Below are 114,378 nucleotides of genomic sequence, written 5' to 3'. Positions count from 1 at the left end.
CGGCCAGCGTCAGGCCGCGCGATGCGATCGCTTCCACGGTCAGCAGCGCATGGCTGATGCAGCCGAGGCGCAGGCCCACCACCAGCACCACCGGCAGGGAAAGCTGCTCGGCCAGGTCGGCGGTGTCGAATTCGTCGTTCAGCGGCACGCGGAAGCCGCCCACGCCTTCGACCACCACCGCATCCGACGCGGCGTTGATCTCGACATAGGCCGCCAGGATGGGCACCGGCGAAATCGTGATGCCCTCCAGTTGGGCGGCGATATGCGGCGCCGCCGGCTCCTTCAGCAGGAACGGCGTGGTGATCGATTGCGGCAAGTGGACGTTGCCGGCGGCGGCCAGCTGGTCGCAGTCGTCGTTGCGCCATTTGCCGTCGCGCAGTTCGGTGCCGGCGGCCACCGGCTTCATGCCGCAGGCGCGCACGCCCGCCTGCACCAGGGCGTGCAGCATCGCCGACGACACCAGCGTCTTGCCGATCTCGGTGTCGGTACCGGTGACAAAACAGCAGAAACGCGGCGGCCAGCCGCCGGCCATCGCCGCCGGTTGCGTTTGCGGTTCCAGCACGGCGTCGGCGGCGGTTCCGGGGATGTCCACTGCTATCACGGGATCGTCGAGACTCATCTCAAGTCCTTTCCAAAGCATTGATCGCGGCTATCAATTTTGCGACTTCCATGCTGCTATGCCCTGCGGACAGCGTCACCCGCAGGCGGGAGGTTCCTGCCGCCACAGTCGGCGGGCGGATCGCGCCCACCCACATGCCCTGCTCGTAGAGGGCGGCGCCGGCGCGCATGGTTTCGGCGTTGTCGCCGATCAGGATAGGCTGGATCGCAGTCGTCGAGGGCAGGCGCTGCCAGCGCTTCAGGCGCAGGCCATCGTCCAATTGTGCCACCAAAGCCTGCAGATGTGCGCGCCGGTTGCGGCCCTCCTCGCCTTCCAGCAGATCGAGGCTGGTCAGCAGGGCGTGCGCCAGCGCCGGCGGAGTGGCGGTGGTGAAGATGTACGGGCGCGCTTTCTGGATCAGGGTTTCGATCACCGTCTCGTGGGCGGCGACGAAAGCGCCGCTGACGCCGGCCGCCTTGCCCAGCGTGCCCATATAGACCAGGTAGGGCGAGCGCAGGTTGAAATGCTCCAGCGCGCCGTGGCCGTTGGCGCCCAGCGTGCCGAAGCCGTGGGCGTCGTCGACCACCAGCCAGGCGCCGTGCCGTTCGCACAGGGCCAGCAGTTCCGGCAGAGGCGCGAGGTCGCCGTCCATGCTGAAGACGCTGTCCGTCACTACCAGCTTGGTAGCGGCGGTGCTGGCCCGGAGCAGCGCGGCCAGCGCCTCCAGGTCGGCGTGCGGGTAGACCTGGACCTTGGCGCGCGACAGGCGGGCGCCATCGATCAGCGAGGCGTGGTTCAACGATTCGGAGAAGATCTCGGCGTCGCGGTCGCCGGCGGTGAGGCCGGTGACGATGGCGAGGTTGGCCATGTAGCCGGTGCAGAAGGTCAGCGCGCGCGGCGATTCCAGGTGGGCGCCGACGAATTGGACCAGGCGCTCTTCCAGCATGGCGTGGGCGCGGACATGGCCGCTGATCAGGTGCGAGGCGCCGCTGCCGACGCCGTAGATCGCCGCGCCTTCCTGCAGCGCGAGCTTGATCTTGCGGTGGTTGGCCAGGCCCAGGTAGTCGTTGCTGCAGAAGGCCAGCACTTCACGGCCTTCGACCAGCACGCGCGGGCCGCACGGCGAATCGACGGTGCGGCGCTTGCGTATCAGGCTCTGTTCGTCCAGCGCCTGCAGCTGTTTGTCGAGTTGCTTGAGCAGTTCCATCGTCAGCCCGCCATCACTTTGTCGAACACGGCCAGCGTGTTGGCCGCCAGGCCGTCGATTTCCTCGTCGTTGAGGATATACGGCGGCATCATGTAGACGGTGGCGCCGATAGGACGCATCAGCAGTTCGTGCTCCACCGCCGTGGCGAAGAAGCGGCGCGAGAAATCAGGTGCCGCGTCGATGGCGTCGAAGGCCCAGATCATGCCGCGGTTGCGGAAGTTGCGGACTTGTCTGTGGTTTGCCAGCGGCGCCAGCGCCGCGGTCAGGCGTGCGGCCTTGACGCGGTTGGCGTTGAGGACGTCGTCCTCCTCGAAGATCCGCAGCGTCGCCAGCGCGGCGCGGCAGGCCAGCGGATTGCCGGTGTACGAGTGCGAGTGCAGGAAGCCGCGCGTGACGTCGCTGCTGTAGAAGGCCTGGTAGATCTCGTCGCGCGTCATCACCAGCGACAGCGGCAGATAGCCGCCGCTGATGCCCTTGGACAGGCACAGGAAGTCCGGCCATACGGCGGCCTGTTCGCAGGCGAAGAAGGTGCCGGTGCGGCCGCAGCCGACGGCGATTTCATCGAGGATCAGGTGGACCTGATGGCGATCGCACAGTGCGCGCACCAGCTGGAGGTACAGCGGATCGTGCATCGCCATGCCGGTGGCGCACTGCACCAGCGGCTCGATGATGATGGCGGCGATCTTGTCGCCGCGCTCCACAAACAGGCGCTCGACATCGGCCGCTGCGCGGCGCGCGACGTCGGCCGCCGTTTCGCCCTCGGCGGCGTTGCGCGCATCCGGCGACATCACGGTCTGCGAGGCGCGCAGCAGCGGGCCGTAGGCGTCCTTGAACAGCGCGACATCGGTGACCGCCAGCGCGCCGATGGTCTCGCCGTGGTAGCTGCCCTTGAGGCAGACGAATTCCTGCTTGTCGCTCTTGCCGTTGTTGCGCCAGGAGTGGAAGCTCATCTTCAGCGCGATTTCCACCGCCGACGCGCCGTCGCTGGCGTAGAAGCTGTGGCCCAGCACATGGCCGGTCAGCGCCGACAGTTTTTCCGACAGTTCGATCACCGGCTCGTGCGTGAAGCCGGCGAGCATCGCGTGTTCCAGCGTATCCAGCTGGTCTTTCAGGGCCGCGTTGATGCGCGGGTTGGCATGGCCGAACAGATTCACCCACCAGGAGCTGATCGCATCCAGGTACCGGCGGCCTTCATGGTCGTACAGCCACGCACCCTTGCCGCGACTCACAGGAATCAGCGGCACAGGGTTGTCCAACTGCGCGTGGTGCTGCATCTGGGTGCACGGATGCCATACGCTGCGCAGGCTGCGTGCTACCCATTCGCTTTGTTTATTTAATTCCAAAACTGCTCCAAACTTAATTCAGCCATGACGGCTTGCGCTTCTCCAGGAACGAGGCCACGCCTTCGCGGCCCTGTTCCGATGTGCGGATTTGAGCGATGCGCTCGGCCGTATCGGCCAGCAGCGCATCGTTGACGGTTTGCCCGACCACCTCGCGCACCAGCACTTTGGCTTGCTGCACGGCGTACGGGCTGTTGTTGACCAGGGCTTTGACGATTTCCCCCACCTTGAAGTCGAGTGCATCGGCGGCCACGACTTCGTGCGCGAAACCGATGCGCAGCGCTTCCTGCGCGGAGAAACGTTCCGCCGTCAGGAAGTAGCGGCGCGAGGCGTTCTCGCCCATCGCCTTGATCACATACGGCGAAATGGTCGCGGGGATCAGTCCCAGTTTCACTTCGCTCAGGCAGAAGTTCGCCTCGTCGACCGCGACGATGATGTCGCACGCGGCCACCAGGCCCATGCCGCCGGCGTAGCAATCGCCCTGCACCTTGGCCACGACAGGCTTGGGACACAGGTAGATCGTGCGCAGCATCTCCGCCAGTTGCAGAGCGTCGGCCTGGTTTTCGGCGTGCGTGTAGCCCGCCATTTTTTTCATCCAGTTCAAATCGGCGCCGGCGCAGAAGGCCGGGCCGTTCGCCGCCAGCACGATCGCGCGCAGGTCGGCGTCGGCGCCCAGTTCGCGGAAGGCTTGCGCGATCTCGGCGATGGTCGTCTCGTTGAAGGCGTTGCGCACATCCGGGCGGTTCAGCGTCACGGTCGCGGTCTTGCCTTCGCGGCTGATGGTCAAGGTCGTAAAGGTCATGCTTAATCCTTGTATTTTATGTCAGTCGGCATGCCGACCGATTGCAGGAAGCGCTGCGTCTCCGGCCACCAGACGGCGACGCCGTCCGGGCTGGAGCTCATCGAATGCGCGTCCTTCTTGAACGGGCCGTAAGCCACCAGCTGCGCCTTGCCGCCCGCGGCGGTATAGGCCGCGTACATATCGGCCGCCAGCCTGGGGCCGAAGTGCGTATCGTTGGCGCCGTAGAACCACAGGCTCGGGATCGTGCTGGTCGCGCCGTAGGCCTTGAAGGCGTCCACCAGCGAGGCTTGCCAATCGCAGCTGGAACGACTGTTCACGCCACCCGCAAAGTTGATGATGCCGCGCACGCCGGCGATCTTGTGGCTGCCGGCCGCCATCGCCGTCAGCCCGCCATGCGACTGGCCGGCGATGATCACGTGTTCCTGATCGGCCCACGGCTGCTGCATCGCATATTCCATCGCGTAGAACAGCGAATTGGCCTGCTGTTCGCCGTTGTTCCTGGCGTCGCAATGCGAGTTGACGTAGGTGCCGCCCGATCCCGCAAAGCCCATGCGCATCGGGATCACCACCGCGTAGCCGCGCTTGACGAACTCGCGGCTGATGACCGGGAAGGTCGCGCGCGGCTGCAGGTGGGCGTCGCCGCCCGCTTTGCCGTGATTCATGAACAGCACCGGGAACGGGCCGTTGCCCGGCGGTTTGTAGATCGTGGTTTGCAGCTGCAGCGCGACGCCGCCTATGTTCGCCGGCACCTGCACCACCTGCTCGCCCATGCGCGGACCGACCACCGGCAGCGCCTGCGCGCTCGCGCAAGCAAAGGCGCACCACAGCGCGGCCCCTGCAAGATGGTGTCGGTTCGGCATGGTCATCCCGCTTACATCCTGAAGACGCCGAACCTGGTGTCTTCGATTTCCGCGTTCAGCGCGGCGGACAGGCCGAGGCCCAGCACCATGCGCGTGTCGGCCGGATCGATGACGCCGTCGTCCCACAGGCGCGCGGTGGCGTAGTACGGGTGGCCCTGATGCTCGTACTGGTCCTTGATCGGCTGCTTGAACGCGGCCTCCTCGTCCGCCGACCACGAGCCGCCCTTGCCTTCGATGCCGTCGCGCTTGACGGTGGCCAGCACGCTGGCCGCCTGGTCGCCGCCCATGACGGAGATGCGGGCGTTAGGCCACATCCACATGAAGCGCGGCGAGAACGCGCGGCCGCACATGCCGTAGTTGCCGGCGCCGAAGCTGCCGCCGATGATGACGGTGAACTTGGGCACGGCGGCGGTGGCGACAGCCGTCACCATCTTGGCGCCGTTGCGCGCGATGCCTTCGTTTTCGTACTTGCGGCCGACCATGAAGCCGGTGATATTTTGCAGGAACACCAGCGGGATCTTGCGCTGCGCGCACAGTTCGATGAAATGCGCGCCTTTCAGCGCGGACTCGGAGAACAGGATGCCGTTGTTGGCGATGATGCCGACCTTCATGCCGAAGATATGGGCGAAGCCGCAGATCAGCGTGGTGCCGTAGCGCGCCTTGAATTCATCGAACTCGCTGCCGTCGACGATGCGGGCGATGACCTCGCGCACGTCGAACGGCTTGCGGGTGTCGACCGGGATCACGCCGTACAGTTCCCCGGTGGCGTATTTCGGCTCCGCGGACTCGCGCAAGGCGCCCTGCTGCGGCTTGGTGCGGTTCAGGTTCGAGACGATGGTGCGCGCCAGCGACAGCGCGTGCAGGTCGTTCTGCGCCAGGTGGTCGGCCACGCCGGACAGGCGCGTGTGGACATCGCCGCCGCCCAGGTCTTCCGCCGTCACCACCTCGCCGGTGGCGGCCTTCACCAGCGGCGGGCCGCCGAGGAAGATGGTGCCCTGTTCCTTGACGATGATGGATTCGTCGCTCATCGCCGGCACGTAGGCGCCGCCGGCGGTGCAGGAACCCATCACCACGGCGATCTGCGGGATGCCCTTGGCCGACAGGTTGGCCTGGTTGTAGAAGATGCGGCCGAAGTGGTCGCGGTCCGGGAAGACGTCGTCCTGGTTCGGTAGGTTGGCGCCGCCGGAATCGACCAGGTAGATGCACGGCAGGTTGTTCTGGTCGGCGATCTCCTGCGCGCGCAGGTGCTTCTTGACCGTCATCGGATAGTAGGTGCCGCCCTTGACGGTAGCGTCGTTACAGACGATCACGCACTCCTGGCCGGCCACGCGGCCGATGCCGGTGATGATGCCGGCCGCCGGCGCGGCGTCGTCGTACATGCCGTAGGCCGCCATCTGCGACAGTTCGAGGAAAGGCGTACCGGGATCGAGCAGCATCTGCACGCGGTCGCGCGGCAGCAGCTTGCCGCGCGCGACGTGCTTGGCCGATGCCGCCTCGCCGCCGCCGAGGGCGATTTTGGCGACCTTGTCGCGCAAATCGTCGACGACGGCCTGCATGGCGGCGACGTTGGCCTTGAAATCCTCGCTGCGGGGATTGAGTTTGCTTTCGATCTGCGGCATTGCTTTTCCTTTTTTAGCGGTGTCAGTGCCGACATTCGGACACGAGCTCAGCTGCTCTGCAGCTGAGCTCGTGTCCGAATGTCGGCACTGACACCGAAGTCTCATGTTTATTCTGGAAAACTACCGTCAACGTAAAACCAGCGCGGGCCTCCCTCGGCCTGCTCTCGTGCAAAATTACTAATTTCGTGCAGACGCTGCGCCCGGCCATTGATCTTGAACCGGGCGACAAACTCCACCGTATCCTGGTTGAGGTCGGTCTCCTCTGCTTTACGTTGACGTAAACGTAAAGCAGATTTTACCTCAAGTCCCAGCCACTGCAATTTTTCCTCGTTGCTCATGATGGGCTCGCTCGGCCGGGTGCTGCCGTGCCAGGTCGCCAGCAGGTAGGGCTCGTTGCGCAGGCCATAGGCGGTATAGCGCGAACGCATCAGTGCTTCGGCCGTTTGCGGGATGGCGTCGCCATCGATATACGGGCCGCAGCAGGTGGCGAGGGAGGGGCCGCCGCAAGGGCAGGCGGCAGGCGCGGTGGACTTCTTGGACATGGATAAGGCGGTCTGGCTGGTGGTGCAATCCCGCATTATCCGCCAAATATGCGCATTCCGCCGGGCTTGGCGTTATGCTGGATGTATAAATATTGTTATTCCACGCGTCGCGATACGTACACCGTTTTCCATATCGCTATTACACTAGAGGCGTGAGGAGAATTGAATGAGCCAGACCAGTTTTGAATTCAAGGCGGACGCCAACGACAGTTCGCCGCTGTACATGCAAATTGCTCGTAAATTGAGCGACGATGTACATAATGGCCGTTATCAGGTGGATCAGGCGCTGCCGTCCGAGCGGGCTTTGTCGGAGCTGTTGAACGTGTCGCGGGTCACCGCGCGCAAGGCAATCGACCAATTGGTGGACCAGGGATTGGTGGTGCGCCGCCGCGGATCGGGTAATTATATTGCGCCGCGCATTGAACAGCCGCTGTCCAACCTCACCAGTTTTTCCGAACAATTGCAGCAGCGCGGCCACATTCCCGGTTCGCGCTGGCTCAAGCGCGCCATCGTCACGCCGACCCCGGAAGAGCAGCTGAGCCTGGGCCTGTCGCCGTATTCCAAGGTGGCGCGGCTGGAGCGCCTGCGCCTGGCCGACGACGTGGTCATGGCCTACGAGGTCAGCGTGCTGCCGCAGACGGTGCTCAACGATCCCAACGCGGTCGGCAATTCGCTGTACCAGTACCTGGACAGCATCGGCCAGTCGCCGGCGCGCGCCTTGCAGCACATCCGCGCGATGAATGCGTCGGCCGAGCTGGCCAAGCAGCTGGGCGTGCCCGAGGGGCAGGCGGTGCTGTACATCACCCGTATTGCCTATCTGGAATCGGGCGAGGCGATGGAGCTGACCCATTCCTATTGCCATAGTGACCACTATGACTTCGTCGCGGAGATGCGTCGCGCCACCTAGACGATCGCCCTATGCTCAAAACCGAATCCCCGAGTCCGCAGCACGCGCAACTGGATCAGTATTCGGTTGAAGCATTGGTCGATGCGCTGGTCGACGACCAGGCGCTGGCGGTCGGGGCCGTGCAGGCGGCCGCAGCCAGCATCGCCGCCGCCGTCGAGGCGATGACGCCGCGCATCGCCGCCGGCGGGCGCCTGATCTATGTCGGCGCCGGCACTTCGGGCCGGCTCGGCATCCTCGACAGCGTGGAGCTGTTCCCGACTTTCTCCTGGCCGCATGAGCGCGCCGTCGCCCTGCTGGCCGGCGGCCTGGGCGCGATGTTCGAAGCGGTCGAGGGCGCCGAGGATGACCGCCACAAGGGTGCCTCCGACCTGCGCCTGCTCTATCCCAGCTATAACGACGTGGTGCTGCTGATCGCCGCGTCCGGCACCACGCCCTATGTGCTGGGCGCCTTGCAGGCCGCGCACATGGTGGGCGCGCTGACCGTCGGCATCACCAACAACGCCGGCACGCCGCTGGCCGCCGGCGCCGATATCGCCATCGTCATCGATACCGGGCCGGAAGTGATTTCCGGCAGTACCCGGCTGAAGGCGGGCACGGCACAGAAAATCGTCCTCAACACCCTGTCCAGCGCGCTGATGGTACGGCTGCATAAAGTCTACGGCAACCTGATGGTGGACATGCAGGCCACCAACGCCAAGCTGATCGAGCGCGCGATCAGCCTGACCATGCACGCCACCGGCGCCGACGCGCACACCGCGCGCGGCGTGCTGGAGCAATGCCAGTTCCAGGTCAAGACCGCCATCGTCGCGCTGCTGAAGCAACAGACGGTCGAGCAGGCGCAAGCGCTGCTGGATGCGGCCGACGGCGACGTCCGCACCGCCCTGCGGTAATCCGGGGTCAGGTCTGGAATCCGGACACGAGCTGATCCGTTCTGACCATTTGCGTGTATCGAACGTCGATATCGTTGTAGTTGCGCAGCGATTCGGCGCCGGCGGCAAAGCCCAGGCGCTCATAGAACGTTCTCGCCTGCAGGTTGGAGCTGACCACGTTCAGGGACAACGGACCCCGCGCATCCTTGAAGATGGCGCCCATCAGCGCCGTGCCGACGCCTTGACCCCTGGCGTCCGCGTGTACGAACACTGCGCGAACCTGGCCGCCGAAGGTCGCGGCAAAGCCCCGCACCGCGCCGTCATCGTAGACCAGTACGCTCAAGGCGGCAAGAATGACCGGGTCGTTGTCGAGCGCTACGATCCGCGGGGGCTGCGGTTCGAACTGCAGCTCGGCTGGTTTGGCGTCCGCATACACGGCAAGCACCGATGGGAAGTCCGCTTCTGTATATGGCCAGACGTTCATGGATTGCATATCGGGAAGGCGTTAATGGACGAGGCCGTGTCCAGATTCCAGACCTGACCCCGGATTTTAGAGGTGGGCCTATGGTAGCCGCCTTCCGCCTTTTTGGCTTGTATCTATTCCGAACCCCGGCGTCTGTATCTATTTCCAAAACGCTGCCGAGCTCACAATCGCTGTATTGACACGACGATTGGAGTCCCGATGAAAACCAAGTACACCCCGAGCTTTATCTTTGGCGCCACCCGCGTCGACGCCGCTACCGCACAGTCCGTGCTGGAGCAATGCCAGTTCCAGGTCAAGCTGGCGCTGGTCGTGCTGCTCAAGCAGCAGACGATCGAACAGGCCCAGTTGCTGTTGGACCGCGCCAACGGCGATGCTTGCGCCGTGCTCAAAGCCTGAGGGGAATGCCATGGAAAACCCGGCTAAAGCCTGGAGCGGCACGGCCGCCGCAAAATATGCGCGCGGCAGTATTAATTTCTACAATGCGCCCGTCTATGAATATGTGAAGTCGACTGTGGCCGATCACGATGAGCAGGATCTGGCGGCGCTGCTGGATTGCCTGCGCCTGGAAAGCACGCCGGCCTATACCTGGAGCGTGACCAATCTGACCAATAGCTACCAGGCCGCCGACCAGGTGTCGCACGCCGAGCGCGAAGTCATCTTCCTGCGCGCGCTGGAAACCACGGTCATTTTCGACCGCATGGAGTCGACGCTGGCCCATAAGATCGCCCTGATGCATACGCGCGGCGCGCCGATGTCGAGCGGCAGCAACAGCTATGTGAGCATCAACGGCAACGACGCTGTACGCGTGAGCACGCTGGTGCCGACCATGCCGTCCTATGAGGTGGTGGATGAGCAGCGCGCCAACGGCGCGCATCGCCTGGAGCTGGGCACGGCCGGCACAGGGGAACTGGAATGCTTCCTCAGCGTGGTGCAGGCGCGCGGCAGGGACGAGGCCGACCTGACCATCATGCTGACCCAGCAGGCGGGCTATTGGATGCTGACCCTGGTGCATCCGACCAAGGGTTCCGCCAGGATTTTGCTGAACCGGGGCCGGGCCTCGGTGGGCGGTTCGGTCGCCGTCTCGGCCACGCCGACGCCACCGCCGATGCCCGGTCCAAGCGTGACCAACTTTCGGGCCGGCGCCAATCTCCCCGCGTGGGGAAACTGAGCAATTATTTGGCGGCGCTGGCCATGCCATCCTGCATGATGACGGCCATGTTGTCGAACATGGCTTCCCAGGCCTGGCGATGCGGGGCATCGAACAGGGCGCCGGCGCGGCTGGCGATGGTGTTGATCAGGGTGTCGCGCATGACGCTGAAATACGCGTGCTTGACCTCGTAGTGATGGTGGCGCACGCCGGAAGCGCGCAGCAACAGCAGCAGTGTGGCGGGCTGGTCCACCAGCTCCACGGTTTCCGCCAGCGTGTGGGTCAGCCGGCCCTGCTGTTCGGTCATGTCGCCGGAGAACAAGCCGATCACGCCCGGCGCGACGGTAAACAAAGCGCGGTAGAAATCGCTGCCGAAGTCACCCGGCGCATCGACCGCGGCCTGCCAGCCGGCTTTGACCATCCCGGCCTGTTCCTCTCCTATGTCCAGCAGCCACAGCTCGGCGGCCTTGACCTGGGCCTTGCTGGGTGCGCGTGAGGTGGCGGCGGAGGACGGTTTAGTCATGGACAAGCTCGTGGTGGACAATAAAGCAACAGCGAAGTATAACCGGTAATGTACGGGCGGTCTGCCTGGCATGTTATAACCTTGGGGCAAAAGTGCACCTGGGTCAACGCGGCGCGTGGCGCCGCAAGTTGGAGTCAACGCGTGGCAAGAACCAAATATCAGGTATTGGCCGATGAACTGGCGGAGGCGATCGGCAGCGGCAAGCTGGCCCAGAACGCACGCCTGCCGTCCGTGCGCGAATTGATGCAGCAGCATCAGTTGAGCCTGGCCACCGTGACCAACGCCCTGCATACGCTGGAGCGGCAGGGGCTGGTCGAGCCGCGCGACAAATCCGGTTATTTCGTCAAGGCCGTCGCGCAGGACGAGCCGCTGCAGGACGCCGTCGTGCCCGCCGCGGAGGCGCTGCTGTCCGCGCGCAACTGGGGTCCGGCGCAAGACCTGTTTCCCGAGCAGCGCTGGCAAAGTCTGCTGGCGCGGGTGATACGGCGCCATCCCTTCTTGACCACCCGCTACGCGCACGGCTTCGGCCACCCGCTGCTGCGCGCCGAGCTGGCCCGGCGCAGCGCCGAGAACGGCTGTTTCCTGAAGGAGGACGAGCTGATCGTCACGCAAGGCGCGACCGAAGCCCTGTTGCTGGCGCTGCGCGCGACCACCGAGGCCGGCGCGCGGGTGCTGGTGCAGGCGCCGGTCGGCGTGCTGTTCGGCCGCCTGCTCGAAACCTTGTCGCTGGTGCCGGTCACCATCACCAGCAAGGTCGACGACCCCGGTTTTCTGCCCGAGGTGCAGGCGGCGCTGGAAGGCGAGCACGCGCCCAAGGTATTCCTGCTGGTGGCCAACTACCATTTCCCGGCCAGCGCGCTGATGCCGCTGATCGTCAAGCGCAACCTGCTGCGGCTGACGGAGAAGCACGACGTGACGATTATCGAAGACGACGTCTATGGCGACCTGCAGCACGAGGGCGCGCGGCCGCTGACGCTGAAGTCGTTCGATCTCCAAGGCAAGGTCGTGTACGTCAATTCCTGTTCGAAAACGCTGGCGCCGGGCTTGCGTGTCGGCTGGATGGCCGCCGGCCGCTGGCGCGAGCGGATCGAGTACTTGAAAAGCGCGTCGGCCAGCAGCGTCAGCGAGCTGTCGCAGCTGTTGCTGGCCGAGTTTCTGGCCGAGGGCAGCCATGTGCCGCACCTGCGCAAGATCCGCAAGGAACTGAAGAGCCGCAGCGATGAATATATCGCGCTGTTGCAGCTAACGCTGGGCAAGACTGTTAAGCTGGGCCAGGTGGCGGGCGGGTATAGTTTCTGGCTGCCGTTGCCGCCCGACACACCGGCCGATGTGATCCAGTCGCAGATCCATCTGCACTGGCCGTTGCTGGAAGCCCAGGATGCGCCCGATTCGCCGCAGCTGGTGGTGGTGTCGAAAGGCATGTGCATCAACACCTCGATCGCGCTGACGGACCCGCTGCGCCAGTCGCTGATGTCGTTTTGCTTTTATCTGCGGGCGTTGTATTGAATTAAAGGAATTATGGAACAAGCACGCAATCCCTGGGCCTGGGTGCCGAGTATTTCATTTAGCCAGGCCGTGCCGTATGTAGCGGTGATGATGTTGTCGACGGTGATGTACAAGAATCTCGGCATTTCCAATACCGATCTGGCGTTTTATACGGCGTGGCTGTACCTGCCGTGGGTGATCAAGCCGCTGTGGTCGCCCATCGTCGAACTGTTCGGCACCAAGCGGCGCTGGATCGTGCTGCTGCAGCTGCTGACCGGCGCCTCGCTGGCGACGGTGGCGCTGACCTTGCATCTGCCGCAGTTCTTCGCCATGAGCCTGGCCGTGCTGTGGCTGATGGCGTTCAGCTCGGCCACCCATGACATCGCGTCCGACGGCTACTACATGCTGGGCTTGCCCACGCAGCACCAGCAAGCCGCCTTCGTCGGCGTGCGCAGCGCTTTCTACAAGCTGGCGATGATCGCCGGGCAAGGCGGGCTGGTGTACCTGGCCGGCCAGCTGATGTTGTCCAGCGGCGATCCGGCGTTTGCCTGGTCGGTGGTGTTCGGCCTGATGTCGGTGCTGTTCCTGCTGCTGTGCGCGTATCACCAGTTCATCCTGCCGCGCCCGGATTCGGACCACCGCGTTGCCGCCGGCGGCGCGCTGTGGGACGACTTTGTGTCCACCTTCCGCAGTTTTTTCCAGAAACCAGGCATCAAGGCCACGCTCGGCTTCCTGCTGCTGTACCGCCTCGGCGAGGCGCAGCTGCTGAAAATGGCGGCGCCCTTCCTGCTCGATCCGCGCGCGCAGGGCGGATTGGGGCTGACGACGTCGGAGTTCGGCCTGGTCTACGGCACCATCGGCGTGTGTGCGCTGGTGCTGGGCGGGCTGGCTGGCGGCGTGGTGATCTCGCGCTTCGGTCTCAAGCGCAGCCTGTGGCCGATGGTGTTCATCATGCACGTGCCGGACCTGGTGTTTGTCTACCTGGCCAGCGCGCTGCCGACCAATACCGTGCTGATCTCGGCCTGCCTGGCGGTCGAGCAGTTCGGCTACGGTTTCGGCTTCTCCGCCTTCATGCTGTACATGATCCTGGTGGCCGACGGCGAGCACAAGACCGCCCACTACGCCATCTGCACCGGCTTCATGGCCCTCGGCATGATGCTGCCGGGCATGGTCAGCGGCTGGATACAGCAGCACCTGGGGTATCAGAATTTCTTCATTTGGGCCTGTATTTCCACCCTGCCGGCGTTTGCCATGACCGCGCTGGTGCGGATACCCGTTGAATTCGGCAGGAAATAGGCGGCCGCCGCATTACAATACGGTGCTCAACTGAATTTGGGAGTGGTTTTGGTGGTTTTTGGTAAATTCAATGCGAAGAAGCGGCTGACCTTGTCCGCTGGTGTGGCGGCCGGCCTGGCGGCGCTGCTGGAAGGTTGCTCAAGCACGCCGGTAGCGCCTGCGCCGGACGCGGGCCCGGCGCCGCGCCCGCCCGCCCCCGGTGGCGCCATGCCATCGGCGCCGGTTGCCGCCGACCCGAACATGCCGCCGCCGGCGCCGCGCGAGTTCCGCGCGGCCTGGGTATCCACGGTCGCCAACATCGATTGGCCCAGCCGCAGCAATCTGAGCGTGGCCAAGCAGCAGGCCGAAGCGCTCGCCATCCTCGACCGTTCCAAGTCGCTGAACCTGAACGCCATCGTGCTGCAGGTGCGCCCGAGCGCCGATGCGATGTATCCGTCCGAGCTGGAGCCATGGTCGGAATTCCTGACCGGCCAGCAGGGCCGCGCGCCGTCGCCGGCCTGGGATCCGCTGCAGTTCTGGGTCGAGCAGGCGCATGCGCGCGGGCTGGAACTGCATGCCTGGTTCAACCCCTACCGCGCCCGCCACGCGACGGCCAAGTCGCCGCTGGCGCGCAACCATATCGCCAATACCGAACCGGAAGTGGTCAAGTCCTACGGCCGCTACCTGTGGATGGATCCGGGCGAGGCCGCCGCGTCGCAGCGCACGCTGGATGTGATCCTGGACGTGGTGCGCCGCTACGATATCGACGGCGTCCACATCGACGACTATTTCTATCCCTACCCGATCGACACGCCCAACGCGGCCGGCCCTGAAGGCGTGGCGCTGGATGGCGGCGTCGGCGGCAAGCAGGAGCTGGAGTTCCCGGACCAGCCGTCATGGCAGCGTTACCTGCTGGGCGGCGGCACGCTGGACCGCCCGCACTGGCGCCGCCAGAACGTCAATTCGCTGATCGAGGCGATGTATCTCGGCATCCGCAAGGAAAAGAGCTGGGTGCGCTTCGGCATCAGCCCGTTCGGCATCGGCCGTCCGGACAAGCGCCCGGCCGGCATCGTCGGCTTCAGCCAGTACGACAAGCTGTACGCGGACGCGGAACTGTGGCTGGCCAACGGCTGGCTCGACTATCTCGCGCCGCAGCTGTACTGGCCGGTGGCGCAGGCGCCGCAGGCGTTCGACGTGCTGCTCGACTACTGGCTGGCGCAGAACACCCGCGCGCGCCACGTATGGCCGGGCCTGTACACCAGCCGCATCGACAACACCGCCAAGACCTTTGCGCCGGAAGAGATCGTCAAGCAGATCGGCGTCACCCGCAGCCGCAGCGGCGTGCGCGGCCATCTGCACTTCAGCATCGCGGCGCTGATGGAGAACCGCAAGGGCATCGCCGACCAGTTGAAGTCGCAGACTTACCAGACGGCGGCGCTGGCCCCGGCCAGTCCGTGGCTGGGATCGGAATTGCCGGCGGTGCCGGGCGCGTCCGCGCGTCGCGAAAGCAATGGCGTGTCGCTGAAGCTGGCCGCCGGCGCCGGCAAGCCGGTGGCGCATTATGCGATCTGGTCGCGCTACGGATCGGAATGGCGCTTTGCCGTCGCGCCCGCATCGCGTCCGGTATTGCTGTTGGCCGACGATGCGGCGGGCGGCGCGGCGCAGGCGGTGGTCGTCAGCTCGGTCGACCGCCTGGGCAATGAAAGTGAACGCATACACGTCTACAGGAGCTGACCATGAACGAACTCGGCCTGGGCATCGATGCCGGCGGCACGCAAACCCGTTGGGCGCTGGCCAATCCGGCCGGCGAGATCGTGGCCGAGGGCAGCGTGGCCGGCATGTCCGCCACGCAGATGAGCAATACCGTCGGGCGCGACGCGGTGCGCGGCATCTTCGCGCTGCTGGCGACGCAGGTGCTGGCCGCCGGCCAGCCGGTGCGCGTCTGCGCGGGGCTGACCGGGTTCGACGGCGTCAGCACGCAGGCCGGGCAATGGCTGGCGGAGGTGTTGAAGATCGCGCCGACCGCCATCATCATGCGCAACGATGTGGAAATCGCCTATCTGGACAGCTTCGCGCCCGGCGCCGGCTATCTGGTGTACGCCGGTACCGGCTCGATCGCGGCCTGGATCTCCGAGGACGGCGAGTTCCACCGCGCCGGCGGACGCGGCGTCACGCTGGACGATGGCGGCGGCGGCTTCTGGATCGCGCGCGAAGCGATGCGCCACATCTGGCGGCTGGAGGACGAGCAGCCCGGCGTCTGGCAACAATCGGCGATGGCGCGCGCGGTGTTCGAGCAGATCGGCGGCAGCGACTGGGCCTTGTCGCGGCAATTCATCTACGGCCAGGACCGGGGCGCGATCGGGCGGCTGGCGCTGGCCGTCGCCGCCAGCGCGGATGCCGATCCGGTCGCGCGGGATATCCTGGAACAGGCCGGCCGCGAACTGGCCCGCATCGGGCTGGCGCTGGTGGGCCGCTATGGCCCGCGTCCGATCGCCCTGGGCGGACGGGCCGCCAATTTGCACCCGCTGATCGCGCAGGCCATGCGGGCGGCGTTGCCTGGCGAACTGTCCCTGATACAGAAGGAAACACAGGCGCACCACGCGGCGGCCCGGATTGCTCTAAACTCTACACCTTGAATTGTTGCCGAGACCGCTTATGAAGATCGCTCCGTTCCTCGCCCTGTCCGCCATGACCGCCGTGCTGGCCGGTTGCGCCACCGTCCCGCCGCCGGCGCCGCGTCTGGATCACAGCCTGGTCTCGCGCAGCCAGAGCGAGCGCATCAAGTACATCATCATTCACTACACGGTGGCCGACCTGCCGCGCTCGATCAAGATCCTGACCCAGGATGAAGTCAGCTCGCATTACTTGCTGACCGATACGGACGTGCCGTTCTTCTACACGCTGGTCGATGAATCGCGCCAGTCCAACCACGCGGGCTTGAGCAGCTGGAAGATTTACAACCAGCTCAACTCGGCGTCGATCGGTATCGAGATCGTCAATCCGGGATTCAAGGATACGCCTGAGGGCCGCGTCTGGTATCCGTTCAAGCCGGCGCAGATCGACCAGCTGGTGCTGCTGTTGAAGGATATCGTCAAGCGCTACAACATCAAGCCGGAGAACATCCTCGGGCACAACGACATCGCGCCGCAGCGCAAGCAGGATCCGGGGCCGATGTTCCCGTGGAAGCGGCTGGCGGACGAAGGCCTGGTCACGTGGCCGGAAGCCAGCCGTGTCGCCGCGCGTATTCCCGGTTACCAGGAGCAGTTGCCGGACATCGCCTGGTTCCAGCGCAAGCTGGCGCAGCATGGCTACGCCGTGCCGCAAAATGGCGAGCTGGACCAGGCCACGCGCAACGTGATGGTGGTGTTCCAGTCCAAGTATCGGCAATCGCTGTTCGACGGCACGCCGGATGCGGAAACGGCGGCCATCCTCGATGTGCTGACCAGTCCGCTGCCTGTGCTGCCGCTGCCTGCAGCGCCGGCGCAGCCGCAGCCTGACGCCCCGAGCGAAGCGCACTGAGAGGCGAGGTCGTCCGCATGACCGCCTCGATACCCTGCGAAGCCATTCCGGGCCACCCGGATTTCCGTAGCCTGGACAGCATCGCCGGCATCGCCGTCGACCTGCGCTACGCGACGCCGGACAACTTCGTCGGCCGCGACTTGTACACCCCTTTGGATTGCAACTGGCTGCACAAGGATGCGGCGGCCGCATTGGCGTTGGCGGTAGCCTGGCTGGCCGCACGCAAGCCTGGATACACATTGGCGGTGTTGGACGCCCTGCGTCCGCAGCGCGTGCAGGAGCAGTTGTGGGAAGCGCTGCAAGGCACCGACCTGCTGGGCTACATCGCCGACCCGGCGCGCGGCTCGATCCACTCCTTCGGCATGGCGCTGGACGTCACGCTGCTGGACGCGCAAGGCCGCGAGCTCGACATGGGCACCGGCTTCGACGACCTCACCGAACGCTCGCATCCCGCCTTGGAGAATGCGCTACTGGCGCGCGGCGAACTCACGGCCCAGCACATCGAAAACCGCCGCTGGCTGCGCGACGCCATGTTCCAGGCCGGCTGGCAAGGGATCAACAGCGAATGGTGGCACTTCGACTGCGGCGACCGTCTGCTGGTCCGCAAAAACTACACCCGCGTCCTCTAAACTCCGGGGTCAGGTCCAAAACCTGGACACGAACTGTACCGTAGCGACCGCTACGGTACAGTTCGTGTCCAGGTTTTGGACCTGACCCCGGAGTTGACCCCGACGTGTTAGCGGTCGACGGTTGCCATGCGTTCTTTGCTGTAGCGGGGGCCGGCGACTTGTTTTAGCGCGCTTTCCAGTGTGGCGATTTCGCTGGCGCCAAGCGTTACTTCGGCGGCCGCCGCATTCTGTTCCAGGTTGGTCCGGCGGCGCGTGCCGGGGATCGGGACGATGTCTTCACCTTGCTGCATGACCCAGGCCAGCGCTACCTGGCCAGCGGCCAGGCCGCGTGCCTCGGCGACTTCGCGCACCACTTGCGCGGCCTGCATGTTGGCGTCGAAGTTGGCGCCCTGCATGCGCGGGTCCAGGTGGCGGAAGTCGGTCGGCGGATATTCTTCCGCGCGCTTTGCGGTGCCGGCCAGGAAGCCCCGGCCCAACGGGCTGAACGGCACCAGGCCGATGCCCAGTTCGCGCAGCACGGGGATGATGTCGTCTTCCAGGTTGCGCTCCCACAGCGAGTATTCGCTCTGCAAGGCGCTGATCGGGTGCACCGCATGGGCGCGGCGGATATTCGCTACACCCGCTTCGGACAGCCCCAGGTAGCGTACCTTGCCTTCGCGTACCAGTTCGCCCATGACGCCGACCACATCCTCGATCGGCACTTGCGGGTCGATGCGGTGCTGGTACAGCAGGTCGATGTGGTCGGTGCCGAGCCGGCGCAACGAGCCTTCGACGGCGACGCGGATGTGCGCCGGATCGCTGGTGACGCCGAGCCTGGCGCCATCGCGCAGGTCGAAGCCGAACTTGGTGGCGATGATCACGTCGCTGCGGCGGCCCGCGAAGGCGCGTCCCAGCAGTTCCTCGTTGTGATACGGGCCGTACACTTCGGCGGTGTCGAAGAAGTTGATGCCCAGCTCGATGGCGCGATGCAGCGTGGCGATCGCTTCGCTCTCGTCCGCCGGACCGTAGGTGTTGCTCATGCCCATGCAGCCGAGGCCCTGGGCCGATACGATTAATCCCTGACTGCCTAATGCGCGTTGCTTCATGCTTGCTCCCGGTTAGTTGCCGGAGCGTGCGACCCAGTCGATCAACGCATCCAGCACGGCGCGGCCGGCGCCGTTGGCGACGTGCTCGTCGTTCAATATCGCGACCACGATAACGGGCTGGTTGTTGGCGTCCTGCACGTAGCCGGCGACCGCGATCACGCCTTTCAGGCTACCAGTTTTTACGCGGGCGCGCTGAGCGGCCGGACTTTCCTTGAGGCGGCGGCGCATGGTGCCGTCGGTGGCGGCGATCGGCAGGCTGGAGAGGAACTCCGGCATCCACAGGCTTTTCAGGCCGGCCTGCAGCACGCCGGCCAGTTGCGCCGGCGTGGCGCGTTCCAGCCGCGACAGGCCGGAGCCGTTGTCGATGACCAGGCCGTTGCCGTCGATGCGTTGCTGTTGCAGCCAGCCGCGGATGGTGGTTTCGGCGCGCATGGCGGTGCTGGCCTGGCTGCCGTCGGCGGCGATCGGGCGGCTGCCCAGCATGGGATCGGCTTCCAGGCTGCCGAGGCTGAGGAAGATGGTGCGGGCCAGCGTGTTGTCGGATTGCTTGTTGGTGTCGCGCAGCACTTCCGGCAGCGGGCGCGAGACGTGTTCGGCCAGCAGCTTGGTCGGCGAGGGCACGATCTCGGCCGCGGGCGGTTCGGCTTCGCGCACCTCGCCGCCGATGCTGCCGCCCAGCTTGCGCCAGTTGGCTTGCAGCAGGCGCGCCAGGTAGTCGTGGCTGTCGAGCACATTGATGCTGGTCGATTTGACGCAGTCCTTGGGGAAGCTGCCATGCAGCACGACTTCGATCCTGTCGCCCTTGCGCGTGTAGTCCGGCGTGCGCCAGTCCTTCTCCCACGCGGCGCAGGCGGCATCGACCAGTTTCATGTCTGAGCGCACGCTGACCTTGTCCATCTCCGGCATCATCACCAGCGACAGCTTGTCGCCGGTGGCGCGCATTTCCAGCTTCAGCAGGTTGGTGTTGGTCAGCAGCGCGTCCGGGATGACGTTGTAGTAGGCCCACGGATACTCGTCGAACGGCGGCTGCCCCGCGTCGGGCCGCGCGGGCTGGAACAGCAGCCGGTCTAGCACCACGTCGCCCTTGATCTTGCGGATGCCCTGGTTGCGCAGCGCTTGCAGCATGTGCGCCAGCACATCTTCGTTGAAATCCGCATCGGCGCCGCCGCGCACGATCAGGTCGCCCTGCAGCACGCCGTTGACCACCTCCGCGCCGCTGCGGAATTCCGTGCGTCCGCGAAACACCGGACCCAGCTGCTCCAGCGCCGTCAGCGTGGTGAACAGTTTCATGGTCGATGCCGGCTGCATGCTTTGCTGCGCGTTGTGCGAGATCAGCGTGGTATCACCGCGCATGACGACGATGCCGGCCGCTTCCGGCGGGATCTGCGCGGATTGCATCAGCCGGGCCACGGGCTCCGGCAATTCGGCGGCATGGACGGCGCCGGCGGAAAGCAGCGCGGCAATAATCAGGCGACGAACAAGCAGGCGACGAAACATGGCAACCCTGTTCAATGGAAGAAGATGTAGGCGACGAAGATCGCGGCGAGGACCCCGGCGAAGTCGGCGATCAGGCCGCAGGAGATCGCATAGCGGGTCTTGCGGATGCCCACCGAGCCGAAGTACAGCGCGACGATGTAGAAGGTGGTGTCGGCCGAGCCGTTGAACACGCAGGCCAGCCGGCCGACGAAGGAATCCGGGCCGTAGGTGGCCATGGTGTCGATCATCATGGCCTTGGCGCCGCTGCCGCTGAGCGGTTTCATTAATGCGGTCGGCAGCGCCGGCACGAAGTCGGTGTTGACGCCAAGGTGGCTGAACAGCCACGTGAAGCCCTCCACCACATAGGTGAACACGCCGGCGTTGCGGATCACGCTGATGCCGACCAGCATGCCGACCAGATAGGGTATGACGGTCAGCGACGTTTGTATGCCGCCCTTGGCGCCCTCGATGAAGGCGTCGTAGATATTGACCTTCTTGACCAGCGCGCCGACGATGAAGCCGACGATCACCAGCAGCAGCAACAGGTTGCTGAATACCTTGGAGAAATTCTGGATCTCGGCCTTGCTGAGGAATGCGGTGAAGTACCACATCAGGCCGACGATGGCGGCCGTCATGCCGCCCAGCCAGCCCAGTACCACGCGGTTGAACAGGTTGATGCGCTGGCGGATCGAGACGGCGATGATGCCGGTGACGGTGGCGACGTAGGTGGCGATCATGCATGGGATGAAGATGTCGGCCGGGTCGGCCGCGCCCATGATGGAGCGCTGGGCCATGATGGCGACCGGGATCAAGGTCAGGCCGGAGGTGTGCAGCACCAGGAACATGATCTGCGCGTTGCTTGGCTCGTCCTTGCTGGGATTGAGCGTTTGCAGGCTTTCCATCGCCTTCAGGCCGAACGGCGTGGCGGCGTTGTCCAGGCCCAGCAGGTTGGCCGAGAAATTCATCACCATGTGGCCGGTGGCCGGGTGGTTTTTCGGCACTTCCGGGAAGATGCGCGAGAAGAACGGCGCGATCAGGCGCGCCAGCATGTTGATGGCGCCGGCTTTTTCGCCGATGTTCATGATGCCCAGCCACAGCGTCATCACGCCGGCCAGCGGCAGGGCGATGTCCATCACGCTCGACTTGGCCGAGTCGAAGGTGCCGTCGATGATGCGCTTGAAGATTTCGGTGTCGCCCAAAAAGAAGAATTGCGCCAGCGCGGCGACCAGGCCTATCAGGAAGAAGCCAGACCAGATGTAAGAGAGCGACATTGTTGGTAGTTCCTGAATGCAGTGGGCGATTTGCAAAGTATAGCGGGTAAGCAAGCCAAAAAAGTTATAAGCTGCCGCTTTACGTATGCGATGTGGATTGGACAGTATGCTTAAAAGTTATGCAACAGCCCTGCTGGCGCTGGTCGTCGCGGCCGGCGCCGCGCCGCCTTCGGCGCTTGCCCAGGACGCGCCGAAAGTCCTGCATGCCTTCCTCAGCACCGGCGAAACCGGCCTCGATCCGGCGGTGGCCTCGGACGTGGCCAGCCTGAGCCTGCTGGAAAACCTGTTCGATCCGCTGCTGCGCTACGATTACCTGGCCCGCCCCGTCAAACTGCAGCCCAATACGCTGACCGCCATGCCGACGGTGGAAGACGGCGGCCTCAGCTACACCTTCCACCTGCGCCAGGACGTGTATTTCACGCCCGACCCGGCCTTCAAGGGCGCGCGGCGGCAGGCGACGGCGCAGGACTATGTGTATAGCTTCAAGCGGCTGTATGACCCGGCGCTGAAATCCCCGTGGACTTATCTGTTCGAAGGCGTGGCCGATATGCAGGCGGTGGACAAGTTCACGCTGCGCATGCGCCTGAAAGCAGCCGATCCGAATTTCCTGTTCTACCTGGCGATTCCGGCCACCGGCGTGGTGGCGCGCGAAGTGGTGGAGGCTTACGGCGCCCAGGTCGGCAATCATCCGGTCGGCACCGGCCCGTTCAAGATGGGCACGTGGAAGCACAGCGACCAGATCAGCCTGCTGGCCAACCGCGATTTCCGACCGATGGCGTTCCAGGGCAAGCGCCTGCCGCTGCTGGACCGCATCGACATCAAGATCATGGAGGAATACCAGTCGCGCATGCTGGGCTTCCTGAACGGCGAGTTCGATTTCCTGGAGCAGGTGCCGGAATCGATGAAGGAAATGGTGCTGACCGACGACGCCAGGCCGACCCTCAAGCCCGAGCTGGCCAGGAAAGGCATGGTGCTGTCGCCCTTCCCCGTGCTGCAGACCTACTATATGTGGATGAATATGGACGATCCGCTGATCGGCGGCTACGGCAAGGATAAGGTGGCGCTGCGGCGCGCCATCGCGCTGGGCTACAACAGCGCCGAGGATATCGCCCAGATGAAGAAGGGATTGGCGTTGCCGGCCGTTACGCCGCTGCCGCCGAACGTGCTGGGCTACGATCCCGCCTACCGCAGCCCGGTCGCCTACGATCCGGCGCTGGCCAACGCGCTGCTGGAGCGCTACGGCTACCGCAAGGGCGCGGATGGTTTCCGCACGCTGCCGGACGGCAAGCCGTTGACCCTGGTGATGCATAGCGAGTCGTCGACCGTGGGCCGGCTGCGCGACGAGCTGTGGCGCAAGAACCTGAACGCCATCGGCCTCAAGGTGGTCTTCAAGAGCGACAAGAAGACCGAGATCATCAAAGCCTCGCGCCTCGGCTCGGTGATGATGTTTGAAACCAACTGGGTGGCGGACTTCCCGGACGGCGATAACTTCTATCAGCTGCTGTATGGTCCGAACAGCGGCCGCGCCAACTATGCGCGTTTCAACTTGCCAGCCTATAACCAGCGCTACGAGCAAACCCGCGTCATGGCCGATTCGCCGCGGCGCACCGCGCTGTACGATGAGATGGCGCAGATCATCCATGCCTACACGCCGTGGGTGTTGCTGACGCATCCGATCTCGGCCGACCTGCAGCAGCCGTGGCTGAAGAATTACCGGCGTCATCCGGTGGAATTCACCAACTGGCGCTATCTGGACGTTGTCGCACACTAAGTAATCGGCATCGGGCGTAGAATGGGCCGATGAAACTAATCAACCGCCGGGCGCTGGCCTACGTGGCCACGCATCCCATGGACTTCGTGATGCAATGCCTCAAGGGCTTCCGCGCCAACCAGGGTTTGCTGCTGGCGGGGGCGGTTGCGTATTACTCCCTGCTGTCCATCGTGCCGCTGCTGATGCTGGTGGTGGTCGCGCTGTCGCATATCATCGACCAGGCCGAATTGCTGACCACGCTGGGCCGCTACCTGAACTGGCTGGTGCCCGGGCAATCCCAGCCCATCGTCACCGAGATCGCCCATTTCCTCGAGCACCGCGACCTGGTCGGCAGCGTGCTGGTGATCACCATGCTGTTCTTCAGTTCGCTGGCCTTCACCGTGCTGGAAAACGCCATGTGCGTGATTTTCAAGCACCGGGTGGCGATACGGCGCCGGCGCTACCTGATTTCCGCGATCATGCCCTACTGCTACATCCTGTCGCTGGGCGCCGGCATGCTGGTGGTCACGCTGGTGGCGGGCAGCCTGCAGGTGCTGGGCGAAGAGAGCGTGCAGCTGTTCGGCTACAGCTGGTCGATGCACGGGGTGTCGGGCGTGCTGCTGTATTTGCTGGGGCTGGCCGGGGAAGTGCTGGTGCTCAGCTCAATTTACCTCGTGATGCCGGTGGGCCGGCTGTCGCTGTCGCATGCGCTGATCGGCGGCGTGACGGCGGCGCTGCTGTGGGAAGTCGCGCGGCATATCCTGGTCTGGTATTTCTCGACGCTGTCGCAGGTTAACGTCGTCTACGGCTCGATGACGACCGCGATCGTGGTCATGTTCAGCCTGGAAATCGGGGCGACGCTGCTGCTGTTCGGCGCCCAGGTGATTTCCGAGTTCGAGCGGGCTGGGCGCGAGCAGCAATTCCGCGCGCCGAAGCCCTTGACCACGGAGGCGGTACAGAAATAAAATAATTTGTGCATCGCACAAAGAACTGTGTTACACTACGTTCGTGGTTGAGGTTTGCATGCAAACAGTCCCACGTTCAAGGCGAGCGCCGCGGTTCGATATGTGTAAGACCGGACCGCAGTTGACGCAAGGCTTGGAGTTGTAATTCCGGATACGATGGTCGATTTACACGTTGGGGGCACCACGCAGATAGCATGGGCGCCCGAGACTCTGGAGTCACTTTGCAGATAGCACTGGACCCCGGCATACGATTAAAGCATTGGTAATACATTGGAACGAAGCCCGCAGAGATGCGGGCTTTATTTTATTGTGGCTTCAATTCGATATTATTTGAAATATCGAATCGTTTACGTTAGGATGCTTTCATGGATACCAAACAAACGTTGGCCGCGCTCTCGGCGCTGGCGCAGGAAAGCCGCCTGGCCGTGTTCCGGCTGCTGGTGCAGGTCGGGCCGGAGGGTATGGCCGCCAGCAAGATCGGCGAGCAGCTCGATATCGCGCCGTCGTCGCTGTCGTTTCACTTGAAGGAGCTGACGCATGCCGGGCTGGTCTCGCCGCGGCAGGATGGCCGCTTCGTCATCTATTCGGCCGATATCGGCACCATGAACGGCTTGATCGGATTTTTAACTGAAAACTGCTGCGGCGGCGTGCCGTGCGGCCCTACCTCGACTGGATGTAAACCGACATGAATATTCTGTTTCTGTGCACGGGCAATTCCTGCCGCTCGGTGCTGAGCGAAGCCACCTTCAACCATCTGGCGCCCGAGGGCCTGCGGGCGATCAGCGCCGGCAGCAAGCCGGCCGGCCAGCTGCATCCGCGCGCGGTCGCGCTGCTGCATCGCAAAGGCATTTCCACCGAGGGCTACTACAGCAAATCGTGGGACGACCTGCCCGTGACGCCGGATGTGGTGATCACGGTCTGCGGCAGCGCCGCCGGCGAGACCTGCCCCGCCTACCTTGGCCCGGTGATGCGGGCACACTGGGGCGTGGACGATCCGGGCCATGTGATCGGCACCGACGAGGAAATCGAAGTAGCGTTCGAGCAGACTTACCAGATCATCCGCGCGCGGATCGAAGCCTTCCTGGCCTTGCCGCCGGCCGCCGACAAGGCCGCGTTCAAGCAGGAGCTGGACCGCATCGGCACGCTGGGCGCCTGATGCTGACCGCATTCCTGATTTTCCTGGCCACGCTGGTGCTGGTGATCTGGCAGCCGCGCGGCCTGGGCATAGGCTGGAGTGCGGTGGCCGGCGCCATCGTGGCGCTGCTGGCGGGCGTGATCCACGCCGGCGATATTCCGGTGGTGTGGCACATCGTCTGGAACGCGACGGGCACCTTCGTCGCGATCATCATCATCAGCCTGTTGCTGGACAAGGCGGGCTTCTTTGAGTGGGCCGCGCTGCATGTGGCGCGCTGGGGCCGTGGCAGCGGCAAGCGCCTGTTCGTCATGCTGGTGCTGCTGGGCGCCGCGGTCTCCGCGCTGTTCGCCAACGACGGCGCGGCGCTGATCCTCACGCCTATCGTCATCGCCATGCTGCGCGAGCTGCGCTTTTCGGCCAAGGCCACGCTGGCCTTCGTGATGGCGGCCGGCTTCATCGCCGACACGGCCAGCCTGCCGCTGGTGGTGTCCAACCTGGTCAACATCGTCTCGGCGGATTACTTCGGCATCAGCTTCGCGCGCTACGCGGCGGTGATGGTGCCGGTGAACCTGGCCGCGGTGGCCGCCACGCTCGGCGTGCTGATGTGGTTCTTCCGCCGCGATATCCCTGCCGACTACGATCTCGCGCAGATCAAGGATCCGGCATCGGCCATCCATGACCGCGCGACCTTCGTGACCGGCTGGTGGGTGCTGGGCGTGCTGCTGGTGGGCTTTTTCTTCATCGAGCCGCTGGGCGTGCCGATCAGCGCCGTGTCGGCGGTGGGCGCGCTGCTGTTGCTGGTCGTCGCGGCGCGCGGACACCGGATTTCCACGCGCGAGGTGATCGGCAACGCGCCGTGGCAGATCGTGATCTTCTCGCTGGGGATGTATCTGGTGGTATACGGCTTGCGCAATGCCGGGCTGACCGCATGGGTGACATCGGCGCTGGCCTGGTGCGCGCAGTACGGCGTGTGGGGCGCGGCGATGGGCACCGGCTTCCTGACGGCGATCCTGTCGTCGATCATGAACAACCTGCCGACGGTGCTGATCGGCGCGCTGTCCATCGACGCGACGCCGACGCACGGTGTGGTGCGCGAAGCGATGGTCTACGCCAACGTCATCGGCAGCGACCTGGGGCCGAAGATCACGCCGATCGGCAGCCTGGCCACGCTGCTCTGGCTGCACGTGCTGGCCAACAAAGGGACCCGGATCTCGTGGGGCTACTACTTCCGCGTCGGCATCTGCCTGACGTTGCCGGTGCTGCTGGCAACGCTGGCGGCGCTGGCCATACGCTTGAGCTGACATCATGGACAAAATTCCCGATCTGCCGAATATCCACCCCGAACAGCTGGACCTGCCGACGCTGGACAAGCTGGCGCCGGCCGGCGACCTGGCGCATCCGCCGCGCATCCTGATGTTGTATGGCTCGCTGCGCGAGCGATCCTTCAGCCGCTTCCTGACGGAAGAGGCGGCGCGCATCCTGGAGCACTTCGGCGCCGAGGTGAAGATCTTCGATCCGACCGAGCTGCCGATGGCGGGCAGCGTATCCGAGGATCACCCGAAGGTGATCGAACTGCGCGCGCTGTCGCTGTGGTCCGAGGGCCAGGTGTGGTGCAGTCCCGAGCGGCACGGCGCCATCACGGCGGTGATGAAGAACCAGATCGACTGGATACCGCTGGAACAAGGCGCGCTGCGGCCCAGCCAGGGACGCACGCTGGCGGTGATGCAGGTATGCGGCGGCTCGCAGTCGTTCAACGTGGTCAACACCTTGCGCTTGCTGGGGCGCTGGATGCGCATGTTCACCATCCCGAACCAGTCGTCGGTGCCGATGGCGTACAAGGAGTTCGACGACAATGGCCGCATGCGCCCTTCGGGTTACTATGAGCGTGTGGTCGATGTGATGGAGGAGCTGTTCAAGATGACGCTCCTGCTGCGCGGCCGCACGGACTACCTGACCGACCGCTACAGCGAGCGCAACGAGCGCGCCGTCAAGGCGATCAACCTGCAGATACAAAAAATATGATTCGATTGCCATGCAGATGAATGGAGCGATATTGAATACCAAACCCAAAAAATGGATTGCCGCAGTGCTGGGCATTTTTGCCGCGCCGCTCGCATATTTGTATGTGGACGCGCCGCGCTGGGCTGCTGCTAGCCTGGTCGTGGGGCTGGCGGTGGGATTGGCAGGCTACTTCATGCCTGGCTTTCAATCGAATCTGGCATTCTCGGCAATTTCCATCCTCCTGGCCGTGGCGTGGGCCAGCCTGGCATATCAAATGGCAGGAAAGAAGACCGGCGACGAAAGCAGACCTTGGTATTCACGCTGGTATGGCCTGGTCTGCACAACTGCGATCGCGATCATGATCATCCTGGTGATCCGGGTGTTCTTTTACGAGCCGTTCCGCGCGCCCTCGTCGTCCATGATGCCTGGCGTGCCCAGAGGCGCGAACGTGATGGTACAGAAATGGGGATACGGGCATTACAGCACAGTGGGCATGGTGTTCGGCAGCAGTGCGATTTCTGCCCCTCTGGAGCGCGGCGACATCGTGGTATTCGATTATCCGCGTGATCCCTCTCAGACCTATATCAAACGGATCGTTGGTCTGCCTGGCGACAAGGTGGTATACCGCGACAAGCGCGTTTTTGTGAATGGCGTAGATGTACGGGGCAAGCAACTCGATGATTTCCTGGATGATCAAAACCTGCGTTACTCCAACCGCTATCAGGAAAAACTGGGCCGGATCGAGCACGACATCCTGATTAATCCGAATGTGCCTTCAATCTACAGCGAAAGCGTTTCCATGTTGCCGTCGCAATGCGCGCTCGATCATGACGTCATCACTTGTAATATCCCTGCCGGTAATTATTTTGTAATGGGCGATAACCGGGACAACAGCTTGGATAGCCGCTATTGGGGTTTTGTGGCCGCCAAAGCGATCATAGGCAAGGTGGTTCGCATCGTGCCGGGCTGAGAATTTGAGGACGTGAAGTGGATAAACATATTTTGCCTGTCGAGCTGGAAAAGGCATATCGGCTTCTGAATCACGGTCCGACGGTGCTGGTCTCGGCCAACCACGCGGGCGTGGATAACGTCATGGCCGCGGCCTGGTCTTGTGCGTTGGATTTTTCGCCGCCCAAGGTCACCGTGGTGCTGGATAAAACCGCCGCCACGCGCGGGCTGGTGGAGCATAGCGGCTATTTCGTGCTGCAGGTGCCGAACATGGGGCAGCTGGAGCTGACCCACGCGGTTGGCAATATGAGCCTCGGCGATGCGCCGGACAAGCTGGAACGCTGCGGCGTGGAGCTGTTCCATGTCGATGGCTATGCGGCGCCGCTGGTTGCCGGCAGCTCGGCGTGGCTGGTCTGCAAGGTGATCCCGGAGCCGCACAACCAGCAGACCTACGATCTGTTCATCGGCGAAGTGGTTGCGGCGTATGCCGACACCCGCGTGTTCAGCAACGGCCACTGGGAATTCGGAAAAGCCGATCCGCGCTGGCGCAGCCTCCATTACATCGCCGGAGGCCAGTTCTACGCGATCGGCGAATCCGCCGTGGTCAAAACCGCTTAGAGCGCGCGGGCGATCAGCAGTTTCTGGATGTCGCTGGTGCCTTCGTAGATCTGGCAGACGCGCACGTCGCGGTAGATGCGTTCCACCGGGAAGTCGCTGACGTAGCCATAGCCGCCGTGGACCTGGATCGCGTCCGAGCAGACCCGCTCCGCCATCTCGGAGGCGAACAGCTTGGCCATCGCGGCCTCTTTCAAGCATGGCAGGCCGGCATCCTTCATCGACGCGGCGTGGCGGATCAGCTGGCGCGCCGCTTCGATCCGCGTGGCCATGTCCGCCAGGCGGAACTGCACCGCCTGATGCTCGAAGATCGGCTTGCCGAAGCTTTCGCGGTCGCGCGCATAGGCCAGCGCGGCCTCGTACGCGGCGCGCGCCATGCCCACGGCTTGCGAGGCGATGCCGATACGGCCGCCCTCCAGCCCGGACAAGGCGATCTTGTAGCCCTGGCCCTCTTCGCCGATCAGGTTCCCGGCCGGGATGCGGCAGTTTTCAAACAGGATCTGCGCCGTGTCCGACGAGTGCTGGCCCATCTTCTGCTCCAGCCCCGCGACGATGTAGCCCGGCGCCGATGTCGGCACCCAGAACGCGCTGATGCCCTTCTTGCCGGCGGCCTTGTCGGTCACCGCCATGACGATGGCGACGTCCGCGTATTTACCGCTGGTGATGAACTGCTTGGTGCCGTTGATGACGTACTCGTCGCCGTCGCGCGTGGCCGTGGTGCGCAGGGCGGCGGCGTCGCTGCCGGTGTGCGGTTCGGTCAGGCAGAACGCGCCCAGCATCTCGCCTTGCGCCAGTGGGCGCAGCCATTGTTCCTTCTGCCTGTCGTTGGCGTACATCATGGCGATGCTGCACACCGGGCAGTTGTTGACGGAGATAATGGTGGACGTGCCGCCATCGCCCGCCGCGATCTCCTCCAGCACCAGGGCGAGGGACACGTAATCCATGCCGGCGCCGCCCAGCGCTTCCGGCACGGCGACGCCGAAGGCGCCCAGCGCCGCCAGCTCTTTCAATTCCTCTTTCGGGAAGTGGTGCTCCTTGTCCCAGCGGGCGGCGTTGGGGGCCAGGCGCTCCTGCGCAAACGTGCGCAGGGCGTCGCGGATCATTTCGTGTTCTTCGCTCAGTATCATGTTGTCTCGTTATATTCTTGAATTACCAGCCTATCGGCGTGCCGTCGTAGTTGCGATACACGGCGTGATCGGAAGCCGGCAGCGCGGCCAGCGTGGCGCGGATGCCGGTGGCGCTTTGCTCCACCGGGATATCGGCACCTTCGCCGCCCATCTCCGTGCGCACCCAGCCCGGATGGAAGGCGACGCAGGTGGCGCCTTGCTTTCCATACGTGAGCGCCGTGTCGATCAGTACCGAGTTCAAGGCGGCCTTGCTGGCGCGGTACAGCGAGCCCATCTTCGACGACAGCACGGCGAGCTTGCCGCGCGCCGCGCACACCATCGGCGCGATGATCGGCAGCAGCCGCATCGCCGCCAGCACATTGGTATGCATCACCGCATCGAAGTCCGTTTGCAGCGGGAAGCCGTCGTGGCGCGGGCCGTACACGCCCGCGTTCAGGATGGCGACGTCGAGTTCTTCGCCGTCCAGCTTCCAGCCGATGCCCGCGCAGGCTTCGACGTTGGTGACGTCGAGCTTGTGCGGTTCGGCGCCCAGCGCCGCCAGCGCGTCGCAGTCCTCCGCCTTGCGGGCGGTGGCGATCACGCGCCAGCCGTCTTCCAGATACTGCCGCACCAGTTCCAGCCCGATGCCGCGCGATGCGCCGATGATGAGTGCCGTCGCCATCCGCTTACACCAGTTCGATCGCCATGGCGGTCGCTTCGCCGCCGCCGATGCACAGCGCCGCCACGCCCTTCTTGCCGCCGGTGCGCTTGAGCGCGCCGATCAGCGTGACGATGATGCGTGCGCCGGAGGCGCCGATCGGATGGCCCAGCGCGCAGGCGCCGCCATGCACGTTGACTTTGCCGTGCGGGATCTCGAGGTCGCGCATCGCCGCCATCGGCACCGCCGCAAACGCTTCGTTGATCTCGAACAGGTCGACGTCCTTGGTGCCCCAGCCGATTTTCTTGTAGAGCTTTTCCACGGCGCCGATCGGCGCGGTGGTGAACAGGTTCGGTTCCTGCGCGAACGTGGCGTGGCCGTGGATCCTGGCGATCACGGTCAGGCCCAGTTCCCTGGCTTTCGATTCGCGCATCATCACCAGTGCGGCGGCGCCGTCGTTGATCGACGACGACGAGGCGGCGGTGATGGTGCCGTCCTTCTTGAACGCGGCGCGCAGGGTCGGGATTTTTTCGACCTTGGCTTTCAGCGGGCCTTCATCCTTGTCGATGACGGTGTCGCCGGCGCGGCTGGTGACGGTGACCGGCGCGATCTCCCACTTGAACCAGCCTTCGGTGGTGGCGGCCTGCGCGCGCTTGACCGATTCGATGGCGAAGCTGTCCTGCGCTTCGCGGGTGAATTCGTACTTGGCCGAGCACTCTTCGGCGAAGGTGCCCATCGAGCGGCCTTCGCCGGTTTTCTCGTTGCGCGAGTAGGCGTCTTCCAGGCCGTCGTACATCATGTGGTCGAACATCATGCCGTGGCCGATGCGGTAGCCGCCGCGCGCCTTCGGCACCAGGTAGGGCGCGTTGGTCATGGACTCCATGCCGCCGGCGATCACCACCTCGGCGCTGCCGGCCACCAGCTGGTCGTGCGCGAAGATCGCGGCCTGCATCGCCGAGCCGCACATCTTGGACAGCGTGACGGCGCCGGTGGACGTCGGCAGGCCGGCTTTCAGCAAGGCCTGGCGCGCGGGCGCCTGGCCCTGGCCCGCCATCAGGCAATTGCCGAAGTAGACGTGTTCTATCAGCTTGCCGTCGATGCCGGAGCGTTCGACGGCGGCCTGGATCGCGACCGCGCCCAGGTCGTGCGCGGCCTTGCTGGAAAAATCGCCCTGGAAGGCGCCCATGGGGGTGCGGGCCGCACCGACGATAACGACTGGATCATTCATTTTCTAGTATCTCCATAAAGGGCGGTTGTATCACCGCCGGGGGTGTCGAGTGTTGATTGCAAAACCGGATGTGCTGCGGATACGGGAACACGTCTTCCACGTGGCCGTCCATGATGCGCTGCTTGCGCGCCTGCCACCACGTTGGCGTCAATAGATCGCCGTGGTGCTTCATAAAATATTTGCGGATCTTGGCGTTACCCAGCAGGAAGGTGTCGAACTGCTCGGGGAAGACGTCATGCCTGCCGACCGGGTACCACGGCTCGGACGCCATCTCCTCTTCTTCCGTGCGGGCTTGCGGGATCGCGCGGAAATTGCAGTCGGTGATGTATTCGATTTCGTCGTAGTCGTAGAACACCACGCGCTGGTGCCGCGTGACGCCGAAGTTCTTGTACAGCATATCGCCGGGGAAGATGTTGGCGGCCACCAGTTCCTTGATGGCGTTGCCGTATTCGAGGATGCCGTGTTCGATCTGGAGATCGTCGCTTTCGGCGCTGGTCAGCCACATATTCAGCGGCACCATGCGGCGCTCGATGTACAGGTGCTTGATGACGACCTTGTCGCCATCCTGTTCGACCAGCGACGGCGCGAAATGCTTCAGCTCGGCGAGCAGCTCTTCCGTGAAGCGGTGGCGCGGGAAGGCGACATTGGAGTATTCCAGCGTGTGGGGCCTGCGGCCGACGCGGTCGTGGTGCTTCACCAGCAGGTATTTTTCCTTGATCAGCGCGCGCGTGGTCTCCTTGGGCGCCGGGTAGAAATCCTTGATGACCTTAAACACGTACGGGAAGGACGGCAGCGCGAACACCAGCATCACCAGGCCGCGGATGCCGGGCGCGATTTCGAACAGGTCGGACGAGTGCTTGAGATGCTGCAGGTAGTCGCGGTAGAACAGCGCCTTGCCCTGCTTTTGCAGCCCGAGGATGGTGTAGATCTCGCTGCGCGGCTTGCGCGGCAGCAGGCTGCGCAGGAACTGCACGTAGGCCGACGGCACTTCCATGTCGACCAGGAAGTAGGCGCGCGTGAACGAGAACAGCACCGCGATCTGCTCGTGGTCGAACAGCACGGTGTCGAGTATCAGCTCGCCGTGCTTGTTGTGCAGGATCGGCACGACGAACGGGAACTCCTTGTTGCCGTTGATGCCCTTGCCGACGATGTAGGCGCCCTTGTTGCGGAAGAACAGGCTCGACAGCACCTGGATCTGGTGGTTGGGCTCGATGCGGCTGGCGCCGAACAAGTGCTTCAGGCGCTGCTCGACCTGCTCGACGTCGCGCGTCAGGTTGGCGAACTTTGTGTCCAGCTGGAAGTTCGTGATGATGCGCTTGAGCGTGAAGCGCAGGCCGTCCGTGCCGGGATAGTAGACGCGGTAGGTCGGCCGGGGTTCCTCGGTCTCGATGTACTCGGTCGAGACCACCGGGCGCACGAAGATGAATTCGTTGTGGAAGTAGCTGCGGTGCAGGATGTTGCAGCAGACCGAGTTGAAGAAGGTTTCGGCCAGCTCCGGCTGCTTGTGGTCGGACAGCATGCCGATGTAGTGCAGCTTGAGCTCGCGCCAGACTTCGTCGGTCAGCTCGGACGGCTCGTATTCGTCTTCCAGCAGCTGCACGCATTCCTGCACGCGCTTGTCGTAGAAGTCGATGCGCGCGCGCGCGGCTTGCTGGGCCTCGCGCCAGGTGCCGCGCTCGAAATGCTGCTTGGCCTGCTGGCTGGTCTGGCGGAACAGGCGGTAGTGCTTGTCGAAGCCGTCGCGGATGGTGCCCGCGATGTCGAAGGCGATCTGCGAGCGCAGCAGTTTGGGGAAAGCAGCCTGGATCATGTCGGTCCCGTCGGTCAGCGTCGTTCCCGCGAAAGCGGGAACCCATAATGCGTTGGCTTGGCCAGCTCAGCATGGATTCCCGCGTGCGCGGGAACGACATCTCACCGGCCTTACTTGGTTTCCGCGAACAGTTCGCGGCCGATCAGCATGCGGCGGATTTCGCTGGTGCCGGCGCCGATTTCATACAACTTGGCGTCGCGCCACAGGCGGCCGACCGGATACTCGTTGATGTAGCCGTTGCCGCCCAGCGTCTGGATCGCCTCGCCGGCCATCCAGGTCGCTTTTTCCGCGCTATACAAAATGGCTCCCGCCGCGTCCTTGCGCAGCTGGCGGACCGCTTCCGGGGTTTTGGCCCGGTCGCAAGCCTGACCGACGGCGTAGACATACGCCTTGGACGCCATCATGGTCGAGTACATATCCGCGATCTTACCCTGCATCAGCTGGAATTCGCCGATCGGCTGGCCAAATTGCTTGCGGTCGTGGATGTACGGCACCACCACATCCATGCACGCCTGCATGATGCCCAGCGGGCCGCCGGACAGCACGGTGCGCTCGAAGTCCAGGCCCGACATCAGCACGTTGACGCCCTTGCCCAGGCCGCCCAGCACGTTCTCGACCGGCACTTCGCAATCCTGGAACACCAGCTCGCCGGTGTGCGAGCCGCGCATGCCCAGCTTGTCGAGCTTTTGCGCGATCGAGAAGCCCTTGTAGCCTTTTTCGATCAGGAAGGCGGTCATGCCTTTCGGGCCGGCCTCGAGGTCGTTCTTGGCGTAGACCACCAGCACGTCGGCGTCGGGGCCGTTGGTGATCCACATCTTGGTGCCGTTCAGTACCCAGCGGTCGCCCTTGAAATCGGCGCGCAGTTTCATGCTGACCACGTCGGAACCGGCGTTCGGCTCGGACATCGCCAGCGCGCCGATGTACTCGCCGGAAATCAGCTTCGGCAGGTATTTCCGCTTTTGCTCTTCGGTGCCGTTGCGCTTGATCTGGTTGACGCACAGGTTCGAGTGGGCGCCGTACGACAGGCCGACCGAGGCCGACGCGCGCGAGATTTCCTCCATCGCCACGATATGGGCCAGGTAGCCCATGTTGGCGCCGCCGTATTCCTCGCCGACGGTGATGCCGAGCACGCCCAGCTCGCCCATCTTGCGCCACAGGTCCATCGGGAACTGGTCGCTGCGGTCGATTTCAGCCGCGCGCGGGGCGATCTCGGCGGCGGCGAATTGCTGCACGGCTTCGCGCAGCGCGGCGATGTCTTCGCCGTGGTCAAAGGTCAGGCCTGGGAGATGGAGCATGTCGTCCTCATTCTTCTGTTTTAGGTTGAAGCATAAATCATACGCTGGAGTGACGTTAACGTAAACGTCAACTTCGGGGTCAGTTCCGGCAAGCGGCCATTTTTACCGCTTGCCGGAACTGACCCGGATTTTATTCGGCGAGGGCGGCGAGCAGGCGCTTGCACTCGTCTTCGTGGGCGGTGATTTCCGCCAGCGACATCTCGATGTCTTCGCGCTGCTGTTCCAGCGTTTCGCGGTGCTGCGCCAGCACGCCGAGGAAGCGGTGCATCTGGGCGCTGGTGTCCTTCGGCGTTTCGTACATGTCGACCAGGCTCTTGATCTCCGACAGCGACAGGCCGAGGCGCTTGCCGCGCAGGGTCAGCTTGAGGCGGGTGCGGTCGCGCGGCGTGTAGACCCGGTTGCGGCCGCCGGCGCCTTCGCGCGACGGACTCAGCAAACCCTGGTCTTCGTAAAAGCGGATGGCGCGCGCCGTGATGTCGAATTCACGGGCCAGTTCGGTGATGGTGTAGGTTGGCATCTTCTCTGATTGCGGTAAGGTCTTGCGGTTTCCGTTTACGTCAACGTCAAGCATATTGTAACGCGGTATCGTGCGACGCCAAACAAAAGCCGGCGGCATCATACGCTTCCGCGTAAACCGGCACGGAAAGCTTGGCCGTGCGCGGCGAATAGTGTTATTCTAATAACGTTGATCGTCCGCTGAAACAGGGGCCGTAATTCGCTCCTCTTTCGCTGCACCGAACCGAACAAAATTCGGAGTCCGCTTTCGCTGACGATTGCACTTACAGAGGATAGAATGTTAATTATAAAATCCCATCACGTCACAAACAGCGCTCACCTTGCAGAGACTGACTTTCATGACGCAACGTGAAATAGTGCAATTATGAATTCTTCCAATGAACGCGAAAGCTTTAGCCAGCGCTTGCAACAGGCTCTCAAGAACGCCCACTACTCTCCCGATAGCCCGACCCGGTTGGCGCGGGAATTCAACATCCGCTTCGATGGACGGCCGATCACCGTGCACGCGGCCCGTAAATGGCTGGTAGGAGAGGCCATTCCCACCCAGGAGAAGCTGCGCATGATCGCCCAGTGGCTGGGCGTGCCGGCGGAATGGCTGCGCTTTGGCGGCCCGGAGGAAGGCGCGCCGGCCGGCGACGGCGGCAACGGCTTGTCGCGCTTCGAGTCGGCCGACGTCAAGCTGATCGCCGATTTGCAACGGCTGGACGAGCATCACCGCCAGATTGCGCGCGAATTTATTCGCATGCTGGTGCGGGTTAATTACCAAAAGTAGTCATTTTACGTAGTATTACGGAGTTATTTTGACCGTTTGTGGACGGCTGGAATAGTGTTTCCGTATGAAACTAGTTTCATTGATTTTCCGGCTATTATTCGGACAAGGCGTACCTGCGGGGACGCCTTTTTTATTTTTGGCGCCCTTGCGAATTGTCATAGTTTCGACACGGTTTTGAGGCACAATAGGTAATCAGCGCCGCTGATTCGCAGCATTTACTTCCGGAGCCAAGCTTTTGAGCCGTCTTATGAAAAGTAACTACAGCAACGTCGCGCAGCTAAAAGATTTGATGACCGTCCCCCCGATGACCGCCGCCCAGCACGCCGAAGTGATGCGCAAGCGTATCGCCCACCGCCGCATGGTCGAAGAAGCGAGGGATTTGAAGAAAGCCAGCGGCTCACAGTTCGACAAGCGCTAGGCTTACGCACCACCCGGCTGTGCTTTAGTTGGAATCGCTGGCCTTCATGCCCGCCCAGCGCGGGGCCAGTGCATGTTCGATTCCGAACAAGTCGATGACGCGGCCCACCGTGTGGTCGACCATCTCCGCAATGCTTTGCGGCTTGTGATAAAAACTCGGCAGCGGCGGGAAGATAATCCCGCCCATTTCCGTCACCGCCGTCATATTGCGCAAGTGCGCCAGATTGAACGGGGTTTCCCTCACCATCAGCACCAGCCGGCGGCGCTCCTTGAGCACCACGTCGGCCGCGCGCGCGATCAGGTTGTCCGACAGGCCGTGCGCCACCGACGCCAGCGTCTTCATCGAGCATGGCGCGACGATCATCCCGTCCGATTGGAAAGAACCGCTGGCGATGGATGCGCCGACGTCGCGCACCTTGTGCACCACATGGGCCAGGGCTTCGACTTCGCGCCGCTGCAGCCCGGTTTCCTGGTGCAGCGTGAGGACCGCGGCGTCCGAGACCACCAGGTGCGTCTCGATACCGTCGGTGTGTTGCAGATGTTGCAGCAGACGCACGCCATACACCGCGCCGGTGGCGCCGGTGATGGCGATGACAATCCGCCGGGCCACGCTTGGCGTAGGCCTGTCAGGCATCCAGCAGGGCCTTCAGCTCGCCCGACTCGAACATTTCGTTCATGATGTCCGAACCGCCGATGAACTCGCCCTTCACATACAGCTGTGGAATGGTTGGCCAGTTCGAATAGTCCTTGATGCCCTGGCGGACTTCAGGATCTTCCAGCACGTTGATGGTTGCGATATTTTCAACGCCGCAAGCCTTCAGGATCTGGATGGCGCGGCCGGAAAAACCGCATTGCGGGAACTGGGCGGTGCCCTTCATGAACAGCACCACCGGGGTGTTGGTCACGGTTTCTTTGATCCAGGTTTGTACGTCGCTCATAGCTGCCTCAGTGGAAAGATGTATTAGATGCCGACATTTTATAAGAAAACGTCGGCACCGGTATTTTTAAGGCCGGAAGATCAGCCGCGCAGCTTGGCGAAGGCGGCCGCCATGCTGCCGCCGATCGGTTCGGCGCGCGCGGTTTGCTTCTGGTGCTGGCCCATGCTCTTGCGGTCGTTGCGGTCGCCGCGCTGCTGCGGCTGGGACCCGGCTTGCGGCGCGCTGTCGCTCAGGCGCATGGTCAGGGCGATGCGCTTGCGCTTCTCGTCCACTTCCAGCACCTTGACCTTGACCACCTGGCCGGCCTTGACCACCGAATGCGGGTCCTTGACGAAGGTGTTCGACAGCGCCGAGATGTGCACCAGGCCGTCCTGGTGGACGCCGATGTCGACGAAGGCGCCGAAGGCGGCGACGTTGGTGACCACGCCTTCCAGGATCATGTCCGGACGCAAGTCGCGGATCTCTTCCACGCCTTCCTTGAAGGTGGCGGTGGTGAATTCCGGACGCGGGTCGCGGCCCGGCTTCTCCAGCTCCTTCAGGATGTCGGTGATGGTCGGCACGCCGAACTTGTCGTCGGCGTACTTGGCCGGGCTCAGCGTCTTGATCAGCGCGGTCTCGCCGATGACGGCCTTGATGTCCTTCTTGATGTCGCCCAGGATCTTCTCGACCAGCGGGTACGATTCCGGGTGGACCGCCGAGGCGTCCAGCGGATTCTCGCCGCCCATCACGCGCAGGAAGCCGGCCGCCTGCTCGAAGGTCTTGTCGCCCAGGCGCGGCACCGATTTCAGCGCGGCGCGCGACGGGAAGGCGCCCTTGACGTCGCGGTAGGAGACGATGGCCTGCGCCACCGAGGCCGACAGGCCCGACACGCGCGCCAGCAGCGGCGCCGACGCCGTGTTGACGTCGACCCCGACCGCGTTCACGCAATCCTCGACCACCGCGTCCAGCGAGCGCGCCAGCTGGGTTTGCGAGACGTCGTGCTGGTACTGGCCGACGCCGATCGACTTCGGATCGATCTTGACCAGTTCGGCCAGCGGATCCTGCAGGCGGCGCGCGATCGAGACGGCGCCGCGCAGCGAGACGTCCATGTCCGGCAATTCCCTGGAAGCGAACTCGGACGCCGAATACACCGACGCGCCCGCTTCGGACACCACGATCTTGCTCATTTTTTGATCGGGATGCTGCTTGATCAAGTCCTGCGCCAGCTTGTCGGTCTCGCGCGAGGCGGTGCCGTTGCCGATCGAAATCAGCGACACATTGTGCTTGGCGGCCAGGCGGCCCAGCGTGTGCAGCGCGCCGTCCCAGTCGTTCTTCGGCTGGTGCGGGTAGATCACGGCGGTGTCGACCACCTTGCCGGTGGCGTCGACCACGGCGACTTTCACGCCGGTGCGCAGGCCCGGGTCCAGGCCCATGGTGGCGCGCTGGCCGGCCGGCGCCGCCAGCAGCAGCGCTTTCAGGTTGGTGGCGAAGACGTTGATCGCGTCCAGCTCGGAACGCTCGCGCAGCGCGCCCATCAGTTCGGTCTCCAGGTGCATGAAGCTCTTCACGCGCCAGGTCCAGCGGGCGGTGTCGGCCAGCCATTTGTCGGCCGCGCGGCCCTGGTTCTTGATGCCGAAACGGGCGGCGATGCGGCCTTCGCACGGATTGTGCGGCGCGTCCCACTTCGGTTTCTCGGCCTCGGTATCCAGCCGCAGCGTGACGTCGAGGACGGCTTCGCGGCGGCCGCGCAGCAGCGCCAGGGCGCGGTGCGACGGCACCGTGGCGATGGTCTCGGAATAATCGAAGTAGTCGGCGAATTTTTCGCCTTCGTCTTGCTTACCTTCAATAACTTTCGACTCCACAATGCCATGCTCTTGCACATATTCGCGCAAGGCTTGCAAAAGAGTAGCGTCTTCGGCAAAGCGTTCCATCAGAATCTGGCGGGCGCCGTCCAGCGCCGCCTTGGTGTCGGCCACGCCCGGATTGTTGCCGTCGGCGGTGGTGAACGCTTCGCGCAGGAACTTGCCGGCTTCGGTTTCCGGGTTCAGTTCCGGGTTGTCCAGCAGGCCGTCGGCCAGCGGCGCCAGCCCGGCTTCGATGGCGATTTGCGCCTTGGTGCGGCGTTTTTGCTTGTAGGGGAGATATAAGTCTTCAAGACGGGTCTTGTCTTCTGCGTGCATGACAGCATCTAGCAGTTCCGGCGTCATCTTGTTCTGTTCGGTGATCGATGCCACGATAGCGGCGCGGCGGTCTTCCAGCTCGCGCAGGTAGCGCAGGCGTTCTTCGAGCAGCCGCAATTGAATGTCATCCAGGCCTCCGGTCGCCTCTTTACGATAGCGGGCGATGAAGGGAACGGTGGCGCCTTCGTCCAACAGGGCGATGGCGGCGGCAACCTGGGCCGGTTTGGCGGCAAGTTCCAGGGCAAGACGTTGTTCGATTGAAGGCAACATGTGGGGCGATTCCTAAGCAGTCAAGCCCGGAATGATACGCAATCGGCGCGAATGTGCCAGTCTTGACAGTCCAAAAGGACTGTGCACGACGTTTTAGCCATGTTTTCATGCGGGTTTTGTAAGAAATCCGCAAACACGAACGCTTCAATGGCGGATAATATTGCCTGTTGCCGTTTTTGAACCATCTTTGAACAACAATGCGACCTATGGATTTTACCCGCGACGACGCCACCGATGATGTGCCCGCCAAGCCAGCTGTTCCGGCCGCCCCGGCATCTCCAACACGCCCTGCGCCGCCCGCGAATCAATTGTCGTACGCCGTCGCCACCTGGCTGCAGCGTGTGGATGCCGCCGCGCATCCCAAAGCCAAACTGAACGCGCCGCCGGTCGATACCGATCCGAAACAAACCCAATACAAGCTGATCTACGTGATGGCGCCCACCAGCGGCGGCCGCCACGTGGCGCTGTGCCTGTACAAGGCGCGCCTGCGCTCGAACGGCGACGTCGCCGCGGCCAGCCCGGTCAGCGAAGTGTTCTCGCTGCTGTCGGCGCCGCCGAGCTTCCTGGCGCCGGGCGACGAGGACTTGATCCGTTTCTTCGTTGCCATGCGCAGCGGACAGAATTCCCAGACCGGCTCGGCCACCGAGCCGCGCGGCAAGATCGGCGCGGCCTTGCTGGACATGCTGGCCGAGCAGGATAAATTGCTTTGGGCAAACTCCTGGGCCGACGTCGGCAACGGCCTGGTCTACCCGCTCAAGGGCGGCGTGCTGCGCGAGGCCAACCTGGCCTGGCGCGAAGAAGGCAAGGGCCTGCGCCTCGGCTGGCAGGTGCAGGCCGCGCCCGGCGCCAAGCACACCGGCGCCGACCAGGTCGACTACATGCTGCCGACCGACCCGCCTTGGTATATCGACAACCTGTCCTGCGGCGTGCTGCAGCTCAACCAGGGCGGCGCGACGATACCGCTGGCCGACCTGCAGGCGCTGGTGGCGCAAGCCCCGCTGCTGACCGCCAACGACAAGATGCGCGTGTCGCAGCTGCTGCTGGCGCACGGCCTGCAAGGGCTGATGCCGCTGCCGCAGCCGCTGCCGCAGCGGGTGCGCGACGACGTCAAGCCGCGCCCGGTGCTGACCCTGGACGCCGCCATGCTGGCCGACGGCTCGCTGCAGCGCTGGCACGACTTCGCCGTGTTGTCCTTCGACTACGACGGCGAGCGCGTGTCCTTCGACCCGTCGCAGCGCGTGGTGCGCCAGAAGGGCGAGGTCACCGAGATCATCCAGCGCGACGGCGCCGCCGAGGAGCAGGCGCTGTCGCTGCTGAGCGAGCGTCATTTCCAGGCGCCGACCACCTTGCCGCTGAGCAGCGTCAAGGGTGGACTGTTGCTGCCCAGCCAAGCCGAATGGCTGCGCTTTGCGCGCGAAGGCATCGAATCCCTGAAGGCGGCCGGCTGGAAAATCGAAAAAACCGTCAAGTACCGCTATGACGTGGTCGACGTCGGCGACTGGTATGCCGACGTGGTGGAGGATCCGGCCGACGGCGGCCACGCCTGGTTCGACCTGGAGCTGGGCATCATGGTCAACCAGGAGCGGGTGCCGCTGCTGCCGGTGCTGGTCCAGCTGATACGCAACGCGCCGCTCGATTTCAACCCGAAAACCATCGCGCTGCACGGTGCGGAAGACCAGATGCTGGCCACCTTGCCGGACGGCAGCCGCGTCGCCCTGCCTTGGGGCCGGGTCAAGCCTATCCTGAATACGCTGGGCGAGTTGTATTTCAGCGACAAGATCAAGACTTCGCTGCGCATGGCCACGCTGGACGCCGCGCGCCTGGACGAGTTGCAGCGCAACGTCGAGCTGAACTGGAATGGCGGCGAGGAATTGCGCGACATGGGTTCGCGCCTGAACCAGTTCGGCGCGGTCAAGCGCATCGCCACGCCGGCCGGCCTGCAAGCCACGCTGCGCGACTACCAGACCGACGGCCTGTCGTGGATGCAGTTCCTGCGCGAATACGGCTTCGCCGGCATCCTGGCCGATGACATGGGCCTGGGCAAGACGGTGCAGACGCTGGCCCACATCCTGGTCGAGAAAGAGGCGGGCCGCCTGACGGCGCCGGCGCTGGTGATCGCGCCGACCAGCCTGATGGGCAACTGGCAGGAGGAAGCCGCGCGCTTCGCGCCGGGCTTGCGCGTGCTGCTGTTGCAAGGCAAGGACCGCATGGGCCAGTTCGACCAGATCGACGAGGCCGACCTGGTGCTGACCACCTATGCGCTGCTGCCGCGCGACGAGGAAAAGCTGCGCGAGCACGATTTCCACCTGGTCATCCTGGACGAGTCGCACTACATCAAGAACACCCGCAGCAAGGCGGCCCAGAGCGCCGGCCTGCTGCGCGCGCGCCATCGGCTGTGCCTGTCCGGCACGCCGCTGGAAAACCACCTGGGCGAGCTGTGGTCGCAATTCCACTTCCTGCTGCCCGGCCTGCTGGGCGACGAGAAGGGCTTCAACACCGTGTTCCGCCACCCGATCGAGCGCCAGGACGATCCGCTGCGGCGCGGGCTGTTGAACCGCCGCATCAAGCCCTTCCTGCTGCGCCGGACCAAGGACAACGTGGCCAAGGAACTGCCGCCGAAGACCGAGATGGTGCGCAAGGTCGAGCTGACCGGCGCCCAGCGCGACCTGTACGAGACCGTGCGGCTGGCGATGGACCAGAAGGTGCGCGACGAGATCGACCGCAAGGGCGTGGCGCGCAGCCAGATCGTGATCCTCGAGGCGCTGCTCAAGCTGCGCCAGGTGTGCTGCGATCCGCGCCTGGTCAAGTCGCTGCCGTCGAAGAAGCAGACGGCCGGCTCGGCCAAGCTGATCGACCTGATGCAGATGGTCGAGGATTTGCTGGAAGAAAACCGCAAGATCCTGGTGTTCTCGCAGTTCACCAGCATGCTGGAGCTGATCGAGGAGGAACTGGAGGCGCGCGACATCCCGTATGCGCTGCTGACCGGCGACACCAAGGACCGCAGCGCGCAGGTGGCGGCCTTCCAGCAGGGCGCGGTGCCGATCTTCCTGATCAGCCTGAAGGCCGGCGGCGTCGGCCTGAACCTGACGGCGGCCGACACCGTGATCCACTACGATCCGTGGTGGAATCCGGCGGCGGAAAACCAGGCCACCGACCGCGCCTGGCGCATCGGGCAGGACAAGCCGGTGTTTGTCTATAAACTGATCGCCAAGGGCACGCTGGAGGAAAAGATCCAGGTCCTGCAGCAAAAGAAATCGGACCTGGCGCAATCCATCCTGGCCGAAGGCGAATCGCAGAAGATGGCGCTGACCCAGGAAGACCTGCAGCAAATCTTTGCCCCGCTGGCGGAATAGATGGCCACCGTCGCGGAACTGGAGGCGGCTTTACGCGAATCCGAGGAGCGGTATCGCTTGCTGCTGGAACAAATCGCGGGCGAGCGCCAAGAGCTGGCGGCGCAGCAAAAGAAATTCGCGTCCATGCTGTCGCACGAATTCCGCACGCCGCTGTCGACCATCGACGGCGCCGTGCAGCGCCTGGAAATGACCGGCGCCCATCACGACGAAGGCACCCGCAAGCGCTACCGCAAGATCCAGACCGCGGTCGACCGCATGCTGGCGATGCTGGACGAGTACCTGTCGCCCGACCGCATGGCCAGCATCGGCCGCGAGCGCCAGCCCAACGAAATCAATCCCGCCGCCCTGCTGGAGGCCGCCGCCGAGCAGGCGCGCAGCCGCCGCGGCGCGGTGTCGGTGCGGACCGACGGGCTGCCGCCCTGGATGCGCTGCGACCCGGCCGGCATGCGTTTATGCCTGGAAATATTGATAGATAATGCGATCAAATACACGGAAGGCAATACTCCGATAGAATTGATGGGCAAAATGGCAATGGAGGGTGGTGTCGAGTTCCTGGTGCGCGATCACGGCGCCGGGCTGCCGGAGATGGAACTGGCGCGCGTATTCGATAAATCCTTCCGTGGCAGCAATGCCGCCGGGGTGCCCGGTTCAGGCCTGGGCCTGTACATGGCACGCTCGATCGCGGACGTCCATGGCGGCACGATCACTGCAAAGAATGTTTCTGAAAGCGGCACGGAATTTCGGATTTGGTTGCCCATAGCGGACTATGCCGGGAAAAGCCTTGCGCAGCGCAGTAGCAACAGTGATAATTCCTCGGACGCAAGCTGAAAAAAGCAGGGCGGGACGGAGCACGGTTGCTCAATAAAATCGATCGAACGGCGCATCAATGACGCAAATACTCATCGTGGAAGACAATCTGGACTATGCCGAGGAGATGGCAGAGTTTCTGACTGAGCTTGAACACGAGGTGCACATCACCAACAACGCCAGCGATATGTGGTCCGCTTTAAGCCAGGGGAACGTCGGCGTGGTGGTGCTGGATCTCGGCCTGCCTGACGAAGACGGCTTCAACGTGATTCCGCGCATGCGGCAGCTATATCCGCAGATCGGCTTGCTGGTGCTGACCGGCCGCGTCGCCTTCGACAATCGCATCCTGGGCCTGCGCCTCGGCGCCGACCATTACCTGACCAAGCCGATCAAGTTCCCGGAACTGGCGGCCCACATCGAGGCGCTGGACCGGCGCGTCGGGCCACAGGAAACCATACCGGCACCCAGCAAGTGGACCCTGAAAGTCAGTGCCCGCCAGCTGGAGCTGCAGGGCATGGCGATCACCTTGACCGAGAAAGAGTGCAACTTCCTGCACTTGTTGACGATTAATACCCGTCCCGTGCCGCGCCAGGTCATCGTGGCCGGCATCGGCGGCGACGATCCGGACGCCGGGCGCCGCGTCGACATGCTGGTTTACCGCCTGCGCAAGAAGGCGCGCACCGGCCTGGGCCAGGATCTGCCGCTGCGCAGCGCCTATGGCGAAGGCTACAGCCTGTCCGCCAGCTTCAATCTGTCATAAATAGGGACGGAGTCGCGGCTGTTTTTCGCGGCCGCCGATTAATCGGGGACAGAGTCGCGACTAAGGGGTAGAATCGGGATTCCGATCGACCCCTTTTTGCATTTTATGGCCCGCCTACCCCGCCTCATCGTCCCCGGACAACCGCACCACGTCATCCAGACCGGCAATAACAACCAGCTCGTGTTCCAGGATGCGGAGGATTATCAAACCTTCCTCGGCTGGCTGCGCACGGCCGCCAAAACCTATAAGGTCGCCATCCATGCCTACGTGTTGATGCCGAATCACCTGCATTTGCTGGTCACGCCGGCCGATGAAGACGGCCTCGGCCAGATGATGCAGTGGATAGGCCGCTATTACGTGCCTTATTTCAACCAAAAGTATTCCCGCAGTGGAACTTTGTGGAACGGGCGCTACAAAACGTCGCTGATCGATGCCGACCAGTATTTCATGCTGTGCAGCCGCTATATCGAGTTCAACCCGGTCCGCAACGGCATGGTCGGCCGCGCCGAGGATTATCCGTGGTCCAGCTATTGCCATCACGCCGGCATCCGCCCGGACGGCCTGGTGACCGACCATGCGCAGGTCTGGGCGCTGGGGAATACGCCGTTCCAGCGCGAGGCGGCCTATATCGCCATTTCCGAGCCCACGCTGACGGCGGAGCAGATCGATATCGTCGGCAAGGCGCTGCTCAAGGGCTGGCCGCTGGGCTCGGAGCAGTTCAAGACGGCCTTGCAGAACAAGGTCAAGCGCCAGGTGTTGCCCGCCAAACGCGGGCGGCCGTTCAAGATCAAGCCTGAAACAACTTAGTTTTCACTCTGTCCCCAATTAAAATTATAAGCATGGTTTAAAAATTTAATTCGACTCCGACCCTAATTGTTATGGTTGAAGTTTACGCTGCATTGCACTACTCTTCATTTTCATCAGCCAAATTTGCAGTGGAGAGCCCATGAAAGCCCAAGGTCTGTACGATCCATCCAACGAACATGACGCCTGCGGCGTCGGTTTTGTCGCCCACATCAAGGGTAATAAGAGTCACTCCATTGTGGAACAGGGTCTGCTGATCCTGAAAAACCTCGATCACCGGGGCGCGGTCGGCGCGGATGCGCTGATGGGCGACGGCGCCGGTATCCTGATCCAGATCCCGGACCAGTACTACCGCGACGAAATGGCCAAGCAGGGCATCGAACTGCCGCCGCCAGGCGAGTACGGCGTCGGCATGGTGTTCCTGCCGAAGGAAAACGCTTCGCGCATCGCCTGCGAACAGGAAATCGAGCGCGCCGTGCGCGCCGAAGGCCAGGTCGTGCTGGGCTGGCGCAACGTGCCGGTCGACTGCGACATGCCGATGTCCCCGACCGTGCGCGCCAAAGAGCCGGTGATCCGCCAGATCTTCATCGGCCGCGGCGCCGACATCATGGTGACCGACGCGCTGGAACGCAAACTGTACGTGATCCGCAAATCGTCGGGCCACGCGATCCAGGCGCTGAAACTGATCCACGGCAAAGAATTCTTCGTGGCCTCGCTGTCGGCCCGCACCATCGTCTACAAAGGCCTGCTGCTGGCGGACCAGGTCGGCGTGTACTATAAAGACCTGCAGGACGCGCGCTGCGTTTCCGCGCTGGCGCTGGTGCACCAGCGTTTCTCGACCAATACCTTCCCCGAGTGGCCGCTGGCCCACCCATACCGCCTGATCGCCCACAACGGCGAGATCAACACCGTCAAGGGCAACTTCAACTGGATGCGCGCGCGCGAAGGCGTGATGAAATCCGCCGTGCTGGGCGAAGACCTGCAGAAACTGTTCCCGCTGATCTACGAAGGCCAGTCGGACACCGCCTGCTTCGACAACGCGCTGGAACTGCTGCTGATGGCAGGCTATCCGATCGCCCAGGCGATGATGATGATGATTCCTGAAGCCTGGGAAAATCACGGCACGATGGACGACAATCGCCGCGCGTTCTACGAATATCACGCTGCAATGATGGAACCATGGGACGGCCCGGCCGCCATGGCCTTCACCGACGGCCGCTATATCGGCGGCACGCTGGACCGCAACGGCCTGCGTCCTGCGCGTTACATCGTGACCGACGACGACCTGGTGGTGATGGCGTCGGAATCGGGCGTGCTGCCGATTCCCGAGTCGAAGATCATCCAGAAATGGCGCCTGCAGCCAGGCAAGATGTTCCTGATCGACCTGGAAGCCGGCCGCATCATCGACGATAAAGAGTTGAAAGACACCTACGCCAACGCCAAGCCGTACAAGGCATGGATCAACGCGGTGCGCATCAAGCTGAACGAAATCAAGCTGAGCGAAAGCCAGCTGGCGCACAACCGCGTCAAATACGACTTGCCGGCGCAGGGCGAAAAAGCCCTGCCGTCGCTGCTGGACCGCCAGCAAGCCTTCGGCTACACCCAGGAAGACTTGAAATTCCTGATGGCGCCGATGGCCGCCGCCGGCGAAGAGGCCACCGGTTCGATGGGCAACGACTCGCCGCTGGCCGTGATGTCCAACAAACTGAAGCCGCTGTACAACTACTTCAAGCAGCTGTTCGCGCAAGTGACCAACCCGCCGATCGATCCGATCCGCGAAGCGATGGTGATGTCGCTGGTGTCCTTCATCGGCCCGAAACCGAACCTGCTGGACACCAACAACGTCAATCCGCCGATGCGCCTGGAAGTCTCGCAGCCCATCCTGGGCTTCGACGACATGGCGCGCCTGCGCGGCATCAGCGCGCATACCGGCGGCAAGTTCAAGTCATATGAGCTGAACATCTGCTATCCGCTGGCATGGGGCAAGGACGGCGTGGAAGCCTGCCTGGCGTCGCTGTGCGCCGAGGCGGTCGATGCGGTCAAGTCCGGCCACAACATCCTGATCGTGTCGGACCGCTCGGTCGGCCCGGACCGCGTGGCGATACCCGCGCTGCTGGCCACCTCGACCGTGCACCAGCACCTGGTCAGCAAGGGCTTGCGCGCCTCCACCGGCCTGGTCGTGGAAACCGGCTCGGCCCGCGAAACCCACCACTTCGCGCTGCTGGCCGGCTATGGCGCCGAAGCCATCCACCCTTACCTGGCGATGGAAACCCTGGTCGAGATGGCGCACGGCATGGCGGGCGATATGTCCGGCGAAAAAGCCGTGTACAACTACACCAAGGCCATCGGCAAGGGCCTGATGAAGGTCATGTCCAAGATGGGCATCTCGACCTATATGTCCTACTGCGGCGCGCAGATCTTCGAAGCCGTCGGCCTGAACAAGTCGCTGGTCGACAAATACTTCAAGGGCACCTCGTCCAACGTCGAAGGCATCGGCGTGTTCGAAGTGGCGGAAGAAGCGCTGCGCCTGCACAACCTGGCCTTCGGCAACGATCCGGTGCTGGAAAACCACCTCGACGCCGGCGGCGAATACGCCTACCGCGTGCGCGGCGAAGACCACCTGTGGACCCCGGATGCGATCGCGAAACTGCAGCATTCGACCCGCAGCAACAACTTCTCCAGCTATAAAGAGTACGCCCAGATCATCAACGACCAGAGCAAGCGCCACCTGACCTTGCGCGGCCTGTTCGAGTTCAAGATCGATCCGGCCAAGGCGATCCCGCTGGACGAAGTCGAGCCAGCCAAGGAAATCGTCAAGCGCTTCGCGACCGGCGCGATGTCCATGGGTTCGATCTCGACCGAAGCCCACGCCACCTTGGCGGTGGCGATGAACCGCATCGGCGGCAAATCCAACACCGGCGAAGGCGGCGAAGATCCGTCGCGCTACACGATGGAACTGAAGGGCATCAAGATCAAGCAGGGCGAAACCATGGCGTCGGTCATGGGCAAAGAGCAGATGGTGGTCGACATTCCGCTGCAGGAAGGCGATTCGCTGCGTTCGCGCATCAAGCAGGTGGCGTCGGGCCGTTTCGGCGTGACCGCGGCCTACCTGAACTCGGCCGACCAGATCCAGATCAAGATGGCGCAGGGCGCGAAACCCGGCGAAGGCGGCCAGCTGCCGGGCCACAAGGTGTCGGAATACATCGCCACGCTGCGCTTCTCGGTGCCGGGCGTCGGCCTGATCTCGCCGCCGCCGCACCACGATATCTACTCGATCGAAGACCTGGCCCAGCTGATCCACGACCTGAAGAACGCCAATCCGCGCGCTTCGATCTCGGTCAAGCTGGTGTCGGAAGTCGGTATCGGCACCGTGGCCGCCGGCGTGACCAAGGCCAAGGCCGACCACGTGGTGGTCGCCGGCCATGACGGCGGCACCGGCGCGTCGCCGCTGTCGTCGGTCAAGCACGCCGGCACGCCGTGGGAGCTGGGCCTGGCGGAAACGCAACAGACCCTGGTCCTGAACGGCCTGCGCAGCCGCATCCGCGTCCAGGCCGACGGCCAGATGCGCACCGGCCGCGACGTCGTCATCGCCGCCATGCTGGGCGCCGACGAAATCGGCTTCGCCACCGCGCCGCTGGTGGTCGAGGGTTGCATCATGATGCGCAAATGCCACTTGAACACCTGCCCGGTCGGCGTCGCGACGCAAGATCCGGTACTGCGCGCCAAGTTCTCCGGCAAGCCCGAGTACGTGGTCAACTACTTCTTCTTCGTCGCCGAGGAAGCCCGCCAGCTGATGGCGCAACTGGGCATCCGCAGCTACGACGAGCTGATCGGCCGCGTCGACCTGCTGGACAAGTCCAAGGCGATCACGCACTGGAAGGCCAAGGGCCTGGACTTCAGCAACATCTTCTACTCGCCGGAAGTGCCGAACGGCGATTCCATCTACCACACGATGGAGCAGGACCACTGCCTGGACAAGGCGCTCGATCACAAGCTGATCGCGCAAGCCAAGGCGGCGCTGGAAAAAGGCGAGCGCGTCTCGTTCATCTCGCCGGTGCGCAACGTCAACCGCACCGTCGGCACCATGCTGTCGGGCGAAGTGGCCAAGCGCTACGGCCACGCCGGCCTGCCGGACGACACCATCCACATCCAGCTGCAGGGCACGGCGGGCCAGTCGGCCTGCGCCTTCCTGGCGCACGGCATCACCATCGACCTGGTCGGCGAAGGCAACGACTACGTCGGCAAGGGCTTGTCGGGCGGCCGCATCATCGTGCGTCCGAACACCGAGTTCCGCGGCTGGGCAGTCAACAACATCATCATCGGCAACACCGTGCTGTACGGCGCGATCAGCGGCGAAGCCTTCTTCAACGGCGTGGCCGGCGAGCGTTTCGCCGTGCGCAACTCGGGCGCCACCGCCATCGTCGAAGGCACCGGCGACCACGGTTGCGAATACATGACCGGCGGCACCGTGGTGGTGCTGGGCGCGACCGGCCGCAACTTCGCGGCGGGCATGTCGGGCGGCATCGCCTACGTGTACGACCCGGACGGCGATTTCGAGACCCGCTGCAACACCTCGATGGTGACGCTGGAGCCGGTGCTGACCGCCAAGGAACAGCAAGTGGACAGCACCAGCTTCCACGTGCAGCACAAAGATCTGGGCCGCGAAGCCGACGAAGTGATCCTGAAGCGCTTGATCGAGCGTCACTTCAAGCACACCGGCAGCACGCGCGCGCGCCTGCTGCTGGATAACTGGGCCGAAGGCCGCAGCAAGTTCGTCAAGGTATTCCCGAGCGAATACAAACGCGCCCTGGCCGAAATGGCCGAGGACGTGGCGAACGAAGCCGCCTCCGCCCAGCCCATCGCAGCATAAGACAGCAGAAACGTCATCCCCGCGTGCGCGGGGATGACGTCGCAACAGATCACTAAAGGATATATCGTGGGTAAAATCACCGGTTTCATGGAATTCCAGCGTCAGGACGAGGGCTATCTGCCGCCTGCCGCGCGCCTGAAAAACTACGCCGAATTCGTCATTCCCCTGACCAATGAACAGGCCAAGGTGCAGGGCGCGCGCTGCATGGATTGCGGCATCCCGTTCTGCAACACCGGCTGCCCGGTCAACAACATCATCCCCGACTGGAATGACCTGGTTTATCGCGGCAACTACCGCGAGGCGCTGGACACCCTGCACTCGACCAACAACTTCCCGGAATTCACCGGCCGCATCTGCCCCGCGCCGTGCGAGTCCGCCTGTACGCTGGGCATCAACGACGATCCGGTCGGCATCAAGTCGATCGAGCACAAGATCATCGACGAAGGCTGGGAACACGGCTGGGTGCTGCCGCAGCCCGCCGACAAGCAGACCGGCAAGAAAGTGGCCGTGGTCGGTTCCGGTCCCGCCGGCCTGGCGGCGGCGCAGCAGCTGGCGCGCGCCGGCCACGCCGTGACCGTATTCGAGAAGAGCGACCGCGTCGGCGGCCTGCTGCGCTACGGCATCCCCGACTTCAAGATGGAAAAGTCGCACATCGACCGCCGCATCAAGCAGATGGAAGCCGAAGGCGTGGTGTTCCGCACCAGCGTGTTGGTCGGCAAGGACTTCCCGGCCAACGTCAACAACTGGGCCAAGGAAACCATCTTCCCTGAAGACCTGGCCAAGGAATTCGACGCCGTGGTGCTGGCCGGCGGCGCCGAGCAGCCGCGCGACCTGCCGGTGCCGGGCCGCGAGCTGAAGGGCGTGCACTTCGCCATGGACTTCCTGCCGCTGCAAAACAAGGTCAACGCCGGCGACAAGGTCAAGGACCAGCTGAAAGCCACCGGCAAGCACGTGGTCGTCATCGGCGGCGGCGATACCGGTTCCGACTGCGTCGGCACCTCGAACCGCCACGGCGCCGCCTCGGTGACCCAGTTCGAACTGATGCCCATGCCGCCGGAACAAGAGAACAAGCCGCTGGTCTGGCCCTACTGGCCGACCAAGCTGCGCACCTCCTCGTCGCACGAGGAAGGCTGCGAGCGCGACTGGGCGGTGGCCACCAAGCGCCTGGAAGGCAAGGGCGGCAAGGTCGAGAAGCTGATCGCCTGCCGCGTCGAGTGGAAAGACGGCAAGATGAGCGAAGTGGAAGGTTCGGAATTCGAGATGAAGGCCGACCTGGTGCTGCTGGCCATGGGCTTCGTGTCGCCGGTCGCCAACGTGCTGGACGCCTTCGGCATCGACAAGGATGGTCGCGGCAACGCCAAGGCCAGCACCGACGGCGACGGCTGCTACAAGACTTCCGCCCCTAAGGTGTTTGCCGCCGGCGACGTCCGCCGCGGCCAGTCGCTGGTGGTGTGGGCGATCCGCGAAGGCCGCCAGTGCGCGCGCGCGGTCGACGAGTTCCTGATGGGCAGTTCCGATCTGCCACGCTAAGCGCGGCGCGACGGCAGCAGCCTGACTCCCTGCCGGGAGCGGACGGGTGATCCCCGGCCGCCCCGGTTTTTTTTACATTCGGGCATTGTGCGATGCAACAATGTAACAATTCGTGCTGGGTGTAAATTGCTGACTTTGGGTTCAGTAGTGTTGTATTATCTGCCATTCATCATCTCCCTTGTTGTCACAAAAGAGGGGGGCTCCAGCAGAGATTAACCTTTCTGCACTACAATACGGCATTAAAAATAATGAGTTCAGTCGTGCCTAATCTAGTCGAAATCCGTGATTTACACTTCTCCTATGGAAAGCGCTCGATCTTGTCGGGCCTCCAGATGGATTTCCCGCGTGGGAAAGTGGTTGCAGTCATGGGCGGCTCGGGTAGCGGCAAGACCACGGTATTGCGCCTGATCGGCGGCCAGATCCGCCCGCAAAAAGGCCAGGTCAAGGTGCAGGGCCAGGTGGTGCACAAATTGAATACCGCGGGCTTGTATCTGTTGCGGCGCAAGATGGGCATGCTGTTCCAGCATGGCGCGCTGTTCACCGATTTGACCGTGTTCGAGAATGTCGCCTTCCCGCTGCGCGAGCATACCGATCTGCCGGAAGAGCTGATCCGCAACCTGGTGCTGATGAAACTGCACGCGGTCGGCTTGCGCAACGCCGCCAGGCTCAAGCCGGGCGAAATCTCCGGCGGCATGGCGCGCCGCGTGGCGCTGGCGCGTTCGATCGCGCTGGACCCGGAACTGATCATGTACGACGAACCGTTCGCCGGCCTGGATCCGATCTCGATGGGCGTCACCGCCAACCTGATCCGCAACCTGAACACCGCGCTGGGCTCGACCACGATCCTGGTGTCGCACGACGTCAAGGAGTGCTTCGCCATCGCCGATTATGTTTATTTCCTGTCGCAAGGCAAAATCGTCGCGCACGGCACGCCGGCCGACATGATGGTGTCCGCCGATCCGTACGTGAAGCAGTTCGTCAACGCGGAGGCCGACGGCCCGGTGCCGTTCCACTATCCAGGCAAGTCCCTGGCCGACGATCTGGGCCTGGGAGTGCAAGTATGAGCGTCAAGAATTGGTTGTCCAGGCTGGGCGCGCCGCTGCGCGACTACATTGAAAGCATCGGCTACGGCGCCCGCACCTTCGGCAACCTGCTGAGCGTCTCGCCGGGCCTGCTGCGCCGTCCCAAGCTGCTGATCGAGCAGTTGCACTTCATCGGCAATTATTCGATGCTGATCATCACCTTGTCCGGCCTGTTCGTCGGCATGGTGCTGGGCCTGCAGGGCTATTACACGCTGAACAAATACGGCGCCGAGCAATCGCTGGGCCTGCTGGTGGCGCTGGGCCTGACCCGCGAACTGGGCCCGGTGATCACCGCGCTGCTGTTCGCCGGCCGCGCCGGCACCTCGCTGACGGCGGAAATCGGCCTGATGAAGGCCGGCGAGCAGTTGTCGGCGATGGAGATGATGGCCGTGAACCCGATCCAGCGCGTGCTGGCGCCGCGCTTCTGGGCCGGCGTGATCTCGGTGCCGCTGCTGGCGTCGGTGTTCAGCGCGGTCGGCGTGTTCGGCGGCTACCTGGTCGGCGTGCAGCTGATCGGTGTCGACAACGGCGCGTTCTGGTCGCAGATGCAGGGAGGCGTCGATATCTACAAGGATATCTTCAACGGCTTCGCCAAGAGCGTGGTGTTCGGCATCGCGATCACCTTCATCGCCCTGTACCAGGGCTATGAGGCGCAGCCGACGCCGGAAGACGTGGCGCGCGCCACCACCCGCACCGTCGTGATTTCATCGCTGATGATCTGGTGGCTGGACTTCATGATGACGGCGCTGATGTTCAGCAAGTAAAAAGATAAAGAAAGAATTGAGGAATCGCTATGCAACGTAAATCTCTGGATGTCTGGGTCGGTCTGTTCATCGTGGTCGGCGTGGCCGCACTGATGTTCCTTGCGCTCAAGGCCGGCAACATGGGTTCCATGTCCTTCGGCAAGGCTTACGCCATCACCGCCAACTTCGACAACATCGGCAGCCTGCGCCCGCAAGCCCCGGTCAAGGCCGCCGGCGTGGTGGTAGGCCGTGTGGGAGAGATCAAGTTTGATGACAAGAAGTATCAGGCACTGGTAGTCTTGAACATGGAAGAAGGCTACAAATTCCCTAAGGACAGTTCGGCCAAGATCTTGACGGCCGGCCTGCTGGGCGAGCAATACGTAGGCATCGAGGCCGGCGGCGACCTGAATAATCTGGCGGCCGGTGACAAAATCGCGCGCACCCAATCGGCGGCCGTGCTGGAAGACCTGATCAATCAGTTCATCTACAGCAAGGCCGCAGAAGGAAAGGACGAGAAATAATGACGCACCGTACCCCGCAACACTTCCGTAGCGCCGCGCTGGCGCTGGGCGTCACCCTGATGCTGGCCGGCTGCGCCGGTCCCAACCCGCGCGACCCTTACGAGGGCTTCAACCGCGCCATGTTCAGCTTCAACGACACGGTCGACACCTACGCGCTGAAACCGGTCGCCACCGCCTACAAGAACGTCACGCCGTCGTTTGTGCAGACCGGCGTGAACAACTTCTTCGGCAACCTGGCCGACGCCTGGACCGCCGTCAATAACTTGCTGCAAGGCAAGGGCTCGGAAGGCATGTCGGATGTCACGCGCTTCGCGCTGAACTCGACGCTGGGTATCGTCGGCCTGTTCGACATCGCCTCGGAAGCCGGCCTGCAGAAGCACAAGGAAGACTTCGGCCAGACCCTGGGCACCTGGGGCGTGTCGTCCGGTCCCTACCTGATGCTGCCGCTGCTGGGCCCGTCGACCGTGCGCGACACGGTCGCCCTGCCGGTGGACATCAGCGGCGATATCTGGGCCTACAAGGAGCCGGTGTATATCCGCAACAGCGGTACCGTGCTCCGCGTGGTCGACCAGCGTGCTAACCTGCTGGACGCGACCAGCCTGCTGGAGGACGCGGCGCTGGACCGCTACGAATTCATCCGCGACGGCTACCTGCAGCGCCGCGAGAGCCAGATTCACCCCGACGGCGACGGCCCGAGCAAGAAGGCGAAGAAGGACGAGACGTCCGCCGCTGCGGAAACTTCTGCACCTGTGTCATCCGAATCGGCGCCAAAAGAGTTAAACTCCGGCACACCGGCTGCGAACAACGACAGCCTGTGAACCCGAAGAACCACACATAGGTAAACAAAACATGAAATTGATCAAACAACTTATCGCTGTAGCAACTGTTGCGCTGGCCACCAGCGCGCACGCCGCCGTCCCCGCCAACGAAGCGCCCGACGTGCTGGTCAAGCGCATCAGCCAGGACGTGATCGACACCGCCAAGGCGGACAAGGCGATCCAGGCCGGCGACCAGAAGAAGGTGATGGACCTGGTCGAGACCAAGATCCTGCCCTACGTCGATTTCCAGCGCATGACCGCGCTGGCGGCCGGCCGCTTCTGGCGCGACGCCACGCCTGAACAGCAGAAAAACCTGTCGGAACAGTTCCGCACGCTGCTGATCTTCACGTATTCGGGCGCGCTGTCGCAGATCAAGAATGAAACCGTCGAATTCAAGCCGCTGCGCGCCGATCCGACCGATACCGAAGTGGAAGTGCGTTCGCAGGTGAACGTGGCCCGCGGCGAACCGATCCCGCTCAACTACCGCGTCGCCAAATCGCCTACCGGCTGGAAGATCTACGACATCAACGTGCTGGGCGCGTGGCTGGTCGAGACCTACAAGGGCACCTTCGCTTCCGAAATCAGCAAGGGCGGCATCGATGGCCTGATCAAAGCCTTGACTGAAAAGAACAAGAAGCTGGCCAACAAACCACTGAAAACCGTCGCTAAATAAGCTTAAAGCCATGTCCACCGCCGTTTCCGAACCCATCGACAACCTGCTGTCGCTCACGACCCTGACCGTGCTCAACGCCACCGCGGCGCTGGAGCGCGGCCTCGCCGCCCTCAAGGCCGGCCAGACCGTGTTCGACCTGCGCCATGTGTTGACGGTGGATTCGGTGGCGGTGTCGGTGATGCTGGCGTGGCAACGCGCCGCCAGCGACGCCGGCGTCAAGCTGGTGCTGAAGAACCTGCCGCCGGCGCTGCAAAGCCTGACCAAGCTGTACGGCGTGTGCTCGCTGCTGTTCCCGCCCGACGTCAAGCTGGAGCAGGACGGCGCCGCCGCCGGCAACCCGGCCCACGACGAGTTTTCGCCCGTCGAGGCGCCCACCACGGTCTTCGCCAAGAAGACCGGCCTGGCCGACGACTCGGCCGCGCACCACCATCATTGACCCCCGCCCCACCCCGCCGCCTCCCAAGTATTGCCCGGTCCCGGCTGTGCCTGACCAAAATCCAATATAATTGAACGTTGCCGCTGCCTAAGCGCCGCGGCGCCCGCACCACCTTCTGCCTTTTGGGCATCCTGCGCCGGCTCGCGCCGCCGCACCTTACAGATAAGTCAAGCATGACAGCGATCCAAATAAGTAATGTCGAGAAGCGCTACAAGTCGCTCCAGGCACTGGGCGGCGTCTCCCTTTCCATTGAAGAGGGCGAGTTTTTCGGCCTGCTGGGCCCCAACGGCGCCGGCAAGACCACGCTGATTTCCATCATCGCGGGCCTGATCCGGCCCGACGCCGGCAAGGTCACCATCCACGGCCACGACGTCACCGGCGATTTCCGCGCGGCGCGCAAGAAGCTGGGCGTGGTGCCGCAGGAACTGGTGTTCGATCCCTTCTTCACGGTGCGCGAGACGCTGCGCCTGCAGTCCGGCTACTTCGGCTTGCCGAACAACGACGCCTGGATCGATGAAGTGATGCACAACCTCGACCTGACCAACAAGGCCGACGTCAACATGCGCGCGCTGTCCGGCGGCATGAAGCGCCGCGTGCTGGTGGCGCAGGCGCTGGTGCACAAGCCGCCCGTCATCGTGCTCGACGAGCCGACCGCCGGCGTCGACGTCGAGCTGCGCCAGACGCTGTGGAAGTTCATCTCGCGCCTGAACCGCGAAGGCCACACCGTGGTCCTGACCACCCACTACCTGGAAGAAGCGCAAGCCATGTGCAAGCGCGTGGCCATGCTGAAGAGCGGCAAGGTGGTCGCGCTCGACACGATGGCGTCGCTGATACGCCGCATCTCCGGCTCGCAGCTGATCGTCAACATGACGCAGGGCGACCTGCCGGACGACCTGCGCCACCTGGTCACGCACCCGGAAGCCACGGAGCACGGCAAGAAGTACAGCCTGCGCATCAACGAATATGCGGAAGTCGAAGCCATCCTGGCGCGCCTGCGCGGCGCCGGCGCGGTGATCGACGAAATGCAGTTGCAACAAGCGGATCTGGAAGACATCTTCCTGCAGATCATGGACAAGGGCACCGTATGAACTTCATCTCCACCGGCTTCCGCACCCTGGTCTACAAGGAGACCCTGCGCTTCTGGAAAGTCGCCACGCAGACCATCGCCGCGCCCATCCTGACCGCCATGCTGTACCTGCTGATCTTCGGCCACGTGCTCGAAGGCCGGGTCACCGTGTACACCGACGTCAGCTACACAGCCTTCCTGATTCCAGGCCTGGTGATGATGAGCGTGCTGCAGAACGCCTTCGCCAACTCGTCGTCGTCGCTGATCCAGTCCAAGATCACCGGCAACCTGGTGTTCGTGCTGCTGACGCCGCTGTCGCACTGGGAAATCTTCTCGGCCTACGTGATCGCCGCCATGGTGCGCGGCGTCGTGGTCGGCTTCGGCGTGTTCGTGGTCACCGCCTGGTTCGCGCACCTGTCGTTCACGGCGCCGCTGTGGATCATCGTGTTCGCGCTGCTGGGCGCCGCCATCCTCGGCACCATGGGCCTGATCGCCGGCATCTGGGCCGAGAAATTCGACCAGCTGGCCGCGTTCCAGAACTTCCTGATCATGCCGCTGACCTTCCTGTCCGGCGTGTTCTACTCGATCCACTCGCTGCCGCCGTTCTGGCTGACGATCTCGCACCTGAACCCGTTCTTCTACATGATCGACGGCTTCCGTTACGGCTTCTTCGGCCAGTCGGACGTCAACCCGCTGTTAAGCCTGGCCATCGTCTCGGGCTTCCTGGTCGCGCTGGCGCTGCTGGCGATTCGCTTGCTGCGCAGCGGCTATCGCCTGCGCCACTAATCTATTCTAAGGATTCATCATGGCTACTACTCCAGAACTCATCCACGGCTATATCTCGGCCGGTCTCGAATGCACGCACCTTGAAGTGGAGGGCGACGGCCAGCACTTCCAGGCCGTGATTGTGTCGCCCGCGTTCGCGGGCAAGCGTTTGATCCAGCGCCACCAGATCGTGTACGCCGCGCTGGGCGACCGCATGCGTGAAGAAATCCACGCCCTGTCGATGAAAACCCTCACCCCTGAAGAATATCAAGGATAAGCATGGACAAGCTCCTCATACAAGGCGGCAAGCGCCTGAACGGCGACATCACTATTTCCGGCGCGAAGAACGCGGCGCTGCCCATCCTGTGCGCCGGCCTGCTGACCTCCGGCGACGTCGAGCTGTCGAACGTGCCCAACCTGCACGACGTCGCCACCATCCTCAAGCTGCTGGGCCAGACCGGCCTGAAAGTGACGCAGGACGGCGACAAGGTCACGCTGAACGGCAGCGCCATCGACAAGCTGGAAGCGCCGTATGAGATGGTGAAAACCATGCGCGCGTCGATCCTGGTGCTGGGCCCGTTGCTGGCGCGCTTCGGCGAAGCCAAGGTCTCGCTGCCGGGCGGCTGCGCCATCGGCTCGCGTCCGGTCGACCAGCACATCAAGGGCCTGCAGGCGCTGGGCGCCGAGATCACCGTCGAAGGCGGCTACATCTACGCCAAGTGCAAAAAGCTCAAGGGCGCGCGCATCGTCACCGACATGATCACCGTGACCGGCACCGAGAACCTGCTGATGGCGGCGACGCTGGCCGAAGGCGAGACCATCCTGGAAAACGCCGCCAGCGAACCGGAAGTGACCGACCTGGCCAACCTGCTGGTCGGCATGGGCGCGAAGATCGAAGGCATCGGCACCAGCCGCCTGGTGATCCAGGGCGTGGCCGAGCTGCACGGCGCCAGGCACGCGGTGATCTCCGACCGTATCGAAGCGGCGACCTTCCTGTGCGCGGTGGCTGCGGCCGGCGGCGACATCACGATCCGCAACACCCGCGTCGACATCATGGACGCCGCGCTGGACAAGCTGCGCGAGATCGGCCTGCAGCTGACCGTCGGCGACAACTGGATCCGCGCGCAGATGAACAAGCGCCCGACGCCGGTGACCTTCCGCACCACCGAATACCCGGGCTTCCCGACCGACATGCAGGCGCAGTTCATGGCGGTGAACACCATCGCCGACGGCGCCAGCCGCGTGACCGAAACGATTTTCGAAAACCGCTTCATGCACGTGCAGGAAATGAACCGCCTGGGCGCGGCGATCGAGACCGACGGCAACACGGCCTTCATCAAGGGCGTCGAGCAGCTGGTGGGCGCGCCCGTGATGGCGACCGACCTGCGCGCGTCGGCGTCGCTGGTGATCGCGGCGCTGGCCGCGCGCGGCGAAACGCTGATCGACCGCATCTACCACCTGGACCGCGGCTACGACCAGATGGAAGTCAAACTGTCGGCGGTGGGCGCCGACATCAAACGGATTAAATAATTATGAGCGGATTTCAGGCCAACTCGCAGCTGATCCTGGCGCTGTCGAAGGGACGCATTTTCGAGGACACGCTGCCGCTGCTGGAAGCGGCAGGCATCACCGTCACCGAGAACCCGGAGACCTCGCGCAAGCTGATCCTGTCGACCAACGACCCGGACGTGCGCGTCATCATCGTCCGCGCCACCGACGTGCCGACCTACGTGCAGTACGGCGCGGCGGACTTCGGCGTGGCCGGCAAGGACGTGCTGCTGGAGCACGGCGGCGAAGGCCTGTACCAGCCGATCGACCTGAACATCGCGGCCTGCCGCATGTCGGTGGCCGTGAAGAACGGCTTCGACTACGAGACCGCCGTGCGCCAGGGCGCGCGCCTGCGCGTGGCCACCAAGTTCGTGCAGACCGCGCGCGAGCACTTCGCCAAGAAAGGCGTGCACGTCGACCTGATCAAGCTGTACGGCTCGATGGAGCTGGCGCCGCTGGTCGGCCTGTCGGACGCCATCGTCGACGTGGTCAGCACCGGCAACACGCTGCGCGCCAACGACCTGGTCGAAGTGGAAGCCATCATGGACATCTCGTCGCGCCTGATCGTCAACCAGGCCGCGCTCAAGCTCAAGCGCGAGCGCCTGCAACCCATCATTGAAGCATTCGAACGCGCCTCTAAAAAGTAAAACATCATGCCGATTCAAATCACCAAGCTCGATTCCACCCAAGCCGATTTTAAAAAGTCACTGGACACCCTGCTGGCATTTGAAGCGAGCACCGACGACGCGATCGAACATGCGGTGGCCGGCATCCTGGCCGACGTCAAGGCGCGCGGCGACGCCGCCGTGCTGGAATACACCAACCGCTTCGACCGCATCCCGAACGGCGGCGCCGCCGGCATGGCCGCCTTCGACATTCCGGAAACCGAGCTGCAGGCCGCGCTGGCCGCGATTCCCGAGGCGCAGCGCAACGCGCTGAACGTCGCCGCGCAGCGCATCCGCGTGTTCCACGAGCGCCAGAAGCAGGAACTGAACGGCTTCACCTACACCGAGGCCGACGGCACGGTGCTGGGCCAGAAAGTCACGCCGCTGGACCGCGTGGGCATCTACGTCCCGGGCGGCAAGGCGGCCTATCCATCGTCGGTGCTGATGAACGCGATTCCCGCGCACGTCGCCGGCGTGCAGGAAATCATCATGGTGGTGCCGACCCCGGACGGCGTGAAGAACCAGATGGTGCTGGCCGCCGCCGCGATCGCCGGCGTCACCCGCGTCATCACGATCGGCGGCGCGCAAGCGGTCGGCGCGCTGGCGCACGGCACCGAAACCATCCAGCCGGTCGACAAGATCGTCGGCCCCGGCAACGCCTACGTGGCCGCCGCCAAGCGCCGCGTGTTCGGCATCGTCGGCATCGACATGATCGCCGGCCCGTCGGAAATCCTGATCATCTGCGACGGCACCACCGATCCCGACTGGGTGGCGATGGACTTGTTCTCGCAGGCCGAGCACGACGAGCTGGCGCAAGCCATCCTGCTGTGCCCGGACGCCGACTACATCGCCAGGGTGGAAGCCAGCATCAACCGGCTGCTGCCGGGCATGCCGCGCGCGGAAACCATCCGCACCTCGCTGACCGACCGCGGCGCGCTGGTGAAAGTGCGCGACATGGCCGAGGCCTGCGCCATCGCCAACGCGATCGCCGCCGAGCACCTGGAAATCTCCGCCGAGGACCCGCAGCAATGGGCCGACCAGATCCGCCACGCCGGCGCCATGTTCCTCGGCCGCTTCTCGTCCGAATCGCTGGGCGACTACTGCTGCGGCCCGAACCACGTGCTGCCGACCTCGCGCACCGCGCGCTTCTCGTCGCCGCTGGGCGTGTACGATTTCCAGAAACGCTCGTCGATAATCCACGTCAGCGAAGCCGGCGCGCAAACGCTGGGCAAGGTCGCGGCCGAACTGGCCTACGGCGAAGGCCTGCAGGCGCACGCCCGCAGCGCTGAACTGCGCATCAAGCAATGAGTGAAATCTGGCTCAATCAGGTGTTCTGCGAGGATGCGCTGGCCGGCTTGGCGCGCATCCCGGACGGTTCCATCGATCTGATCCTGACCGACCCGCCGTACAACCTGGGCAAGGACTACGGCAACGATTCCGACTCGCAGACGGTGGAGGAATACCTGCGCTGGACCGAGCAGTGGATCGACGCCGCCGTGCCCAAGCTGAAGCCGAACGGCAGCCTGTACATCTTCCTGACCTGGCGCTTTTCGCCGGAGATCTTCGTGCTGCTGAAGAAGCGCATGACGATGATGAACGAGATTATCTGGGACCGCCGCGTGCCGTCGATGGGCGGCAGCGTGCGCAGCTATTCCTCGGTGCACGACACCATCGGCTTCTTCGTGCGCCGCAAGGATTACTACTTCGACCTGGATGCGGTGCGCATCCCCTACGACGCCGAGACCAAGAAAGCCCGCTCGCGCTCGATCTTCATCGGCGCCAAGTGGCTGGAAGTGGGCTACAACCCCAAGGATCTGTGGAGCGTGTCGCGTTTGCACCGCGAGCATCCCGAGCGCGCCGACCATCCGACGCAAAAGCCGCTGGAGATCATCGAGCGCATGGTCAAGGCTTCGTGCCCGCCGGACGGCGTGGTGCTGGACCTGTTCATGGGCAGCGGCACGACGGCGATCGCGGCCAAGCGCTGCGGCCGCAATTTCGTCGGCTTCGAGCTGAACCCGGACTACTGCGCCATCATCGCCGAGCGCCTGGCCATGCCGGAGGTGCCGGCGCCGCCCGAAAAGAAGAAAAAACCCGTAGCAGCAGTAACTAAGCGAAGTCCAATCAACTCATAGGAGCTTTAGTAAGATGTCTTCCATCGACACCCTGGTCAACAACACCATCCGCCCCGACGTGCGCGCCATCGCTGGCTACCACGTCGCCGACGCGAGTGGTTTTATCAAACTGGACGCGATGGAGAACCCTTACCACCTGCCGCATCACCTGCGCGAGGAACTGGGCCGGCGCCTGGCCGAGGCGGTGCTGAACCGCTATCCGGTCGCCTCCTACGCCACCATCAAGCAGCGCGTGCGCGCCACGCTGGGCGTGCCGGCCGGTTACGACGTCATCCTCGGCAACGGCTCCGACGAACTGATCTCCATCCTGTGCATGGGCTGCGCGCTGCAGGACCGCCGCGCCGTGGTGCTGGCGCCGACGCCGTCGTTCGTGATGTACCAGCGCTCGGCGCAATTCGCCGGCATGGACTACGTCGGCGTGCCGCTGAAGGCCGACCTGACCCTGGACCTGCCCGCCATGCTGGCCGCGATCGCCGAGCACAAGCCGGCGCTGGTGTTCCTGTCCTACCCGAACAACCCGACCGGCAACCTGTTCGCCGCCGCCGACATCGTCGCCATCATCAAGGCGCTCGATGGTTTCGGCCTGGCCATCGTCGACGAAGCCTACGAGCCGTTCGCCCAGCAAACCTTCATGCACCGCCTGCCGGAATTCGCCAACCTGGTCGTGATGCGCACGGTATCGAAGCTGGGACTGGCCGGCATCCGCCTCGGCTACATGTCGGCGGCGCCGCAATTGCTGGAGCAATTCGACAAAGTGCGGCCTCCTTACAACATTAATGTATTAACGCAGACAGCGGCCGAGTTCGCGCTCGACCACGTGGAGGTGCTGAACCAGCAGGCCGCCGCTTTGCGCGCCGCACGCGCCGATCTGGCGGCTGCATTGGCCGCCCTGCCGGGCGTGGAGGTATTTCCGTCGGCGGCGAATTTTATCTTGATTCGCGTGCCAAATTCCGACGATGCCCACGTGAAACTACTGTCCCACAAGGTTTTAATTAAAAATGTGAGTAAAATGCACAGTGTGCTGGCCAATTGTTTGCGTATCACGGTCAGCACCCCGGAAGAGAATTCCGCCTTCCTCGATGCCTTCGCCGCATCGCTGGCAGCCTAACGTTATCGCCATCGCCATCGCGAGCCCTTCATGAACCGCACCGCAGAAATCATCCGCAACACCAACGAGACGCAAGTCCGCGTCTCGATCAACCTTGACGGCACCGGCAAGCAAAAGCTGAACACCGGCGTCCCCTTCCTGGATCACATGCTGGACCAGATCGCCCGTCACGGCCTGTTCGACCTCGACGTGGAAGCCACCGGCGACATCCACATCGACAACCACCACACGGTGGAAGACGTCGGCATCACGCTGGGCATGGCCGTGGCCAAGGCCATCGGCGACCGCAAGGGCATCGTCCGCTACGGCCACTCGTATGTGCCGCTGGACGAGGCGCTGTCGCGCGTCGTGCTGGACTTCTCCGGCCGTCCAGGCATCGAATACCACATCCCGTTCACGCGCGCGATGATCGGCACCTTCGACGTCGACCTGACGCTGGAATTCTTCCGCGGCTTCGTCAACCACGCGCTGGTCACGCTGCACATCGACAACCTGCGCGGCACCAACGCGCACCATCAATGCGAAACCGTGTTCAAGGCCTTCGGCCGCGCGCTGCGCATGGCGTCCGAGCTGGACCCGCGCGCCGCCGGCACCATCCCGTCGACCAAAGGCAGCCTGTAACGGGCATATAAAAGCATCGATCATGAAAAAAATCGTAGTAGTTGATTACGGCATGGGTAATCTGCGCTCGGTCGCGCAAGCGCTGCGCGCCGTCGCGCCCGACGCCAATGTGCTGATCTCCGGCGCAGTCGCCGACATCGAGACCGCCGACCGCATCGTATTGCCCGGCCAGGGCGCCATGCCGGACTGCATGCGCAGCCTGCGCGAGTCCGGCGTCCAGGAGGCGCTGCTGGTGGCCGCCAGGACCAGGCCGCTGATGGGCGTGTGCATCGGCGAGCAGATGCTGTTCGACGGCAGCGAGGAAGGCGATGCCGCCGGCCTCGGCCTGTTGCCGGGCAAGGTGGTGCGCTTCCAGCTAGACGGCCAGGTGCAGGAAGACGGCTCGCGCTTCAAGGTGCCGCAAATGGGCTGGAACCAAGTCCGGCAAACGGCGTCTCACCCGATGTGGCAGGATATTCCTGACGACAGTTATTTCTATTTCGTGCACAGCTATTTCGCCCAACCGGAACAGTCCGCGCATACCGTGGGTCAAACGGTCTACGGCGCGCCGTTCAGCTGTGCCGTGGCGCGTGATAATATTTTTGCTACCCAGTTCCATCCGGAAAAAAGCGCCGCGACCGGACTGCAGTTGTACAAGAATTTCGTTCACTGGAACCCTTGATTTCTCACCCTTTAATTTTTGACTAAACCATCATGCTGCTCATTCCTGCCATCGACCTCAAAGACGGTCACTGCGTTCGCTTGAAACAAGGCGATATGGAACTCGCCACCGTATTTTCCGAAGATCCGGCCGACATGGCCCTGCATTGGCTGAAGCAGGGCGCGCGCCGCCTGCACCTGGTCGACCTGAACGGCGCCTTCGCCGGCAAGCCGAAAAACGAAGGCGCGGTCAAGGCCATCCTGAAAGTGGTGCAGGAGTACGCTGAAGAAAACGGCCTGGAAGAAATCCCGGTCCAGCTGGGCGGCGGCATTCGCGACCTCGACACCATCGAGCGCTACCTGGACGCCGGCATCACCTACGTCATCATCGGCACCGCCGCGGTGAAAGAGCCGGGCTTCCTGCACGACGCCTGCGGCGCCTTCCCGGGCCACATCATCGTCGGCCTGGACGCCAAGGACGGCAAGGTCGCCACCGACGGCTGGAGCAAGATGTCCGGCCACGAGGTGATCGACCTGGCGAAGAAATTCGAAGCCTACGGCGTCGAATCGATCATCTACACCGACATCGGCCGCGACGGCATGATGGGCGGCGTCAACATCGAAGCCACCGTCAAGCTGGCGCAAGCGGTCAAGATCCCGGTGATCGCCTCGGGCGGCCTGCACAACCTCGGCGACGTCGAAGCGCTGTGCGCGGTGCAGGAAGAAGGCATCGAAGGCGTGATCTGCGGCCGTTCGATTTACGAAGGCACCATCGACCTGGCCTCGGCGCAACTGCGCGCCGACGAGCTGAGCGGTGACCTGCTCGAAGAAGATACGGAAGAATAATGCTCGCTAAACGCATCATCCCCTGCCTTGACGTGACCGATGGCCGCGTCGTCAAAGGCGTCAACTTCACCGAGCTGCGCGACGCCGGCGATCCGGTGGAGATCGCCCGCCGCTACGACGAGCAGGGCGCCGACGAGCTGACCTTCCTCGACATCACCGCCACCAGCGACAACCGCGGCCTGATCCTGGACATCATCGAAGCCGTCGCTGCGCAGGTGTTCATTCCGCTGACGGTGGGCGGCGGCGTGCGCGAGGTGGCCGATGTGCGCCGCCTGCTGAACGCCGGCGCCGACAAGGTCAGCATGAACTCGTCGGCGGTGTCGAATCCGCAGCTGGTGTACGACGCCTCGCAAAAGCACGGTTCGCAGTGCATCGTGGTGGCGATCGACGCCAAGCAGGTCGCCCCGGGCAAGTGGGAAGTGTTCACGCACGGCGGCCGCAAGGCCACCGGTATCGACGCCATCGAATGGGCGAAGAAGATGGAACAGCTGGGCGCCGGCGAAATCCTGCTGACCAGCATGGACCGCGACGGCACCAAGTCCGGCTTCGACCTCGGCCTGACGCGCGGCGTCTCCGACGCGGTCGGCATCCCGGTGATCGCCTCCGGCGGCGTCGGCGGCCTGCAAGACCTGGCCGACGGCATCAAGCTGGGCAAGGCCGACGCGGTGCTGGCGGCCAGCATCTTCCACTACGGCCAGCACACGGTGCAGGAAGCCAAGCGTTTCATGGCGCAGCAGGGCATCCCGATGCGCCTGGATGGAACAGCATGATGACCACGACCGCGAGCACGCAGCCCAAGGCCGCGTGGCTGAAGAAAATCAAATGGGACGAGCACGGCCTGGTGCCGGTGATCGCCCAGGAAGCCGGCAGCAACGACGTGCTGATGTTCGCCTGGATGAACCGCGAGGCGCTGGCCAAGACGGTCGAACTGGGCGAAGCGGTGTACTGGAGCCGTTCGCGCAAGAAGCTGTGGCACAAGGGCGAAGAGTCCGGCCACACGCAGAAGGTGCTGGAAATCCGCCTCGATTGCGACGAAGACGTGGTGCTGCTGAAGATCGAGCAGGCCGGCGGCATCGCCTGCCATACCGGCCGCCATTCCTGCTTCTTCCAGAAGTTCGAGGGCGACGCGCAGGAAGGCGACTGGCAGAACACCGAGCCGGTGCTGAAGGATCCATCGGAAATCTACACGGCCGAAACGGCCGCCAAGTCCAAAAAAACGAAAACGGTCAAATCATGAGCACTATCCTGGACCGCCTGGCCGACGTGATCGAATCGCGCAAGCCGGCCAACGGCGGCGACCCCGCCGCGTCCTACACGTCCAAGCTGTTCGCCAAGGGCGACGACGCCATCCTGAAGAAAATCGGCGAGGAAGCCACCGAGACGGTGATGGCCGCCAAGGATGCGCGCGCCGGCGGCGACAGCGGCAAGGTCTTGTACGAGGTGGCCGACTTGTGGTTCCATACACTGGTGCTGCTGGCCCAGTTCGATCTGAAGCCGCAGCAGGTGCTCGACGAACTGGCGCGCCGCGAAGGCGTGTCCGGGCTCGACGAAAAAGCCGCGCGCAAGGAATAACGCAAGGAACAACCTCTCGGAGCCAATGTGGACAATTGCCTGTTTTGCAAAATAGCTGAAAAGAAAATCCCTTCATCCATCGTCTACGAAGATGAAGACTTGCTGGCTTTCAAGGATATCAACCCGGCCGCCCCGGTGCATCTGCTGGTGATTCCAAAGAAACATTTCGGCACCTTGTCCGATTGCAGCGCCAACGAAGCGCCGCTGCTGGGCAAAATGCTGGCGCTGGCCCCCCGCCTGGCGGAGGAATTCGGTTGCGCGGTCGGCTATGAGGCGGACGGCACGCCCACCGGCGGCTACAAGACGGTGATTAACAGTGGGCCGAACGGGGGACAAGAGGTGTACCATTTACACCTGCACGTGGTCGGCGGCCCGCATCCCTGGCGCGGACAGCGCTAGGCGGGCTTGGGCGATCGCCTTACGCGGCCACCATATATGGATAGCCGCATGACATCTACATGACGGGCTGCGCTTCGCTTATACTGTCGCAAGCAGTTCTTGAATCAACGGATAAATCTGGGCGCATGCGCCTTGCAAGGGGAATATGATGGGTTCATTTAGTATTTGGCACTGGCTGATCGTGCTGGTGATTGTGATGCTGGTCTTCGGCACCAAGAAACTGGGCAACATGGGTTCGGACATCGGCAAGGCCGTTAAAGGCTTCAAGGATGGCGTCAAGGGCAACGACGAAGACAAGCCTGCCGCGCCAGCCGCCCCCGGCACCATCGACGTCGACGCTAAAGAGAAGAAATAAGCCTGGGGAGCGCCGCTCCCTGTTGGCTGAAGCTACCTTATGATCGATCTCGGTCTTACCAAATTAGCTGTCATCGGCGTGGTTGCGCTGATCGTCATCGGTCCTGAAAAGCTGCCCAAAGTAGCGCGCATGGCCGGGACGCTGTACGGCCGCGCGCAGCGCTACCTGAACGAAGTCAAGACCGAAGTCTCGCGCGAAATCGAGCTTGAGGAACTGAAAAACCTCAAGAAAGAGATGCAGGACGCGGCCGAGAGCGTCAAGTCGGACGTGGAGAATTCCATTTCGCAGAACATCGCCGAAGTGGAAAACGCCTGGCACGATACGCCGGCCACGCCCGCCTTCAGCAACGCCACCACCGATGATTTGTCGCGCAAGGCGCGCGAGTTCCGCCGCAAGAAGCTGGTGCGCAGCTCCGCCATCCCCGCCTGGTACAAGCAGCGCCACGGCGGCAAGCTGCATGTGACTTCCGGCGCGGCGCGGGTCGCCCGCTTCCGTCCACGCGGCACTAGCCAGGCTACGTTCTATTAAATGACTAAACCTAATCCGGGCGAAGAGACCTTTATCTCCCACCTGATCGAATTGCGCGACCGGCTGGTCAAGGCTTCGATCGGCATTGCGCTGGTGTGCGTGGCGCTGATGATCTGGCCGGGCCCGTCGCAGATCTACGACTTCATCGCGCGGCCGATGATCGCCTCGCTGCCGGTCGGCTCGAAGATGATCGCCACCGGCGTGATCTCGCCCTTCCTGGTGCCGATGAAGGTGACCCTGGTGATTTCCATCATCCTGTCGCTGCCGTGGGTGCTGTACCAGCTGTGGGCCTTCGTGGCGCCGGGCCTGTACGCGCACGAGAAGCGCCTGATCGCGCCGCTGGTGATCTCGTCGTCGGTGCTGTTCATGAGCGGCGTGGCGTTTTGCTACTTCCTGGTGTTCGGCCGGGTGTTCCAGTTCATCGCCGAGTTCTCGCCGCAGTCGATCGCGGTGACGCCCGATATCGAGAATTACCTGGATTTCGTGATGTCGATGTGCCTGGCCTTCGGCGCGACCTTCGAGGTGCCGGTGGTGGTGGTGATCCTGGTGCGCATGGGGCTGGTGACGGTGGCCAAGCTGAAGGAGATCCGTCCCTACGCCATCGTCGGCGCGTTTGTCATCGCGGCCATCGTCACGCCGCCGGATGCGGTCAGCATGTTCTCGCTGGCGATTCCGATGTGCCTGCTGTTCGAGCTGGGCCTGCTGGTCGCGCCGCTGTTCGTGCGCATCTCGACGGCGCCGGAAGAAAAAGCCTGATTTGCCCGGCTACGGCAGCCGGGCAAGGACTTTAAGCAGCATCCCTATCGTCACAGCGTGCAGCGCCATCGAGATTCCCACCATCCAGTAAAGGCTGGCGAATTTCGCGTTGAAGCGGGCAATCAAGCGCTGCTCCAGCGCCTCCAGCTTGGCGTTGAAACGTTCTTCCAGCGCATCGAGCCTGGCGTATATATCGGCCCGCAACATTTCGATCCGGGCAATCATCTCGCTTCTAAGCAGCACCAACTCGCTTGGCGCGACTGTCGCCTCAGCTAGAACCTCGCTCAAGGCATTGGCTTGCGCCTCCGCCTGAGCGGCCGGAATCCCGGCTTCAATCAATCTTCTGACGTACTCAAGCGTGTCGAATTTGATGGGCATGTTCATGATCGCTCCCTGATTTGATGGTAGCAGAAACCGGCCGCTGAGCAGCCGTTCCCCATCGTATCGAATCACCAGCCCATCTGTTCGCGCAGGCGCAGGGCTACTGCGTCATCAAGCCCTTGATCACCCGCACCGGCGCGCTGCCGTAGCTCAGGAATTGCTCGTGGAATTCCTTCAGGTTGAAGCGCGGGCCCAGCTGCTGCTTGCGCTGCTCGCGCAATTCCATGATCTCGCTGTAGCCGCTGAAGTAGCTGGTCAGCTGCACCGACGACACCTGCACCCGATGCCATTTCTCCACCGCCTCGCTGCGGGTCTGGAAGGCCTGGCGCGTCAGCAGGTCGACGGCCTGTTCCTCGGTCATGCCCAGCACATGCACGCTGTAATCGAGGATGGTGTTGGTCACGCTGCGCAGGTTCCACTTGGAATACATCAGCCACATCTCCGGCGCGTTATCGCCGTAGCCCGACTCCAGCATCATGCGCTCGCCGTACACCGCCCAGCCCTCCACCATCGCCCCATTGCCGAAGATGGACTTGACGATGGAGGGCGACTTGTTCGCATACACCAGCTGCGCGTAGTGGCCCGGAATCGCTTCATGGATATTCAGGATCTGCAGGATCCAGTAGTTGTACTCGCGCAGGCTGCTCTCGGCCGCCTCCGGCGTCGCGCCATCCAGCGGCGTGACGTTGTAATAGGTGCGGTCCTGCGGGCGATACGGCCCCGGCGCATCGATGCTGGCGCCTGCCACGCCGGCCGGGTAGGCCGGCGTGGCCCGCACTTCCAGCGGCTTCTTCGGATCCAGCGTCAGCAGGTTGTGGCTGACCACCCAGTCCTGCAGCAGCGGCACCTGGCGCTTGATCTCGTTGACGAAATCCTCGCGCGCCACATGACGCGCCGACAGCTTGTCGATCACCATGCCGATCTTGGCAAAGCGGTCGGCCGGCCTGGCGGCGCCGCCCATGATCTTGTCCCACAACTCGTCGGAGATCTTCTCCATATTGGCCAGCAGCTCTTCGCGCGCGGCCAGGGCCTTCTGGTAAGTCTGCTCGGCGGTGCTGCCGGACTGGATATCGTAGGCGAACTTCTGCTCATACAGTTCCTTGCCGAGACGGAAGGTGCGGCGGCCCTTGGTGTCCATCAGCTTGTCCATCTCTTTCAGGAAGGCCACATAGCCGTCCACCGCCGTCAGCGCCGCATTGACGCGCTGCGTGAACTGCTGCTTCTCCGCCGGCGTCAGGATCGATGCCTGCGCCGCCTTGTCGGCTTCGGTCAGCAGGGTCTGCACGCCCGGCGCCTGGGCGATCGCCAGGCGGGTGTGCTCGCGGGTCGGATTGACGATGTTGGCGCGCGCCGCGTCGTAGTACGCCGGGATCGACGCGATGCGCTTGAGCAGCGTGCGCAGGCGCTGCGGCTGGGCCGCGTATTCGGTATTCAGGATCAGGTCGATCGGGCCGGCCACGTTGTAGCTGGCCGGATTCCATTCGAACTCTTTCAGCGTGGTCAGGCGGAAGCGGTCGCCATCGAGCTTGTTGATCAGCAGCGCCAGGTCGGTGCGCTGCTTGGGCGACAGCTGGCCGGCGTTGATCGCCCCGAGGCGCTGCTTCCAGTCGTCGATGAAGGCCAGCTCCTTGGCCTGCCCGGCTTTGTCGGGAATGCTCAGCATGGCGGCGGTATCGTACTTGCCGGCGTAGATCGCGCTTTCCGAATCGATGCGCCACAGCGCGTTCAGGAACTGGTTGCTGAGGGAATCGAAGGAGCGGTCCTGGCGGCGCTCGGAAACGACCGCCTTGATGACCGGTCCCGCCGCGACGGCGGCGACGGCGGCTTTCTTGCCCTTGACCGCGCTCTTGCCGCTCTTGCCGGATTTAACGGACTTGAGGGATTTGACGGGTTTCGCGTGCGCGGCCTTGCCGCTGCTTTTCTTGGCCGTGGCGGCGGCCTTGTGGTGGTGGGTAGTGGCGCCGGCGGGTGCGACGGCGAGCGTCGTCATCAATACCGCCAGTGCAATTTTTGTCTTGATCATCGTATGCAGTCTCGTGTTTATTTTGACAAGGCGCGCGCTTACCGCGAGCGCGCCCGGCCGAAGCGTTGGAGATTATCATTAATCCGCCCGCTTGAGAGCGCTCGTTACAAGACAAAAACATCCGCATTCGGACTTCAGAGCCCGCTTGCCGGCTGTCCCGCCGGCGTGGGCGATGAGATCTCGCGCAGGGTTTCCGCGGTTTCCTCGTCTTCGGCCTCGGAGTGGGCGACGTCGGCCAGCGACACGATGCCGATCAGCGTGTTGTCCTCGCGGCTGACCACGGGCACGCGGCGGATCTGGATGTCGCGCATATCCTGCATCACTTCGTCGAGCCGCTGGTCCTCGTAGCAATGGCAGATATCTTCCGACATCACTTCGGTGACCAGCGTTTCTTCAGGCCCGAGGCCGGCGGCGGTGGCGCGTATCGTGATGTCGCGGTCGGTGACGATGCCGATCAGGCGGTTGCCCTCGGTCACCGGCAGCGCGCCGATGTCGAGATCGTCCATCAGCTCGGCTGCGCGCTGTATGGTGTCGTCCGGCGTCACGCTGGTGACGTCGCGGCTCATTACATCTGCTACGGTTTTCATGGCTGGCCTCTCCTCTATGCGGCGCCGGGATGGCGCCCTCCCATAAGACGGGGCGCAGCGGCCAAAGTTCATGCTGACTTCTTCAAGCCTTCCTGCAGCATGTTGAGCATTTCGCCGGCCGACATGCGGCCGCTGACATCGCTGCCTTCCAGCAGGCTGTCGGCCAGGTCGCGCTTGTGCTGGTGCAGGTCGACGATGCCTTCCTCGATGGTATGGCGCGCCACCAGGCGGTAGATGGTCACCGGGCGCAACTGGCCCATGCGGTGCGCGCGGTCCGAGGCCTGGTCTTCGACCGCCGGGTTCCACCACGGGTCCATGTGGATCACGTAGTCGGCCGCCGTCAGGTTGATGCCGACCCCGCCCGCCTTCAGGCTGATGAGGAAGACGTCGCCCTCGCCGGCCTGGAACAGGTCGACGCGCTTCTTGCGGTCCATCATCGGCGTTGAGCCGTCCAGGTATTGGTAGCCGATGCCCTGCGCGTCGAGGTGCTCGCGGATCAGCGACAGGTGGTCGACGAACTGGCTGAACACCAGCACCTTGTGCTTGTTCTCCAGCAGGCCTTCCAGCAGGTGGGCGAAGGCCGCCAGCTTGCTGCTGGCCAGCTTCAGCTCCGGCGCGACCAGGTTCGGATTGCAGCAGGCGCGGCGCAGCTTCATGATCTCGGCCAGGATCTGGATCGATTTCTTCTCGGCCGGGCCCTCGACCGCTTCCAGGTTTTCCAGCGCGGTGCGGCGCAGCGATTCGTACAGCGCGGTCTCGTCCTTCGACAGGTCGACTTCCAGCGTGATCTCGGTGCGCGGCGGCAGCTCGGTCAGCACCTGCGACTTGGTGCGGCGCAGGATGAACGGCTGGATCAGGCGCCGCAGGCGGTTGCGCGCGCCCAGTTCGGCGCGGTGATCCTGCGGTTTTTCAATCGGCGCCGCGAAGCGCAGGTTGAACTGCTCGATGCTGCCCAGCAGGCCCGGATTGATGAAGCGGAACAGGTTCCACAATTCGCCCAGGTGGTTTTCCAGCGGCGTGCCGGTGGCCACCATGCGGAAGTCGCCCTTCAGCGCCATCACGGCCTGCGAGCGCTTGGTGGCGCCGTTCTTGATCGCCTGCGCTTCGTCGAGCACGATGGTATTCCACTGCACGCCCGCAAACAGCGGGGACTCCAGTTGCAGCAGGCCGTAGCTGGTCACGATCAGATCGTACGGCTTGGCGTTGGACAGGGTCTCGGCGCGGTCGCCGGCGCCGAACATCGTCACGTTCAGCGTCGGCGCGAAGCGCGCCGCTTCGCTGATCCAGTTCATGCACACGGACGTCGGCGCGATCACCAGGGTCGGGCCTTGCGGCGCGCGCGACAGGATCAGGGCCAGCGCCTGCAGCGTCTTGCCCAGGCCCATATCGTCGGCCAGGCAGGCGCCCACGCCCCAATGCGCAAGGCGCGACAGCCAGTTGAAGCCTTCCAGCTGGTAGTCGCGCAGCTCGGCCTGCAAAGTGCTCGGCAGCTGCGGCACGAAGGATTCCTGCTGCTGCATGCGCGCCAGGTGTTCCTTCCACAGCTTGTCGGATTTGAGGCCGCCGATATCGTCGGCCAGTTCCTCCAGCGCGAACGAGGCCAATGGATGGACGCGCACGCCGTCGGCGGTGATCTCGCCGTAGGCGGAGACTTCCAGCAGGCGGCGATGCAGTTCCTCGGTCAATGCCAGGTAGCGGTTCTCGCCCAGTTCGACGAAGCGGCCGTGGCTCTTCTCCATCATATCCAGCAATTTGCGCAGGTCCAGCACCTGGCCTTCATCGATCTGCAGTTCGCCGCTGGCCGCGAACCAGTCCTTGTTGCTCTTGATGGCCAGGCGCAGCTGCTTGGTCTCGGCCTTGGCCGTGACGCGGAAGCTTTCGCCTTCCGGCCAGGCGATGACGATGCTGTCCGGGTTCAGCGCCTGCAGCTCCACCAGCAGCTGCAGACATAGCGCGGGCTGGCCCAGCAGCCATTCGTCGTGATCGCGCTCGGCCGATTCCAGCACCGGACACTTGGCGATCAGGTCGCGTTCGGCGTCGCGCTCGTCGATCAGCTTGCGGCGCGCCTGCACCGGCTTGCCGTTGACATCGGCGATCAGGCTGTCGGCGCCGGCGCCGGGCGCATAGTAGGCGCCGCTGGCCAGCGGCCGCACCAGCACCTGCATCTTCAGGCCATGCTGGTACGGCAGCAGGTGCAGGTGCAAGCGCATGTCGGCCTCCACCTGCTCCATGTCCGGCGCGGCGCCGCCGATTTCCGATTGCACCGTCACCAGCGAGGAGATGGAACTGATCGCGTGCAGCACCTGCTGCTCGGCGTGCGCCGGCACGTTCAGCGCGTCGCCGACGATAGCGGCGATGCGGCGGTGCTCGTCGAGGATGTTGACCACGCGCAGGCGGGTCGGCGTCTCCTTGCTGACGATGACCGAGGAATTGTCGTCGGGGATCGGCGGCTGCAGGCGCAGCTCCAGGTTGCCCGGGCTTTTCTTGATCAGCAGTTCGGGCTCGCCGGCCAGCATCTCGACGCGCGTGTCCGGCGCATCGGCCCAGAACAGCAGCGGGTGGCCGATCAGCGCCGCGGCGGCGCGCTGCGGATCGATTTCGTAGGCCAGGCCGCTGGACTGGTAGCTGCGGTGCGCCACCGAGATCGCTTCCGATGCGCGGATATCCTGCGGCGTCAGGAAGTCGAACTGCTCGGCCTCGAAGCGCAGCCGCTTCAAGCCGACAGCGCGGCCCTTGCTCCACAAGCCGCGCGCATCGCGCTTCTGTTCGACCGGCGCGACGTCGGTCAGGCCGTGGCGGTTGTCGTAGTTCAGCATCCACACCAGGCGTGTGCTGCCTGCCGCATCCGGCGCGGCGGACTGCTGCAGGTTGATCAGGGCGGAGAGCTGGCGTTGCCAGGCTTCCTGGCGCTCGAACCAGACGCTCAGGTCCGGGTAGCCGAGGCGCGCGCGCAGCGCGTTGGCGTGGCGCTGCTGCTCGACGTCGCCCAAGTGACCCAGCAAGGTGGCGGCCTGGCCGGCGATGAACAGGTAGCCCGCGCGTTCCGCGTTCTGCACCAGCTCCTGCAATTGCGCGCGGCGTTCGGACAGTTGCGGCAGCGACAGCCAGAAGTACAGCAGGCACTGGAACATCTGCGTTTGCAGGTCGGTTTCCCACGCCAGGTTGGCGACGGCGTCGGTCTGCATGGTCCCGGCGCGGATCTGGCGCAGCATGTCGATTTGCTGATACACCGCCGTGTCGTGGTTCTGCGGCATGCGTACCGCGATCTCCAGGTACGCTTCCGCCGCTTTCAAGTGCTTGGCGTCGCCGCTGCGCAGCATGGACAGCAGGTACAGATGGCTGCCCATGCCGTTAAACAGGTGCTTGCGCTTGCCGGTATCGCGCCGCAGCGTCTTCAGCGCCGCGTCGAAGCCGACGATGGCCGCGCCGCCGGCGCCGCGCAGCAGCACGACGATGCTGGCCAGGTACTGGCTCTGCGGGCCGCCGGTGCGTTCCAGGTAGCGCTTGGCGTCGTCCAGGCGGCCGCACAGCAGCGCGTCTTCCGCCAGCGCCATGCGCAGCTCGGGGCTGATGTCGTCCTTGAGCGCGAGGCGGCGCTGCATGTGCTGCTCGCAGAACTCGCGCAGCACCGGCACGGTCAGGTATTCGCGCTGGGCGTTTTGCAGCAGCACGGTCAGCACGTCGTCCTGCAGCAGCGGATGCACGCGCGCCAGCATGCCCGGCTCGAACGGGCGGCCGAAGATGTCGACGACAGGATGCAGCTGCGCCGCTTCGTAGCTGCCGAGGCAGAAGGCGAGGATGGGCTGGATCTGCTGCGGCGCCTGGCCGCGCAGCAGGCCCATGCGCAGGCGCGCCATGCCGGCGCGGTAGCTGCGCGGTTCGGTGCTGTTCCAGGTCTGGCGCATCGGCACAAGTTCGTCGTAGGCGTTGCACAGGTCGTCGAGCGCGTGCGTGCCGATCGAGGCGCGCATGGCCGGCCAGCGCAGCTTGGGATTGCAGACGAAGCCGCGTCCCGTGACCACGCTGATGAAGGCCAGCCGCTCCAGCTTGCGCAGCGATTCGTCCAGCGTGCCGACGCTGTACGGATTGCCGTCCTTGTCCTCGATGCGCGCCATGTCCAGGTGATCCAGGATGGCGGTGCGCCCTACCGGCTCGCCGATCAGGGCGAGCAGCGCGAGTATCATTTTTTCATTGAATTCAAGCGCGTCAAATTCGGCGAGCAGCTTAGGATCGGCCATGCGTGTTAGTCCTGCAGATTGTCGATAGCGACCGGCGCTACGGCGGCGCTGTCGTGCAGGCCGAAGATACGTTGGTAGAAGTACAGCTCCGATTCCAGCGTGCGGATGATGTTCTCGGCCTGGCGGAAGCCGTGGCCTTCGCCTTCCAGCGGCACGTAGGCCACCGGCACGCCGCGCTTTTTCAGCGCGTCGACCATCATTTCCGATTGCTGCGGCGGCACCACCTTGTCGTCCATGCCCTGGAAGAAGATCATCGGGCGCGCCAGCTTGTCGGTGTGGTTGATCGGCGAGCGCGCCTGGTACAGCGCTTCGGCTTGCGGCTGCGGCGCGATCAGGTATTCGTTGTAGTGCGATTCGAACTTGTGCGAGTCCTGGTCCAGGCCCTTGAGGTCGGAGACGCCATAGTAGCTGGCGCCGACCTTGAACACGTTGTGGAAGGTCAGCGCGCACAGCGTCGTCAGGCCGCCGGCGCTGCCGCCGCGGATGATCAGGCGCTCGCCGTCGGCCAGGCCGCGTTCCACCAGCGCGCGGGCGCCGGCCACGCAGTCCTCGACATCGACGATGCCCCACTGGCCCTTGAGCAGGTCGCGGTAGGCGCGGCCGAAGCCGGTGCTGCCGCCGTAGTTCACATCCAGCACGCCGAAGCCGCGGCTGGTCCAGTATTGCGTGGCCAGCTTCAGCGTGTTGACCGTCATGCCGGTCGGGCCGCCGTGGCTGATGACGATCACCGGCGGCTTGCTGCCCTCCGGCGCGGTGACGTCGCGGTTGCGCGGCGGGTAGAAGAAGGCGTGCGAGGTGCGGCCGTTGGCGCTGGGGTAGCTGATGCTGGCCGGGATGGAGAGGTCGGCTTCGTCCGGCAGTTCCTCGATCGACTGCGCCAGGATCTCCACGCCTTCTTCGGTGAAGTCGATGCGCGCCAGTTCCAGCGGGATGGTCGGGCCGCCCGCCAGCATGGCGATGTAGCCGTTGGCCACGCGCAGTTCGCGGATCTCTTCGTAAGGGTTGGCGATGGCTTCCAGCTTGCCGCTGCCCGGCAGCAGGCGCGCCAGGCGGCTCACGCCCTTGTCGATGTAGGTGCAGATGATCTCGGAGGCAGAGCGGAAGCCGTACATCGCGTTACCGAAGGTCCAGTGCGGCGAAGCGAATTCCGCCTCCATCGGGCACAGGCCCTCGGTGCGCCGGCGGTCGCGGCACAGGCGGTACAGGTTCCACCAGCCGCTGCGGTCGGAGACGAAGTGCAGCAGGCCGTCCGGCGACCATTCGGGCTGGCAGATGGATTCCTCGGCGCCGCCGGCGATGCGCACCGGCGCGGACAGCGTGCCGTCGTCCTGCACCTCCGCCAGCCACAGGGTGGTGCCCTGCCACGGCATGCGCGGATGGTCCCAGCTCAGCCAGGCCAGCGCGCCGCCGTCCGGCGACAGGCGCGGCGACGAGTAGAAGTCGGCGCCCCGCGCCAGCACCGTCTCGGCGCCCGCCGCGCCGCCAAGGCTGATCGCGCAAATCGTGTTGGTCGGCTGCGCGTGCTCGTCGTCGCCATGCAGCTCGCGCACGCCGATCAGGCGTCCACGCGCGCGGTCGACCACGAAGTCGGCAAAGCGCTGCTTGCCCGGCTGCGTGACCGCCACCGGCACGATTTCATCATCGGCCGCATTGATCCGGTAGACGCAGTTGTCCTTGAAGTGCGAGAAATACACGGTCTCGCCGTCCACCGCATAGGCCCCGCCGCCGTATTCGTGCACGCGGGTGCGCACGTTGAAGGGCGCCGGCGTCAGTTCCTCGATCGCGGCGCCGTGGTGGCGCAGCAGCGTGTTGCGGCCCGCCTCGGCGGCGCGCCCGGCCAGCCAATAGATATCGCAGCCGTCCGTCCCGCCCAGCATCAGCGTCGACAAGGGCGTCGCACCGGCCGCCACGCGCGCGGCGCTGATGGTCGATGGCCAGGCGCCGAAGGGGGCGATGGTAGCGGGTACGGTCGATGTCATGGCGGCTCCAGAAAGGGTCATTGCGCGGTGCTACGCATGATAGAGAAAGGGCGGGTATTCTTCCAGCAAAAAAAATCCTGCGGGGGATGCGATAATAGCCTCTTTCAGCGCCTTTGATTGCCTTTCATGCCACAATTTTCTCCGCTCCAGAACGACACCTTCTTGCGCGCATTGTTGCGCCAGCCGACCGAGTACACGCCTGTATGGCTGATGCGCCAGGCCGGAAGGTATCTGCCTGAATACCGCGCCACGCGCCAGAAGGCCGGCTCCTTCATGGGCCTGGCCACCAATCCCGATTACGCCACCGAAGTGACGCTGCAGCCGCTGGAGCGCTTCCCGCTGGACGCGGCCATCCTGTTCTCCGACATCCTGACGGTGCCGGACGCGATGGGCCTGGGCCTGTATTTCGTCGAAGGCGAAGGCCCGAAATTCGAGCGTCCGCTGAAAACCGAGGCCGACGTGCTGGCGCTGCGCGCGCCGGAATTGGGCTCGCTGGACTACGTCTTCAAGGCGGTCACGCAGATCCGCACCGAGCTGAACGGCCGCGTGCCGCTGATCGGCTTCTCCGGCAGCCCGTGGACGCTGGCCTGCTATATGGTCGAAGGCCAGGGGTCGCGCGAATTCCACACGATCAAGAAGATGCTGTACAACCGCCCGGACCTGATGCACCACATCCTGAGCACCAACGCCAAGGCGGTGGCGGAGTACCTGAACGCCCAGATCGACGCCGGCGCGCAGGCCGTGATGATCTTCGATTCGTGGGGCGGCGCGCTGGCGGACGGCGCTTACCAGGAGTTTTCGCTTAACTATATGCGCCAGGTCGTGTCGCTGCTCAAGCGCGACAAGGATGGCGTCAAGATTCCGGCCATCGTCTTCACCAAGGGCGGCGGCCAGTGGATCGAGCAGATCGCCGACATCGGCGCCGACGCGGTCGGCCTGGACTGGACCGTGAACCTGACCCAGGCCCGCAAGCTGGTCGGCCACAAGGTCGGCCTGCAGGGTAACCTGGACCCGGCCATCCTGTTCGCCAGCCCGGAGCAGATCCAGGCCGAGGTGCGCAAGGTGCTGGACGCCTTCGGCAAGCCGGACGCCAACGGCAGCGGCCACGTGTTTAATCTGGGCCACGGTATTTCGCAGTTCACGCCGCCGGAGAACGTGGCGGCGATGGTCGAGGCCGTCCACAGCCACAGCAAGGCGTTGCGCGCAGCTTAAAGCCGTTTGCCAAACCCCCATCGGCCTGGACGCGCGCAAGATCGCGGTCAGTGCCGATGGGGGTTTTTTCATTGGTGCTTGCGGACTAACGAGACCGACTTATGCACAATTTTTTTTGCTGAGGAAATAACAGGCAGCATATTTCCGCCAGCCCCGAGGGATGTTGCAAGTCATTGATTCGTAAGGCTAAATAACGGGGTCTTTAGGACAACATTTAGCAAGTCGTAAACCTTATGTCCGATGTGAATCTAGTTTATTTCTTCATTGTCCACAAAGTTATCCACAAAAACTGTGGATAAAAAATAAAAGGACTTAGTAAACCGTGACTTAGCCATAATGTTGGTGTTTTGCTTGAGGTTTATGTTGCATTGCACGATTTTTAGGCAAAAATGTCACCCTTGGCAAGCAAGTTGTGAAGACGCAAACCTTATCGTCGAGGCATGGGTAATATTTGGAGCGATTGTGCTTTGCAATATCGGTGGATAAGCCCCAAAAAGTGCTTGATTTCGGCAAAAAAAGCATCCTAAATACTTCACTTATGCACAGCTGAGCAGGAAAACCGCGAATTTTTCCTCTCCTAGTAAGCAATTTCCAAGTGATTGATTTTAAAGAGAAATAATTTTGAATTTTTGCCCGGTTTACGACCAGATCAAGTTGAATGTCAGTGCTTTCCGGGGATTAAGATTCCTTTGTCCACAAAGTTATCCACAAAAACTGTGGATAGTTCAAAGCGCCCTAGCGGCTGCGGTATTTTTGCAAAGCCCTGCATGAATTTTGTTCACTTTTGCATCCTTCAGATCGCGCTTGATACGCCGCTGAACGCGATTTTCGACTACCGCTGGCATTGCGATGCTGCGGAGCAGCCGCAAGTCGGCCAGCTGGCGCTGGTGCCGTTCGGCCGCCGCGAGGTGATGGGGCTGATCGTCGGCGTGGCCAGCGAGACCGATGTGCCGGCCGGGAAGCTGAAAGACGCGCTGGCCGTGCGCAGCCAGCTGGGGCCGCTGTCGCCGCAATGGCTGGCGCTGGCGGGTTTTGCCGCCGACTACTATCAGCGCCCGCTGGGCGAGGTGGCGCTGCCGGGCCTGCCGAAGAACCTGCGCGTGCTGACCACCGTGGCGCTGGACCGCGCGCTGAAGAAGCTGGCCAAGCATGACGCGCCGCACGACGGCACGCCGTTGAACATGCCGGTGCTCAATCCGTCGCAGCAGGAAGCGGCCGACGCCATCGGCGGTGCCCTGGGCTTCAAGCCGACCCTGCTGTACGGCGTGACCGGCAGCGGCAAGACCGAAGTCTATCTGCAAGCCTGCGCGCAAGTGCTGGCGCGCGAGCCGGACGGCCAGATCCTGATCCTGGTGCCGGAAATCAACCTGACGCCCCAGCTGGAAGGCAATATCCGCGCGCGCTTCCCCGGCGTGATGCTGGCGACCTTGCACAGCAGCCTGTCCGAAGGCGAGCGCATGCTGCACTGGCTGGCCGCGCACCAGGGCAAGGCGCGCATCGTGCTGGGCACGCGGCTGGCGATCCTGGCCTCGCTGCCCCAGCTGAAGCTGATCGTCATCGACGAGGAGCACGATCCTTCCTACAAGCAGCAGGAAGGCTTGCGCTATTCGGCGCGCGACCTGGCCGTGTGGCGGGCCTGGCAGCTGGCCATCCCGATTGTGCTGGGCTCGGCGACGCCGTCGCTGGAGAGCTGGCACCACGCGCAGTCCGGCCGCTACCGCAAGCTGGAGCTGCGCGAGCGGGCCGTGAAGAACGCGGTGCTGCCGCAGGTCAAGCTGCTGGACATGGAGCGCGACAAGCCCAAGGACGGGCTGACGTCGCACCTGATCGCGGCCATCAAGCAGCGCATGGAACGGGGCGAGCAGTCGCTGCTGTTCCTCAACCGCCGCGGCTACGCGCCGGTGATCTGCTGCGAATCCTGCGGCTGGATCAGCGAATGCACGCGCTGCACCTCGTTCATGGTGTTGCACCGCCCGGAGCACCGGCTGCGCTGCCACCATTGCAGCCTGGAGATGCGCATCCCGCGCCATTGCCCGACCTGCGGCAACGTCGACCTGCAGCCGCTGGGCCGCGGCACGCAGCGCGTGGAGGAAGGCTTGCAGGCGCTGTTCCCCGAGGCGCGGGTGCTGCGCATCGACGCCGATTCGACCCGCAAGAAGGGCAGCGCGCAGGAAGCCTTCGATACCGTGCACCGGGGCGAGGTCGATATCCTGATCGGCACGCAGATGGTGGCCAAGGGGCATGACTTTAAACGGCTGACCTTGGTGGGCATCCTGAATCCGGATACGGCGCTGTTTTCACAGGACTACCGCGCCAGCGAGCGCCTGTTCGCGCAGCTGATGCAGGTGGCGGGCCGCGCCGGCCGCGCCGCCCAGACCGAAGGCGGCAGCGCCAGCGAGGTGCTGATCCAGACCCGCTATCCGCAGCATCCGCTGTACGGCGCGGTGGTGGCGCATGACTACGACCACTTCGCCACGGCGTTGCTGGAGGAGCGCGAGCAGGCCGCCTTGCCGCCGTATCTGTTCCAGGCGCTGCTGCGGGCCGAGGCGCCGGAATTGGCCACGGCCATCGAATTCCTGAATATCGCCAAGGAGTGCGTCGAGCATCCTGGCATCACGATCAACGATCCGATACCGATGAGCATGACGCGCGTGCACAATGTCGACCGCGCGCAGCTGCTGATCGAGTCGGCGTCAAGGCCGATGCTGCAAGCGTTTCTGAAAGAGTGGATGCGCACTCTGCGCGAGATGAAGAGCCGCGTGAAGTGGTCGCTGGAAGTCGATCCGCTGGATATCTAAGGCAGCAGGTAGCGCTGGGCCGTGGCGACGATCTGCTCGGTCAGCGCGCGGGTGAACGGCGTGTCGAGGTTCCAGGCGTGCCAGTTGAACGCCACGTCGACATGATGGCCGGGAACCAGGTCGACCAGGCGGCCGTCGGCCAGCGCGGCGGAGACCTGGGCCAGCGGCATCAATCCATAGCTCAGGCTGCCGTAAATGCATTCGCTGGTGGCGGCCGACAACGGCATCGTGTGATGCGGATACGGACCGTTGAGGTCCAGCACTTCGCGCAGGAAGTGCGCCATCATGTCCTGGTCGCTGATCACCGCCGGCGTCAGCCGCACCGCCTCGGCGGAAAAACCGTCGCCGAACCAATGGCCGGCAAACAGCGGCGTCGCCACGCAAACATGGCGCATCTTGCCCAAGGGCGTGACTTCCGGGCCGTTGGCGTGCTGGTCCGGATGCTCCTGCGCGGCGGCGATGCAGCCGAACACGCTGCCCTCCTGCACCAGGTGCAGCGCCATCTCTTGTGTGGCCTGCTGCACTTTCAACTGGCAGCGCGGCGGCGACAGCAGCGGCTGCAAGCTCATCGGGAACCAGGTCGCCAGGCTGGCGGCATCCACCGCCAGCGCGATTTCCGGCATGCTGACCTTGTTGCCGAGGTCGATATCCAGCGCCGCTTCCATCAGCTTGACGTTGCGGTGGTGAGACACCAGCCGCTGGCCCAGCCCGGTCGGCACGGCCGGCTGGCCGCGCACGATCAGCAACCGCCCGCTGGCGTCCTCCAGCGCCTTGATGCGCTGGGATACGGCCGATTGGCTGATCCCCAGCGCCAGTGCCGCCTTTTCAAAGCTGCCCTGGCTGGCAACAGCGTCCAGCACGGCCAGCGCGCGATAGTCCAGTGTTCCCATAAGCTGCACTTATAAAAATTGAAAACAATAAGTAATACTAATACTCTTTTGCCTCAAAGTAAAACTTGATATCGGAGTAGACTCTTAAAGTATGAAAACCCTACGCACTGAAGTCGCCGTCATCGGCGCAGGCACCGCCGGCATGACCGGCTATCGGGCCGCCAAGGCCGGCGGCAGGAAGACGCTGCTGATTGAAAGCAATGTCTACGGCACCACGTGCGCGCGGGTCGGCTGCATGCCGAGCAAGCTTCTCATTTCCGCGGCGGACGCGGCGCACATGCTGCAGGCGGCGCCGGGTTTCGGCGTGCATCCGGGCCAGGTCCGCATCGATGGCAAGGCCGTGATGGCGCGCGTGCGCAGCGAACGGGATCGATTTGTCGGCTTCGTCGTCGAAAGCGTCGACGGCTACCCGGCCGAGGACAAGGTCCACGGCCACGCCCGCTTCCTCAGTCCTACCCGGCTGCAGATCGACGACCACACGCTGATCGAGGCGGAACGCTTCGTGATCGCCACCGGTTCCACGCCGATCGTGCCGGATGAATGGAAGCTGGCCGGTCCGCGCGTGATCAGCAGCGACGACGTGTTTTACTGGGACGACCTGCCGGAATCGGTGGCGGTGGCCGGCACCGGCGTGATCGGGCTGGAGCTGGGCCAGGCGCTGCACCGCCTCGGCGTGCGCGTGACCGTGTTCGGGCGCGGCGGCAGCGTCGCGCAGCTGAGCGATCCGGACGTGCTGGCCGTGGCCCGCCGCGCCATGGACGATGAGCTCGACGTGCGCTTCAAGACCCGGGTGGTCAAGGTCGAGCAGGATGGCGAACGGCTGGCCGTCACCAGCGAGGATGCCGGCGGCCAGCAGCGCACCGAGCATTTCAGCTACCTGCTGTCGGCCGTCGGCCGCCGGCCGAATGTGCACCGGCTGGGGTTGGAGACCACCGGCCTGGCGCGCGATCACCACGGCATCCCGCTGTACGACACGCAAACCATGCAGTGCGGCACCAGCGCGATCTTCATCGCGGGCGATGCCGACAACGAACGTCCGCTGCTGCCGGAAGCCGCCGACCAGGGCCGCATCGCCGGCGACAACGCCGCAGCTTATCCGGACGTGCGGCCCGGCCTGCGCCGCACGCCGCTGACGATCGCCTTCACCGAGCCGCAGATCGCCACAGCCGGCGCCAGTTACGCGGAGCTGTGCGTCTCGCACGCGGGCCGCTTCGCCGTCGGCAAGGTCTCGTTCGAGAACCAGGGCCGCAGCCGCGTGATGCTGCAAAACAAGGGCATGCTGCGCGTCTACGCCGAATTCCGCAGCGGCCGCTTCCTTGGCGCCGAGATGATCGGCCCGCGCGCCGAGCACATCGGCCACCTGCTGTCCTGGGCGGTGCAAGCCGGGCTGACCGTGGACGCCATGCTGGACATGCCGTTCTACCACCCGGTGGTGGAGGAAGGCGTGCGCACCGCGCTGCGCGACCTGTCGCATCATCTGGCCAACGAACCGTCGCACGATCATCCTTGCGTGGATTGCACGCCCGCGCCGTAATACTTATTGTTAAAGCAAAGATACAAAAAATTCACACCTCGCGACGGGAAAAGCCGTATGCTCATGCATCGACAATCCTTAGTCTGGCAATGAAGATACGCAAAGTGACAGCGGCCGATTTGAAGTTGGGCATGCTGATCCCGTGGAATGTGTACGGAGAAAATGGCGCCTTGCTGGTGCGCAAGGGCCACATGATCTCCAGCGCCAATCAGATCGCGTATCTGATCGAACGCGGCTCGTTCGAAGATCATGGCGAGTACAAGCCGGAAGTGCAGGCGCCGCCGTCGACGCTGCGCAAACTGAACGCCGCCTGCGTGGAACTGCCTGTCTTGCTGCAGGCCATCGCGCAGCGCGCCGCGCCGCCGGGCCTGCGCCGCAAGCTGGAAGAGATCGCGACCCTGATCCACGACGCCGTGGCCTTGAGCGCCGATATCGCCACCGCCGGCGTCATGCACAACCAGCGTCAAGCGCCGTATGCGGCGCGCCACAGCGTCAACACCGCCGTGGTCGCCACCATCCTGGCCAAGGCGCGGCAGCGTCCGCGCGACGAGGTCATGACCGTCACGCTGGCCGCGCTGACCATGAATACCGGCATGCTGGCGCATCACCAGCGCTGGCACGACAGCGGCGCCGTGCTCGACCCCGTCGACCGCGCGCGCATGCTGGCCCATCCCGAACTCGGCGTTGAACTGCTGCGCCAGGCCGGCATCCACGACGAAACCTGGCTCAACTGCGTGCTGCATCATCATGAAAACGAAGACGGCACCGGCTATCCGCTGGGCAAGGTCGGCGCGCAGATACCATTGCCGGCCAAGCTGCTGGCGCTGGCCGACCGCTATTGCGCCCGCGTGTCCGAGCGCAGCTACCGCCCGACCGTGACGCCCAACGCCGCGCTGCGCGACATGCTGCTCGAGGCGCGCACCACGCTGGACAGCAACCTGGCCGCGCTGATGATACGCGAGCTGGGCATCTATCCGATCGGCACCTATGTGCGCATGATCAGCGGCGAAGTGGGCGTGGTGTCGCGCCGCGGCCTGCAATCGACCACGCCGCACGTGGAGTCGGTGATCGGTCCGCGCGGCGCGCCGCTGGACGTGTTCCTGCAGCGCGATACGCGCAGCGAATTACATACCATCAGGGAAGTATTGACCAATGCGCAAGTCGCGGCGCTGGCGGCGCCGCCCTTGCGCATGGAACAGGTGTGGGGACGCGCCGCCGCCGTTTAATCAATTGAGCAGCGCGTCCAGCCGGCCTTGCGAGGCCAGGTCGCGCAGCATGCCGATGGTGTCGATGTCGGACTCGACGTAGGCGGAACGGCGGAATTCATCGTACATGGCGTTGGCCGCGTCGGTCGCCGCGTCGTGGCCGTCCTCATACTGGAAGCGCACGAACAGCGTGTCCTCGGTCGGGGTCTCGATGGTCATGGTCAGGCTCGATTCGCTGATGTCCTGCTGCGCCGCCACCTGGTAGCGCACCTGGCGCATCGGTTCCAGCACCACGCGGTCCTCGATCACCAGCTCGCCGTAGCGCAGGCGGCGGCGGAAGCCGTTTTCCGTGCGTTCGTCGATGACGCAGTCGTCCAGGTGCGGCACGAACAGCTTCGGCGATTCGGCGCGCAGCACCAGGCCGCGCCACAGCTGCTGGATGCTCAGCGCATCGATCAGCGGGTTCAGCGGGTCGTTAATTTCTATCAAGTGTTCGAATTTCATAAGAGTAACCGTAAAAGCGCGACGCCCGTGGGCGCCAATCTCGCATGGTAACGCAAATGCCGGTTGCGCTTCATGCGGTGCATCAGGACTGCTCCCAAAAGGGATGGTCGGCGAAACGCCGGGCAAAGAAGTCGATGAAAGCCCGGCTCTTGGGCGGCAGGAATTTCCGGTTCAGGTAGACCGCCGAAATCATCGAGTCGTCCGACTGATAGCCCGGCATGATGCGCACCAGTTCTCCGCTGCGCAGCTGCTCGGTCACATGCCAGGTCGCCAGCAGCGCTATCCCGAGGCCGTCGACAGCGGCATCGCGTACCGCCAGGCCGCTGTCGCTGCGCAGGCGGCCGTTGACGCGCAGCTTCAACTCGCTGCCGTCCGGGGCGCGCAAGCGCCAGGGATCCATCGCCTGCAACACCAGGCATTGGTGCCGCTGCAGCTCGGACGGATGTTGGGGTGTACCGCATGCTTTCAAGTAGGCCGGCGACGCGCACAGCACCGTGCGGCTGCGCGCCAGCGGCCGCATCACCAGCGATGAATCGCGCAGCGGGCCGATGCGGATCGCGACGTCGATGCCGTCCGCCGCCAGGTCGTGATGGCCATCGGCCAGGCGCAGGTCCAGTTGCACCTCGGGGTAGGCGCGCAGGAAGTCGCCGATCGCCGGCATGACGTGGGCGCGGCCGAACGTGACCGAGGACGCCACCCGCAGCAGGCCGCGCACCTGCGCGTTGCCTGCGCCCACCGAGGCCATGGCCTGCTCGGCGGCGTCCAGCAGGATCCGGGCCTGCTCCAGGAAGGCCTCGCCCTCCTGCGTGACGGTGATCTGGCGCGTGGTCCGGTGCAGCAGGCGGGCGCCCAACTGCTTTTCCAGCTGCGCCATGCGGGCGCTGGAGGCGGCCGGCGACAAGCCGAATTCGCGCCCGGCGGCAGACAGGTTGCGGGTCGCGCAGACCCGTACAAACAGTGCCGCATCGGTCAAGTCCAGAGCCATTTTATTGATTTGATGAAAAATGATTTCATCATTATGCCAATTATCAAAGTAAATGCCGCAATTCATACTGCGTTCATCCCAACCATGTAGAGGAAATGCCATGAAAGCCATCGCCGTCACCCATACCGTCCTGAAAGATGTGGACATCGCCGTGCCCGTCGCCACCGGCCGCGACCTGCTGGTCAAGATCGAAGCCGTCTCCGTCAATCCGATCGACACCAAGGTACGCGCCGGCGAGGCGGCCGATGCCGCGCCCCGCGTGCTGGGCTGGGACGCCGCCGGCACCGTCACCGCCGTCGGCCCGGAGGTGACCCTGTTCAAGGCCGGCGACACCGTCTATTACGCCGGCAGCATCGTCCGCCCCGGCGCCAACAGCGAATTCCACCTGGTCGACGAGCGCATCGCCGGCCGCAAGCCGGCCAGCCTGGACTTCGCCCACGCCGCCGCCCTGCCGCTGACGGCGATCACGGCCTGGGAAGCGCTGTTCGACCGCCTCGCCATCGGCCGCGATGGCGGCGATGCCGGCAGGAGCGTGCTGATCATCGGCGGCGCCGGCGGCGTCGGTTCGATCGCCGTCCAGCTGGCCAAACAGCTGGCCGGGCTGACGGTGATCGCCACCGCCTCGCGTCCGGAATCGGCCAGCTGGGTGCGCGGGCTGGGCGCCGACCACGTGATCGACCACCACGGCGACATGGCGGCGCAGTTGCTGGCGCTGGGGATCGCCGGCGTCGACTACGTGCTGTGCCTGAGCGATACCGATCCGCACTTCGACGCCATCGCGCAGGTGGTGGCGCCGCAGGGCAAGGTGGTCAGCGTCGTCCACAACACCCGGCCGCTGGACATGGACAAGCTGTTCGCCAAGTGCGTGACCTGGGTCTGGGAAATGATGTTCGCCCGCTCGATGTTCGGCACGCCGGACATGATCGAACAGCACAAGCTGCTGAACGAAGTGGCGGCGCTGATCGACGCCGGCAAGCTGAAAACCACGCTCGGCGAGGTCTATGGCAAGATCAGCGCCGCCAACCTGGCCCGCGCCCACGCCGCGCTGGAAAGCCGCCGCACCATCGGCAAGATCGTGCTGGCCGGTTTCTGACCGGCGGCGCTGCTACAATGGCTGGTTGATACGCAGCCATAGCCCCCTCGATGTCCAAAGCACCACAATTCGGCCTTAACGTACCGCAGAGCGAAGCGGTGACCTATCTGGACGGCCCCTGCCTGGTGCTGGCCGGCGCCGGGTCGGGCAAGACGCGCGTGATCACGCAGAAAATCGCCCACCTGATCGAGGACCGCGGCTACGATCCGCGCAGCATCGCCGCGCTGACCTTCACCAACAAGGCGGCGCTGGAGATGCAGGAAAGGATCGCCAAGCTGCTCAAGCAGCCGCGGCAGGCCAAGCAGCTGACGGTGTCGACCTTCCACTCGCTGGGCGTGAAGATCTTGCGCCAGGAAGCCAACGGCGTCGGCCTCAAGGACCGCTTCTCCATCATGGACGCCGACGATTGCGGCTCGCTGATCCAGGACCTGGCCATCACCACCGACAAGCAGGTGGTGCGGCGCATCCAGACCGACATTTCGCTGTGGAAAAATGGCCTGGTCGATCCGGCGATCGCGCTGCAGCAGGCCAAGGACGAGGACGAGGCGCAATCGGCGCGCATCTACGCCAACTACGTGGCGACCCTGGCGGCCTACCAGGCGGTGGACTTCGACGATCTGATCCGCCTGCCGGTGGAGCTGTTCCGCAACAACGAGCCGGTGCGCGACAAGTGGCAGCGCCGCCTGCGCTATCTGCTGATGGACGAGTACCAGGACACCAACACCTGCCAGTACGAGCTGGTCAAATTGATGGTGACGGGCGTCGGCAAGAAGCCGATGTTCACCGCCGTGGGCGACGACGACCAGGCGATCTACGCCTGGCGCGGCGCGTCGGTGGAAAACCTGAAGACCTTGCAGACCGACTTCCCGGACCTGGCCGTGATCAAGCTGGAGCAGAACTACCGCTCCACCACCCGCATCCTGCAGGCGGCCAACGCGGTGATCGGCAACAACCCGAAACTGTTCGAGAAATCGCTGTGGTCGGAACACGGCCTCGGCGAGCCGATCAACGTGCTCGGCATGGCCAACGACGACCAGGAAGCCGAGCAGGTGGCGATCATGATCTCGGCCGATCACTTCCAGCGCAAGAACAAATGGTCCGACTACGCGATCCTGTACCGCGGCAACCACCAGGCGCGCATCATCGAGCAGGCGCTGCGCAAGGAGCGCATTCCGTACACGATCTCCGGCGGCCAGAGTTTCTTCGACAAGGCCGAGATCAAGGACATCATCAGCTACCTGCGCCTGCTGGCCAACACCGACGACGATCCGGCCTTCATCCGCGCGGTCACCACGCCGCGGCGCGGCGTCGGCCAGTCGACCATGGAAACGCTGGGCACCTTCTCCGGGCAATGGCAGTGTTCGCTATTCGAGGCGGTGTTCAAGGGCGGCATCGAAGGCTTGCTGAACGACCGCCAGCTGGGGCCGCTGCGCGACTTCTGCAACTTCATCAACAACCTCGAAGCGCGCGCCAGCCGTCCCGGCCCGAGCGGCAGCGGCGACAACGCGGCGCAGGTGCTGGACGACCTGCTGGAAGCGATCAACTACGAATCCTTCCTGTACGACATGTTCGACGAGCGCGCCGCGCAGGGCAAATGGCAGAACGTGCTGGAGTTCACCAACTGGCTCAAGGAGCGCGGCCGCGGCGGCAAGGACCGCGACAGCGAAGAAAAGAACGTGCTGGAGCTGACCCAGATGGTGGCGCTGATGTCCATGCTGGAAGGCCAGGACGAGGATCCGGACGCGGTGCGCATGTCGACCCTGCATGCGTCCAAGGGGCTGGAGTATCCGCACGTGTTCCTGGTCGGCGTCGAGGAAGGCATCCTGCCGCACAAGGGCGATCCCGACGCGCCGGCCGAGACCATCGCCGCGCGCGTGCAGGAAGAGCGGCGCCTGATGTACGTCGGCATCACGCGCGCCCAGCGCACCTTGCAGATCACCTGGTGCAAGAAGCGCAAGCGCGCGGGCGAGCAGGTCCATTGCGACCCGTCGCGCTTCATCAAGGAGATGGCGCTGGACGTGGGCACGGCGGCGCCGATGGAATCGGAAGTGATCACGCCGAAGGAGCGGCTGGCACGAATGAAGGAACTTTTAGCCACACCCAAGTCATAGGCCTTGTGCTAGGATCGACTCGGGCCGTTCCGGCTCGACTCTATCGGAGGTGGACTTGTTTACTCGATATGTCACCGCACTCGTATTCGCCAGCGCCCTGCTGCCCTCTGCACAAGCTGCCGAGTTTGCCACCAAGCCGGAAGCCGAGGCGATGGTGGCCAAATCCCTCAAATTCCTGAAAGCCAACGGCAAGGACAAGACCTATGCCGAGATCAGCAATAAAGAAGGCCAGTTCGTCGATCGCGACCTGTACCTGGTGATCTACGGCATGGACGGCATGGTGCGCGCGCATGGCGCCAACGGCAAGATGATCGGCAAGAACCTGATGGAAATTAAGGATATCGACGGCAAGTTCTTCATCAAAGAGCGCATCGACCTGGCCAGGAAGAAGGTGCCGTTCTGGCAGGAATACAAGTTCACCAATCCGGTCAGCGGCAAGATCGAGCCCAAGACCATGTATTGCGTGCCGGTGCCCGAGGACGAGATGGTGGTGTGCGGCGGGGTCTACCTGAAGTAAGGGCGGTACAATGCGTGCTTTCCAGCAGGGAGCACGCCGTGAGCACCACCGAAGACCGCTTTATCGATATCGAAATCAAACTGGCGCACCAGGAACACCTGGTGGAGTCGCTCGGCCAGAGGATCTACGAACAGCAGCAGCAGATCGACAAGCTGGAGCAGATGTGCGCCGTGCTGGTCCAGCACGTGCGTGAACAGGCCCAGAGCGGTGGCGGCGGCGCCGCCGCCCACGAACCGCCGCCGCATTACTGACAATCTGTCTGTCTGTCTGGCTGGCAGGGTATGGGTTACACTGAGTTGTTAAAAACTCAAAGACTCTATCCCAGATGAATGAAGAACTGGCCATAGCGCCGCACGATCCGAGCCTGTCCAGCGCTCCTGCCCGCATCAAATTCTTTGTCGTATCGCGCCGCAAACTGGCGGTGCTCTATCTGGCCACGCTCGGCCTGTATTCCATCTACTGGTTCTACAAGCAGTGGGAGGCGTATAAGGAAGGCTCCGACTTCGATTCGGATGCTGGCAAAATCTGGCCGGTCATGCGCGCCCTGTTCCCCTTCTTCTTTATGTTCTCGCTGTTGCGGCATATCAGGGAAGAGGGGCAGGAGCACCCCGAGCTGGCGAAATGGAATTCCGCTCCGACGGCTTGCGTGATGACGGTCTTGTTAGTGATTTCCAAGATGCTGGACCGGGCCGCCTACCGTTCCATCGGTTCGCCGGTCACCGATATCCTGTCGCTGTTGATCCTGCTGCCGTTGCTGGCCTATTTCGCCAGCGTGCAGGACAAGATCAACCTGGCTTGCAACGATCCCGAAGGCGAGAGCAATGCCCGTTTCACGGCGGCCAACTATGGCTGGATTGCGCTCGGCGTGGTTTTTTGGCTGCTGATGTTCATAGGCCTGTTCCTGCCTGAATGACAGCGCGGATGGCCTCCACCGCCAGCGCGTGGTCTTCCGCCTGCGGCAGGCCGGACACGGTCACCGTGCCGACGATACCGACATGGCGGATGATGAGGGGGAAGGCGCCGCCGTGCGCCGCATAGTCCTTGATGTCGTAGTGCGCCGCATCCTCGAACACCGCGTTGCGGCGCTTGTGGTCGACGCCGACGTAGTAGGAGCTGTGGCCCCAGCGCGCCACGACGTTGTTCTTGCGGCGTATCCAGTCGGCCTGGTCGCCGAAGGTGCCGTCCATCGCGTGATGGAACAGCACCAGGCCGTTGCGCGTAATATTGATCGCGACAGCCTTGCCCTGCTGTCTGGCCAGCTCCACCACCTTCAGTCCCAGCGCCAGCGCGGTCTCGTTGGTGAATGTGGCGAATTGCAGTTCCTGTTCCTGCTGCTTGAGCGATTCCAGCAGCGAAGCGTAGTTTTCCATGAGTGTCATATCGTTGTAATGAGCAAGCGCCAGTTTAGCCCAGCGGTGTAAAGAACGCCGGACCGCTCCCAAGATTGCCAAGAAAGCAGTTCTTTGTGCGCTATACTGCCCCCCTGCGAGCCGCAGCCCGCCTCACTTTCAGCCCTTTCGCCCGCCCATGCATATCGAAGTCGCCTCTCTGCTATTCGTCATGACGCTCAATCTGTTGACGATGGCGGTGGCGTTGCCTGCCTTCATGGGACGGGTCAACCGGCCGGCGCGCCGGGCGCAGGCCGGCATCGTGCTGCAAACCGCCGGCTGGATCCTGCTGCTGCTGTCCAGCCTGGCCGTACCCTATTCGTGGCCGGACCGCTTGCTGTCGACCCTGTCGATGGCCGGCATCGCCGGCGGCATGGCGTTCAACTCGGTCGCCTTCGACCTGTGGTGCGGCCGCATCGCCAAGCCGCGCGCATCGGTGGCGATCGCCGTGCTGCTGACGGTGGGCTATGGCGCCGGCTTCTCCAGCTATCCATTCCGCGTCGGCTGGTCGAACGGCCTGCTGACCTTGCAGATGGCCGTCGTGGTTGTCTCGCTGTGCCGCAAGCCGCTGTTGCCGCTTGGCCGCTGGCGCTGGTTGCTGGTGATCTCGCTGCTGGCGCAGATGACGGTGACCGCCTGGCGCGGCGTGCTGGGCGCGTTCTATACGGCCGAGTTCCCTAACTTCTTCGCGCCGCATCTGGTCAACCTGGTGTTCGGGCTGGTGGCCAACGTTACGGTGGTGCTGACCTTGGCGGCGATCCTGCTCGCGCACCGCGACGAAGCCGCGCGCGAACTGGAGCGCCTGGCCACCACCGACGGCCTGACCGGCGTGCTCAACCGCCGCGCCTGGCTGGCGCAATCGTGCACCGACCTGGCGATGAGTGCGCGCTACCAGCAGCCGGTCGGCGTGCTGATGGTGGACCTCGACCACTTCAAGCAGATCAACGATACCTACGGCCATGCGGCGGGCGACAGCGCCCTGCTGCTGTTCTCCAATGCGCTGCGCGCGGTGGCGCGTACCGGCGACGTGTTCTGCCGCTACGGCGGCGAGGAATTCTGCGTGCTGATGAACCACGCCGACAGCGCCGCCGTGCGCGCCTTCGACCAGCGCCTGCGCGCCTGGCTGGAAGAGGCGGCGCCGCGCGAGCTGGGCTATGCGCTGGCCTACAGCGCCGGCGTGGCGATGCGCCTGGCCGCCAACGAGACCATCGAATCGATGTTGCAACGCGCCGATTCCGCGCTCTACAGCGCCAAGGCCCTGGGCCGCAACATCACGCTGAACGCGGACGAACTGGACGAAGAGCTAGCCTGATACGCCAGGCGCGACATGGGCTGGCGCAGCATGCTTCGCGCTGTGGATGCGCCGGCTCAGGTCGGTGAAAAAATCGTTGAAAGAGCGTGAACGCGGGCTGTCGACAGCGGGATAGAATGCGATCCTGTCGCCCAGCGCCGACGCGAACGACAGATGGAGAACGATCCAGTCCTTTTGATCGTCGTTATAGGCGATCTCGGCCCAGTCGATATGCCTTAGCGCGACATAGGCCTGTTTGCCGTCGTGCTTGAATTCCAGGCCCTCGCCGTAATCGAAAACCTCCAGTTGAAAATCGCTGCCGCGAAGGTAGCCAAATATGCCGGCCGCGAGGAGCAGGGCCGCCCACGACATCAAGGCGTAGGCTTTTTCCGTAAAGATCAGTGCGGCTACCAGCAGCGCAAAGGAGACGGCGGAAAAGCCGTATAGTGGAAGCTTGACGCCGAGCGCAGACGGGGAGACCGAAATCTTTCGGCATGCATTTCCGGCGGGGGCGGCGGCCGATTTCGCCTGCGCGAAACTGGCCAGATAATGTTCTACCTGCTTCACCCGTTCAGGGAAGCGCGCCCGGTCGATGCGCGCCAGCACCTGTCCGAGTTCGGCCTCGGTATAGGTCGCATAGTCTGGCGCTTCGCCAACAGGCGTCTTGCCGATGTTGAAATCTGCAGTCATATGGCGATTGTACTTGTGTTAATGTCCTGCGGCGCAACGAACATCGATGGAGAGCAAAACAATGGGTAAAGGCAGGTTGGAAGCATTCAGCGATGGCGTCATCGCGATCATCATCACCATCATGGTGCTGGAACTGAAGGTGCCGCACGGCGCGGACTTCGCTGCGCTGCAGGAACTGCTGCCGGTGTTCCTCAGCTATGTGCTGAGCTTTGTGTATGTGGGTATTTTCTGGAACAACCACCACCACATGCTGCACGCGTCATCGGTGGTCGACGGCCGCGTGCTGTGGGCCAACCTGCATCTGCTGTTCTGGCTGTCGCTGGTGCCGTTCGCCACCGGCTGGATGGGCGAGAACCATTTCGCGCCGCTGCCGGTGGCGCTGTACGGCGGCATGCTGTTCATGTCGGCGGTGGCGTACACGCTGCTGGAAAAAGCGCTCATCGCGCGCAACCCGCGCGACGCCGTCCTGGCCCAGGCGGTCGGCAAGGAACTGAAGGGCATCGCCTCGGCGGCGCTGTATTTGCTGGCGATTCCCGCCGCCTTCCTGCACATCGGTATCTCGTTCGCTTTCTATGTGCTGGTCGCCGGGCTATGGTTCCTGCCAGACCGGCGCATTGAAGCTAGCATGTTCCGGAGCTGAAGCCTTCAACGCTTTTTGCCGGGCCTTGGTGAGCGACTCCACCGCGCGCCGGTAGGAGCCGGCCACCAGTTCGGTCAGGTAATCGGCCGGGAACCGGCTCACGTCGACAATGGTCACCCAGTGATGCCGGGCGCGGAAGCGGGCCGGCTTGACGCCAGGCACATCGGTCAATTCGATGAAGCGGCCGGGCGTGACGCGGACGCTGAAACGCCACCGTTCCGGCTCGCTGGTCTTGAAATACGCATAGGTCTTCCCCTCCACCGCATACACCAGGATATTGGCCGGCGCGCCGTACAGGGTTTCCACGGCGCCAGGAAATTGCAGGCAATGACGCTTGAGTTGTTGGGTGTTCATTTCTTTGGCTAAGTGTTGCGTGACAGCCTCAGTGTAGCTGCAAAGCTGACAAGAAAACAAAGTTTTCTTCGGAAAAACTCCATGCTTTCCGATCAAGTGCAGTGCAGCATTTTTCGGCCGTGACGACGCCATAACACGCTGCTATGATCTGGCGCTTCCATGCTGCGCTTTTGCCGCGTCAGCATTTCCCCTGGCGTTTTTTGAAAGATGTTATCCATGTCCCGTCCTCAAATGCTCGTTGTCGCGGCCGCTCTCGGCCTGGCTTTTTCGCAGACCGTCCTGGCCGCTCCCGCCGCCACGCTGGCCGGCAATCCGCTCGCCACCGCCAGCACGCTGCCGTTCCACTATCCGGCGTTTGACAAGATCAAGGACGAACACTTCGCCCCGGCCTTCGCCGAGGGCATGCGCATCCAGTTGAAGGAAATCGACGCCATCGCCAACAACAAGGCGGCGCCGACCTTCGACAACACCATCGTCGCGATGGAAAAATCCGGCGCGCTGCTGACCCGCGTGCAAACCACCTTCGCCAACCTGCAAGGCGCGAACACCAACGACAAGCTGGATGCGATCGATAGCGAGATGTCGCCGAAGCTGGCCGCCCACGGCGACGCCATCTACCTGAACGCCAGGCTGTACGCGCGCGTCAAGTCGCTGTTCGACCAGCGCGATGCGCTCAAGCTGGACGCCGAATCCAAGCACCTGCTGGAGCGCTATCACACCGACTTCGTGCGCGCCGGCGCCAACCTGTCGGCCGCCGACAAGGAAAAACTGAAAGCGCTGAACGGCGCCATCGCCACGCTGCAAACCAGCTTCACCCAGAACGTGCTGAAGGAAACCAACGCTTCGGCGCTGGTGGTCGACACCCGCGCCGAACTGGCCGGCATGAGCGTAGCGGCGATCGACGCCGCCGCCGCGGCAGCCAAGGCCAAGGGCATGGACGGCAAGTTCATGGTCGCCGTGGTCAACACCAGCGGCCAGCCGCCGCTGGCCGAGCTGACCAACCGCGCCGTGCGCGAAAAACTGATGGCGATCTCGCTGGCGCGCGGCAGCCACGGCGGCGAATTCGACAACCGCGAGCTGGTGCTGAAGATCGCCAAGGCGCGCGCCGAGAAGGCCACGCTGCTGGGTTACGCCAACTTCGCCGCCTACTCGCTGGAAGACCAGACCGCGCACGACACTGCCGCCGTCAACAAGCTGCTGGGCGAGCTGGCCAAGCCGGCCGTCAACAACGCGAAGAAGGAAGCGGCCGACCTGCAAGCCGTGGTCGACGCCGACAAGGGCGGTTTCCAGATCGCCGCCGCCGACTGGGCCTACTACACCGACAAGGTGCGCGCGCAGCGCTTCGCCTTCGACGAGAACCAGCTCAAGCCGTACTTCGAACTGGACAACGTGCTGACCAATGGCGTGTTCTACGCCGCCAACAAGCTGTACGGCCTGTCGTTCAAGGAGCGCAAGGACCTGCCGGTGTACAACCCGGACGTGCGCGTGTTCGATGTGTTCGACGCCAACGGCAAGCAGCTGGCGATCTTCCTGGCCGATATGTACGCCCGCTCCAACAAGCAGGGCGGCGCCTGGATGAACGAGTACATCTCGCAATCGTCGCTGCTGGGCACCCATTCGGTGGTGGCCAATCACCTCAACATTCCGAAACCGCCCGCAGGCGAGCCGACACTGCTGACCTACGATGAAGTGAAGACCGCCTTCCACGAATTCGGCCACGCGCTGCACGGCATGTTCTCCAACGTGAAGTACCCGCGCTTCTCCGGCACCAGCGTGCCGCGCGACTTCGTCGAGTATCCGTCGCAAGTGAACGAGATGTGGGCCGTGTGGCCGGAAGTGCTGGCCAACTACGCCAAGCATTACAAGACTGGCGCGCCGATGCCGAAGGAATTGCTGGACAAGGTCATCGCGTCGAAGAAATTCAACCAGGGCTTCATGACCACCGAATACCTGGCCGCATCGCTGCTGGACCAGCGCTGGCACCAGCTGACGCCGGCGCAGATCCCGACCGACGTGCTGGGCTTTGAAGCGCAGTCGCTGAAGGACATGGGCGTCGATTTCGCGCCGGTGCCGCCGCGCTACCGCACCACCTACTTCTCGCACAGCTTCTCCGGCGGCTACTCGGCCGGCTACTACGCCTACCTGTGGTCCGAGAAGCTGGACGCCGACACCGTCGAATGGTTCAAGGAAAAAGGCGGCCTGAAACGCGAGAACGGCGACTGGTTCCGCGCCAAGCTGCTGTCGCGCGGCGGCACCGACGATGCGATGAATTTGTTCCGCAACTTCCGCGGCCGCGATCCTGTGATCGAGCCGCTGCTGGAACGCCGCGGCCTGACCGGTAAATAATCTAAACAATATATATAGAAGGATACTCATGAATCGTACCAACATCCTGATCGCCGCCGGCGTCGCCGCCATCTGCAGCGTCGCCCATGCCGCCGAACCGGCATCGATGCTCCCGGCCAGCAACCCGTTTGCCAAGGCCAGTACGCTGCCGTTCAACTACCCGGCCTTCGACCAGATCAAGAACGACGACTACGCGCCGGCCTTCGCCGAAGGCATGCGCCAGCAGGCGGCCGAGATCGAGGCCATCGCCAACAACAAGAAGCCGGCCACCTTCGACAACACCATCGTCGCGATGGAGAAATCCGGCCTGCTGCTGTCGCGCGTGTCCAGCGTGTTCGGCAACCTGTCGGGCGCCAACACCAACGACACCTTCAAGGCGCTGGAGCGCGAGCTGTCGCCGAAGCTGGCCGCGCACAGCGATGCGATCCGCCTGAACGCCAAGCTGTTTGCCCGCATCAAGTCGCTGTACGACAAGCGCGACAAGCTGCACCTGGACGCCGAGTCCAAGTACCTGCTGGAGCGCTACAACACCGACTTCGTGCGCGCCGGCGCCAAGCTGTCCGACGCCGACAAGGAAAAGCTGAAGTCGATGAACGCGGAACTGGCCAAGCTGCAGACCACCTTCGCGCAGAACGTGCTGGAAGAAGCCAACGCCTCGGCGCTGGTGGTCGACACCCGCGAAGAGCTGGCCGGCATGACGGACAAGGCGATCGACGCCGCCGCCGCCGTCGCCAAGACGCGCGGCCTGGAAGGCAAGTTCGCCATCCCTGTGGTCAACACCACCGGCCAGGCCAACCTGGCGGTGCTGACCAACCGCGCCGTGCGCGAACGCCTGATGGCGGCCTCGCTGGCGCGCGGCAGCCATGGCGGCAAGTTCGACAACACGCAAGTGGTGCTGCAACTGGCCAAGCTGCGCGCCGACAAGGCCGCACTGCTGGGCTATCCTAGCTTCGCCGCCTACTCGCTGGAAGACCAGACCGCGCACGATCCGGAAGCCGTCAACAAGATGCTGTCCGAGTTCGCCCGTCCCGCCGTCGCCAATGCCAAGAAGGAAGGCGCCGAGATCCAGCAGGTGATCGACAAGGAACACGGCGGCTTCCAGCTGGCCGCGCAGGACTGGTCCTTCTACAGCGATAAGGTGCGCGCCGAGCGCTTCAACTTCGACCAGAACCAGCTCAAGCCTTACTTTGAACTCAACAACGTGCTGACCAACGGCGTGTTCTTCGCCGCCAACAAGGTCTACGGCCTGTCGTTCAAGGAGCGCAAGGACCTGCCGGTGTACAACCCGGACGTGCGCGTGTTCGACGTGTTCGATGAAAACGGCAAGCAGCTGGCCATCTTCATCGCCGACTTCTACGCCCGCAGCAACAAGCGCGGCGGCGCCTGGATGAATGCCTATGTGACGCAATCGTCGCTGATGGGCACCCATCCGGTGGTGGCCAACCACCTCAACATTCCGAAGCCGAACGACGGCGAGCCGACACTGCTGACCTACGACGAACTGCGCACCATGTTCCACGAGTTCGGCCATGCGCTGCACGGCATGTTCTCCAACGTGAAGTACCCGCGCTTCTCCGGCACCCGCGTGCCGCGCGACTTCGTCGAGTTCCCGTCGCAGGTCAACGAGATGTGGTCGGTGTACCCGGCGGTGCTGGCCAACTACGCCAAGCACTACCAGACCGGCGCGCCGATGCCGCAGGAACTGCTGGACAAGGTGGTCGCTTCGAAGAAATTCAATGAAGGCTTCCGCACCACCGAGTACCTGGCCGCTTCCATCCTGGACCAGAAATGGCACCAGTTGGGCGCGTCGCAGATCCCGGCCGACGTGCTGGGCTTCGAGGCCGCGTCGCTGAAGGCCGCCGGCGTCGATTACGCGCCGGTGCCGCCGCGCTACCGCACCACCTACTTCTCGCACGTGTTCTCGGGCGGCTACTCGGCCGGTTACTACGGTTACCTGTGGTCGGAAAAGCTGGACGCCGACACCGTCGAGTGGTTCAACGAAAACGGCGGCATGCTGCGCAAGAACGGCGACTACTTCCGCAAGATGCTGCTGTCCAAGGGCGGCACCATGGATGCGATGCAGATGTTCCGCGCCTTCCGCGGCCGCGACGCCAGGATCGAGCCGCTGCTGGAACGCCGCGGCTTGACCGAGAAGTAAACTTTTAGTTAAGTAGCGAACCCGGGGCTGGACTTGATTTGTGTAGAATCGAGTCCAGCCCTTCTTTTATGAGTAAGATGTGAGTACCAACCTATGAGTAACAACGAACTGCACGGCGTGACGCTGGAAGCCATCGTGACCCGTCTGCACGCGCATTACGGCTGGGAACAACTGGCGCAACGGATCGACATCAACTGTTTCATCAGCGATCCGAGCATCAAGTCCAGCCTGAAGTTCCTGCGCAAGACGCCGTGGGCCAGGACCAAGGTCGAAGAACTTTACGTGGCCACCACCTTTAGCGACTGAACCAAAACGGGGACGACTATGGACAGCAATCTGAAAGCATCGCTCAAGACCCTGCACGCCAACCTGGCGCAGGCCGGTCCGATCGACGAGGAATTGCAGGAATTGCTGCTGCAACTGGACGGTGACATCAAGTCGCTGCTGGAGCGCGGCAAGGAGCCGGAGACCGGCGAAACCACCACCTACGGGTTGGCGGAGCGGACGCAGGAACTGTCGGCCAAGTTCGCCGTCAAGCATCCGCAACTGGAACCGGCCCTGCGCGAGCTGGGCAACATCCTGTCCAATATGGGAATTTAAGAGAACCCGGGGCAGCTATGGCCCCGGGCAGCCGGCGTTACGGAAACGCCAGCATCGGCGGTTCCATACCGCCAAAGCTGATTTCGGGATGACGCTTGGCGATCATCTCTTCGATCTCCAGCACGCGCCTTGGCGGCACGTCGACGATCAACAGCACCTGGCCCTGCTCGATTTGCGGGGCGAACTGGCGCAGCCGGGTATTCGGCACGGCCGCCGCGTTCATGCCGGAGGCCCAGCCGCCGAACAGCGCGCCGCCCAAGGTCACCAGCAGGATGGCCGCGGTGCGCATCGTCATGCCGTCCACGGGAAACAATGTCAGGAAGATACCGGCTCCCAGGCCGACGATGGAGCCGATGACGATGCCCAGCTGGGCGCCATGGATCAGATCGGTTCGCTGCACGAAGCTGACATCGGGCATGTCGGGCGGCAGCGGCTCCCTGGCCATGAAGCGCATATGGCCGATTTCTATCCGGGCCAGCAGCAGCTCGTCCAGCATGGAACGGGCGCTCGGCACGTCGGGCAGCATGAAATAAAGTCGGCGTCGCATGTCGGTCTCCTCAACGATCCGTATCTACCCGTTATAGCAAAGCCGCGCCGCAAAGCAATGTGAGTCTGTCATCATTTCCTCACAAGTGATTGAATAGTAAAAGAATTTTTAATTTTGGCGTGAGCGGAGCGGGGCCGTTTCCGGTACAATGCCGTCCAATATGAGCTCCCCTACCAATTTATTTGCGACCGTCCCGAAGCGGTCTGCCCGCGCTGCCGTTGCGCCTTTCCTGCCGATGTCCCGCGCCGAGATGGACGCGCTCGGCTGGGACCAGTGCGATGTCATCCTCGTCACCGGCGACGCCTACATCGACCATCCCAGCTTCGGCATGGCCCTGGTCGGCCGCCTGCTGGAGGCGCAAGGCTTCCGCGTCGGCATCATCTCGCAGCCGGACTGGACCTCCGCCGACGCCTTCCGCGCGCTGGGCAAGCCGCGCCTGTACTACGGCATCACCGCCGGCAACATGGATTCGATGGTCAACCGCTACACGGCCGACCGCAAGATCCGCTCCGACGACGCCTACACCGCCAACGGTGAACCGAACAAGCGCCCCGACCGCGCCGTCACCGTCTACGCCCAGCGCGTGCGCGAAGCCTTCCCCGGCACGCCGGTGGTGATCGGCTCGATCGAAGCGTCGCTGCGCCGCATCGCCCACTACGACTACTGGTCGGACAAGGTGCGGCGCTCGGTGCTGACCGATTCCAAGGCCGACCTGCTGATCTTCGGCAACGCCGAGCGCGCGCTGGTCGACCTGACCCACCGCATGGCGGCCGGCGAGGACATCAAATCGATCCGCGACCTGCGCGGCACCGCCTTCCTGGTGCCGGCCGGCTGGCTGCCGGACGCCGACTGGGGCGTGCACAACAGCACCCGCGTCGACGTGCCGGGCAAGATCGACACCCATCCCGATCCTTACATGATGGTGCAGCAAAACACCTCGTCGTGCGCCACCGAGAACGGCGGCGCCAAAGCCGAGGTCGACGAGGGCATGGTCGAGCCGAAGCCGGTCGAGCCGGTCGAGGTCGTCAAGCCGATCCGCATCATGAGCCGCGAAGAGCGCCAGGCCATGGCCAGGGAAAAGCACAACAAGACCGTGGTGCGGCTGCCGTCGTACGAAACCGTCAGCACCGATCCGGTGATGTATGCGCACGCCTCGCGCGTGTTCCACCTGGAATCGAATCCCGGCAACGCGCGCGCCATGGTGCAGGCGCACGGCGAGCGCGACGTCTGGCTGAATCCGCCGCCGCTGCCGCTGCGCATGGACGAGATGGACGGCGTGTACGACATGAACTACGCGCGCGCGCCCCATCCTTCGTACGGCAAGGCCCGCATCCCGGCGTGGGAAATGATACGCTTCTCGGTCAACATCATGCGCGGCTGCTTCGGCGGCTGCACCTTCTGCTCGATCACCGAGCACGAGGGCCGCATCATCCAGAGCCGCTCCGAGCCGTCGATCCTGCGCGAGATCGAGCACATCCGCGACAAGACCAAGGGCTTCACCGGGACGATTTCGGACCTGGGCGGGCCGACCGCGAATATGTACCGGCTGGCCTGCAAGGATCCGAAGATCGAGGAATCGTGTCGCCGCCTGTCGTGCGTCTACCCGTCGATCTGCGTCAACCTGGGCACCGACCACAGCAAGCTGATCTCGCTGTACCGCAAGGCGCGCGCGATCCCGGGCGTGAAGAAGATCCTGATTTCGTCGGGCCTGCGCTACGACATCGCCGTGCGCTCGCCGGAGTATGTGAAGGAACTGGTGACCCACCACGTCGGCGGCCTGCTGAAGATCGCGCCCGAGCACACCGAGGAAAACACGCTGTCGAAGATGATGAAGCCGGGTATCGGCGCCTACGACGAATTCAAGGAAATGTTCGACCGTTTCTCGCTGGAAGCGGGCAAGAAGCAGTACCTGATTCCCTACTTCATCGCCGCGCACCCGGGCACCACCGACCTCGACATGCTGAACCTGGCGCTGTGGCTGAAGAAGAACAACTTCAAGCTGGACCAGGTGCAGACCTTCATGCCGACGCCGATGGCGATGGCCACCACCATGTACCACACGCGCAAGAACCCGCTGCGCAAGGTGAGCGAGGATTCGGAAGTGGTGGAAACCGCGCGCAGCGGCAAGATCCGCCGCACGCACAAGGCGTTCCTGCGCTACCAGGACCCGGAAAACTGGCCCATCCTGCGCGAGGCGCTGGTGGCCATGGGACGTGGCGACCTGATCGGCAACGGCGACAAGCACCTGATCCCGTCGTGGTCGGCGGGCGAAGGCGGCATGTCGGACCCGAGCCGGCGCGCGCCGTCCGGCCCGGCGCCGTCGGCCAAGGGCGCCCGCTCCGGCATCGTCGCCTCGGCCCAGCCGCAGCAGCGCCAGCCAGGACAGCGCGCCAATGCGCTGACCGGCTCGCTGACCGCGCGCCAGTCGCTCGACACCAAGCCGCGCGCCTCCATCCTCGACACCATCAAGGTCAAGAAGCCGGCCGCCGCGGCTCCCGCCAAGGGCGGCAAGCCGGCGCCGCGCGGACGCAAGTAAGCTTCCAGGACGTCGTCAAACAGCCCCCTGCGCGCCCGCGAGGCCACAGGGGGCTATTTTTTTGTTCATTCCCGAAAGAAATGTTGTTAAAGTATGCCATCGACGCAATTGCGTGGATAATTCAGGCCTGCTCTAGCGATGTGCGGAAGGTGCTTGCGGGTACACTGGTTGCAGGCTGGCCACCGGTCCGGATGGCCGCACACCGCAGACCTCATTCTGTGAACTGGAAGATCATGAAAAATTTTAAATTCTCGTCCCTGCTGCTGGCGCCGTTGTTTGCCGTGCTGGCCGCGTGCGGCGGCGGCGGTGGCGGCGGCAGCACGACGACGCCGGCCGTCGCCACGCTGAAAAGCATCGCCGTCAGCGCGCCGAGCACGACTATTCCTATCGGCACCAGCCAGACGATGGTGGCGACCGGCACCTATTCGGACGGCACCACCAAGGTGCTGAACGCGGCCGGCGGCCTGGTGTGGAGCACCAAGAGCGGCGGCGCCACCGTGGCGCAAGCCTTCAGCAGCGGCATCGTGACCGGCAAGAGCGTGGGCACGGAAACCATCAACGCCACCCAGGACAGCATCGTCGGCAGCCTGGCGGTGACCATCACCTCGCCGTGGACCATGGTGTCGGCCGGCGGCTACCAGACCATCGCCCGCAAGGCCGATGGCAACCTGTACAGCTGGGGCTCGAACATCCAGGGCCAGCTGGGCGACAGCTCCAACACGTCCCGCAACGCCCCGGTGGTGGTCAACGCCGGCGCCGGCACCACCACCTGGCGCACGGTCGCCGTCGGCGACCAGTTCGCCGTGGCGATCCGCACCTCCGGCACCAGCACCACCGGCGGCACGCTGTGGGCCTGGGGCCTGAACCAGAACGGCCAGCTGGGCGACGGCACCACCGTTTCCAGGTCGGTGCCGGTGCAGATCGGCAAGGACACCGACTGGGCCTTCGTCACCGCCGGCAAGGGCCATGCGCTGGCGATCAAGACCACCGGCATCCTGTATGCGTGGGGCCGCAACTTCAACGGCCAGCTGGGCGACGGCACCCAGATCGGCAAGCTGGTGCCGACCAAGATCGGCGTGGCCACCTGGCTGACGGTCAGCGCCGGCGAAACCCATACGCTGGGTCTGCAGAAGGATGGCACGCTGTGGGCCTGGGGCGGCGGCGAGAGCGGCCAGATCGGCAACGCCGGCAACACCGCATCGGTGCCGGCGCCGGTGAAGATCGGCACCTCGACCTGGGCTTCGGTCTCGGCCGGCGCCTTCCATTCGATGGCCATCAGCGCCAACGGCGTGCTGTGGGGCTGGGGCGCGAACGGTTCCAGCCAGCTGGGCGACAACGGCAGCGCGTCGGTCAACGCGCCCAAGGTGATTCAGTCCGACATCAACAACTGGACGGTGGTCGCGGCCGGCGCCAGCCACACCATGGGCGTGCGCTCCGACGGCACGCTGTGGGGCTGGGGCTCGAACGCCGAAGGCCAGCTGGGCAACGGCGACACGGATTCCTCCTTCCCGGTGCAGATCGGCACCGGCACCACCTGGGTGACGGTCACGTCCGGCGCCGCGCACAGCTTTGGCCTGAAAACCGACAACACGCTGTGGGGCTGGGGCCGCAACCAGGAAGGCCAGCTGGGCAACGGCAAGAACGTGCTGTCGCCGATCCCGGTGAACGTGCCTAATTAAGCGGCCGGGCGGCCACGCCGCGGCAACGACGGACGGCGGGCGCGAGCCCGGCCGTCCGTTGCTTTTTGTACCGCCGCGCTGCCGGAAAGCAGCGGCGCCGGGCGCGAAGCGGCTACACTACGGCTAGTGCATTTGCTTCAGGATACCTAGTGCCATTCAGCTCCTCCGCCACCCTCAAACTGGTCACGGCCATCGCCCTGCTGCTGGCCGCCGTGCCCGCCTTGGCGCTGGAAAAAGTCACGCTGCAGCTCAAGCATGTGCACCAGTTCCAGTTTGCCGGCTACTACGCCGCGCTGGAGCAGGGCTATTACCGCGAGGCCGGGCTGGACGTGCGCATCCTGGAGGGGGCCGACGGCAACGCGCCGGAGCGCGACGTCATCGCCGGCAAGGCCGAGTACGGCGTCGGCAGCAGCAGCCTGCTGCTGGCGCGGCTGGCCGGCAAGCCGGTGGTGGTGCTGGGCGTGGTGTTCCAGCATTCGTCGTACGCGCTGGCGATGCGCCAGACCAGCGGCGATCCCGACATCCGCCGCATCATCGGCAAGCGCGCGATGATCGGCTCGCTGACCGATGAACTGGGCAACGCCGACGAGCTGCTGGCCTACCTGACCAAGGAAGGCATCCCGGCCAGCAGTTTCCAGCGCGTCGAGCACAGCTTCAATCCGGACGACCTGGTCAACGGCAAGGTCGACGCCATGGCGGTCTACACCACCAACGAGCCGGACACCTTCGACCGCATCGGCTTCCCCTATGATATCTACAGCCCGCGCGCGGTCGGCATCGATTTCTACGGCGATAACCTGTTCACCAGCGAGCGCGAGATCGCCGCCCATCCGGCGCGGGCGCGCGCCTTCCGCGCCGCCAGCATGCGCGGCTGGCAATGGGCGATGAGCCACCAGGAAGAAACCGCCGACCTGATCCTGAATAAATACTCGCGCCGCAGCGACCGCCAGCATCTGCTGTACGAGGCGCGCCAGATGGTGCCGCTGGTGCAGCCGGTGCTGGTGGAAATCGGCTACATGAATCCGGAGCGCTGGCAGCACATCGCCGATGTCTACGCCGGCCTGGGCATGCTGCCCAAGGATGCGCGCTTCGACGGCTTCATGTACAACGTCGACGACGGCCGCGCCAGCCTGGCGTGGCTGTACCGGGTGCTGGGCGGCGCCGCGCTGGTGCTAGTGCTGGGCGCGGCCATCCACTTCAGCCTGCTGGCGCGCGAACGCAAGCGCGCGCTGGAGGCGATCCGCCAGGGCGAGCAGCGCTTCCGCACCATGTTCGAGGCCTCGCCGCTGGGCATCGCGCTGATCGATTCGATCAGCTATGAATACCGCGACATCAACCTGCGCTACCAGGAAATCCTCGGCCGCTCGCAGCTCGAGCTGCGCGCCGTCAAGTGGCTCGACGTCGGCCATCCCGACGACATCGTGCAGGTGAAGGCGCAGATGGCCCTGCTGACCAGCGGGCAGATCAACAGTTTCAAGGCCAACAGCCGGCTGTTCCGGCCCGACGGCGCGGTGGCCTGGATCGACGTTTCGGTGACCGCGCTCGACGGCGCGGCCGGCAGCCATCCGCACCACCTGTGCATGATCGAGGACGTGACCGCCAAGAAGCAGAGCGAAACGCTGATCTGGCAGCAGGCCAATTTCGACACGCTGACGCAGCTGCCGAACCGCCGCATGTTCCACGACCGGCTGGCGCACGACATGCTCAAGAGCCAGCGCGACCATACACGCATCGCCATCCTGTTCATCGACCTCGACCACTTCAAGGAAGTCAACGACACGCTGGGCCACGCCCAGGGCGACATCCTGCTGGTGGACGCGGCGCGCCGCATCAGCGCCTGCGTGCGCAAGTCGGACACGGTGGCGCGGCTGGGCGGCGACGAGTTCACCGTGATCCTGTCCGAGCTGGGCCCGGCCGAGCAATGCGAGCGCGTCGAGCGCATCGCGCAGGACATCATCGACAGCCTGCGCGCGCCGTTCGAGCTGGGCCAGGAGCAAGCCTTCGTCTCGGCCAGCATCGGCATCACGCTGTACCCGGACGACGCGCTCGACATCGACGACCTGCTCAAGCACGCCGACCAGGCCATGTACGCGGCCAAGGGCGCCGGCCGCAACCGCTTCAGCTATTTCACGCCGACCTTGCAGGTGGCGGCGCTGAACCGCATGCGCCTGACCAACGACCTGCGCGGCGCGCTCAGGGGCGAGCAGTTCGAGCTGTATTTCCAGCCCATCGTGCACCTGGAAAGCGGCGCCATCCACAAGGCCGAGGCGCTGATACGCTGGAACCATCCGCAGCGCGGCGTGGTCAGTCCGCTGGAATTCATCCCGCTGGCCGAGGCCAGCGGCCTGATACTGGAGATCGGCGACTGGGTGTTCCACGAATCGGCGCGCTGGGTGCAGCGCTGGCGGCGCGAGCACCATCCGGAATTCCAGGTCAGCGTCAACCAGTCGCCGCTGGAATTCCAGCGCGAGGGCGATTCCTACCAGCGCTGGCTGCGCCACCTGGAATCGCTGGACCTGCCGGGGCAGTCGCTGGTGGTGGAAATCACCGAAGGCTTGCTGCTCGACGCCAACAGCGCGGTCAGCAACAAGCTGCTGCAGCTGCGCGACGCCGGCATCCAGGTGGCGCTGGACGACTTCGGCACCGGCTATTCGTCGCTGTCCTACCTGAAGAAGTTCGACATCGACTACCTGAAGATCGACCGTTCCTTCACCCGCAACCTGGCGCCCGACTCCAGCGACATGGCGCTGTCGGACGCGATCATCGTCATGGCCCACAAGCTGGGCCTGAAGGTGATCGCCGAAGGCGTGGAAACGCCGGAGCAGCGCGCGCTGCTGGCCGCGGCCGGCTGCGACTACGGCCAGGGTTATCTTTTTGCCAAGCCGATGCCGGCCGCGCAATTCGACCAGCTGCTGCGCCAGCGCTAGTCCCGATTTCAATCGAATCACTCTTGCCACGCTGAACGAACTCAGGTGTAATGCGGGATAAATCATAGCAATTTATCAATTCAATCCGCCAACACATCTTTTGAGGGACCTCGGCCCATGCTTGCGCTGTTCGACAGTTTGACCCAGGAAAACCGCATCCTCCGGCTGACCACGCCGCTGGGGTCGGAGCAGCTGGTGGCCGAATGCCTGCGCGGCGAGGAAGGCCTGAGCCAGCCCTACCGGCTGACGGTGACGGCGCTGTCGAGCGACGCGGCGATCCCGCTGAAGTCGCTGCTGGGCCAGCCGGCGCTGCTGGAGTTGATGACGGCCGCCAGCCGCGACCAGCTGCGGCCGTTCCACGGCCATGTGACGGCGGCGCGCATGCTGGGCGCCGACGGCGGCCTGGCGCGCTACGAGCTGACCATCGCGCCGTGGTACGCCTTCCTGGGCGCCGGGCGCGACAGCCGGGTGTTCCAGGACCAGAGCGTATTCGACATCCTTGACGCGCTGTTCAACGGCTGGCGGGACGCCGGCAAGCTGGTGCCGCAGTGGCGCTACGACATCGCCGACCGCGCCGTTTACCCCAAGCGCTCGCTGACCTGCCAGTACCAGGAATCCGACCTGGCCTTCGCCGAGCGGCTGATGCGCGAGGAAGGCCTGTTCTATTATTTCGAGCACAGCGGCGACGCCGCCAGCCCGGGCCTGGGCGGCCACACGATGGTGATCGCCGACCACAACGGCAGCTTCCAGCCCAACGCCCAGGCCAGCGTGCGCTTCACGCAGCCGGGCGCGGTGATGCGCGAAGACGCCATCGACCGCTGGCGCAGCGAGCTGCGCTGGACCGCCGGCGGCATCGGCCTCGCCAGCTGGGACTACCGCAGCAACAGCACGCGGCCGGTATCGGCCGCAAGCGCCAATGTCGACCCGGCCGCGCCGCCGACCCGCGACGCCCCGGGCGCCTACGCCTATGCCTCGCGCGAGCACGGCCAGCGCATCGCCGCGCGCCAGATGGAGGCGCTGGAAGCGGGCCGCGAAAGCTTTACCGGCGCCGGCACCGTGCGCACGCTCAGCCCCGGCACCACCTTCACGCTGGAGGGCCAGGCGCGGCTGGACGCCGGCGACGCCAGCTTCGCCATCGTGCGCGTGGTGCACCTGGCGCACAACAACCTGAGCACCGACATCCGGCAGGCGGCCACGCTGGCGCTGGGCGTCAGCGCGCTGGCGGCGGCGATCGCCGAGGAACAGGGCGGCAGCCTGCACGCGGTCGGCCCGGACAAGGGTGAACGGCCGCTGTACCGCAACCGCATCGACGCCATCCGCAGCAGCGTGCCCTACCGCAGCAGCGACGCCGACGGCCACGGCTTGCTGCTGCATCCGAAACCGACCGTGCGCGGCCAGCAGACCGCCATCGTGGTCGGCCCGCCGGGCGCGGTGATCCACACCGACCGCGACCACCGCATCAAGGTGCAGTTCCACTGGCAGCGCGGCGAACAAAGCCACAGCCGGCTGGCGCATCCGGCGCCGGACGGCCACAGCGGCGCGCCGGCCGACGACCAGGCCGGCACCTGGGTGCGCATCGCCGCCTCGATGGCGCCGGTGGCCGGCGCCAACTGGGGCGCGGTGGCGGTGCCGCGCATCGGCAGCGAGGTGCTGATCGACTTCATCGACGGCGACATCGACCGCCCGGTGGTGATCGGCAGCGTCTATAACGGCGGCGGCCAGCGCGATGCGCAGAACAACCAGGTCAGCGCCGGCGCCGGCGCGGCGACCGGCAACGCGCCCGTCTGGTTCCCCGGCGACGGCGGCGCGCACGCGCACCCGGCGGCGCTGGCCGGCATCAAGTCGCAAGCCATGAAAGCCAGCCAGGGCGGCGCCGGCGCGTACAGCCAGCTGGTGTTCGACGACCATCCGGGCGAGCCGCGCGTGGCCCTGCAGCGGCACGCCGCGCCGCACGAGGGCACGGACGAGCTCAACCTGGGCCACCTGCGCCACCAGACCGACAACCAGCGCCTGCGGACGGCCGGCTTCGGCGCCGAGCTGAAGAGCGCACACAGCGCCGCACTGCGCGCCGGCCAGGGCATGTTGCTCTCCACCGACGCGCGCAACGGCGCCAGCGGCAGCCAGCTCGACTCGCGCGAGGCCCAGGCACAGATCGAACAGAGCCTTGCGCTGCAAACCTCGCTGGCCGAGACGGCGCAAAAGCAGAACGCCAAGCTCAAGGGCGAGCCTGAACCGGCCAAGCTGAACGCGCTGGCGCAGATGCGGAACAGTAGCAAGGTGGTGCAGGCGGTCGGCGCCGGCCAGGGGGGCGACGCCGGCGGCCAGGGCGACGTGACGGCCTACAGCGCACCCTATCTGCAATTGTCCAGCCCGGCCGGCATCGCCGCCGCGACGCCGGCCAGCGCCATCGTCGCGGCCGGCGGCACGGCCAGCCTCAGCGCCGGCCAGGACATCAATTTCGCCGCCCAGGGCAACGCCTTCCACCTGGTCAAGGACGGCATCAGCCTGTTCACCTACGGCAAAGCGAGCAGCGCCGACAAGCCCAACCAGGAAACCGGCATCAAGCTGCACGCGGCCAGCGGCAAGGTCAGCCTGCAGAGCCAGTCGGACGCGACCACGGTCACCGCCGACAAGGCGATCACGGTGGCCAGCGTCGGCAAGAGCGTGACGGTCGGCGCCAAGCAGCACGTGATGCTGACGGCGCAGGGCGCCTACCTCAAGCTGGAGGGCGGCAACATCATGCTCCACGGCCCGGGCACGATGACCTTCAAGGCCAGCATGAAGGAGTTGACCGGGCCGCAGAGCGCCAGCGCGGAAGGCCCGGTACTTCCGGCCGCCGGCCAGCTCAAGTTGTGCGAAATGCGGGCGGCCGGCGCGGCTGCGGCGGGCGACAGCATGGTGGCGCTATGACGGCACAAGCATTCGACCACCAGCTGCTGGGCCGTCACGCATTCGGCGTGGTCGACGCCGCATCGCAGGAGGACCTGCCGGCGAGCATCCGCAGCGAGGCACTGGTGCCGGCTGACCTGGCGGCGAATGCGCACCTGATGCCCAGGCTGATCGATTTCCGTGGCGCGCCCGATGAACATTGGATGCCGTTGTTGGAATGCCTGTTCGACGCCCACCAAAACGAACTGCCGCCGCCGCTCGCACTGCTGGTGAAGACAGAGGCCAGTGCGCAGGAGTTTGCCGGTCGCTGGAATGCGCTGCAACTGGCCACGCCCGGCCCCGGCCGCAAGGCCTGGCTGCGCCTGCACGATCCGCGCGTGCTGCACCAGTTGCTGCGCATCCTGACGCCGGCGCAGCGCCGCCACCTGTTTGGGCAGTCGCAGGCTTTCACGTACTGGATCGGCGGTGAATGGACCACTGCGCACGTCGATGTGCCAGCCGGCGCGACCGCTTACGCGCCGCCAGCGACCTGGGACTGGCCGCGTATCGAGCGCATCGGCGCCATCAACCGCGCCTTGCAGCGCGCTGGTGTGCAGGGCGCAGACTCGCTGACGCGCCAGGGCGCGGTGGCCGAGCAACTGATCGAACGCGCACAAGCCCGCCACAGGCTGACCGAAGTGGACGACGTGGTGGAGTTTGCCGCACGCGGCCTGACGGCGGGCCAGGCCTTCGACCAACATCCGGTCGTCGCCGCCGCCGTTCCACCCGATGCCGACGGCGACAGCACGCTGGCCGACCGTTTCGCCCTGATCGAGGAAGACCTCTGGAGCGCACTGCGCCAGCCCTTACCTGCATAACACGATAAGCCGCCCCTATGACATCGACCAAAAAATGCGAATACTGCGACAAGCGCGGCCTGCCTCTGCTGCTGGTGCGCGATGGCGTGGCCACGCCGCAAAGCCACGCGCCGGTCACTTCCGACGCCGCGTTCCAACTGGCACCCAAGGCCGCGTTCTATACCAAGCGCCTGATGCGCAGCGGCTACATCAACGTCCACGACGACGCGCGCAAGCGTTGGGAAACCTATTTCGTCACGCCGGACGGCTACTTCTTCAAGCTGCTGCAAACGCCGGGTGTGAAGCAGGTGCTGCCGGTCAAGCCGTTCAATTGCCCGGACGAGGGGCATCGGGCGGTCGCCAGCTGCATCACCGTTCCCGATCCTAAAAACGCGACCAAGGTGTGGATAGGTTTCAGCGATGTGCTGTGGACCGACGCCGTGCGCAAGGCGCACGACGATCCGGCCTACCGCAAGCGCCATATGGTGGAGATCGACGTCCAGGCCGCGCTGGCCGGCGGCAAGCTGGCGCACACGCGCCCGATCGCGCAAGCGCCTGCGCTGGTGGCCGAATATGCGATGGACGCCAAGAAAGGCCAGCAGGCCTTCAGCTGGAATCCCTTCTCATTCAGCGCGCGCCACGGCCAGGGCGCGCGCCTGGTCCAGGAATGTGAAGCCATGCGCCCTGGCAAAGGGTTGGTGCTTACGGTACCAGACCCTGCCGGCACGGCGCAGGAGCTGGCGATGCTGATGAAGCACTATGCGGATATCTTTACCAGCGACGCCGATATGAAACGCAAACTGGCGGCCAGCAGCTCTATACAAGGAATCGAGCGCGCGGTGCGCGTGCAATCGGAGCTGGGCGAAATTGCCGGCGCCGAAAAGCTGGCCAACGATCAGATCAGCAACAATCCGCTCGGCCATGCGTTCTTTGAATCAACCCGCAAACGCACGGAGGATCTGCGCAATGTTACCGAGACCGAAGCCCAAAGAGCATCGGACTATGGCTGGAAAAAGTACGCGAAGAAGTTCAGCAATCCCGAGCGCGCTGCATGGCAGAAGGATTTCGACCAGAAACTGCAAGCCCATAGCACGCAATACATCGCACCGCTCGCGCTCAATCATAGCGAGTTGATGAAGAGCACGGCTTTGGCCAATTATTTTGAGTGCAACTACGACCGCCGACACCCGGAATCGGGCGCGGTCTATACGACCGTGCTGACGCATTGCATATCCACAACTCAGGACAAGAGCGCTTGCTCCAAGCTTTATGACGAGTGGTTGAACGGCAATGTCGCGGATACCAAGAACCTGCTGTTGCAGGCCATGGTGCTCAATCAAAAATCCATTGCTGACGCGGTCAAGGGCGCCACCACGGTCAGCATCGACTTGCGACAGATTCCCTGGGATAACCTGTTTTCTACCTACACTACCTCGGTCGATCGCCTCGCCGAGGGTGGACGGGAAGCGGCGGCGTTGCTGATCGTGCAGATTGCCGGGCCGGTGGCGCGCATGTTCGGCAAAGTGATGAATGGTAGCGCGGGGTTCCGTGCGGCCGTGATGGCCACCGGCCTGATCTCAGGGCATCCGGTAGTGGTCTGCGATATTGTCGGCGGCAAGAAGGTGTTCCGTGCCCATTTGATACGCGAACTCGCGCGCGCCAGCGGGCAGACCCTCGGCGAGAATCAGATGAAGAGCGCGGTAGCGGCCGAACTCAAGCGTCAGCAGGTACATGGAACACCCATGGAGGGAACCAGCAAGAGACATTGGGTCATGCTGGCCGATAAAGAAATGATCCGCAATATGCCTCCGGGGCTTACTCC

At 64.2% G+C, this 114,378-nt stretch carries 104 protein-coding genes (2 of these 104 cut by a window edge); 71 read left to right on the top strand and 33 right to left on the bottom strand.

The window, feature by feature from the left end; all coding sequences use genetic code 11:
• From bioD to ACEN9F_RS18425, 7 genes are all read right to left on the bottom strand, one after another.
• A protein-coding gene (gene bioD, locus ACEN9F_RS18455; protein WP_413422044.1) for a dethiobiotin synthase crosses the window boundary here: on the bottom strand, positions 1–619 show its 5' portion. The gene continues 188 nt to the left of window position 1, outside the view; the window shows 619 of its 807 coding nt (coding positions 1–619); it begins with the start codon at positions 617–619; the stop codon falls past the left edge of the window.
• Between the two features lies 1 nt (position 620).
• Complete coding sequence (bioF, locus tag ACEN9F_RS18450; protein WP_413422042.1) at positions 621–1,805, bottom strand: 8-amino-7-oxononanoate synthase; 1,185 nt, start codon at positions 1,803–1,805, stop codon at positions 621–623.
• A gap of 2 nt (positions 1,806–1,807) precedes the next feature.
• Positions 1,808–3,148, bottom strand: coding sequence for an adenosylmethionine--8-amino-7-oxononanoate transaminase (gene bioA / locus ACEN9F_RS18445; RefSeq protein WP_413422040.1), 1,341 nt, complete (start codon positions 3,146–3,148; stop codon positions 1,808–1,810).
• Positions 3,149–3,161: 13 nt separating this feature from the next.
• Positions 3,162–3,947, bottom strand: coding sequence for an enoyl-CoA hydratase/isomerase family protein (locus tag ACEN9F_RS18440; protein ID WP_413422038.1), 786 nt, complete (start codon positions 3,945–3,947; stop codon positions 3,162–3,164).
• 2 nt (positions 3,948–3,949) lie between these two features.
• Positions 3,950–4,807: a dienelactone hydrolase family protein gene (locus tag ACEN9F_RS18435; RefSeq protein ID WP_413422036.1), complete on the bottom strand. Its 858-nt coding sequence runs from the start codon at positions 4,805–4,807 to the stop codon at positions 3,950–3,952.
• An 11-nt stretch (positions 4,808–4,818) separates the two neighbouring features.
• Positions 4,819–6,426: a carboxyl transferase domain-containing protein gene (locus ACEN9F_RS18430; protein ID WP_413422034.1), complete on the bottom strand. Its 1,608-nt coding sequence runs from the start codon at positions 6,424–6,426 to the stop codon at positions 4,819–4,821.
• A 107-nt stretch (positions 6,427–6,533) separates the two neighbouring features.
• Positions 6,534–6,968, bottom strand: coding sequence for a YchJ family protein (locus ACEN9F_RS18425; RefSeq protein ID WP_413422033.1), 435 nt, complete (start codon positions 6,966–6,968; stop codon positions 6,534–6,536).
• A 166-nt stretch (positions 6,969–7,134) separates the two neighbouring features.
• On the opposite strand from ACEN9F_RS18425, the gene ACEN9F_RS18420 reads away from it, so the two are divergent.
• Positions 7,135–7,875 (top strand): GntR family transcriptional regulator, encoded by a 741-nt coding sequence (locus ACEN9F_RS18420; protein WP_166098432.1) that lies wholly within the window; start codon positions 7,135–7,137, stop codon positions 7,873–7,875.
• Between the two features lie 11 nt (positions 7,876–7,886).
• The gene (gene murQ / locus ACEN9F_RS18415; protein ID WP_413422030.1) at positions 7,887–8,765 is read left to right on the top strand and encodes an N-acetylmuramic acid 6-phosphate etherase; all 879 of its coding nucleotides are present in this window, start codon (positions 7,887–7,889) and stop codon (positions 8,763–8,765) included.
• A 7-nt stretch (positions 8,766–8,772) separates the two neighbouring features.
• On the opposite strand, the gene ACEN9F_RS18410 is transcribed toward murQ, so the two are convergent.
• A complete protein-coding gene (locus ACEN9F_RS18410) occupies positions 8,773–9,237 on the bottom strand; it encodes an N-acetyltransferase family protein (RefSeq protein WP_413422029.1) in 465 nt (154 codons plus the stop codon).
• Positions 9,238–9,426: 189 nt separating this feature from the next.
• Between ACEN9F_RS18410 and ACEN9F_RS18405 the strand changes: the two genes are divergently transcribed.
• Both ACEN9F_RS18405 and ACEN9F_RS18400 read left to right on the top strand, forming a co-directional pair.
• A complete protein-coding gene (locus tag ACEN9F_RS18405) occupies positions 9,427–9,624 on the top strand; it encodes a hypothetical protein (protein ID WP_413422027.1) in 198 nt (65 codons plus the stop codon).
• Positions 9,625–9,634: 10 nt separating this feature from the next.
• On the top strand, positions 9,635–10,396 hold the full coding sequence (locus ACEN9F_RS18400) for a hypothetical protein (protein ID WP_413422025.1): 762 nt from the start codon (positions 9,635–9,637) through the stop codon (positions 10,394–10,396).
• Between the two features lie 4 nt (positions 10,397–10,400).
• Here the strand turns inward: ACEN9F_RS18400 and ACEN9F_RS18395 are convergent, their stop codons facing one another.
• Positions 10,401–10,898 (bottom strand): globin domain-containing protein, encoded by a 498-nt coding sequence (locus tag ACEN9F_RS18395; protein ID WP_413422024.1) that lies wholly within the window; start codon positions 10,896–10,898, stop codon positions 10,401–10,403.
• A 141-nt stretch (positions 10,899–11,039) separates the two neighbouring features.
• Between ACEN9F_RS18395 and ACEN9F_RS18390 the strand changes: the two genes are divergently transcribed.
• From ACEN9F_RS18390 to ACEN9F_RS18365, 6 genes are read left to right on the top strand one after another with little or no spacing between them, the layout of a single operon-like run.
• Positions 11,040–12,404, top strand: a complete 1,365-nt coding sequence (locus tag ACEN9F_RS18390) for a PLP-dependent aminotransferase family protein (RefSeq protein WP_413422022.1) — start codon at positions 11,040–11,042, stop codon at positions 12,402–12,404.
• Between the two features lie 12 nt (positions 12,405–12,416).
• Positions 12,417–13,679 (top strand): MFS transporter, encoded by a 1,263-nt coding sequence (locus ACEN9F_RS18385; protein WP_413422020.1) that lies wholly within the window; start codon positions 12,417–12,419, stop codon positions 13,677–13,679.
• A 42-nt stretch (positions 13,680–13,721) separates the two neighbouring features.
• A complete protein-coding gene (locus tag ACEN9F_RS18380; protein ID WP_413422019.1) occupies positions 13,722–15,392 on the top strand; it encodes a glycoside hydrolase family 10 protein in 1,671 nt (556 codons plus the stop codon).
• A gap of 2 nt (positions 15,393–15,394) precedes the next feature.
• Positions 15,395–16,294 (top strand): N-acetylglucosamine kinase, encoded by a 900-nt coding sequence (locus ACEN9F_RS18375; protein ID WP_413422017.1) that lies wholly within the window; start codon positions 15,395–15,397, stop codon positions 16,292–16,294.
• A 19-nt stretch (positions 16,295–16,313) separates the two neighbouring features.
• Positions 16,314–17,177, top strand: coding sequence for an N-acetylmuramoyl-L-alanine amidase (locus ACEN9F_RS18370; protein WP_413422015.1), 864 nt, complete (start codon positions 16,314–16,316; stop codon positions 17,175–17,177).
• Between the two features lie 17 nt (positions 17,178–17,194).
• On the top strand, positions 17,195–17,806 hold the full coding sequence (locus tag ACEN9F_RS18365) for a M15 family metallopeptidase (RefSeq protein ID WP_413422013.1): 612 nt from the start codon (positions 17,195–17,197) through the stop codon (positions 17,804–17,806).
• A gap of 107 nt (positions 17,807–17,913) precedes the next feature.
• Here ACEN9F_RS18365 and ACEN9F_RS18360 read toward each other — a convergent pair whose 3' ends face one another.
• The 3 genes from ACEN9F_RS18360 to ACEN9F_RS18350 are packed head-to-tail and all read right to left on the bottom strand — an operon-like array spanning position 17,914 to position 21,638.
• Positions 17,914–18,891, bottom strand: coding sequence for an aldo/keto reductase (locus ACEN9F_RS18360; protein ID WP_413422011.1), 978 nt, complete (start codon positions 18,889–18,891; stop codon positions 17,914–17,916).
• 12 nt (positions 18,892–18,903) lie between these two features.
• A complete protein-coding gene (dacB, locus tag ACEN9F_RS18355) occupies positions 18,904–20,388 on the bottom strand; it encodes a D-alanyl-D-alanine carboxypeptidase/D-alanyl-D-alanine-endopeptidase (RefSeq protein ID WP_413422010.1) in 1,485 nt (494 codons plus the stop codon).
• 11 nt (positions 20,389–20,399) lie between these two features.
• Positions 20,400–21,638: a nucleoside recognition domain-containing protein gene (locus ACEN9F_RS18350; protein WP_413422008.1), complete on the bottom strand. Its 1,239-nt coding sequence runs from the start codon at positions 21,636–21,638 to the stop codon at positions 20,400–20,402.
• A 106-nt stretch (positions 21,639–21,744) separates the two neighbouring features.
• Here ACEN9F_RS18350 and ACEN9F_RS18345 point away from each other — a divergent pair, with 106 nt between their 5' ends.
• The 8 genes from ACEN9F_RS18345 to ACEN9F_RS18310 all read left to right on the top strand — a co-directional run bounded on the left by ACEN9F_RS18345 (position 21,745) and on the right by ACEN9F_RS18310 (position 29,055).
• Entirely contained in the window at positions 21,745–23,409 is a 1,665-nt protein-coding gene (locus tag ACEN9F_RS18345) for an ABC transporter substrate-binding protein (protein WP_413422006.1), read from the top strand.
• A 29-nt stretch (positions 23,410–23,438) separates the two neighbouring features.
• Complete coding sequence (locus ACEN9F_RS18340; protein WP_413422004.1) at positions 23,439–24,353, top strand: YihY/virulence factor BrkB family protein; 915 nt, start codon at positions 23,439–23,441, stop codon at positions 24,351–24,353.
• A gap of 365 nt (positions 24,354–24,718) precedes the next feature.
• The gene (locus ACEN9F_RS18335; protein ID WP_413422002.1) at positions 24,719–25,042 is read left to right on the top strand and encodes an ArsR/SmtB family transcription factor; all 324 of its coding nucleotides are present in this window, start codon (positions 24,719–24,721) and stop codon (positions 25,040–25,042) included.
• Positions 25,039–25,509, top strand: a complete 471-nt coding sequence (locus ACEN9F_RS18330) for an arsenate reductase ArsC (RefSeq protein ID WP_413422000.1) — start codon at positions 25,039–25,041, stop codon at positions 25,507–25,509. The genes ACEN9F_RS18335 and ACEN9F_RS18330 overlap by 4 nt, the downstream gene beginning before the upstream one ends.
• Entirely contained in the window at positions 25,509–26,789 is a 1,281-nt protein-coding gene (locus tag ACEN9F_RS18325; protein ID WP_413421998.1) for an arsenic transporter, read from the top strand. The genes ACEN9F_RS18330 and ACEN9F_RS18325 overlap by 1 nt, the downstream gene beginning before the upstream one ends.
• 4 nt (positions 26,790–26,793) lie before the next feature.
• Positions 26,794–27,510 (top strand): arsenical resistance protein ArsH, encoded by a 717-nt coding sequence (gene arsH / locus ACEN9F_RS18320; RefSeq protein WP_413421996.1) that lies wholly within the window; start codon positions 26,794–26,796, stop codon positions 27,508–27,510.
• Between the two features lie 31 nt (positions 27,511–27,541).
• Positions 27,542–28,459: a signal peptidase I gene (gene lepB / locus ACEN9F_RS18315; protein WP_413421994.1), complete on the top strand. Its 918-nt coding sequence runs from the start codon at positions 27,542–27,544 to the stop codon at positions 28,457–28,459.
• Positions 28,460–28,476: 17 nt separating this feature from the next.
• On the top strand, positions 28,477–29,055 hold the full coding sequence (locus ACEN9F_RS18310) for a flavin reductase family protein (RefSeq protein WP_413421992.1): 579 nt from the start codon (positions 28,477–28,479) through the stop codon (positions 29,053–29,055).
• Here ACEN9F_RS18310 and ACEN9F_RS18305 read toward each other — a convergent pair.
• From ACEN9F_RS18305 to ACEN9F_RS18280, 6 genes are all read right to left on the bottom strand, one after another.
• Entirely contained in the window at positions 29,052–30,179 is a 1,128-nt protein-coding gene (locus tag ACEN9F_RS18305) for an acyl-CoA dehydrogenase family protein (protein WP_413421990.1), read from the bottom strand. The two genes, ACEN9F_RS18310 and ACEN9F_RS18305, sit on opposite strands and share 4 nt — an antisense overlap.
• Positions 30,180–30,201: 22 nt before the next feature.
• A complete protein-coding gene (locus ACEN9F_RS18300) occupies positions 30,202–30,840 on the bottom strand; it encodes an SDR family oxidoreductase (protein WP_413421988.1) in 639 nt (212 codons plus the stop codon).
• A 4-nt stretch (positions 30,841–30,844) separates the two neighbouring features.
• Positions 30,845–32,044, bottom strand: coding sequence for an acetyl-CoA C-acyltransferase (locus tag ACEN9F_RS18295; RefSeq protein ID WP_413421986.1), 1,200 nt, complete (start codon positions 32,042–32,044; stop codon positions 30,845–30,847).
• Positions 32,037–33,854, bottom strand: a complete 1,818-nt coding sequence (aceK, locus tag ACEN9F_RS18290) for a bifunctional isocitrate dehydrogenase kinase/phosphatase (protein ID WP_413421985.1) — start codon at positions 33,852–33,854, stop codon at positions 32,037–32,039. Before aceK ends, ACEN9F_RS18295 begins: the two co-directional genes overlap by 8 nt.
• A 110-nt stretch (positions 33,855–33,964) precedes the next feature.
• Positions 33,965–35,149: an isovaleryl-CoA dehydrogenase gene (locus ACEN9F_RS18285; RefSeq protein ID WP_413421983.1), complete on the bottom strand. Its 1,185-nt coding sequence runs from the start codon at positions 35,147–35,149 to the stop codon at positions 33,965–33,967.
• A gap of 130 nt (positions 35,150–35,279) precedes the next feature.
• Positions 35,280–35,666, bottom strand: coding sequence for a MerR family transcriptional regulator (locus ACEN9F_RS18280; protein WP_413421981.1), 387 nt, complete (start codon positions 35,664–35,666; stop codon positions 35,280–35,282).
• 363 nt (positions 35,667–36,029) lie between these two features.
• On the opposite strand from ACEN9F_RS18280, the gene ACEN9F_RS18275 reads away from it, so the two are divergent.
• Positions 36,030–36,437 (top strand): hypothetical protein, encoded by a 408-nt coding sequence (locus tag ACEN9F_RS18275; protein WP_413421979.1) that lies wholly within the window; start codon positions 36,030–36,032, stop codon positions 36,435–36,437.
• A gap of 289 nt (positions 36,438–36,726) precedes the next feature.
• Positions 36,727–36,855 (top strand): hypothetical protein, encoded by a 129-nt coding sequence (locus ACEN9F_RS18270; protein ID WP_256367502.1) that lies wholly within the window; start codon positions 36,727–36,729, stop codon positions 36,853–36,855.
• 24 nt (positions 36,856–36,879) lie between these two features.
• On the opposite strand, the gene ACEN9F_RS18265 is transcribed toward ACEN9F_RS18270, so the two are convergent.
• The 3 genes from ACEN9F_RS18265 to ACEN9F_RS18255 all read right to left on the bottom strand — a co-directional run bounded on the left by ACEN9F_RS18265 (position 36,880) and on the right by ACEN9F_RS18255 (position 40,221).
• Complete coding sequence (locus ACEN9F_RS18265; RefSeq protein WP_413421977.1) at positions 36,880–37,488, bottom strand: UbiX family flavin prenyltransferase; 609 nt, start codon at positions 37,486–37,488, stop codon at positions 36,880–36,882.
• A complete protein-coding gene (grxD, locus tag ACEN9F_RS18260; RefSeq protein WP_413421975.1) occupies positions 37,481–37,792 on the bottom strand; it encodes a Grx4 family monothiol glutaredoxin in 312 nt (103 codons plus the stop codon). The genes ACEN9F_RS18265 and grxD overlap by 8 nt, the downstream gene beginning before the upstream one ends.
• 80 nt (positions 37,793–37,872) lie before the next feature.
• Positions 37,873–40,221, bottom strand: coding sequence for a Tex family protein (locus tag ACEN9F_RS18255; RefSeq protein WP_413421973.1), 2,349 nt, complete (start codon positions 40,219–40,221; stop codon positions 37,873–37,875).
• 206 nt (positions 40,222–40,427) lie between these two features.
• Between ACEN9F_RS18255 and ACEN9F_RS18250 the strand changes: the two genes are divergently transcribed.
• From ACEN9F_RS18250 to tatC, 30 genes are all read left to right on the top strand, one after another.
• Entirely contained in the window at positions 40,428–43,574 is a 3,147-nt protein-coding gene (locus tag ACEN9F_RS18250; RefSeq protein WP_413421971.1) for a DEAD/DEAH box helicase, read from the top strand.
• The gene (locus ACEN9F_RS18245) at positions 43,575–44,402 is read left to right on the top strand and encodes a sensor histidine kinase (RefSeq protein ID WP_413421969.1); all 828 of its coding nucleotides are present in this window, start codon (positions 43,575–43,577) and stop codon (positions 44,400–44,402) included.
• A gap of 58 nt (positions 44,403–44,460) precedes the next feature.
• Complete coding sequence (locus ACEN9F_RS18240) at positions 44,461–45,141, top strand: response regulator transcription factor (protein ID WP_008443102.1); 681 nt, start codon at positions 44,461–44,463, stop codon at positions 45,139–45,141.
• Between the two features lie 105 nt (positions 45,142–45,246).
• On the top strand, positions 45,247–45,948 hold the full coding sequence (locus ACEN9F_RS18235; protein ID WP_413421967.1) for an REP-associated tyrosine transposase: 702 nt from the start codon (positions 45,247–45,249) through the stop codon (positions 45,946–45,948).
• 139 nt (positions 45,949–46,087) lie between these two features.
• Complete coding sequence (locus tag ACEN9F_RS18230; RefSeq protein ID WP_413421965.1) at positions 46,088–50,815, top strand: glutamate synthase-related protein; 4,728 nt, start codon at positions 46,088–46,090, stop codon at positions 50,813–50,815.
• Between the two features lie 66 nt (positions 50,816–50,881).
• A complete protein-coding gene (locus ACEN9F_RS18225) occupies positions 50,882–52,345 on the top strand; it encodes a glutamate synthase subunit beta (RefSeq protein ID WP_413421963.1) in 1,464 nt (487 codons plus the stop codon).
• A gap of 248 nt (positions 52,346–52,593) precedes the next feature.
• Positions 52,594–53,409: an ABC transporter ATP-binding protein gene (locus tag ACEN9F_RS18220; protein WP_413421961.1), complete on the top strand. Its 816-nt coding sequence runs from the start codon at positions 52,594–52,596 to the stop codon at positions 53,407–53,409.
• Entirely contained in the window at positions 53,406–54,191 is a 786-nt protein-coding gene (gene mlaE / locus ACEN9F_RS18215; protein WP_413421960.1) for a lipid asymmetry maintenance ABC transporter permease subunit MlaE, read from the top strand. The genes ACEN9F_RS18220 and mlaE overlap by 4 nt, the downstream gene beginning before the upstream one ends.
• Before the next feature lie 29 nt (positions 54,192–54,220).
• Complete coding sequence (gene mlaD, locus ACEN9F_RS18210; RefSeq protein ID WP_413421958.1) at positions 54,221–54,691, top strand: outer membrane lipid asymmetry maintenance protein MlaD; 471 nt, start codon at positions 54,221–54,223, stop codon at positions 54,689–54,691.
• Positions 54,691–55,509 (top strand): VacJ family lipoprotein, encoded by an 819-nt coding sequence (locus ACEN9F_RS18205; RefSeq protein WP_413421956.1) that lies wholly within the window; start codon positions 54,691–54,693, stop codon positions 55,507–55,509. Before mlaD ends, ACEN9F_RS18205 begins: the two co-directional genes overlap by 1 nt.
• Positions 55,510–55,540: 31 nt before the next feature.
• Positions 55,541–56,182 carry a phospholipid-binding protein MlaC gene (locus ACEN9F_RS18200; protein WP_413421954.1) on the top strand — a complete coding sequence of 214 codons (642 nt, stop codon included), beginning with the start codon at positions 55,541–55,543 and terminating at the stop codon, positions 56,180–56,182.
• Between the two features lie 10 nt (positions 56,183–56,192).
• Complete coding sequence (locus ACEN9F_RS18195) at positions 56,193–56,618, top strand: lipid asymmetry maintenance protein MlaB (protein ID WP_413421952.1); 426 nt, start codon at positions 56,193–56,195, stop codon at positions 56,616–56,618.
• 173 nt (positions 56,619–56,791) lie between these two features.
• Positions 56,792–57,706, top strand: coding sequence for an ABC transporter ATP-binding protein (locus ACEN9F_RS18190; protein WP_413421950.1), 915 nt, complete (start codon positions 56,792–56,794; stop codon positions 57,704–57,706).
• Complete coding sequence (locus tag ACEN9F_RS18185) at positions 57,703–58,470, top strand: ABC transporter permease (RefSeq protein WP_413421948.1); 768 nt, start codon at positions 57,703–57,705, stop codon at positions 58,468–58,470. The genes ACEN9F_RS18190 and ACEN9F_RS18185 overlap by 4 nt, the downstream gene beginning before the upstream one ends.
• A gap of 19 nt (positions 58,471–58,489) precedes the next feature.
• The gene (locus tag ACEN9F_RS18180) at positions 58,490–58,726 is read left to right on the top strand and encodes a BolA family protein (protein ID WP_413421946.1); all 237 of its coding nucleotides are present in this window, start codon (positions 58,490–58,492) and stop codon (positions 58,724–58,726) included.
• 2 nt (positions 58,727–58,728) lie between these two features.
• Positions 58,729–59,979, top strand: coding sequence for a UDP-N-acetylglucosamine 1-carboxyvinyltransferase (gene murA, locus ACEN9F_RS18175; RefSeq protein WP_413421944.1), 1,251 nt, complete (start codon positions 58,729–58,731; stop codon positions 59,977–59,979).
• Between the two features lie 2 nt (positions 59,980–59,981).
• A complete protein-coding gene (gene hisG, locus ACEN9F_RS18170; protein WP_413421942.1) occupies positions 59,982–60,644 on the top strand; it encodes an ATP phosphoribosyltransferase in 663 nt (220 codons plus the stop codon).
• 6 nt (positions 60,645–60,650) lie between these two features.
• On the top strand, positions 60,651–61,970 hold the full coding sequence (hisD, locus tag ACEN9F_RS18165) for a histidinol dehydrogenase (RefSeq protein WP_413421940.1): 1,320 nt from the start codon (positions 60,651–60,653) through the stop codon (positions 61,968–61,970).
• Entirely contained in the window at positions 61,967–62,794 is an 828-nt protein-coding gene (locus ACEN9F_RS18160; RefSeq protein ID WP_413421938.1) for a DNA-methyltransferase, read from the top strand. The genes hisD and ACEN9F_RS18160 overlap by 4 nt, the downstream gene beginning before the upstream one ends.
• 13 nt (positions 62,795–62,807) lie before the next feature.
• Entirely contained in the window at positions 62,808–63,902 is a 1,095-nt protein-coding gene (gene hisC, locus ACEN9F_RS18155; protein ID WP_413421936.1) for a histidinol-phosphate transaminase, read from the top strand.
• A 30-nt stretch (positions 63,903–63,932) separates the two neighbouring features.
• Entirely contained in the window at positions 63,933–64,523 is a 591-nt protein-coding gene (hisB, locus tag ACEN9F_RS18150) for an imidazoleglycerol-phosphate dehydratase HisB (RefSeq protein ID WP_090324507.1), read from the top strand.
• A gap of 22 nt (positions 64,524–64,545) precedes the next feature.
• Positions 64,546–65,184, top strand: coding sequence for an imidazole glycerol phosphate synthase subunit HisH (gene hisH, locus ACEN9F_RS18145; protein WP_413421934.1), 639 nt, complete (start codon positions 64,546–64,548; stop codon positions 65,182–65,184).
• A 32-nt stretch (positions 65,185–65,216) separates the two neighbouring features.
• Complete coding sequence (gene hisA, locus ACEN9F_RS18140; RefSeq protein WP_413421933.1) at positions 65,217–66,008, top strand: 1-(5-phosphoribosyl)-5-[(5-phosphoribosylamino)methylideneamino]imidazole-4-carboxamide isomerase; 792 nt, start codon at positions 65,217–65,219, stop codon at positions 66,006–66,008.
• The gene (gene hisF / locus ACEN9F_RS18135; protein ID WP_413421932.1) at positions 66,008–66,778 is read left to right on the top strand and encodes an imidazole glycerol phosphate synthase subunit HisF; all 771 of its coding nucleotides are present in this window, start codon (positions 66,008–66,010) and stop codon (positions 66,776–66,778) included. Before hisA ends, hisF begins: the two co-directional genes overlap by 1 nt.
• The gene (hisI, locus tag ACEN9F_RS18130; protein WP_413427100.1) at positions 66,778–67,245 is read left to right on the top strand and encodes a phosphoribosyl-AMP cyclohydrolase; all 468 of its coding nucleotides are present in this window, start codon (positions 66,778–66,780) and stop codon (positions 67,243–67,245) included. The genes hisF and hisI overlap by 1 nt, the downstream gene beginning before the upstream one ends.
• Positions 67,242–67,580, top strand: a complete 339-nt coding sequence (locus ACEN9F_RS18125; RefSeq protein ID WP_413421930.1) for a phosphoribosyl-ATP diphosphatase — start codon at positions 67,242–67,244, stop codon at positions 67,578–67,580. The genes hisI and ACEN9F_RS18125 overlap by 4 nt, the downstream gene beginning before the upstream one ends.
• Positions 67,581–67,607: 27 nt before the next feature.
• Positions 67,608–67,979 (top strand): histidine triad nucleotide-binding protein, encoded by a 372-nt coding sequence (locus tag ACEN9F_RS18120; RefSeq protein ID WP_413421928.1) that lies wholly within the window; start codon positions 67,608–67,610, stop codon positions 67,977–67,979.
• Between the two features lie 148 nt (positions 67,980–68,127).
• The gene (gene tatA / locus ACEN9F_RS18115; RefSeq protein ID WP_413427098.1) at positions 68,128–68,334 is read left to right on the top strand and encodes a Sec-independent protein translocase subunit TatA; all 207 of its coding nucleotides are present in this window, start codon (positions 68,128–68,130) and stop codon (positions 68,332–68,334) included.
• 39 nt (positions 68,335–68,373) lie between these two features.
• Positions 68,374–68,862 (top strand): Sec-independent protein translocase protein TatB, encoded by a 489-nt coding sequence (gene tatB, locus ACEN9F_RS18110; RefSeq protein WP_413421926.1) that lies wholly within the window; start codon positions 68,374–68,376, stop codon positions 68,860–68,862.
• On the top strand, positions 68,863–69,618 hold the full coding sequence (gene tatC, locus ACEN9F_RS18105) for a twin-arginine translocase subunit TatC (protein WP_413421924.1): 756 nt from the start codon (positions 68,863–68,865) through the stop codon (positions 69,616–69,618).
• A gap of 9 nt (positions 69,619–69,627) precedes the next feature.
• Here the strand turns inward: tatC and ACEN9F_RS18100 are convergent, their stop codons facing one another.
• The 5 genes from ACEN9F_RS18100 to ACEN9F_RS18080 form a co-directional block, all read right to left on the bottom strand.
• A complete protein-coding gene (locus ACEN9F_RS18100) occupies positions 69,628–70,002 on the bottom strand; it encodes a hypothetical protein (protein ID WP_413421922.1) in 375 nt (124 codons plus the stop codon).
• A gap of 97 nt (positions 70,003–70,099) precedes the next feature.
• Positions 70,100–72,022, bottom strand: coding sequence for a DUF885 domain-containing protein (locus ACEN9F_RS18095; RefSeq protein ID WP_413421920.1), 1,923 nt, complete (start codon positions 72,020–72,022; stop codon positions 70,100–70,102).
• 134 nt (positions 72,023–72,156) lie between these two features.
• Complete coding sequence (locus ACEN9F_RS18090) at positions 72,157–72,609, bottom strand: CBS domain-containing protein (RefSeq protein ID WP_413421918.1); 453 nt, start codon at positions 72,607–72,609, stop codon at positions 72,157–72,159.
• A gap of 68 nt (positions 72,610–72,677) precedes the next feature.
• Positions 72,678–76,847: a DEAD/DEAH box helicase gene (locus ACEN9F_RS18085; protein WP_413421916.1), complete on the bottom strand. Its 4,170-nt coding sequence runs from the start codon at positions 76,845–76,847 to the stop codon at positions 72,678–72,680.
• Positions 76,848–76,852: 5 nt separating this feature from the next.
• A complete protein-coding gene (locus ACEN9F_RS18080) occupies positions 76,853–78,826 on the bottom strand; it encodes a S9 family peptidase (RefSeq protein WP_413421914.1) in 1,974 nt (657 codons plus the stop codon).
• Between the two features lie 126 nt (positions 78,827–78,952).
• On the opposite strand from ACEN9F_RS18080, the gene hemE reads away from it, so the two are divergent.
• Together hemE and ACEN9F_RS18070 are read left to right on the top strand one after the other, a co-directional pair.
• Positions 78,953–80,038, top strand: coding sequence for a uroporphyrinogen decarboxylase (gene hemE / locus ACEN9F_RS18075; RefSeq protein WP_413421912.1), 1,086 nt, complete (start codon positions 78,953–78,955; stop codon positions 80,036–80,038).
• Positions 80,039–80,805: 767 nt separating this feature from the next.
• Entirely contained in the window at positions 80,806–82,836 is a 2,031-nt protein-coding gene (locus ACEN9F_RS18070) for a primosomal protein N' (RefSeq protein WP_413421910.1), read from the top strand.
• Here the strand turns inward: ACEN9F_RS18070 and ACEN9F_RS18065 are convergent.
• Positions 82,833–83,726, bottom strand: a complete 894-nt coding sequence (locus ACEN9F_RS18065) for an ArgP/LysG family DNA-binding transcriptional regulator (RefSeq protein ID WP_413421908.1) — start codon at positions 83,724–83,726, stop codon at positions 82,833–82,835. The two genes, ACEN9F_RS18070 and ACEN9F_RS18065, sit on opposite strands and share 4 nt — an antisense overlap.
• Positions 83,727–83,817: 91 nt before the next feature.
• On the opposite strand from ACEN9F_RS18065, the gene ACEN9F_RS18060 reads away from it, so the two are divergent.
• Together ACEN9F_RS18060 and ACEN9F_RS18055 are read left to right on the top strand one after the other, a co-directional pair.
• Positions 83,818–85,260, top strand: coding sequence for a dihydrolipoyl dehydrogenase (locus ACEN9F_RS18060; RefSeq protein WP_413421906.1), 1,443 nt, complete (start codon positions 83,818–83,820; stop codon positions 85,258–85,260).
• A gap of 131 nt (positions 85,261–85,391) precedes the next feature.
• Positions 85,392–86,486 (top strand): HD-GYP domain-containing protein, encoded by a 1,095-nt coding sequence (locus tag ACEN9F_RS18055; protein WP_413421904.1) that lies wholly within the window; start codon positions 85,392–85,394, stop codon positions 86,484–86,486.
• Here ACEN9F_RS18055 and ACEN9F_RS18050 read toward each other — a convergent pair whose 3' ends face one another.
• Together ACEN9F_RS18050 and ACEN9F_RS18045 are read right to left on the bottom strand one after the other, a co-directional pair.
• The gene (locus ACEN9F_RS18050; protein WP_413421902.1) at positions 86,487–86,969 is read right to left on the bottom strand and encodes an SRPBCC family protein; all 483 of its coding nucleotides are present in this window, start codon (positions 86,967–86,969) and stop codon (positions 86,487–86,489) included.
• Positions 86,970–87,051: 82 nt separating this feature from the next.
• Positions 87,052–87,954: a LysR family transcriptional regulator gene (locus ACEN9F_RS18045; protein WP_413421900.1), complete on the bottom strand. Its 903-nt coding sequence runs from the start codon at positions 87,952–87,954 to the stop codon at positions 87,052–87,054.
• A gap of 100 nt (positions 87,955–88,054) precedes the next feature.
• Between ACEN9F_RS18045 and ACEN9F_RS18040 the strand changes: the two genes are divergently transcribed.
• The 5 genes from ACEN9F_RS18040 (at position 88,055) to ACEN9F_RS18020 (ending at position 92,588) form a co-directional block, all read left to right on the top strand.
• Positions 88,055–89,047: a zinc-binding alcohol dehydrogenase family protein gene (locus ACEN9F_RS18040; protein WP_413421898.1), complete on the top strand. Its 993-nt coding sequence runs from the start codon at positions 88,055–88,057 to the stop codon at positions 89,045–89,047.
• A gap of 50 nt (positions 89,048–89,097) precedes the next feature.
• The gene (locus ACEN9F_RS18035; protein WP_413421896.1) at positions 89,098–91,158 is read left to right on the top strand and encodes a UvrD-helicase domain-containing protein; all 2,061 of its coding nucleotides are present in this window, start codon (positions 89,098–89,100) and stop codon (positions 91,156–91,158) included.
• 55 nt (positions 91,159–91,213) lie between these two features.
• Complete coding sequence (locus tag ACEN9F_RS18030; protein ID WP_413421894.1) at positions 91,214–91,675, top strand: cache domain-containing protein; 462 nt, start codon at positions 91,214–91,216, stop codon at positions 91,673–91,675.
• Between the two features lie 38 nt (positions 91,676–91,713).
• Positions 91,714–91,926 (top strand): SlyX family protein, encoded by a 213-nt coding sequence (locus ACEN9F_RS18025; protein WP_413421892.1) that lies wholly within the window; start codon positions 91,714–91,716, stop codon positions 91,924–91,926.
• 74 nt (positions 91,927–92,000) lie between these two features.
• Entirely contained in the window at positions 92,001–92,588 is a 588-nt protein-coding gene (locus ACEN9F_RS18020; protein WP_413421890.1) for a hypothetical protein, read from the top strand.
• On the opposite strand, the gene ACEN9F_RS18015 is transcribed toward ACEN9F_RS18020, so the two are convergent.
• Positions 92,563–93,045 carry a heme-degrading domain-containing protein gene (locus ACEN9F_RS18015; RefSeq protein WP_413421888.1) on the bottom strand — a complete coding sequence of 161 codons (483 nt, stop codon included), beginning with the start codon at positions 93,043–93,045 and terminating at the stop codon, positions 92,563–92,565. The genes ACEN9F_RS18020 and ACEN9F_RS18015 overlap by 26 nt on opposite strands.
• Positions 93,046–93,202: 157 nt before the next feature.
• Between ACEN9F_RS18015 and ACEN9F_RS18010 the strand changes: the two genes are divergently transcribed.
• The gene (locus tag ACEN9F_RS18010; RefSeq protein ID WP_413421886.1) at positions 93,203–94,375 is read left to right on the top strand and encodes a GGDEF domain-containing protein; all 1,173 of its coding nucleotides are present in this window, start codon (positions 93,203–93,205) and stop codon (positions 94,373–94,375) included.
• On the opposite strand, the gene ACEN9F_RS18005 is transcribed toward ACEN9F_RS18010, so the two are convergent.
• Positions 94,367–95,044, bottom strand: coding sequence for a hypothetical protein (locus tag ACEN9F_RS18005; protein ID WP_413421884.1), 678 nt, complete (start codon positions 95,042–95,044; stop codon positions 94,367–94,369). The genes ACEN9F_RS18010 and ACEN9F_RS18005 overlap by 9 nt on opposite strands.
• Before the next feature lie 61 nt (positions 95,045–95,105).
• Here ACEN9F_RS18005 and ACEN9F_RS18000 point away from each other — a divergent pair, with 61 nt between their 5' ends.
• Positions 95,106–95,684: a TMEM175 family protein gene (locus tag ACEN9F_RS18000; RefSeq protein WP_413421881.1), complete on the top strand. Its 579-nt coding sequence runs from the start codon at positions 95,106–95,108 to the stop codon at positions 95,682–95,684.
• On the opposite strand, the gene ACEN9F_RS17995 is transcribed toward ACEN9F_RS18000, so the two are convergent.
• Entirely contained in the window at positions 95,634–96,038 is a 405-nt protein-coding gene (locus ACEN9F_RS17995; protein WP_413421879.1) for an MmcQ/YjbR family DNA-binding protein, read from the bottom strand. The two genes, ACEN9F_RS18000 and ACEN9F_RS17995, sit on opposite strands and share 51 nt — an antisense overlap.
• Before the next feature lie 231 nt (positions 96,039–96,269).
• Here ACEN9F_RS17995 and ACEN9F_RS17990 point away from each other — a divergent pair, with 231 nt between their 5' ends.
• The 4 genes from ACEN9F_RS17990 to ACEN9F_RS17975 all read left to right on the top strand — a co-directional run bounded on the left by ACEN9F_RS17990 (position 96,270) and on the right by ACEN9F_RS17975 (position 101,142).
• Positions 96,270–98,384, top strand: coding sequence for a M3 family metallopeptidase (locus tag ACEN9F_RS17990; RefSeq protein ID WP_413427096.1), 2,115 nt, complete (start codon positions 96,270–96,272; stop codon positions 98,382–98,384).
• A 28-nt stretch (positions 98,385–98,412) separates the two neighbouring features.
• Positions 98,413–100,542, top strand: a complete 2,130-nt coding sequence (locus ACEN9F_RS17985) for a M3 family metallopeptidase (RefSeq protein ID WP_413421878.1) — start codon at positions 98,413–98,415, stop codon at positions 100,540–100,542.
• A 93-nt stretch (positions 100,543–100,635) separates the two neighbouring features.
• Positions 100,636–100,848 (top strand): VF530 family DNA-binding protein, encoded by a 213-nt coding sequence (locus ACEN9F_RS17980; protein WP_413421876.1) that lies wholly within the window; start codon positions 100,636–100,638, stop codon positions 100,846–100,848.
• Positions 100,849–100,866: 18 nt separating this feature from the next.
• Complete coding sequence (locus tag ACEN9F_RS17975) at positions 100,867–101,142, top strand: DUF4404 family protein (RefSeq protein ID WP_413421874.1); 276 nt, start codon at positions 100,867–100,869, stop codon at positions 101,140–101,142.
• 37 nt (positions 101,143–101,179) lie between these two features.
• Here ACEN9F_RS17975 and ACEN9F_RS17970 read toward each other — a convergent pair whose 3' ends face one another.
• Positions 101,180–101,689, bottom strand: a complete 510-nt coding sequence (locus tag ACEN9F_RS17970) for a DUF1269 domain-containing protein (protein ID WP_413421872.1) — start codon at positions 101,687–101,689, stop codon at positions 101,180–101,182.
• A 235-nt stretch (positions 101,690–101,924) separates the two neighbouring features.
• On the opposite strand from ACEN9F_RS17970, the gene ACEN9F_RS17965 reads away from it, so the two are divergent.
• The 6 genes from ACEN9F_RS17965 to ACEN9F_RS17940 all read left to right on the top strand — a co-directional run.
• Positions 101,925–104,225 carry a YgiQ family radical SAM protein gene (locus tag ACEN9F_RS17965; RefSeq protein WP_413421870.1) on the top strand — a complete coding sequence of 767 codons (2,301 nt, stop codon included), beginning with the start codon at positions 101,925–101,927 and terminating at the stop codon, positions 104,223–104,225.
• A 233-nt stretch (positions 104,226–104,458) separates the two neighbouring features.
• On the top strand, positions 104,459–105,904 hold the full coding sequence (locus tag ACEN9F_RS17960) for a hypothetical protein (RefSeq protein ID WP_413421868.1): 1,446 nt from the start codon (positions 104,459–104,461) through the stop codon (positions 105,902–105,904).
• A gap of 149 nt (positions 105,905–106,053) precedes the next feature.
• Positions 106,054–108,831, top strand: a complete 2,778-nt coding sequence (locus ACEN9F_RS17955; RefSeq protein WP_413421866.1) for an EAL domain-containing protein — start codon at positions 106,054–106,056, stop codon at positions 108,829–108,831.
• 117 nt (positions 108,832–108,948) lie between these two features.
• On the top strand, positions 108,949–111,741 hold the full coding sequence (locus tag ACEN9F_RS17950) for a type VI secretion system Vgr family protein (protein WP_413421865.1): 2,793 nt from the start codon (positions 108,949–108,951) through the stop codon (positions 111,739–111,741).
• Positions 111,738–112,577, top strand: a complete 840-nt coding sequence (locus ACEN9F_RS17945; protein WP_413421863.1) for a DUF4123 domain-containing protein — start codon at positions 111,738–111,740, stop codon at positions 112,575–112,577. The genes ACEN9F_RS17950 and ACEN9F_RS17945 overlap by 4 nt, the downstream gene beginning before the upstream one ends.
• A gap of 17 nt (positions 112,578–112,594) precedes the next feature.
• A protein-coding gene (locus ACEN9F_RS17940) for a T6SS effector BTH_I2691 family protein (RefSeq protein ID WP_413421861.1) crosses the window boundary here: on the top strand, positions 112,595–114,378 show its 5' portion. 682 nt of this gene lie beyond the right edge of the window; the window shows 1,784 of its 2,466 coding nt (coding positions 1–1,784); it begins with the start codon at positions 112,595–112,597; the stop codon falls past the right edge of the window.

Origin of the sequence: Duganella sp. CT11-25 (genome assembly GCF_047302815.1) — a bacterium.
In the GTDB taxonomy this organism is placed as follows: domain Bacteria; phylum Pseudomonadota; class Gammaproteobacteria; order Burkholderiales; family Burkholderiaceae_D; genus Rugamonas.
This window is presented reverse-complemented; position numbering and strand designations above follow the sequence as displayed.

Bases quoted from the DNA above. Each gene is read 5' to 3' on its own strand.
- ACEN9F_RS18420 (WP_166098432.1), top strand. From the start codon at position 7,135: ATGAGCCAGACCAGTTTTGAATTCAAGGCGGACGCCAACGACAGTTCG.
- ACEN9F_RS18090 (WP_413421918.1), bottom strand. From the start codon at position 72,609: ATGAAAACCGTAGCAGATGTAATGAGCCGCGACGTCACCAGCGTGACG.
- ACEN9F_RS18060 (WP_413421906.1), top strand. From the start codon at position 83,818: ATGAAAACCCTACGCACTGAAGTCGCCGTCATCGGCGCAGGCACCGCC.
- ACEN9F_RS18405 (WP_413422027.1), top strand. From the start codon at position 9,427: ATGAAAACCAAGTACACCCCGAGCTTTATCTTTGGCGCCACCCGCGTC.
- ACEN9F_RS18435 (WP_413422036.1), bottom strand. From the start codon at position 4,807: ATGCCGAACCGACACCATCTTGCAGGGGCCGCGCTGTGGTGCGCCTTT.
- ACEN9F_RS18285 (WP_413421983.1), bottom strand. From the start codon at position 35,149: ATGCTCCATCTCCCAGGCCTGACCTTTGACCACGGCGAAGACATCGCC.
- ACEN9F_RS17970 (WP_413421872.1), bottom strand. From the start codon at position 101,689: ATGCGACGCCGACTTTATTTCATGCTGCCCGACGTGCCGAGCGCCCGT.
- ACEN9F_RS18395 (WP_413422024.1), bottom strand. From the start codon at position 10,898: ATGACTAAACCGTCCTCCGCCGCCACCTCACGCGCACCCAGCAAGGCC.
- ACEN9F_RS17995 (WP_413421879.1), bottom strand. From the start codon at position 96,038: ATGAACACCCAACAACTCAAGCGTCATTGCCTGCAATTTCCTGGCGCC.
- ACEN9F_RS17980 (WP_413421876.1), top strand. From the start codon at position 100,636: ATGAGTAACAACGAACTGCACGGCGTGACGCTGGAAGCCATCGTGACC.
- ACEN9F_RS18010 (WP_413421886.1), top strand. From the start codon at position 93,203: ATGCATATCGAAGTCGCCTCTCTGCTATTCGTCATGACGCTCAATCTG.
- ACEN9F_RS18200 (WP_413421954.1), top strand. From the start codon at position 55,541: ATGAAATTGATCAAACAACTTATCGCTGTAGCAACTGTTGCGCTGGCC.
- hisB (WP_090324507.1), top strand. From the start codon at position 63,933: ATGAACCGCACCGCAGAAATCATCCGCAACACCAACGAGACGCAAGTC.
- ACEN9F_RS18275 (WP_413421979.1), top strand. From the start codon at position 36,030: ATGAATTCTTCCAATGAACGCGAAAGCTTTAGCCAGCGCTTGCAACAG.
- ACEN9F_RS18340 (WP_413422004.1), top strand. From the start codon at position 23,439: ATGAAACTAATCAACCGCCGGGCGCTGGCCTACGTGGCCACGCATCCC.
- ACEN9F_RS18065 (WP_413421908.1), bottom strand. From the start codon at position 83,726: ATGGGAACACTGGACTATCGCGCGCTGGCCGTGCTGGACGCTGTTGCC.
- ACEN9F_RS18350 (WP_413422008.1), bottom strand. From the start codon at position 21,638: ATGTCGCTCTCTTACATCTGGTCTGGCTTCTTCCTGATAGGCCTGGTC.
- hisH (WP_413421934.1), top strand. From the start codon at position 64,546: ATGAAAAAAATCGTAGTAGTTGATTACGGCATGGGTAATCTGCGCTCG.
- grxD (WP_413421975.1), bottom strand. From the start codon at position 37,792: ATGAGCGACGTACAAACCTGGATCAAAGAAACCGTGACCAACACCCCG.
- ACEN9F_RS18095 (WP_413421920.1), bottom strand. From the start codon at position 72,022: ATGATCAAGACAAAAATTGCACTGGCGGTATTGATGACGACGCTCGCC.
- ACEN9F_RS17950 (WP_413421865.1), top strand. From the start codon at position 108,949: ATGCTTGCGCTGTTCGACAGTTTGACCCAGGAAAACCGCATCCTCCGG.
- ACEN9F_RS18235 (WP_413421967.1), top strand. From the start codon at position 45,247: ATGGCCCGCCTACCCCGCCTCATCGTCCCCGGACAACCGCACCACGTC.
- ACEN9F_RS18345 (WP_413422006.1), top strand. From the start codon at position 21,745: ATGCTTAAAAGTTATGCAACAGCCCTGCTGGCGCTGGTCGTCGCGGCC.
- ACEN9F_RS18190 (WP_413421950.1), top strand. From the start codon at position 56,792: ATGACAGCGATCCAAATAAGTAATGTCGAGAAGCGCTACAAGTCGCTC.
- tatB (WP_413421926.1), top strand. From the start codon at position 68,374: ATGATCGATCTCGGTCTTACCAAATTAGCTGTCATCGGCGTGGTTGCG.
- ACEN9F_RS18425 (WP_413422033.1), bottom strand. From the start codon at position 6,968: ATGTCCAAGAAGTCCACCGCGCCTGCCGCCTGCCCTTGCGGCGGCCCC.
- hemE (WP_413421912.1), top strand. From the start codon at position 78,953: ATGCCACAATTTTCTCCGCTCCAGAACGACACCTTCTTGCGCGCATTG.
- ACEN9F_RS18360 (WP_413422011.1), bottom strand. From the start codon at position 18,891: ATGAAGCAACGCGCATTAGGCAGTCAGGGATTAATCGTATCGGCCCAG.
- ACEN9F_RS18020 (WP_413421890.1), top strand. From the start codon at position 92,001: ATGAATGAAGAACTGGCCATAGCGCCGCACGATCCGAGCCTGTCCAGC.
- murQ (WP_413422030.1), top strand. From the start codon at position 7,887: ATGCTCAAAACCGAATCCCCGAGTCCGCAGCACGCGCAACTGGATCAG.
- arsH (WP_413421996.1), top strand. From the start codon at position 26,794: ATGGACAAAATTCCCGATCTGCCGAATATCCACCCCGAACAGCTGGAC.
- hisG (WP_413421942.1), top strand. From the start codon at position 59,982: ATGAGCGGATTTCAGGCCAACTCGCAGCTGATCCTGGCGCTGTCGAAG.
- mlaD (WP_413421958.1), top strand. From the start codon at position 54,221: ATGCAACGTAAATCTCTGGATGTCTGGGTCGGTCTGTTCATCGTGGTC.
- ACEN9F_RS18050 (WP_413421902.1), bottom strand. From the start codon at position 86,969: ATGAAATTCGAACACTTGATAGAAATTAACGACCCGCTGAACCCGCTG.
- ACEN9F_RS18040 (WP_413421898.1), top strand. From the start codon at position 88,055: ATGAAAGCCATCGCCGTCACCCATACCGTCCTGAAAGATGTGGACATC.
- ACEN9F_RS18265 (WP_413421977.1), bottom strand. From the start codon at position 37,488: ATGCCTGACAGGCCTACGCCAAGCGTGGCCCGGCGGATTGTCATCGCC.
- ACEN9F_RS17960 (WP_413421868.1), top strand. From the start codon at position 104,459: ATGAAAAATTTTAAATTCTCGTCCCTGCTGCTGGCGCCGTTGTTTGCC.
- ACEN9F_RS18325 (WP_413421998.1), top strand. From the start codon at position 25,509: ATGCTGACCGCATTCCTGATTTTCCTGGCCACGCTGGTGCTGGTGATC.
- ACEN9F_RS18180 (WP_413421946.1), top strand. From the start codon at position 58,490: ATGGCTACTACTCCAGAACTCATCCACGGCTATATCTCGGCCGGTCTC.
- ACEN9F_RS18185 (WP_413421948.1), top strand. From the start codon at position 57,703: ATGAACTTCATCTCCACCGGCTTCCGCACCCTGGTCTACAAGGAGACC.
- ACEN9F_RS18300 (WP_413421988.1), bottom strand. From the start codon at position 30,840: ATGGCGACGGCACTCATCATCGGCGCATCGCGCGGCATCGGGCTGGAA.
- ACEN9F_RS18080 (WP_413421914.1), bottom strand. From the start codon at position 78,826: ATGACATCGACCGTACCCGCTACCATCGCCCCCTTCGGCGCCTGGCCA.
- dacB (WP_413422010.1), bottom strand. From the start codon at position 20,388: ATGTTTCGTCGCCTGCTTGTTCGTCGCCTGATTATTGCCGCGCTGCTT.
- ACEN9F_RS18295 (WP_413421986.1), bottom strand. From the start codon at position 32,044: ATGAATGATCCAGTCGTTATCGTCGGTGCGGCCCGCACCCCCATGGGC.
- ACEN9F_RS18195 (WP_413421952.1), top strand. From the start codon at position 56,193: ATGTCCACCGCCGTTTCCGAACCCATCGACAACCTGCTGTCGCTCACG.
- ACEN9F_RS18035 (WP_413421896.1), top strand. From the start codon at position 89,098: ATGTCCAAAGCACCACAATTCGGCCTTAACGTACCGCAGAGCGAAGCG.
- ACEN9F_RS18005 (WP_413421884.1), bottom strand. From the start codon at position 95,044: ATGACTGCAGATTTCAACATCGGCAAGACGCCTGTTGGCGAAGCGCCA.
- ACEN9F_RS18330 (WP_413422000.1), top strand. From the start codon at position 25,039: ATGAATATTCTGTTTCTGTGCACGGGCAATTCCTGCCGCTCGGTGCTG.
- ACEN9F_RS18430 (WP_413422034.1), bottom strand. From the start codon at position 6,426: ATGCCGCAGATCGAAAGCAAACTCAATCCCCGCAGCGAGGATTTCAAG.
- ACEN9F_RS17965 (WP_413421870.1), top strand. From the start codon at position 101,925: ATGTCCCGCGCCGAGATGGACGCGCTCGGCTGGGACCAGTGCGATGTC.
- ACEN9F_RS17990 (WP_413427096.1), top strand. From the start codon at position 96,270: ATGCTCGTTGTCGCGGCCGCTCTCGGCCTGGCTTTTTCGCAGACCGTC.
- ACEN9F_RS18400 (WP_413422025.1), top strand. From the start codon at position 9,635: ATGGAAAACCCGGCTAAAGCCTGGAGCGGCACGGCCGCCGCAAAATAT.
- ACEN9F_RS18055 (WP_413421904.1), top strand. From the start codon at position 85,392: ATGCTGATCCCGTGGAATGTGTACGGAGAAAATGGCGCCTTGCTGGTG.
- ACEN9F_RS18240 (WP_008443102.1), top strand. From the start codon at position 44,461: ATGACGCAAATACTCATCGTGGAAGACAATCTGGACTATGCCGAGGAG.
- murA (WP_413421944.1), top strand. From the start codon at position 58,729: ATGGACAAGCTCCTCATACAAGGCGGCAAGCGCCTGAACGGCGACATC.
- aceK (WP_413421985.1), bottom strand. From the start codon at position 33,854: ATGATCCAGGCTGCTTTCCCCAAACTGCTGCGCTCGCAGATCGCCTTC.
- ACEN9F_RS18270 (WP_256367502.1), top strand. From the start codon at position 36,727: ATGACCGTCCCCCCGATGACCGCCGCCCAGCACGCCGAAGTGATGCGC.
- ACEN9F_RS17975 (WP_413421874.1), top strand. From the start codon at position 100,867: ATGGACAGCAATCTGAAAGCATCGCTCAAGACCCTGCACGCCAACCTG.
- ACEN9F_RS18220 (WP_413421961.1), top strand. From the start codon at position 52,594: ATGAGTTCAGTCGTGCCTAATCTAGTCGAAATCCGTGATTTACACTTC.
- hisC (WP_413421936.1), top strand. From the start codon at position 62,808: ATGTCTTCCATCGACACCCTGGTCAACAACACCATCCGCCCCGACGTG.
- ACEN9F_RS18230 (WP_413421965.1), top strand. From the start codon at position 46,088: ATGAAAGCCCAAGGTCTGTACGATCCATCCAACGAACATGACGCCTGC.
- hisI (WP_413427100.1), top strand. From the start codon at position 66,778: ATGACCACGACCGCGAGCACGCAGCCCAAGGCCGCGTGGCTGAAGAAA.
- hisD (WP_413421940.1), top strand. From the start codon at position 60,651: ATGCCGATTCAAATCACCAAGCTCGATTCCACCCAAGCCGATTTTAAA.
- ACEN9F_RS18370 (WP_413422015.1), top strand. From the start codon at position 16,314: ATGAAGATCGCTCCGTTCCTCGCCCTGTCCGCCATGACCGCCGTGCTG.
- ACEN9F_RS18045 (WP_413421900.1), bottom strand. From the start codon at position 87,954: ATGGCTCTGGACTTGACCGATGCGGCACTGTTTGTACGGGTCTGCGCG.
- ACEN9F_RS18440 (WP_413422038.1), bottom strand. From the start codon at position 3,947: ATGACCTTTACGACCTTGACCATCAGCCGCGAAGGCAAGACCGCGACC.
- ACEN9F_RS18410 (WP_413422029.1), bottom strand. From the start codon at position 9,237: ATGCAATCCATGAACGTCTGGCCATATACAGAAGCGGACTTCCCATCG.
- ACEN9F_RS18255 (WP_413421973.1), bottom strand. From the start codon at position 40,221: ATGTTGCCTTCAATCGAACAACGTCTTGCCCTGGAACTTGCCGCCAAA.
- ACEN9F_RS17945 (WP_413421863.1), top strand. From the start codon at position 111,738: ATGACGGCACAAGCATTCGACCACCAGCTGCTGGGCCGTCACGCATTC.
- ACEN9F_RS18250 (WP_413421971.1), top strand. From the start codon at position 40,428: ATGGATTTTACCCGCGACGACGCCACCGATGATGTGCCCGCCAAGCCA.
- hisF (WP_413421932.1), top strand. From the start codon at position 66,008: ATGCTCGCTAAACGCATCATCCCCTGCCTTGACGTGACCGATGGCCGC.
- ACEN9F_RS18100 (WP_413421922.1), bottom strand. From the start codon at position 70,002: ATGAACATGCCCATCAAATTCGACACGCTTGAGTACGTCAGAAGATTG.
- ACEN9F_RS18070 (WP_413421910.1), top strand. From the start codon at position 80,806: ATGAATTTTGTTCACTTTTGCATCCTTCAGATCGCGCTTGATACGCCG.
- ACEN9F_RS18160 (WP_413421938.1), top strand. From the start codon at position 61,967: ATGAGTGAAATCTGGCTCAATCAGGTGTTCTGCGAGGATGCGCTGGCC.
- ACEN9F_RS18205 (WP_413421956.1), top strand. From the start codon at position 54,691: ATGACGCACCGTACCCCGCAACACTTCCGTAGCGCCGCGCTGGCGCTG.
- ACEN9F_RS18015 (WP_413421888.1), bottom strand. From the start codon at position 93,045: ATGGAAAACTACGCTTCGCTGCTGGAATCGCTCAAGCAGCAGGAACAG.
- ACEN9F_RS18000 (WP_413421881.1), top strand. From the start codon at position 95,106: ATGGGTAAAGGCAGGTTGGAAGCATTCAGCGATGGCGTCATCGCGATC.
- tatA (WP_413427098.1), top strand. From the start codon at position 68,128: ATGGGTTCATTTAGTATTTGGCACTGGCTGATCGTGCTGGTGATTGTG.
- bioF (WP_413422042.1), bottom strand. From the start codon at position 1,805: ATGGAACTGCTCAAGCAACTCGACAAACAGCTGCAGGCGCTGGACGAA.
- ACEN9F_RS18280 (WP_413421981.1), bottom strand. From the start codon at position 35,666: ATGCCAACCTACACCATCACCGAACTGGCCCGTGAATTCGACATCACG.
- hisA (WP_413421933.1), top strand. From the start codon at position 65,217: ATGCTGCTCATTCCTGCCATCGACCTCAAAGACGGTCACTGCGTTCGC.
- ACEN9F_RS18385 (WP_413422020.1), top strand. From the start codon at position 12,417: ATGGAACAAGCACGCAATCCCTGGGCCTGGGTGCCGAGTATTTCATTT.
- ACEN9F_RS18245 (WP_413421969.1), top strand. From the start codon at position 43,575: ATGGCCACCGTCGCGGAACTGGAGGCGGCTTTACGCGAATCCGAGGAG.
- ACEN9F_RS18375 (WP_413422017.1), top strand. From the start codon at position 15,395: ATGAACGAACTCGGCCTGGGCATCGATGCCGGCGGCACGCAAACCCGT.
- ACEN9F_RS17985 (WP_413421878.1), top strand. From the start codon at position 98,413: ATGAATCGTACCAACATCCTGATCGCCGCCGGCGTCGCCGCCATCTGC.
- ACEN9F_RS18305 (WP_413421990.1), bottom strand. From the start codon at position 30,179: ATGATACTGAGCGAAGAACACGAAATGATCCGCGACGCCCTGCGCACG.
- mlaE (WP_413421960.1), top strand. From the start codon at position 53,406: ATGAGCGTCAAGAATTGGTTGTCCAGGCTGGGCGCGCCGCTGCGCGAC.
- ACEN9F_RS18335 (WP_413422002.1), top strand. From the start codon at position 24,719: ATGGATACCAAACAAACGTTGGCCGCGCTCTCGGCGCTGGCGCAGGAA.
- ACEN9F_RS18365 (WP_413422013.1), top strand. From the start codon at position 17,195: ATGACCGCCTCGATACCCTGCGAAGCCATTCCGGGCCACCCGGATTTC.
- tatC (WP_413421924.1), top strand. From the start codon at position 68,863: ATGACTAAACCTAATCCGGGCGAAGAGACCTTTATCTCCCACCTGATC.
- ACEN9F_RS18085 (WP_413421916.1), bottom strand. From the start codon at position 76,847: ATGGCCGATCCTAAGCTGCTCGCCGAATTTGACGCGCTTGAATTCAAT.
- ACEN9F_RS18125 (WP_413421930.1), top strand. From the start codon at position 67,242: ATGAGCACTATCCTGGACCGCCTGGCCGACGTGATCGAATCGCGCAAG.